Source organism: Bacillus cereus group sp. MYBK5-2, from assembly GCF_051915685.1.
GTDB lineage: Bacteria > Bacillota > Bacilli > Bacillales > Bacillaceae_G > Bacillus_A > Bacillus_A cereus.
In genome coordinates, this window is record NZ_JBQAFE010000005.1 from 173,014 (window position 1) to 288,356 (window position 115,343).

Here is a 115,343-nt window from a genome sequence, read left to right on the forward strand (position 1 = left end):
AAGCCCAGACGGTCGTCTAGTTGAAATCATTGAAATAAAAGACCACCCTTGGTTCGTGGCAGCACAGTTCCACCCAGAACTTGTTTCTCGTCCAAACCGTCCACAACCATTGTTCCATGACTTCGTAAGAGCTTCTATTACGAATAAAGAGAGCAAGTAATAAAAAAAGCGCCTGAAATAAGGCGCTTTTTTTAATATTCATTTAACATTTCATCGATTGTAAATTTAATCCCGTGATAAGCAAATAAAGCTACTATTAAACTTGGGAATCCGTAGCGATTACCTTCATCGTCTGGAATAAGACCTTTTAACAGTTTTGTATCAATATGTACGTCTGTATATCGTTCCAGTGATTCTGTACCTTCTTGAAGAGCAGAAATGCCCACAATAGAGTGTCCCTCTTCTTGTAGTTTTTTTGCAATTTCTACAACCGCTTCATCTGTTGAAAAACGGCTAATAAGAAGTACACGATCCGCAGAGGTTACTTCTGCTTCTTTACCATTTTCAAATAAGCGTTTTACTTGCTTCATTGGTTCAGCACCGAATAGTGCCTCGGCAACAACGCCCTCCATTTCATTTGTACCATGTAAATAAATGAAACCATCGCCAACTAGTGCTTGAGCAAGTAAACGAGCGCTATCTTCTATATTCATTTCTTCTTTTTTAGAAACTCTGGAGAAATAACCACTTAATTGAGTTGAAAAAATTTTTAACATAATGTTACTCCCTTCGTACGTGTTTGCCGGCTTTCATTATAATTTATTTTTTTAGAAAGGTGAAATCGTAGGGTAGCATAACAAAATAGGAAACGGTAAAATAAGAAAGAATAGGAAGGAATTTGCCAAAGAATAGCGAAAATAAATCGTTAAGATATAAGAAGCTTTAAATCTTGTACTTACACAGAAAGGTTGGGAATTATGGAAGGTAAAATTTTAATCGTTGATGATCAATATGGGATTCGTGTGTTATTACATGAAGTGTTCCAAAAAGAAGGTTATCAGACATTCCAAGCAGCGAATGGATTTCAAGCTTTAGATATCGTGAAAAAAGATAATCCAGATTTAGTAGTGTTAGATATGAAAATTCCAGGCATGGATGGTATAGAGATTTTAAAGCATGTAAAAGAAATTGATGAGAGTATTAAAGTAATTTTAATGACTGCTTATGGAGAGCTTGATATGATCCAAGAAGCAAAAGATTTAGGAGCTTTAATGCATTTTGCTAAACCATTTGATATTGATGAAATTCGTCAAGCTGTGAGAAATGAGCTCGCTGTAGAGGCGTAAAAATGAATTTTTTATAAAAAATATGGAAAAAAGCGTTTACATGGACTATTGTGCAGGTGAATACGGTTGAGTTTTTGAGTACAAGTTGTTATCCTATTGAGTGTAGAAAAAAGTCCGGTATGTAGATATACATATTTTACCTTATTCTGGTCATACTACCAGCGATAAGAACTTATCGGATACAAAAAACGTTTTTTAGGAGGATTCACCATGCCTTTAGTTTCTATGAAAGAAATGCTAAACAAAGCACTAGAAGGAAAATACGCAGTTGGTCAATTCAACATGAACAACTTAGAGTGGACTCAAGCTATCTTAGCTGCTGCGGAAGAAGAAAAATCTCCTGTAATCCTAGGTGTATCTGAGGGTGCAGCTCGTCATATGACTGGTTTCAAAACAGTTGTAGCTATGGTTAAAGCTTTAATCGAAGAAATGAACATCACTGTTCCTGTAGCGATTCACCTTGACCATGGTTCAAGCTTCGAAAAATGTAAAGAAGCAATTGATGCAGGTTTCACATCTGTAATGATCGACGCTTCTCACCACCCATTCGAAGAAAACGTTGAAACTACTAAACAAGTAGTAGAATACGCACACGCTCGTAACGTATCTGTTGAAGCTGAGCTTGGAACAGTTGGCGGACAAGAAGACGACGTAATCGCTGAAGGCGTAATTTACGCTGACCCAGCAGAGTGTAAGCACCTTGTTGAAGCAACAGGTATCGATTGCCTAGCTCCAGCTTTAGGTTCTGTACACGGTCCTTACAAAGGTGAGCCTAACTTAGGATTCGCTGAAATGGAACAAGTTCGTGACTTCACTGGCGTACCTTTAGTATTACATGGTGGTACTGGTATCCCAACTGCTGATATCGAAAAAGCTATCTCTTTAGGTACTTCAAAAATCAACGTAAACACTGAGAACCAAATCGAGTTTACAAAAGCTGTTCGTGAAGTATTAAACAAAGACCAAGAAGTTTACGATCCTCGTAAATTTATCGGACCTGGCCGCGACGCTATCAAAGCAACTGTTATTGGTAAAATTCGCGAATTCGGTTCTAACGGTAAAGCGTAAGAATAAAATTCCGTTTTGGAAACCGTCTAGTCTTTTAGACGGTTTCCTTTCGTTGTATAATGAAAGCGTGAACAAGTCTAAAGATTTTATCATTTTTGGTTTTTAAATAGAAAATAATGTGCATAGTCCTATTAATAAATGTGATAACGTATCTAAATTGATAAAGTGAATTCGATGAATAGTTGATCTTTATCTATTCGTGCTACAGGAGAAATGAAGATAATGGTTTCCTATTTATTGAGTTTTGGGATGGAAAGAGTAATTGAGATTCTTAAGGGGAGCTTTCTATAAAAAGATAGAAAGTAAATACATTCACAAGAAGGGAGCTCAATATGGAAAAATTGCTAATTGAAGGCGGAAGAGCTTTAAATGGAACAATTCGAGTAAGTGGTGCAAAGAACAGTGCCGTTGCATTAATTCCAGCGACAATTTTAGCAGATACTCCAGTAACTATTGGTGGTGTCCCTAATATTTCGGACGTGAAAATGTTAGGAGACTTACTAGAGGAAATTGGAGGGAAAGTAACTTATGGACAGGAGGAAGAGATGGTAGTCGATCCTTCTAACATGGTTGCAATGCCTTTGCCAAATGGAAAAGTGAAAAAATTGCGCGCTTCTTATTATTTAATGGGTGCAATGCTTGGCCGTTTTAAAAAAGCTGTTATTGGGCTTCCGGGTGGATGTCATTTAGGACCGAGGCCGATTGATCAGCATATTAAAGGGTTTGAAGCGCTAGGTGCACATGTTACGAATGAACAAGGTGCCATCTATTTAAGAGCAGATGAGCTACGCGGGGCACGTATTTATTTAGATGTTGTTAGTGTAGGAGCTACGATTAATATTATGCTAGCAGCTGTACGAGCGAAAGGTAGAACTGTTATTGAAAATGCAGCGAAAGAGCCTGAGATCATTGATGTAGCTACATTGTTAACAAGCATGGGAGCACGTATTAAAGGTGCTGGTACTGATGTAATCCGAATAGATGGTGTTGACTCTTTACATGGTTGTCACCATACTATCATTCCAGATCGTATTGAAGCTGGTACGTATATGATTCTAGGAGCTGCATCAGGAGGAGAAGTAACGGTTGATAACGTTATTCCTCAGCATTTAGAATCAGTTACTGCAAAGCTAAGAGAAGCTGGTGTTCAAGTTGAAACGAACGATGATCAAATTACGGTGAACGGTAATAGAAAGTTAAAAGTAGTTGATATCAAAACGCTTGTATATCCAGGTTTTCCAACGGATTTACAACAGCCGTTTACGACGCTTTTAACAAAGGCACACGGGACGGGAGTTGTAACAGATACAATTTACGGTGCCCGTTTCAAACACATTGATGAATTACGTCGTATGAATGCTCAAATTAAAGTAGAGGGTCGTTCGGCAATTGTAACTGGTCCTGTGTTACTGCAAGGTGCAAAAGTGAAGGCGAGTGATTTACGAGCAGGAGCGGCACTTGTTATTGCAGGGTTAATGGCAGATGGAATTACAGAAGTAACAGGACTTGAGCATATTGATCGAGGTTATGAGAATATAGTGGACAAGCTTAAAGGGCTTGGTGCAAACATTTGGCGAGAACAAATGACAAAGCAAGAAATTGAAGAAATGAAGAACGCATAAGTGATACTTCCGCAAGGGGGAAGCGAAGCATCACTACTTGCGGAAGTACACTTTATAGAAAAACATGGTTCACAAAATACGGCAGAAATATAAAGGCTTAAAGGAGAGGGATTATCGTGGAAAGAAGTTTATCTATGGAGTTAGTACGTGTAACAGAGGCTGCAGCTTTATCATCAGCGCGTTGGATGGGGCGCGGGAAAAAGGATGAGGCAGACGGTGCAGCAACATCAGCTATGCGTGATGTATTTGATACAATTCCGATGAAAGGTACAGTTGTAATTGGTGAAGGTGAGATGGATGAAGCACCAATGCTATATATCGGAGAGAAATTAGGTACAGGATATGGACCACGTGTAGACGTTGCGGTTGATCCTTTAGAAGGGACAAACATCGTAGCAGCTGGTGGCTGGAATGCTCTTGCTGTCATTGCAATTGCAGACCACGGTAATTTGTTACATGCCCCTGACATGTACATGGATAAAATCGCGGTTGGCCCAGAAGCAGTTGGGGCGGTCGACATTGATGCGCCTATTATTGATAACTTACGTGCAGTTGCGAAAGCGAAAAATAAAGATATTGAAGATGTTGTAGCGACAGTTTTAAATCGTCCACGTCATCAAGAAATTATCGAAGAAATTCGTAAAGCTGGTGCGCGCATTAAATTGATTAATGATGGAGATGTAGCTGGAGCGATTAATACAGCGTTTGATCGTACAGGTGTAGATATTTTATTTGGATCTGGTGGAGCACCTGAAGGTGTATTAGCAGCAGTTGCTTTAAAATGTTTAGGTGGAGAAATTCACGGAAAACTATTGCCACAAAACGAAGCTGAATTAGCACGTTGTAAAAAAATGGGCATAGAAGACATTAATCGTATCCTTCGCATGGAGGACTTAGTAAAAGGTGACGATGCAATCTTTGCAGCAACAGGCGTAACAGATGGAGAACTATTACGCGGTGTTCAATTTAAAGGTAGCGTAGGAACAACGCAATCCCTTGTTATGCGCGCAAAATCAGGCACAGTTCGCTTCGTAGATGGTCGTCATAGCTTAAATAAAAAACCGAACTTGGTTATTAAGTAAAAAGCGTAAGCAGCTTGTTCAGAATGGGAGGGGGATGGAGCTTCTGACGTAGAGGCGCTTTTTGCCTCGCAGGAAGAAGTGAAGCCACCGACCATTCTAGCTGCTGAAGCTAGATTAAATAAAAAGCGTAAGCAGCTCCTTCAGAAAGGTTAAAATGGTCGATCTTTCTAACTATCGGAGCTGGAACTAAATTAAATAAGAAGCGAAGACAAATTTTCTTGTCTTCGCTTCTTGTATTTGTGTTCCAACGTATTGATTAAAACTAGATAAAAGGGTTACAATAGTGAATATTACCCTACTTGAACTTATTGCCTTTCATTATTAATTATTTGCCTTCCGTATTTTTTCCCTTTACCCATGAAAAAAGAGAATAACGTTAAAGTGTGGTGTCTGAATGAATTTGTCAATTGCAGCATTAGAAAACATGAAATTAAAAGAGTTATACGAGCTTGCGAAAGAATTTAAGATTTCGTATTATAGCAAGTTAACAAAAAAAGAGCTGATTTTTTCTATTTTGAAAGCTCGAGCAGAAAAAGAAGGTTTCTTTTTCATGGAAGGCGTATTAGAAATTATTCAATCAGAAGGATTTGGATTCCTACGTCCTATCAACTATTCTCCAAGCTCAGAAGATATTTATATCTCAGCTTCGCAAATTCGTCGTTTCGATTTACGTAATGGAGATAAGGTTTCTGGTAAAGTACGACCTCCGAAAGAAAATGAACGCTATTTTGGGTTATTACAAGTTGAAGCTGTAAACGGAGATGATCCAGATTCAGCAAAAGAGCGTGTGCATTTCCCTGCATTAACACCATTATACCCAGATCGCCAAATGAAATTGGAAACGGAACCGAAAAAGTTACCGACACGCATCATGGATTTAATCGCACCAGTTGGATTTGGACAACGTGGTTTAATTGTTGCGCCTCCAAAGGCTGGTAAAACAAGTCTATTAAAAGAAATCGCGCACAGTGTTACAACAAATCATCCGGAAGCAGAACTAATTGTACTTTTAATTGATGAGCGTCCAGAGGAAGTAACAGACATTGAACGTTCTGTTAAAGGAGATGTTGTAAGTTCTACTTTTGATGAAGTACCAGAAAATCATATTAAAGTAGCTGAGCTTGTGTTAGAACGTGCGATGCGTCTTGTAGAGCACAAGAAAGATGTTATCATTTTAATGGATAGTATTACCCGTTTAGCTCGAGCTTACAACCTCGTTATTCCACCAAGTGGTAGAACATTATCAGGTGGTATCGATCCAGCTGCCTTCCATAGACCGAAGCGTTTCTTTGGAGCCGCACGTAATATTGAAGAAGGCGGTAGCTTAACAATTTTAGCAACAGCCCTTGTTGATACAGGATCACGTATGGACGATGTTATTTACGAGGAATTTAAAGGAACTGGAAATATGGAACTTCACTTAGATCGTTCATTAGCTGAACGTCGTATCTTCCCAGCGATTGATATTCGTCGTTCTGGTACACGTAAAGAAGATCTATTAATTCCAAAAGAACATTTAGACAAGTTATGGGGCATTCGTAAGACAATGCGTGATACACCAGACTTTGTTGAAAGTTTCTTACGTAAGCTTCGTCAAACGAAGACAAATGAAGAGTTTTTACAAAACATTGTTGCAGACTCGAAAAGGTATGTAACAACTAAGTAAAGGGAAAAAAATCAGGACTCGCTTATTTTATAGTAAGCGAGTTTTTTATGCTGTTTAGGTGATATTAAAGAGAGATAAGTGAGAGAACCTTAGCCAGTCAGAGCTAAACGAGCCGCTTCTGCTTTTAAATGATATCCAGTTCCGGTGGCTAGCTCTTCGCAGCTAAGAACCTTCCGCCCGAAAGGTAAAAAGCACCTTTAGGGCGAAAGAACCTTAACTGGTCAGAGCTGAGCGTTTAAGATAATATCCAGCTCCAGCGGCTAGAATGGTCGGTGGCTTCGCGTCTTCCTACGAGGTAAAAAGCACCTCTACGTCAGAAGCTCCATCCCCCTCCCATTCTGAACGAGCCGCTTCTGCTTTTAAATTGTATCTAGTTCCGACGGCTAGCTCTTCGTGTCTAAGAACCTCCCGCACTAAAGGTAAAAAGCACCTTTTGTGCGAGAGAACCTTAGTCAGTCAGAGCTAAACGAGCCGTCTACACTTTTAATTTCAAAAGACAAAAACAGGTAGTTGCAAAATGAAGTTAGCCTTGTTATAATTTCATCATATGTGTTTCATCAATATAGTTGTGTATGCAGCTGAAGATGAAAAACTCTGTTTCGAAAATGATTCAGGGCGGAAGGAGATGAAAAGAATGAAAGCAGGAATTCACCCAGATTACAAGAAAGTTGTATTCATGGACACAAACACAGGCTTCAAATTCTTAAGCGGATCTACTAAAGGATCTAACGAAACTGTTGAGTGGGAAGATGGTAACACTTATCCATTACTAAAAGTTGAGATCAGTTCTGATTCTCACCCATTCTACACTGGACGTCAGAAGTTTGCTACTGCAGACGGACGCGTTGACCGCTTCAATAAGAAATACGGTCTTAAGTAATAAAAACATAAAACAGGCAAGTGTATGTATTCGCTTGTCTGTTTTTTTTGCGAAAATATTATACCTTTACCCTACTTTTAACTGAAAAGTAGATGAAAGGAGAGCTTCATGTACTTAATAAATCAAAATGGCTGGATTGAAGTGATTTGCGGTAGTATGTTTTCTGGCAAGTCAGAAGAGCTAATCCGCCGTGTGCGCCGTACGCAATTTGCAAAACAACATGCAATTGTATTTAAACCATGTATTGATAATCGATATAGTGAAGAAGATGTTGTATCACATAACGGATTAAAGGTAAAAGCAGTTCCTGTTTCAGCTTCAAAGGATATATTTGAACATATTACAGAAGAGCTGGATGTTATTGCAATCGATGAGGTGCAATTTTTTGATGGGGACATTGTGGAAGTGGTGCAAGTATTGGCAAATCGTGGCTATCGTGTCATTGTAGCTGGTTTAGACCAAGATTTCCGTGGTCTACCATTTGGACAAGTTCCTCAGCTGATGGCGATTGCTGAACATGTGACAAAACTACAAGCAGTATGTTCTGTATGTGGATCTCCAGCAAGTCGTACACAACGATTAATTGATGGAGAACCAGCGGCATTTGATGATCCAATTATTTTAGTTGGAGCTTCAGAATCGTATGAACCACGTTGTCGTCATTGTCATGCAGTACCTGCAAACAAAGATAAGTAAAACTCGCTGCGCAAGGCGGGTTTTTTTCAAAATAGAGAGAATGAGCGGTGTGAGCCGCTTGCGCTTTTAAATATAATTTGCGTTTTTTTGAGTAAGTACCATATACTATTTGTATTAGATACTAGGATGTAGAGGTGAATGATGTGTTAGATCGTTTGCAAGCTGTAGAAAATCGTTATGAGAAGTTAAATGAATTGTTAAGTGATCCAGCGATTATTAGTGATTCAAATAAGCTTCGTGAATATTCAAAGGAACAGTCTGATATACAGGAAACGGTAGAGGTGTATCGTGAGTATAAGGATGTTCGTGAGCAATTAAAAGATGCGAAAGCAATGTTAGAAGATAAGTTAGACGCAGAAATGCGTGAAATGGTAAAAGAAGAAGTTTCTGAGTTAGAATCACAAGATAAAACATTATCAGAGCGTCTGAAAATTTTACTTGTTCCAAAAGACCCTAATGATGATAAGAACGTTATCGTTGAGGTTCGTGGAGCTGCTGGTGGAGACGAGGCAGCTTTATTTGCTGGTGACTTATACCGTATGTATAGCCGTTACGCTGAGGTACAGGGCTGGAAAACGGAGATTATTGAGGCTAGCTATACAGAGTTAGGTGGATATAAAGAGATTATCTTTATGATTAATGGTAAAGGTGCTTTCGCGAAGCTGAAATTCGAGAATGGTGCTCACCGTGTACAACGTGTTCCTGAAACGGAATCTGGTGGACGTATTCATACATCTACAGCAACTGTAGCTGTATTACCAGAGGCAGAAGAAGTAGAAATTGATATTCATGAGAAAGATGTTCGTGTTGATACATTCGCTTCTAGTGGACCTGGTGGACAGAGCGTTAATACAACGATGTCAGCGGTGCGTTTAACGCATTTACCGACTGGTGTAGTTGTATCTTGTCAGGATGAGAAATCACAGATCAAGAATAAAGAAAAAGCGATGAAAGTATTACGCGCACGTGTTTATGATAAGTTTAGACAAGAAGCGCAAGCTGAGTATGATCAAAACCGTAAACAAGCTGTTGGTACGGGAGATCGTTCAGAGCGTATTCGTACGTATAACTTCCCGCAAAACCGTGTTACAGACCATCGAATCGGTTTAACGATTCAAAAGCTAGATCAAATCTTACAAGGTAAGTTAGATGATTTCATCAATGCCTTAGTGATGGAAGATCAGGCTCAAAAGATGGAGGCAGCTGAGTAATGCGTGTCTATGAAGCCCTGAAATGGGCTTCTTCTTTTTTACAGGAAAATGGACGAGATGAAAATGCGGGAGAAATTGTCCTTTGTCATGTATTAAAGGTGAACAGAACAGGATTACTTATGAATATGCGTGAAGAAATAACTGAGGAACAAGAGAAAAGCTTTACGGAGTTTATCCATAAGCATGTAGAAGGTATTCCTATTCAATATATGATTGGTTATGAAATGTTTTATGGACGGTCTTTCTTTGTGAATGAAGAAGTATTAATACCAAGGCCGGAAACAGAAGAGCTTATAGTGGGAGTATTAGAAAGAATCGAGCGCCATTTTGGTGATGAGAAACTACATGTAGCAGATATAGGTACAGGTAGTGGAGCGATTTCTATTACGCTGGCTTTAGAAAATAAAAATCTTCATGTGTATACAGTAGATATTGCACAAGAGTCGATTGAAGTTGCAAAAGAAAATGCAAAAGCTTTAGGTGCAGAAGTAACGTTCTATCACGGTGATTTATTGTCACCATTTCATAAAACGGGTCAAAAGTTAGATGTTGTTGTTTCAAATCCTCCATATATACCGGAAGAGGATTGGCGTGGTCTTTCTCCTGTTGTGAAAGAGCATGAGCCGAAGAGAGCACTTGTTGGTGGTGAAGACGGATTAGATTTCTATCGCCGTTTTATGGAAGAATTGCCGAATGTGTTGCAGAAGAAAGCGATTGTGGCGTTTGAAATTGGAGTAGGACAAGGTGAGGATGTAAAAAGATTGTTACAACAAGCTTTTCCACATGCTCATGTTGAGGTTGTTTTCGATATTAACGGAAAAGATCGTATGGTATTTGCAGAGATGGAGTAAGGTTCACACCTTACTCTGTTTTTTTGTGGAAAAATTCATATAGATTTTGAATTTAATAGTTTAGAAAGATGAAAGTCTGTCCACACTGTTTGTAGAAGGGACGGTGGAGGAAATGAAAAAACAAGTTATTGCTTATCTTCTTATACTATTAATTGGTGCACAGTTACTTGTGCAGTTTGGATATATGAAAGCTGATGCGAAAGGGCCTTCAGTTATTCCGAAAGAGGCCGTTCGATTACGAATTTTAGCAAATAGTGATTCAGATAAAGACCAGGCATTAAAGCGTAAAGTGCGTGATGAAGTAAAAGCACAAATTGATGGATGGGTAGCGGATTTAACTTCATTTGAAGAGGCGCGCAAAGTAATTCAAAGTCATATTCCAGAAATCGAGAAAACGGTGGAAAATACGTTAAAAAGAGAAGGAAGTAAAGAATCATTTCAAGTGAAATTTAGTAAGAATGTAAAGTTTCCTACAAAGGTATATGGGAATTTTATTTATCCAGCAGGAGAATATGAAGCGGTATTGATTACAATTGGAGAAGGTGAAGGGGCGAACTGGTGGTGTGTATTATTTCCACCAATGTGTTTCTTAGATTTTTCGAGTGGGACAGCTGTAAGAAAAGAAGAGCACGTTGTGAAGGCGGAATCTCCTGAAGAGGAGCAGGTGAAACAACTAGATGAGGAAGTAGTAAATACAGAAGAGAAGAAAGTGGATAAGGTAAAAGAAACGAAAGTTGTAAAACAGGAAGTAGTAAAAAAAGTAACATCTTCTGAAAAGAAAGTAGTAAAAAATGAAACAAAAGTCGAAGAGCAGCCTGTAAGTAAAGAAGAAACAAAAAATGTGGAAAAAGTGGAGAAACCTGTGGAGAAAAAACAAGAACAGCAAAATGAGTATGTAAAAGTAGAAGAGGAAGAAGAAAAGCCAGAAGTTAAATTGTTTATTGTAGAAGCTTTTACATCTTTATTCTCTAAATAGTACTATTAATAAATCCCTCCTCATATATAAAAATGAGGAGGGATTTATTATGAAGAAAGTGTATTTTGCTACGAAAGCAGATGTGGAAAGATTACATTCTTTTTTCGGACAAGCTAATAAAAAAGATGATAAAATAAATGAGTTGTACGCACAATTTATGATTTTGGAAGAGGCGGAAGAAATACGAGCTGTAATTGGTTATGAACAAAGTGGGGAAGATGTACTTATTCGTTCTTGTTTATTCACACCTCATGTGGATAAACAGACTTTCTTATATTTTTTTGAAATGTTTTTGCAGTATATAAAAGAAAAAAGTGTTCAACAATTGTACTTACTAACAAATCATCCACAATCTGTACCGATCTTTCAGTTCTTTGACTTTTTTACTATAGAAAAGGATGAGGTTCCAGAGGGAATTCAACAGCTAGAACATTTTTGTAAAAATATAAAAGAGCAGAATGCAATAATACTAAATTGTCAGCTATTCACAAAGTTATCCACGGATTAATTAGGTTTATCCACATTTTGTGGATAAACCTTGTTTGTCTTTTGGATAAATCTCATAGTAAACTAAAAATAGACAAGTATTTAAGGCTAGAAAAGGACGTGGAAAAAAATGCATACAAATATGTGGGTTGTGGATAATGTTGTGGAAAGAAAAAAATATTATCCACAGTTACAAGAAGCAGCAAAATTATTAAGAGAAAATGAGGCGGTTGCTTTCCCTACGGAAACAGTATATGGGTTAGGGGCAAACGCGATGGATGATGAAGCAATCGCGAAAATTTTCGAAGCGAAAGGAAGACCGAGTGATAATCCACTCATTGTCCACATAGGTACAAAATCTCAGTTAGATGGGATTGTGAAAGAAATTCCACCAGTTGCAGAGAAGTTAATGGCGCATTTTTGGCCAGGACCATTAACAATTATTTTGCCTAGAAAAGAAGGGATTTCAGAGAAGGTGACGGCAGGACTTAATACGGTTGGAGTAAGAATGCCTGATCATCCAATTGCACTTGCTCTTATTGAAGAGGCGAATGTACCTGTTGCAGCACCAAGTGCGAATCGTTCAGGGCGTCCAAGTCCAACATTAGCTTCTCACGTATATGAAGATTTGAATGGGAAGATTGCAGGTATTGTTGATGGTGGTGCAACTGGAGTAGGCGTTGAATCAACTGTAATTGATTGTACAAGCGCGGTTCCAACAATATTACGTCCAGGTGGGATTACGAAAGAACAATTAGAAGCGGTGATAGGTACTGTTTCTTTAGATCCAGCTTTAAAGGATGAGAAGGAAAAACCGAAATCGCCTGGAATGAAATACACACATTATGCGCCGAAAGCACCACTTAGTATTGTTGAGGGCTCACGTGAGTTTATTCAGCATCTTGTGGATGAGAAAAAGAAAGAAGGATTTAAAGTAGGCGTATTAACGACAGAAGAGTATCAGCATGTATATAGTGCAGATGTTATATTATCTTGTGGTGTTAGAAGTGACTTAGCTAGCGTTGCGACTAAATTATATGATGTACTTAGAACATTTGATGCAAGTAAAGTGGATGTTATTTTTAGTGAGTCATTCCTGAATGAAGGAATAGGGAATGCAATTATGAATCGTTTAACAAAAGCGGCAGGACATCATATTATTATTGAATGATAAGGTAAGATTAGCAAACAGAATATTTCTCCTTGGATAAGCATATTGTGAAGTAGCACGTCCAAGGAGGGGCATGAATGACGTTTGAACAGCTAATACCTTTAATAATTATGGCATTCGCCTTAGGGATGGATGCGTTCTCGGTGAGTCTTGGTATGGGGATGATGCCCCTAAAGTTAAGACAAATCCTGTATATTGGTATGACGATAGGGATATTTCATATTATTATGCCGTTTATAGGAATGGTACTAGGTCGTTTTTTATCAGAGAAATATGGAGATATCGCACATTTTGCGGGTGCTATTTTATTAATCGGACTAGGGTTTTATATCGTATATTCGACCATTTTACAAAATGAAGAGACTAGAACTGCCCCTATTGGAATTAGTTTATTCGTATTTGCATTTGGCGTCAGTATAGATAGTTTCTCAGTAGGGCTTAGTCTTGGTATTTATGGGGCACAGACAATTATTACGATTTTACTGTTTGGATTTGTTAGCATGTTATTAGCGTGGATTGGTTTATTAATTGGGAGACATGCGAAAGATATGCTCGGTACATACGGTGAGATAGTAGGTGGTATCATTTTGGTTGGGTTTGGATTATATATCCTTTTTCCTATATAATTTTATGTAGGAGGGAATTATGAACAAGCTATTGGAATGGTATGTTAAATTTTTAACCTTCTTTCCTCGATGGCTAAGAAGACTTATAATTTGGGGTATTATTTTGCAAATTTCGATGTTAGGTTGGATTAAGTTAATTCGTGAATGGTGAGATAGTTCCTTTCTGTGAATATTTTGTTTGTACTATATTTATTACGCTAAAAATTACAGATATAGAAAGGATGAGATGAATGACGAGATTGAAGCAAGTTTTTGGTATTATTATTAGTTTTTTTGTTTTTTGGTTTAGTATGCTTGGTGTACAAATGTTTGCTGAGTTTTTAGATATTGAGTCATTGAAATTTGTTGCGGGAAAGACTGAGGCGGCGCGTGCCTTTTACTCTCCGTACCCGTTTTTAATTGTTTTTCTTATTACATTGCTTTCCCTATACTTCTTCGTAATTAAGCTAGGGAAGCCGAAAAAAGAGAAAATGCCTACTTTAGAGGAAAAGAAGGAAGAATTACAATGATAAAATCTCCTGCTAAAAAGCAGGGGATTTTATATTTGAGTGATGGGAGGAATCTAGCCCCATTGCTTTTAAATATATCCAGTTCCAGCGGCTAGCTCTTCGCATGAAGCAAAAAGCGCTTCAAGGTCGAGAGCTTGAAGTGCCCTGCGATTCTGAGCGAGCCGCTTCCGCTTTTAGATATATCTAGCTCCAGCGGCTAGAATGGTCGGTGGCTTCGCGTCTTCCTGCGAGGCAAAAAGCGCCTCTACGTCAGAAGCTCCATCCCCCTCCCATTCTGAGCGAGCCGCTTTCGCTTTTAAACTGGCCTAACTAATTCAAATTGTTCTCCTAATTTTGCATAGTTGTGTCCTGCTAGGCGGCTTATTGGTTTGAGTCCTTCGGCGTGAATGCGCCCTTTTTCATATAGATGTTCGGCAACGTGGAAACGAACGACACGTCCAATTAGTAGATCACAAGCTGGTGAGTCTTCTGTTCCACCAAGTGGAATTGCACGTTCTAATACGCATTCCATTCGAATATTTGCTTCTTTTACACCTGGAACGGAGATGACTTCACTTTCAATTGGTGTTAGTTTTGCTAGTTCAATTTCACTTTCATTTGGCGGGAGATTAGCTGCTGTTTCATTAATTGCTGCTACATATGATTCGTCAGAAATATGTACGACAAATTCACCTTTTTCAATTGCGTTTCGGGAAGTGTCCTTTCTTTCTCCGGCTTTTCGTTGTACAGATACTGAGATAAGTGGTGGATTAGCAGCGACAATATTAAAATAACTATATGGTGCGCCGTTTAATACACCGTCTTTTGTTACAGAAGTAACGAATGCGACAGGGCGAGGGATGATACTTCCAGTAAGTAATTTGTAATTATCTTTTTCAGTTTGTTCATTTGGATTAATGGATAACATGCTTGTAATCCCCTTTCTAAATATGAATACTTATTGTTTGTTTACAAGATAACGATGAGAAAATCCTGCTGGAAATAATATTTTGTTTCATAAAAAGAACTTACTTCAATTGTAATGAAGTAAGTTCTTTTTCAAGAATCTCAAATTTGAGATAAAAATTAAAGTAAAACGTATGCGCCAGGTCCGATTAAAGCTACACCAACAGCAACAGCGATTAACATTAAGTTATATTCATATCCATTTTGTGTTACCCAGTAACCATTTTTTCCGTGAACAGTGAAGATAGCCATTAACATTGTTCCAACGATAAATAATGAACCAACTACAATGAAAATACCTGATGCGAATAAGAAACCACCTAGTAATTCAGTTGCGCCAGCCATAAATGCCATAAATACACCAGGACGTAAACCGATTGACTCCATCCAGCCACCTGTTCCTTTTAAACCGTAACCGCCAAACCAACCAAATAATTTTTGAGCGCCATGACCCATGAATGTAATTCCTATAATAAGACGAATAATAAGTAGACCGAAATCCATCATTTTTAAAAACCCCCTAAAAGTTATTAACTTATCTTACGTAAGTAATAATAAAATAGTTACTTACTTTAGTCAAGTTGATTTTGAAAAAATTTCGAATTAAATTTTACAAATTAACAACAAAAAATAAAATGTAGTAAAGACCTCTAGACAAGTTGGGCAAAAAAAGAGAAAATATAAATAGAAGTTAACTTCTAATTGTTATTCAGACAATCAGAATTGACTGGAATTTTGTGAAGCGCTACAATAAGAGTCTATTAGTAATGACGTAATTTATTTCGAAAGCGTTTTTACAGTATAATATTCGAAGTATGAAGTCTTACATGTATCCCGAGCTTTACTAGGGATTGCCCTATAAACTTTTAGGTAAATTATAAGGAGGACTATCCTATGTTTAAAAAATTATTCGGTCTTGGTTCAAAAACAAATGAAGAAACAATCGTAGCTCCATTAACTGGAGCAGTGAAAAATATTGAAGAAGTACCAGATCCAGTATTTGCTGGTCGTATGATGGGTGACGGTGTTGCAATTGATCCTACTGAAGGTGTAGTTGTATCTCCAGTTGATGGTGAAATCGTACAATTATTCCACACAAAACATGCTATCGGAATTAAAGCGAAAAACGGTACAGAAATTTTAATCCACGTTGGATTAGAAACTGTAAAAATGGAAGGTGAAGGTTTCGAAGCTCACGTTTCTGAAGGCCAAGCTGTAAAAGCTGGAGATAAATTAATCTCATTCGACTTAGAATTAATCCGTGAAAAAGCGAAAAGCACAATTACTCCAATTGTTATTACAAACACAGATGCAGCTGAGTCTATTAAGACAACTGTAGGCGTAGCAGCTACAAAAGGTTCAACAGAAGTAATGAAAGTTACAATGAAATAATTGCAATATAAGAGGAATCCGTTTCGTATGAAATGGATTCCTTATTTTTGTTGCGTGTTCAGTATGTATGTTAAAATACTCTAGGCACTTGGAAATAGGGTTTCACATATATGTGGATAAGGCGCATTTTTCTTAGAAAAAATATAAGAGAAATGCGCCTTTTGTATATTCACATTTCTTTTGTTCTATTCTAATGTAAGTTATGATGAATGATAAGAAATCGAATATAGGGGTGGGTTTGAATGAAACGAGTGTTATTTGTTTGTACTGGCAATACATGTCGTAGTCCAATGGCTGAGGCGTTGCTTCGTCATCACGGAGGAGATAAGTTTGAAGTGCAATCTGCTGGTGTTTTCGCCTATCCTGGGAGCGATGCATCGGTACATGCGAAGGAAGCTTTAGCTGAAAAAGGAATTTCAATTGATCATGCGGCGCAGCAAGTAAATGAAACTTTGCTTGATTGGGCTGATATTGTCGTAACGATGACAGAAAACCATAAGCAAATTGTACTTGGGCATTATCCGAGCGTTGAAAAGAAATTAAATACGTTATATGGATTAACTGAAGGTATAGGCAAGGACATTTCAGATCCATTTGGAGGCTCGCTTTCTATTTATAAAGAAACGTTAGATGAGATGGAAAAACTTGTACAAACTTTACTGAAAAAACATTCAGTAGGTTGATGTTTCGTGTATAATACGATATTGGAGATCACTTCTTCCTATATGAGGTAGCGAGTGTGAAATGAAGATAATTGATTGAAACTTTGGAGGGGTAAAAATGAAAGTAGTAATAGCATCTGATCACGGCGGTATGAATATCCGCAAAGAACTTGTAAGTTTATTAGAAGAGTTAAATATTGAATATATTGATTTAGGTTGTGAATGTGAAGCTGGTTCTGTTGATTACCCTGACTTTGCGTTTCCAGCAGCTGAAATGGTAGCGAATGGTGAAGTAGATCGTGGTATTTTAGTTTGTGGGACAGGCATTGGTATGTCAATCGCAGCAAACAAAGTAAATGGTATCCGTTGTGCGTTAGTTCATGATACTTTCAGCGCGAAAGCGACGAGAGAGCATAATGACACTAACATGCTAGCAATGGGAGAGCGTGTAATTGGTGCTGGTCTAGCGCGTGATATCGCGAAAATCTGGTTAACAACTGATTATGAAGGTGGTCGTCACGAAAACCGCGTAGGAAAAATTAAAACATACGAAACAAAGTAATAGATTCTAACTATCAGTAGTGTGAAATATAATTTGGTGAACCAACCTGTGAAAGGAAGAGGCGTAATGACAGAAATCGTAAAGGTAAGAGAACAGCTACAAATGTCGCTTTCTGATTTCCAAGAACAAGCTTCATTACAAAGCGGTCAAGTTTTTGTAGTGGGTTGTAGCACGAGCGAAGTGCTAGGCGAAAGAATTGGAACATCAGGAACGATGGAAGTAGCAGAGGCGATTTTCTCTGAGTTAAAACAATTTCAAGAGCAAACAGGTATTGAATTAGCGTTTCAATGTTGTGAGCATTTAAACCGTGCTTTAGTAGTTGAGAGAGAAGTAGCGATAAAATATCAATTTGAAATTGTAACAGTTACGCCTGTTAGATCAGCAGGTGGTGCATTGGGGACATACGCGTATCACAATTTGAAAGATCCGGTAGTAGTTGAGTTTATTAAAGCTGATGCAGGAATGGATATTGGTGATACATTTATCGGTATGCATTTAAAGCATGTAGCTGTTCCGGTTCGTACAAGTGTGAAGGAAATTGGAAGTGCGCATGTAACGATGGCCAAAACACGTGGAAAACTAATTGGTGGAGCACGTGCTGTCTATGCGGCAGTGGAAGAGACTACCACTTGCCGTTAAATATGAGAAATTAGGAAGTCATATAGTACCTGTTTATCATAAGGTAAAAGGTATGTTGTCTGACTTTATAATAGAAGAAAGAAAAGACCGATTTTCGGTCTTTTTTTTCTTTTATGATATAGAAAGTCATGTTAGAATGTAGTTGAAAACATGAAGGTTCGAAAGAATTACAACCTGAATTTTCGTTTTTTCTGAATAAATAAGAAAAAACTGTTGGGAATCGATGTAATTCGTTCAGAAAAGGGGGATTTTGGTGGATCATTTAAAACGTCAAGATGAAAAGGTATTTGCTGCAATTGAGGCAGAACTAGGAAGACAGCGTTCAAAGATTGAGTTAATTGCTTCGGAAAACTTCGTAAGTGAAGCAGTAATGGAGGCACAAGGTTCTGTTTTAACGAATAAGTATGCTGAAGGATATCCTGGAAAACGTTACTATGGTGGCTGTGAACACGTAGACGTAGTAGAAGATATCGCACGTGATCGCGTGAAAGAAATTTTCGGCGCAGAGCACGTAAATGTTCAACCACACTCTGGTGCACAAGCGAACATGGCAGTATACTTCACGATTTTAGAGCAAGGCGATACAGTACTTGGTATGAACTTATCTCATGGTGGTCACTTAACACACGGAAGCCCTGTTAACTTCAGTGGAGTACAATATAATTTCGTAGAATATGGCGTGGATGCTGACTCTCACCGTATTAATTACGATGATGTATTAGCAAAAGCGAAAGAACATAAACCAAAATTAATCGTTGCAGGTGCAAGTGCATACCCTCGTGTTATCGATTTCAAGCGATTCCGTGAGATTGCAGATGAAGTGGGCGCTTATTTAATGGTTGATATGGCACATATCGCAGGTTTAGTAGCTGCTGGTTTACATCCAAACCCAGTACCACATGCACATTTCGTTACAACGACAACACATAAAACGTTACGTGGTCCGCGTGGTGGTATGATTTTATGTGAAGAGCAATTTGCAAAACAAATTGATAAATCAATCTTCCCTGGTATTCAAGGTGGTCCACTTATGCACGTAATCGCTGCAAAAGCTGTTGCATTTGGTGAAGCACTTCAAGATGATTTCAAAACATATGCACAAAATATCATTAACAATGCGAACCGCTTAGCTGAAGGTCTTCAAAAAGAAGGACTTACACTTGTTTCTGGCGGAACAGACAATCACTTAATCTTGATTGATGTTCGTAACTTAGAAATCACAGGTAAAGTAGCAGAGCACGTATTAGATGAAGTTGGTATTACAGTGAACAAAAATACAATTCCATTTGAAACAGCAAGCCCATTTGTAACAAGTGGTGTACGTATCGGTACAGCAGCTGTAACATCTCGTGGTTTCGGTTTAGAAGAAATGGATGAAATTGCGTCACTTATTGCTTATACATTAAAAAATCATGAAAATGAAGCTGCGTTAGAAGAAGTACGTAAGCGTGTAGAAGCGTTAACTAGCAAATTCCCAATGTATCCAAATCTATAATAGATTGAAGAAGACTGCCGAGACTTAATTGTTTTGGCGGTCTTTTTTTTGGACATATATTATTTTTAAAGTATGTATACAAATGATGAATAAATTTTGGCGATATAATGAAGGATACAGCTCCCATAATTGGTAAAGATACTAGATAGATTCATTGTAAAATCATGATTTTGCCAAATTTGCCCTTGAATATTAGTAGCGTTTTCTTTACAATCGTAAATAGTGTAAAAAAGCGTGCAAACGCATGAATATCATCTAAAGGAGAGATTCACATGGGAAAACTGTATGTATTTGATCACCCGTTAATTCAACATAAGATTACATATATTCGCGATAAGAATACAGGTACGAAAGATTTTCGTGAATTAGTGGACGAAGTAGCAAGCTTAATGGCTTTCGAAATTACTCGCGACCTTCCACTTAAGGACATTGAAATTGAAACACCTGTAAGCAAAGCGACAACAAAAGTGATCGCTGGTAAAAAACTTGGTTTAATTCCGATTTTACGTGCAGGTTTAGGAATGGTTGATGGAATTCTGAAATTAATTCCAGCAGCAAAAGTAGGACACGTTGGTTTATACCGTGACCCTAAAACATTGCAACCGGTAGAATACTATGTGAAACTTCCAACGGATGTAGAAGAGCGTGACTTTATCGTACTAGATCCGATGCTAGCAACAGGTGGTTCTGCGGCTGAAGCAATTAACTCTCTGAAAAAGCGCGGTGCGAAACAAATTAAATTAATGTGTATCGTTGCAGCTCCAGAAGGGGTAAAAGTAGTACAAGAAGAACATCCTGATGTTGATATTTATGTAGCAGCATTAGATGAGAAATTAAATGACCACGGATATGTAGTACCAGGTCTTGGTGATGCTGGTGACCGTTTATTCGGAACGAAGTAAGACAACTGACGAGCAGGGGAGATTCCCCAGCTCGTCTTTTTTGCTGTAAGCAAGTAGGGGAGGGGGAGAGGATAAATATACATCGTATATACAACATAAGTTGCATACACCTCACATATAATATAGAAGTCTTACGTCTGAGGAACACTATATTATGGAAGGAAAGCGTTATATCTCGAAAATATAATAGTGACAAACTTGTGAACATTTCCTTCTATTATAAAGAGAAAACTGTTAGAAATTGCATATATGTAACCAGTATTTAGAAGGGGAACGTTTTCATTTTTGGGAGGAAATGCCTAATACTCAAATTTTTAGATTTTTTACGATTTCTCGTTGACACTGTTAATACCCTATTGTATGCTAACAACGGGGATAGATGGTAGGGCTTTCAGTGACAAAATTACATCTATTCCGTGACGAAAATGTAAACTTTTTGTTTTGTATAGGATTTATGCAAAAAAATGAGTTATTATTAACACATCGTGAATGAGGGTTACATATTGGAGGGATGAATCCTTGCAAAAAAACGATCGCAGCCATATAAAAGCTTATGCTTTAATGTCAGGTATTCTTGCTCAATTAGTCGGTTCTATTCTTGTTGGAATCTTTGGTGGGCAGTGGATTGATAATAAGGTTGGAACGTTTCCGTTGTTTCTTATTATAGGGTTATTACTCGGACTAGGAACAGGGGTATACGCAATGATTCGACTCATTCGACATTACTATTCGGGAGAGCAATGATGATAGACGTACATGGACTTGTCCAAAGACAAAAGAAATATATGTACTACTTGCTTGCGCTTCTAGTGCTAGGATGGGGATTTACCTCTTACAAGGATGTATTTCTTGGACTGATTATCGGGACGATTTTCAGTTTTCTTAGTTTGCGCATCATTGCACGTAGAACAGACAAGCTGCTAGATCGCGTAACAAATGGAGAAAACGTGAAGTTCAAGGCAACAGCGGTAAGTACATATTCAAGATTCGCCACGATTGGGTTATTAATTTTATTTGCAGCCAAATATCAAGAGTTAATCGCGATGTGGGGCCTAGGTGTAGGATTGCTGACAGGATACCTTGTCATGATCATAGATTTTCTTTATTTAGAGTATAAGAGCAGGGAAGAGAGGTGAATTACTAGTGGAACACGGTAAATTAGTTGAATTTCTAGGTTTAACGTTCGATTTGTCATCAGTTATGATGGTTACTGTAGCAGCAGTTATTGTTTTCTTAATCGCTGTTATCGGAACTCGCAGCTTAGCTCTTCGCCCAACCGGGATGCAAAACTTCATGGAATGGGTGTTTGACTTCGTGAAAGGGATTATCAATAGTACGATGGACTGGAAAACAGGTGGACGTTTCTTAACGCTTGGCGTTACGCTTATCATGTTTATCATCGTATCGAACTTCCTTGGTTTACCATTCATGTATTCAGCAACTGAAGCTGGCGAACATATTGCATGGTGGAGATCACCAACGTCTGATCCAGCAGTTACATTAACATTAGCCGTGATGGTAGTTACCCTCACCCATTATTATGGAATTAAGATGAAGGGTACGAAAGAGTACGTAAAAGGTTATTTCCAACCTATGAAATTCTTATTCCCATTAAAGGTTATTGAGGAGTTTGCTAACACATTAACGTTAGGTCTTCGTTTATTTGGTAACATTTATGCAGGTGAAATCTTATTAGGATTACTTGCTAAGTTGGGCGGAGCATCAGTCCTTGGGGCATTAGGTGCGCTTGTACCAATGTTAGCATGGATGGGATTCAGTGTATTCGTTGGATCAATCCAAGCATTTATTTTCGTTATGTTAACGATGGTTTATATGGCTCATAAAGTAAGCCATGACCATTAATATAATTTAAGTAAGAAAAAATTTATTTTTTTATAATACAAAGGAGGACAAATTAAATGAGTTTAGGTGTAATCGCAGCTGCAATTGCAATTGGTTTATCAGCATTAGGTGCAGGTATTGGTAACGGTCTTATCGTATCACGTACAATCGAAGGTGTTGCTCGTCAACCAGAATTAAAAGGCGCACTTCAAACAATTATGTTCATCGGGGTTGCTTTAGTTGAGGCACTTCCAATCATCGGTGTAGTTATTGCATTCATCGTAATGAACAAATAAGGGAGACTCCCCTTACATAGATGGCGAAGAGTGTTTTTCCGAACTTTCTTCGCCATTGCTTTATGAACGAAACGTATGTCTTTTTTTTTCATATGATCAATTTAGATATTTTGAAGGGAGTGAATCCTTGTGCCAACTTTATTATTAGGAGCTTCCATTCCATTTGGAACGATTGCTTATACATTGTTCATTTTCTTACTTCTATTAGTAATGCTACGCAAATTTGCGTGGGGTCCTTTAATGGGAATTATGAAAGAACGTGAAGAGCACGTTGCTAATGAAATCGACGCTGCAGAAAGAAATAATGCTGAAGCGAAGAAATTAGTAGAAGAACAACGTGAGATGTTAAAACAATCGCGTGTTGAAGCACAAGAGTTAATCGAAAGAGCGAAAAAGCAAGCTGTAGATCAAAAGGATGTTATTGTTGCTGCTGCGAAAGAAGAAGCAGAATCAATTAAAGCATCTGCTGTACAAGAAATTCAACGCGAAAAAGAGCAAGCAATTGCTGCTTTACAAGAACAAGTCGCTTCTTTATCTGTTCAAATTGCTTCTAAAGTAATTGAAAAAGAATTAAAAGAAGAAGATCAAGTGAAGTTAATTCGCGATTATATTAAAGAAGTAGGAGAAGCGCGATGAGCAATGGGATTGTAGCAAAACGTTATGCTGTCGCTCTTTTTAAAATTGCAAAAGAAAAACACGTATTAGAAATGTTTGAAGAGGAATTACGCCTTGTACAAAACGTTTATGTAAAGAACGGAGAACTACATAGCTTTTTAACGCAACCGAACATTTCAAAGGAACAAAAGAAAACGTTTCTTGCAAACGTATTCGGATCTGTTTCTGAATCTATTTTAAATACGTTATATATTTTAATTGATAACAAACGCATTGATATCCTACCTGAAATTGCAGATGAATATGTTGTTCTTGCTAATGAAGAACGTAACGTAGCGGATGCAACTGTATATTCTACTCGTCTTCTATCAGAAGAAGAGAAGCTTAACATTGCTGAAGCATTTGCAAAGAGAACGGGAAAAGATGCAATTCGCGTGAAAAATGTTGTAGATGAAGATTTACTAGGCGGAATTAAAGTACGTATTGGAAATCGCATTTATGACGGAAGTTTACAAGGAAAATTAGCACGTATTCAGCGTGAATTAATGAAGAATAGATAGGGGTGAAGCACATGAGCATCAGAGCTGAAGAAATTAGCGCACTGATAAAGCAACAAATCGAGAACTATCAGTCTGAAATCGAAGTTAGTGATGTTGGTACAGTTATCCAAGTTGGTGACGGTATCGCGCGTGCTCATGGTCTTGATAACGTTATGGCTGGTGAACTTGTAGAGTTCTCTAACGGCGTTATGGGACTAGCACAAAACTTAGAGGAAAACAACGTAGGTATTATCATTTTAGGACCTTACACAGAAATCCGTGAAGGTGACGAAGTTCGTCGTACTGGTCGCATCATGCAAGTACCAGTAGGAAAAGAACTAATTGGTCGTGTTGTAAACCCATTAGGTCAACCAGTTGATGGTTTAGGCCCAATCAATACAACAAACACTCGTCCAATCGAAAGTCCAGCACCAGGTGTAATGGATCGTAAATCTGTTCATGAGCCACTTCAAACAGGTATTAAAGCGATCGATGCTCTTGTACCAATTGGCCGTGGTCAACGTGAGTTAATCATTGGTGACCGTCAAACTGGTAAAACAGCAGTTGCACTTGATACAATCATTAACCAAAAAGATGAAGACATGATTTGTATCTACGTAGCAATTGGACAAAAAGAATCAACTGTACGTAACGTAGTAGAAACACTACGTAAGCACGGTGCATTAGAATACACAATCGTTGTAACTGCATCTGCTTCTCAACCAGCGCCATTATTATACCTAGCTCCTTACGCTGGTGTAACAATGGGTGAAGAGTTCATGTACAATGGTAAACACGTATTAGTAGTATATGATGACTTATCAAAACAAGCAGCGGCTTACCGTGAGCTGTCATTACTATTACGTCGTCCTCCAGGTCGTGAAGCTTACCCAGGGGATGTATTCTACTTACATTCTCGCTTATTAGAGCGTGCAGCAAAATTAAGTGATGCAAAAGGCGGCGGTTCTTTAACTGCACTACCTTTCATCGAAACACAAGCAGGGGACGTATCAGCATACATCCCAACAAACGTAATTTCTATTACGGATGGACAAATCTTCTTACAATCTGACCTATTCTTCTCTGGCGTACGTCCAGCGATCGATGCGGGTACTTCTGTATCTCGTGTAGGTGGATCTGCTCAGATTAAAGCAATGAGTAAAGTATCAGGTACACTTCGTCTTGACCTTGCATCTTACCGTGAGTTAGAAGCGTTCGCTCAGTTCGGTTCTGACCTTGATAAAGCAACTCAAGCGAAATTAAACCGTGGTGCTCGTACTGTTGAGGTATTAAAACAAGGATTACACAAACCGTTACGTGTAGAGAAACAAGTTATCATTCTTTACGCTTTAACACGTGGATTCCTAGATGATATCCCAGTAGTAGATATCACTCGTTTTGAAGAAGAATTCCATGCTTGGTTAGATTCTAATGCGACTGACTTATTAGAAGAAATCCGCACAACTAAGAAACTTGCGGATGACGACAAATTTGCAGCGGCAATCAATGGATTTAAAAAAGTATTCGTAGCTTCTGAATAATAATAAAAAGTGAAGCCGACTGTTCAGCCCCATCGGCTAAGAGGCGGAACTAGATTAATAAAAGCGGAAGCGGCTCGTTCTGAATGTGAGGGGGATGGAGCTTCTGACGAAGAGGCGGTGTTTGCCTCGTAGGAAGAAGTGAAGCCACCGAACATTCAAGCCGCTGGAGCTAGATAGTATATATAAAAGGCATCTCGGGCTCTGAGATTGCTAAAGGTCATGTAAAGGAAAAGAGTAGGTGCACCTATTCTTTTCCTTCAATCATGAGCAAGAATATCTTGCAACGTAGATTAGGAAGAGGATTCTTACTAATCGTGCCAACTTCCGGAAAAAAGGTGGTGAAAACCTGTGGCATCTTTACGCGATATAAAAGCGAAGATTAACTCGACAAAGAAAACGAGTCAAATTACGAAAGCGATGGAGATGGTATCTGCATCTAAGTTAAACCGTGCAGAGCAAAATGCTAAATCTTTCGTTCCGTATATGGAAAAGATTCAAGAAGTAGTAGCGAGCATTGCGCAAGGAAGCAAAGGAATTAATCATCCAATGCTAAATGCGCGTCCTGTAAAGCGTACAGGATACATCGTTATTACGTCTGATCGCGGACTAGCAGGTGGTTATAACAGTAACGTATTACGTACAGTAAGTAACGTAATTCGTGAACGTCATAATATGGATTCAAACCAATATTCTATTATTGTGCTTGGACGACTAGGACGTGATTATTTAAAACGTCGCGGCTTTAACATTATTGATGAAGTAGTTGGATTATCTGACCACCCATCATTTACTGATATTAAAGACCTTGCTTCTCGAGCAATTGCGATGTTCGCAGATGGTGCTTATGATGAGCTATACATTTACTACAACCATTACGTAAGTAAAATTTCACAAGAGGTAACGGAAAATAAAATTTTACCGCTTACTGATGTGGCGTCTGATAAACCGACGACAGCTTATGAATTCGAACCTTCTGAAGAAGAAATTTTAAAAGTACTATTGCCACAATACGCAGAAAGCTTAGTGTACGGTGCATTACTAGACGGTAAAGCAAGTGAGCACGCAGCGCGTATGACAGCAATGAAGAGTGCTACAGACAACGCAATGGAAGTTATCGATTCACTTACACTTTCATTCAACCGTGCGCGTCAGGCAGCGATTACGCAAGAAATTACGGAAATCGTTGGTGGAGCAGCAGCGTTAGAATAGTATTAAAAAGCGGAAGCGGTTCGTTCAGAATGAGAGGGGGATGGAGCTTTTGACGTAGAGGCGATTTGTGCCTCGTAGGAAAAAGCGAAGCCACCGAACATTCTAACCGCTGGAGATAGATTCAATAAAAAGCGGAAGCGGCTCTTTCAGGAGAGTCGCGTAAGCTAAACTAATAAAAAATTAAAAGCTAACTTCTCTGATAGAGGTAGCTAATTAAAAGAAAGCTAGGAGGGAACCCGATGAATAAAGGGCGCGTTACGCAAATCATGGGTCCGGTTGTAGACGTTAAGTTTGATGGCGGAAAGCTACCAGAAATCTACAATGCCCTTACGGTAAAACAAAGCAACGAAAACGGAAGCATGAACTTAACATTTGAAGTTGCACTTCATTTAGGTGATGATACAGTTCGTACAGTTGCGATGTCTTCCACAGATGGACTTGTTCGTGGCACAGAAGTAGAAGATACTGGTAAAGCAATCTCTGTACCAGTTGGTGATGCAACACTTGGACGTGTATTCAACGTATTAGGTGATGCAATTGACTTAGATGGTGAACTTCCTGCGGATGTACACCGTGATCCAATTCACCGTCAAGCACCTGCATTCGAAGAATTATCTACTAAAGTAGAAATTCTTGAAACTGGTATTAAAGTAGTAGACTTACTTGCTCCTTACATTAAGGGTGGTAAGATCGGCCTATTCGGTGGTGCCGGCGTAGGTAAAACAGTATTAATTCAGGAGTTAATCAATAACATCGCACAAGAGCACGGTGGTATCTCTGTATTCGCTGGTGTAGGTGAGCGTACTCGTGAGGGTAATGACTTATACCACGAAATGAGCGATTCTGGCGTAATCAAGAAAACTGCGATGGTATTCGGACAAATGAACGAGCCACCTGGAGCACGTCAACGTGTTGCATTAACAGGTTTAACAATGGCTGAGCATTTCCGTGATGAGCAAGGACAAGACGTACTTCTGTTCATCGATAACATCTTCCGTTTCACGCAAGCGGGTTCTGAAGTATCTGCCCTTCTTGGTCGTATGCCATCTGCGGTAGGTTACCAACCAACACTTGCAACAGAAATGGGTCAATTACAAGAGCGTATTACATCTACAAATAAAGGGTCTATCACGTCTATCCAAGCGGTATATGTACCAGCCGATGACTATACTGACCCAGCACCAGCTACAACGTTCGCTCACTTAGATGCAACAACAAACTTAGAGCGTCGTTTAACGCAAATGGGTATTTACCCAGCCGTAGATCCATTAGCATCTACATCTCGTGCACTTTCTCCAGAAATCGTAGGAGAAGAGCATTATGAAGTAGCTCGTCAAGTACAGCAAACTTTACAACGTTATAAAGAACTTCAAGATATCATCGCTATCTTAGGTATGGATGAGTTATCTGAAGAAGATAAGTTAGTTGTACATCGTGCTCGTCGTATTCAATTCTTCTTATCTCAAAACTTCCACGTAGCTGAGCAGTTCACAGGTCAAAAAGGTTCTTACGTACCTGTAAAAAATACAGTTAGTGGTTTCAAAGAAATTCTAGAAGGAAAATATGATGACCTTCCAGAAGATGCATTCCGCTTAGTAGGTGGCATTGAAGAAGTTATTGAAAACGCGAAGAAAATGATGGCGTAAGGCCTTAGGAGGGACGAAGTATGAAGACATTTCCAGTCAGTATTGTAACTCCTGATGGACCGGTTTACGAAAAAGAAGTAGAAATGGTAAGTGTAAAAGCAGAGAGTGGGGAAATGGGGATCTTACCAGGTCACATTCCAACTGTTGCACCATTAAAAATTAGTGCAGTTCGTCTGAAAAATGGTGGACACACTGATTATGTAGCAGTAAGCGGTGGCTTTATCGAAGTTCGTCCAGATAAAGTGACTGTATTATCATCATCTGCTGAAGAAGCAAACCATATCGATATCCATCGTGCAAATGAAGCGAAGCGTCGCGCTGAGCAACGTCTGCAAGATAAACAAGCACATGTTGACTTTAAACGTGCAGAAATGGCATTACAACGTGCTGTGAACCGTTTGAACGTTTCCGATATGAAGTAAAAAAATCCGTAAGGGCTTTGCCTTTACGGATTTTTTTTTGTGTATTTTATGGATAATTTTACAAAACTGGTATAATTATATTGATGCTTGTATAAGTAGAAGTGTACAACAATTTATATTTCATAAAGGGGATGGATCAATGATTGGTGAAATGAAGCGAGAAGCATTGTACTCTTTAAAGGGAAAATGGGGACTAGGTGTTGGATCAACAATTTTATATTTTATTTTAAGTTATGTTGTTTCGCTGGCTGCAATGCTTATACTATTAATTCCAGGAATTATTATATTTCTCTCAGTTGTAAGCTTAACTGGATCATTTGAAGAGGAAACGATGTCAATTGGAGCAGGTATTACCTTTGGAATTTTTTATTGCATTATGATAATTTTGAGTAACGCATCGTATGGGATTACGTCATATGGTTATACAAATGTATTTTTACAGATTAGTAAACGAGAAGATGCTAAAGTAGATTACTTATTCGAAGGATTTCGTGGCTTTAAAAGAATGATGAAAACAATGTGGGCAATGCTTGCGATTTTGTTATATACAGGTACATGGATTCCGATGCTGTTAATAGGCTTATTTGCATTGTTAGGTGAAGAAGGGAATACGTCATTTGCAATAGCTTTCTTCGTACTATTAGCAATTTCAATTGTTGGTATGATTGTGATGTATTTTTCTTATGCACTGACGTACTATGTGATGATTGAAAATCCAGAATATAGTGTTTCGCAGGCGATGAAGGAAAGTAAGAATCTTATGAAGGGTCATAAGTTAGATTTGTTTCTTTTATGGCTGAGCTTCATAGGATGGGCTATTTTAGCGCTGCTTACTTTTGGAATAGGATTTCTTTGGCTTAGTCCGTATATGAGTACGACGACAGCACACTTTTATCGCTACATTTCAAAAGGTGAATTTCAATAGGAACATGCTATACTAATAGAATTATTGTGTATAGGAGGCGAGGCTACGCATGATTAGTGATTTAAAAGGAGAAGCACTAGATTCATTAGAAGGGAAATGGGGATTAGCTGTTGGAGCTACACTACTCATTTCAATTCTTATCACGGCTTTTAGTTTTAGTGTTGATTGGGGATTTTCTTTAATTTTCGGTTGGCAAAAAACAAATGGTTCACTTTCAACGAATATTCTTTCATTTTTTGTTACTGGACCGTTAACTTTAGGTGGATATTACCTTGGTTTAAATATCCTTCGTGAAAAGCAAGCTAGTATTGGTAATGTATTCATTTGGTTTTCAGAGGGAAAGAGATTTCTAAAATCATTTTTATTATATTTATTAGTAAATCTTTATCTTTTCTTATGGACGTTATTGTTCATTATTCCAGGTATTATTAAATCATTTTCTTATGCGATGACGTATTTTATTATAAACGATCATCCTGAGTATTCACTGAACCAAGCTATTACAGAAAGTCGTCGTATGATGGATGGACATAAGATGGAGTATTTCATTTTATGTTTAAGTTTTATTGGCTGGTTTATATTAAGTTGTATTACGTTAGGGATTGGATTCTTATGGTTAATTCCATATTTCTATACGACATCTGCAGCTTTTTACGAAGAGATTGCAGAAGAATATTATGAGAAAAAAATTTAGCACTATAAAACCCCCGGTATGAATTATTTGTTCATACTGGGGGTTTTTTGTAGAAATTTTATAAATTGATTACTAGTAAGTGGTTTACTGAAATAGTAACCTTGCATATATTTACAGTTATGTTTTTGCAGAAACTTAAGTTGTTTTTCGGTTTCAATTCCTTCGGCAACGACTGAAAGATTTAAAGTATTCGCGAGGGAAAGAATTGTAGAAACGATGGCTCGTTCTTCAGGACGATGATCAGCTAATTGTGTAAATTCTCTCGGTACTTTTAATGTGTCGATTGGAAAAATTGATAAATAAGCAAGAGAAGAATACCCAGTACCGAAGTCATCAATGGAAGTTTGGATACCGTACTCTTTTAATTGCTTCAGTCTCAATAACGTTTCTTTCTCGTCAATCATTGCAATTCTTTCTGTTAACTCAAGTGTTACATATTTTGGATCGACTTGCACGTCGTTTAATATTTGTGAAATGTTTTCGATTAATTGATCTTGCCGGAATTCTTTTGCGGATAAATTAACACTTATTTTTAAATTTTGGTAGCCAAAGGTATGCCATATTTTTAATTGGAGACAAGCTTCTTGTAATACCCAATGTCCAAGTGGGACTACTTGTGGCGTCTCTTCTACAATTGGAATAAACTCACATGGTGAAATGTCACCTAATAGTGGGTGTTTCCAACGTATTAAAGCTTCAGCACCGATAATTTTATTTGTTGTCGTATCAATTTGTGGTTGATAAACGAGATAAAATTCTTTGTTTACTAAAGCGATTGGCAAATCTTTTTCAATTCGAGCTTTTCGTTCCATTTTTTTATATAGTTCTTTCGTGTAAAGAGAGCTACCGTTTTTTCCTTTATTCTTTGCTTCGTACATGGCCATATCAGCATGCTGCAAAATGGATAGCGCATCTTCACCTGCTTCAGGATATATTGCAATTCCGATGCTCGGTGAGATTTGTAAATGTTGATTTTCGATTTCAAATGGCTCATTCATGGCCGCTACAATCCTATCAGCTATTTTTTGGACATCTGGCTTTTTTTTGTAATTCTCGATAAGGATTGTGAACTCATCCCCAGCTAGCCGCGCGAGTTTCATATTTGATGTTGCTATTCTTTCGAGCCTTTTTGCTACTGCGATGAGCAATAGGTCTCCTACTCGATGACCGAGGGTATCATTAATAACTTTAAAACGGTCTAGGTCGAGAAACATAACAGCAAAAGGCTTTTTCGATATTTTTGCTCGCGCAATTGCCTGTTCTAAATGTTGATGAAATGCACGTCGATTTGCAAGCTCTGTTAAAGTATCATGGTATGCTAGGAAGTTGATTTGTTCTTGTTGTTGTTTGCTTTCCGTAATATCTTTAATCATTAAATAAACCCCAGAAATTTTCTCCTTTAAAAAGATCGGTACGGCGGTAACGTGCAAGTAGTAAATATCTCTGTTTTTATGGTAAGCCCGTATTTCTAAAGAAATAGAATACCCCTTTTTCACGCGATGAAAGGCGTTAATCATTTCTTCTAAATCTTCTTCGTATATGAGTGAATAGTAAGGCTGGTTTAATAATTCATTCGTTTGATAACCGAGTAAAGTAGTACCAGCGTTATTTACTTTGAGAAAATTACCGTACAAATCTAATGTGAAAATTGGATCTGGATGATGCTCGTATAAAGATTTAAACATTTGTTGATTATGATAGAGTTCATTTTTCTGTTCTACTAAATCTTCTGTACGTAGTTTAATTTGTTTCTCGAGTTCTGAGTTGAATTGCATTTGAGCGATCAATAATATTTTATTTTGTTTTCGAACTAAACTATGACGTATGAGAACGAAAGAAAAAGTTATTATAAGTCCGATTACTATAATAGGCGCAAAAACGTATTCAACTAATATAAAAACAATAAGCATTACTACCGAAATATACGGTAATGATAATCGGATTGATTCGCCAATTTTAGGTGTTAGTAGTACTTGTTCTTGTTTTTCAGGCTTTTTTGTATGGAGAATACAGGCGATTGCTACTAGTACTAAGGTTACTTGATAGAAAGGAGTAACTGTAAACATAGAATACTCTGGTATGAAGTATTTTATATAAGCATAAATCGCATCTGTAGTAGCATATAAAATTAAAGCACTGCCAAGAAGTGCACCGACCTTTTTAGGTAATAAGGATAGTGGTTTGAATAAAAGGTTGATTCCTATTAAGAGAAAGAGTAAATCAGCCATTGGATAGGTAAGTTGAACAAATATGTCGATATAGGATGTTGTAAAGATATGAATAGTTCGTTCAATAAGTAAGTAGTAACTTAAAGTAAATTGGGCTGTAACGATAATACAAATATCACATAGCATAAAAAGTTTTTCTAATAAATCTCGGTTATAAATGATTTCGTATAGAAAGGCAAACGTAAAGCTAACTAAAAAAAGTAAGTAAAAAAAGTCAGATGGATCAACGAACGTATAGAAGTCCTTTACAATTAAACGCTGATAGGCAACGACTATATCACCGATAAAATAAGAGAGAGCTCCAACAGATAATATGATCCAAAATAAACGAGATAGCCCTTCTTTCATGTTTGAAAAATAAAGTATATAACTACAAGCGATAATATCAATTAATAGGGTGCTCGTTCCAATTAATAGCTGAAAAGGAAATGAGTATTCATATACAAAAGGCATTGCTACATAGTGAAGCGTTATAGACAGCAATACAATGCTTATAAGAATACTTACATGTGTTTGTTTTTTCATTTATATCACCTACGGTTTCTTGAAAAGCATATATAAGTTTTATATTTATTTTGCACAATTATAGCAAGTTGTAAAGATAGATTTTAATAATTCTTGTTTCTGTCTTCCAACATATCGACATAGGAATTTGAAGTTTGCTATAATGATTAGAATAGTTGCATTATTTAGAAAAATTTAAAAATAATAATTACTGCAACTAGGACATATTGTTTACTATGTGAACTTGTTCTTAATTTAGGGGGGAGGGTTTCACAATGGCAAGTGTATATGAAAATAGTTATATGATCGTTTTGATTTTCTTGCTATTAGGTATATTGCTGCCGGTAGTGGCTCTTACATTAGGAAGGATGCTGCGCCCAAATAAACCAAGTGCAGCAAAGGCGACGACGTATGAGAGTGGAATTGAGCCTTTTCATGATGCAAATATTCGGTTTCATGCTCGTTATTATATTTTCGCTTTATTGTTTGTGATCTTTGATGTAGAAACTTTATTTTTATATCCTTGGGCTGTTGCGTATGACAAGCTAGGTTTATTTGCATTAATTGAAATGCTCATCTTTGTTGTAATGTTGCTAGTTGGATTAGCGTATGCTTGGAAAAAGAAGGTGTTACAATGGTTATAAATTTTGAGGAATTACATCCAAATGAGCGAGCAGAATTAGAACGAAATATCTTTTTTTCTACATTGGAACAGTTAAAAGGATGGGCGAGGAGCAACTCTTTATGGCCGATGACATTCGGACTGGCATGCTGTGCAATTGAAATGATGGGGGTAGGCTCATCACATTACGATTTAGATCGATTTGGGTCATTTTTTCGAACTTCACCAAGGCAATCGGACGTCATGATTGTATCGGGAACAGTAACGAAGAAGATGGCTCCTATTGTTCGGCGTTTATATGATCAAATGCCCGAACCGAAATGGGTTATTGCGATGGGATCTTGTGCGACAGCAGGTGGTCCGTATGTAAATTCATATGCTGTTGTGAAAGGTGTAGACCAAATCGTACCAGTTGATGTGTATATTCCTGGTTGTCCCCCAAATCCAGCTGCTTTAATCTATGGAATTAATAAATTAAAAGAGAAAATTCGTTACGAGGCAAAGACCGGAAAGCAGGTGACGAATAAATGAGTAATCCAAATAAAGATTTAGAGGATCTGAAAAAAGAAGCAGCTAGGCGTGCGAAAGAAGAAGCGAGAAAACGCCTTGTAGCGAAACACGAGGCGGAAATAAGTGAACTTGAGGAGGAAGATCGAGAAAAAGAGAAAGCGCTACCAAAAAATGATGATATTACTATAGAAGAAGCAAAACGACGTGCAGCAGCTGCAAAGGCAAAAGCGGCAGCGTTAGCGAAGCAGAAAAGAGAAGGGACAGAAGAAGTAACGGAAGAAGAAAAAGCGAAAGCCAAGGCGAAGGCAGCAGCATTAGCAAAGCAGAAAAGAGAAGAGACAGAAGAAGTAACGGAAGAAGAAAAAGCGAAAGCTAAGGCGAAGGCAGCAGCAGCCGCAAAAGCAAAAGCGGCGGCGTTAGCGAAACAGAAAAGAGAAGGGACAGAAGAAGTAACGGAAGAAGAAAAAGCGAAAGCCAAGGCGAAGGCAGCAGCAGCTGCAAAGGCAAAAGCGGCAGCGTTAGCGAAGCAGAAAAGAGAAGGAACCGAAGAAGTAACGGAAGAAGAAAAAGTGAAAGCCAAGGCGAAGGCAGCAGCAGCCGCAAAAGCAAAAGCGGCAGCATTAGCGAAGCAGAAAAGAGAAGGAACCGAAGAAGTAACGGAAGAAGAAAAAGCGAAAGCCAAGGCGAAGGCGGTGGCGGCCGCCAAGGCAAAAGCGGCAGCATTGGCGAAGCAGAAAGCCTCGCAAGGTGATGGGGATTCGGGAGATGAAAAGGCAAAGGCAATTGCAGCGGCAAAAGCGAAAGCAGCAGCGGCTGCAAGAGCGAAGACAAAGGGAGCTGAAGGTAAGAAAGAGGATGAGCCGAAGCAGGAAGAACCGTCCGTAAATCAGCCGTATTTAAATCAGTATGTTGAGGCTATTAGGGAGAAGTTAGGAGAGGGTGCATTAGTAGATTCCTACATTAATAAACTGTCAAAGGATGTGCCAACTCTTGTGGTGGATCCCGAAAAGTATTATGAAGTGATGGAGTCACTGCGATTCCATGAGGGACTTGCTTTTGATTATATGTCAGAGCTACATGCGACGGATTTTGTGACACATATGGAAGTGTATGTTCATTTGTTTTCATATGGCAAGAAACAATCGGTAGCGGTGAAGGTAAAGCTAGACCGGGAAGCGCCGCAAGTCGAATCTGTGACAGCGCTTTGGAAAGGAGCTGACTGGCCGGAGCGAGAAGCATACGATTTGCTCGGCATTGTATTTAAAGGGCATCCGAATTTAACGCGTATTTTAATGCCAGATGATTGGGTAGGATATCCGCTTAGAAAAGACTATGAACCGTATGATGTGGAGGTGTAGCTATGATCCGCACGGAAGAGATGCTTTTGAATGTAGGACCTCAGCATCCGAGTACACATGGTGTGTTCAGGCTCGTAATTAAGATTGACGGGGAAATTATTAAAGAAGCTACACCTGTTATTGGATATTTGCATCGCGGGACGGAAAAGATCGCTGAGAGCTTACAGTATACGCAAATTATCCCTTATACAGATCGAATGGACTATTTATCAGCCATGACGAATAATTACGTCATTTGCCATGCTGTAGAGACGATGATGGGGCTTGAAATTCCAGAGCGTGCCGAATACTTGCGAGTACTTGCGATGGAGCTAGGAAGAATTGCGAGCCATCTCGTTTGGTGGGGGACGAATCTTCTTGATATAGGAGCGGTCAGCCCGTTTTTGTACGCGTTTCGTGAACGAGAGATGATTATAAATTTATTAAATGAATTATGCGGGGCACGGCTTACTTTTAACTATATGAGAGTTGGCGGTGTGAAGTGGGATGCGCCAGATGGTTGGATTGAAAAGGTGGAAGAGTTTGTTCCGTATATGAGGGAGCAATTAGCAGGTTATCATGATCTTGTTAGCGGTAATGAGATTTTCTTAAATCGTGTGAAAGGCGTTGGTATATATAGCGCGGAAGAAGCGATCTCGTATTCTTTAAGCGGAGCAAATTTGCGGTGCACTGGAGTAAACTGGGATCTTCGCAAAGATGAGCCGTATTCGATTTATGATCGTTTTGATTTTGATATTCCTGTTGGAAGCGTGGGAGATGCTTGGGATCGCTACGTTTGCCGAATGCAAGAAATCGAGGAGTCTTTAAAGATTGTTGAGCAAGCGGTTCAGCAGTTCCCGAAAGATGGAGCTGTGCTGGCAAAAGTACCGAAAATTATTAAGGCACCTAAGGGAGAAGCATTTGTACGTATCGAATCGCCGCGCGGAGAGATTGGTTGTTATATCGCAAGTGACGGAAAGAAAGAGCCGTACCGTTTGAAGTTTCGTAGGCCATCTTTTTATAACTTGCAAATTTTACCGAAGTTATTGAAAGGTGAAAACATCGCTAATTTAATTACGATTTTAGGTGGAGTTGATATTGTACTTGGGGAGGTTGATGGCTAATGATTGAGACGCTTTTACAATCACCTTCAAGCTGGACGAATTTCTTCATTTTTTTCGGATTAGCGGTACTTCTACTATTTGCAGTCCTTGGCTTCGTTACATATGGAATTTTGGCAGAACGGAAAGTGATGGGATTTATGCAAGGGCGGATTGGACCAAACCAGGTTGGAGGCCGATTCGGTTTACTGCAAACGGTAGCTGATGTTTTAAAACTATTATTGAAAGAAGATAGTATTCCGAAAGCAGCAGATAAACCGCTGTTTATATTAGCGCCTGTCATTGCATTTGCACCAGCATTTATGGTGCTTGCGGTTATCCCGTTCACTGATAAATTTCAATTTGCAGATATTGGAGTCGGGCTACTTTATTATATTGCTGTTTCCGGTATTACGACGATAGGTGTTGTAACTGGGGGATGGGCATCGAATAATAAATATTCCCTTTTAGGAGGGATGCGTGCAGCGGCGCAAATGATTTCTTATGAGATTCCGCTCGTAATGAGTGTAATTGGTATCGTTTTGCTGGCTGGTAGTCTGAATTTAAATGAGATTGTAGCGGCGCAGGAGAAGGTCTGGTACATTTTCGTACAGCCAATTGGCTTCGTCGTTTTCTTAATCGCAGCAGTTGCAGAGTTAAATAGGACGCCATTCGATTTGCCGGAAGCGGAGTCAGAACTTGTTTCTGGATATCATACGGAATACTCAGGTTTTCGCTGGGCGTTTTTCATGCTTTCAGAGTACGTATATTTCTTCGGGATGGCATCGTTAATTACAGTGCTCTTTTTAGGCGGATGGAATCCAGTCATGTTTCTTGGATTTATCCCAGGTGCCGTATGGTTTGCTTTGAAATTTAGCAGTGTAGTCTTTCTATTAATTTGGTTCCGCGTTACGTTCCCGCGTATAAGAGGTGACCAGTTAATGGAGTTTGGATGGAAAGTATTATTGCCGATTGCACTTGCAAATATTTTCTTAACGGCATTGATTAAGGAGTTATTCTTCTAATCTATGAGGGGGGGTGCCAGTAAGAGATGAAAGGACTATTTAAAGGGTTAAAATATACATTAAGTAATTTGAGCAAGAAGAAGGTAACGTATGATTATCCAAATCAACCGTTGCCGTTGCCAGACCGTTTTCGGGGGATTCAAAAATTTTATCCGGAGAAATGTATTGTTTGTAATCAGTGCTCTAACATTTGTCCGACAGACTGTATTCAGTTAACAGGAAAGAAACATCCGGATCCTACGAAAAAAGGAAAAATTATCGACACGTATGATATTAATTTTGAAATTTGTATTCTTTGTGATTTATGTACAGAAGTTTGTCCGACAGAGGCAATTGTCATGACAAATAACTTTGAACTCGCGGAATATTCACGTGATGACTTATTTAAAAATTTGCAGTGGCTTGACGAAAACGACGAAAACGTCAGGAAGGAGAATAAGGCATGAATGGCGAGTTTGTAGCATTCTTTATACTATCCTTGTCTGCAATTATCGGCGGTGTTCTTATGTTGAACTTAACGAAAGTTATGCACATGATGCTAGCTCTCGTTCTGACATTTCTCAGCATTGCAGGTTTGTATTTTCTTTTGTCAGCCGAATTTATAGGCGTTGCACAAATTTTACTTTACTCTGGGGCAATCACAATTATTATGATTTTCGGCATTATGTTAACGAAACATAACGCGGAAAATGAATCGCGTCTTACTCTTCGAAAATGGATTATCTTCTTTGCAGTTGTAGCATTTGGAGCGGTTATGTATTTCGCTGTTAATAATGTTGATTTTGCAAATGAAAGCACACAAGGAAGTTTACCTCTCCATGAAAACAACACACTTCAAATCGGTACACTTCTCTATTCAAAATATATTATTCCATTTGAACTAACTTCAGTTATTTTACTTGTAGCACTCGTTGGCGCAATTATACTTGCGAAAAAGGACGAGAAAGAGGAGGATTCCAATGAGTAGCGTTCCAGCTTCTGCATATTTAACACTTGCGATTATTTTGTTTTGCATCGGTCTATTTGGAGCTTTAACAAAGCGGAATACAGTAATCGTATTAGTTTGTATCGAATTAATGCTGAATGCTGCCAATTTAAACTTAGTGGCGTTTAGTAAATTAGGCTTATTTCCGAATTTAACAGGTCAAATTTTCTCACTGTTTACGATGGCTGTAGCGGCAGCGGAAGCGGCGGTAGGACTCGCTATTTTAATTGCTTTATATCGTAATCGTACGACAGTTCAGGTGGATGAAATGGATACGCTCAAAGGATAGCATTGTGACCGAAAAAGGGGGAAGGAAACAATGATCGATTATGCATGGCTCATACCGCTTTTCCCACTCGTTTCGTTTTTGTTACTTATTATATTCGGGAAGAAAATTAGAGAAGGAAGCAGCGTACTTAGTATTTTTTTCGTCTTTCTCTCCTTTATACTTGCGGTACTTGTGTTAATAGAAAGGTTTTCAGAAGCAAGCGTGAAGCATAAGTGGGTGTGGCTTAGAGCTGGAGATGTGGATATATCATTCGGCTTTGAAGTGACTGCATTAGGAGCTTTAATGTTATTTATCGTGACGCTTGTGAGTCTACTTGTACATGTGTATTCGAAAGGTTATATGAAAGGTGATGAACGATTACCAACCTTTTACGCATATTTAGGACTCTTTACATTTGCGATGTTAGGGCTTGTTATATCAACGAATTTATTACAGCTTTATATATTTTGGGAATTAGTCGGCCTTGGCTCATTTTTACTTATCGGTTTTTATTTCTTTAAAGAAGAAGCGAAGGCTGCTGCAAAAAAGGCTTTTATTATGACCCGTATTGGGGATGTTGGTTTATTTATCGGGATGATTTTAATTTTTTGGTACGCAGGTAGTTTTGAATATGACGCAATATTTAGGGCGATTTATACAGGGGATCTACCTCCTTACATGATTACAATAACAGCGATATTAATTTTTATCGGGGCGATGGGGAAATCAGGGCAGTTCCCGCTTCATACGTGGTTGCCAGATGCAATGGAGGGGCCAACACCCGTTTCGGCACTTATTCACGCGGCGACGATGGTCGCAGCTGGCGTATATTTAGTAGCGACGATGTTCCCTCTATTTTCAGCAAGTACAGTGGCGATGCAGACAGTGGCAATCGTTGGAGCTTTCACTGCAATCTTTGCGGCCTCTATCGGTCTTGTGCAAACAGATATAAAGAGGGTGCTTGCTTATTCTACAGTTAGCCAGCTCGGGTATATGATGCTCGCGTTAGGTTCTGCCGGTTATGTAGCTGGTATATTCCATTTAACGACACATGCTTTTTTTAAAGCACTACTATTTTTGGCGGCAGGAAGTGTAATTCATGCTGTGCATACGCAAAACATTAATAAAATGGGCGGTTTACAGAAGAAGATGAAAGTAACTGGTACGCTATTTTTAATAGGTACCCTTGCCATTAGCGGTGTTCCGCTGCTTTCCGGTTTTTTCAGCAAAGATGAAATTTTAGCGGCGACGTGGATGAATGGCAATTACGTTTTATTTATTTTAGCGGTAATTGCGGCGTTTTTAACAGCGTTTTATATGTTCCGCCTTTACTTTCTTGTCTTTACTGGAGAAACGAAGACGAAGGAAGAAGTACATGAATCGCCTCGCGTTATGACGTATCCAATGATTGTTCTCGGCGTTCTCGCAGTAGTGGCAGGATATATAAATACACCATGGTTTGGGACGTTTCTCGGAGATTGGTTGACGAAAGATGTAGGGTTTAAGGTTGAAGAGACGCATGGACCAGTTTGGATTATGATTGTTGCGACACTCGTTTCATTTGCGGGAATCGCTCTTGCATATTTCATATATAGGAAGAAATCAATTTCTAGGAATTGGGCTGGGGGTACGGAAACATCGCTTTATAATCTTTTGAAAGAAAAATATTATGTGGATGAACTATACAACATGACGGTGATCCCTATTACGAAAGGAATCGCTCATGTGCTTCGCTTATTTGAATTGTATGTAGTCGAAGGAATTGCAGTTTTAATTGCAAGTGTAGTGAAAGGCACAAGTAACCTTGGATCGAAACTTCAAAACGGGAATGTACAAGTGTACGGTACTGTAACGGCGGTTTCGCTCGCTGTACTCGTCATTATTTTGCTCTATACGGGAGGGGATTTACGATGAATGATTTGTTGTTAACGTTCTTCATTTTTTCCCCGCTTTTAGGAATTTTATTGCTTGTATTAACACCGAAAAAGGAAGTGCGTACAGTGCGAGCGCTTGGCTTATTTGGGACGGCACTGCCATTTGGAATCGCTATCGTCCTCGCTTGTACATATGCTTCTGGAAAGAATTTGTCACTATTCGATGAAAAGATGAAATGGATTAAGTTCGGCGATTTTACAGCGGTAGATAAAAGGTGGTTTTCTATTTATTACGAGCTCGGTATTGATGGTTTGTCGCTTGTCATGATGGTACTGACGGCTCTTCTAGCAACGCTTGCAGCAATTGCAGCCTTTTCTATTAAAAGAAATTTAAAAGCATTTTATATGCTGTTACTCATGCTAGAAATAGGAATGCTCGGCGTCTTTGCTGCTCAAAACTTAATGTTGTTTTTTATCTTCTTTGAAATTACGTTGCCACCAATGTTCTTATTAATTGGAAAGTGGGGAAAATTGTCGAGTGAAAAGGCTGCGTATAGTTATTTAATATATAACGGTATTGGCTCAGCTATTTTGCTCATTGTTTTCTCAATTTTGTTCGCGAAAACAGGTACAACAAATATTGTGGAGCTGAAAGAGATATTAAGAAGCGTAAACGCAGAGGGAGCACTCGTCATCCCAAGTAGTTTGCAGCTTATTGTATTTATTGCCATAATGATTGCTTTTGCAATTAAACTACCTGTTTTTCCGTTGCACCGCTGGATGGTCAATGTACACATAGAAGCGCATCCAGCTGTAGTTATGCTTCATGCGGGTGTTTTGCTGAAGATTGGAGCGTACGGTATTATTCGCTTCGGGAAAGGGCTATTCCCGGAATATTTTCACGATGTTGCAACACTAATTGCGATATTAGGCGTAATTAATTTATTATACGGTGCCTTTTTAGCGCTCATCCAAACAGACTTTAGGAAAGTACTGGCTTACTCTAGTATTTCGCATATGGGAATTGTGTTAATGGGACTTGCGTCACTTAATGCACCTGGTACACAAGGAGCGTTATTCCAGGTTGTATCGCACGGTTTAATTGCAGCCTTGCTGTTTTTCTTACTCGGTGTTATAGAACAACGTTTCGGAACATCAGACATTACAGCGCTTGGTGGACTCGCAAAAAGTGTCCCAGTACTTAGCGGCTTCTTCTTAGCAGGAGGAATGGCATCGCTCGGATTACCAGGGATGTCTGGGTTTGTTAGTGAATTTCTTGCCTTTCTCGGTTTATTCCAAGGAGAGCCCGTCATTGCTGCAGTCGGTGTGATTGGTATTATTTTAACCGCTGTATATGTATTAAGGGCGACACTTCAAGTGACATTTGGAAAGAAAGAGTGGGAAGCAAAATCTGATATACACGGATGGGAGTATGTCCCTGTTTTACTACTTATCTTTTGTATTATTGCAATTGGAGTTATGCCAGAAATACTAGGGGATCCGCTTCAAAATACATTGAAAACATTGGGGGTGAAGTAGGATGGATATGAATACGTTACTTAGCTTATCGTGGCATCTAATGGTGCCAGAATTTATTATTCTCGGCGCCGCCATCCTCCTTTCCATATGTGATTTGTTTTTTAAGCTGAACCATAGATATGTAGCTCTTGGTGCGATTGCTGCCATCGTATTAGCAATCGTGTCATTAATTACTCTATATAGCGAACCAGCAGGAGATATTTTAAATGGATCGTTTGTGTTAGATGGATTTTCAAAAGGGTTTAAAACGTTGCTATTAGGTGCCTCAGCCCTCATTTTATGCACCGCAATGAGCGATGATAAGAAGAATCCAATCGAAGATAAAGGTGAATATTATTATTTATTTTTAATGGCACTTCTTGGTGCGATGTTCATGGCTTCTAGTGTTGATTTTATTACCCTTTTCGTTGGTTTGGAGTTACTTTCACTTTCTTCTTATATTTTAGTAGGAATACGAAAAAAGAGCTGTTCATCAAATGAAGCGGCAATGAAATACGTCATTAGCGGAGGAATTGGAACGGCGATTACGCTCTTCGGGATGAGTTATTTATATGGTATTACAGGTTCAACTAACATTGTAGATATGCAAAAGGTACTCACTGGGGAACTCGCTAGTGGTATTCAGTTATTGTTAGCTCTCGCATTTCTTTTATTGCTAGTTGGTCTCTCATTTAAAATTGCCACAGTGCCGTTTCATATGTGGGCACCTGATGTGTATGAAGGAGCGGCTACACCAGTTACTGCTTTTCTTGGAACGATTTCTAAAATTGCCGGGTTCCTACTCATTATTCGTTTGTTCCTTATGATCTTTGCAAGTGTATTAATACAAGGAGATATGCAATCTTTATATGGGCATATGAGTATATATATTGCGGTGCTAGCAAGTATTACGATGATTGTTGGGAATGTAGTCGCATTAAAACAATACAATATAAAGCGTTTATTTGCTTATTCGGGCATTGCTCATGCAGGATATTTACTCGTTCCACTTGTGGCATTATCACCATTTACGATGGATAGCATGTGGTTTTATATGCTGGCATACATGCTTATGAATATAGGGGCATTTGCTATCATCCACGGCTTAATCTTACAAAATAATGAGGAAAATATAACAATTTTCACAGGTTTATATAAAAGGTCGCCATTTACAGCGATAATGATGACAATTTTTATTTTATCGTTGGCTGGGATACCAGGAACGGCTGGCTTCATTGGAAAGATTAATATCTTTTTAGGCGCACTTCATGTAGAGCCAGCACATTACGTACTAGCTTCGATTATGATGGGTACGACAGTTGTTTCATTCGTATATTATTTCCGTATTTTACAACAAATGTTTTTCCGCACCGGAGAGACAGAAGAGAGAATACGGTTACCGTTAAATATAAAGGTTGTTATGAGTCTTTGTGCAATTTCGATTGTAATACTAGGGATTATGCCGATGATTGGGTACAATTTCTTTTATGAATATTTTCCATTAATGAAAGATTTCTTCTTCTTAGGGAACGTGGTACAATAGTGAAAATAAAAGGTGTGGAGTCAGTACTCTGCGCTTTTTATTTTGTGTTAACTTGTAATGTAGATATACGTTTTTGGAAAGAAAATCACGATGTAAAATGTAAGATGTCTATGTGCATTTGAAAAAGTGTAGCTCCTACTTATTATGGTATCGTTTTTATATTCTTTCATAAGTAGTAGCTGAGTAAAAAGGGGTCGATTTTTTGGCACAACTTTTAGGGCAACAAGCACTGATTGCCATTGTTTCGCATTTATTGTTTATTACCATTACGTGGTGGGCCTTACAAGGCATTCACATTGAGCGTTTAATGAAGTCCGGAAAAGTGCTGCAGACGCGAGTATTACTCATCTTAATTACAATTGCAATTGGGACATCTGTAAGTAACTTTTTCCTTGATTATTTAGGCTATTCGAAGAGTTTAACGTATTTAGTAAAGTAAGTGTATAGAACCTCAAATCTCCGTTAACAATGGGGATAGGAGGGGATGAAATTGAAGCTTAAAGCCATTCTTATTGTTGCACTTAGTGTTGTTTTATTTTTGGTTGGATATAGAGAGATGAAACCGATAAGCGATGAACAGAAAATGGAGAGCATGATCAAGGCTTTAGAGAAAAATGATGCTAAAGTAGAAAAATGGTCATGGTTAGCGAGAGAAACAAAAACAATTTCTAACATACATACGTTTCAAAAGTTGTTAAACGATGTGAAGGAAAAGGCAAATATTCAAAAGTGGGAAGTAGAGCAATCTCCAGATGGATATAAAGCTACATCCTATAAAAAGCTTTCTTCTTATGAAGAACGAGTAGTAGTAACTTGGAGTAAAGAAAATACTAAAGAAAACACTTTCATTATCTTTGAAGTAAGTGGGGCGAAATGGGACCCGAAGTATGTTCAAAACATGAATAAAATTTTTAGTGAAAAACCTATAATTTACACTTGTGTTCAAGGTGTACTGAATGATAAGATTGAAGGTGTTTTGCAAAATAAAACCAATCAGGTTTTGAAAGATCTTTCAGCAAGAGCGATCGAACAAGTAGAAGAAAGAGCATTTGTGTCAGTCTCCGCATACAATAAAAAGTGGGATGACGCTCTTTCAACAAATAGAGAGAAAATAAATGTGCAAATAGCAATACGTTCTACAGACAACAAAGATACAATTGTGGTTGGCACACCGATCATAACTTCTGAGTATTGAGTGAATAGATACTGAAAAAAGGACACGGAGGGGAATAATTTGGAAAAGATCATCGTCCGTGGCGGAAAGCGGTTAAACGGCACAGTGCGTGTTGAGGGCGCAAAAAATGCTGTATTACCTATAATCGCTGCAGCCCTATTAGCGAGTGATGGAAAGAATGTACTATCTGAAGTACCAGTTTTGTCTGATGTATACACAATTAATGAGGTATTACGTCATTTAAATGCTGAAGTCGTATTTGAAAATAATCAAGTAACAATCGATTCTTCTAAAGAACTAAACATTGAAGCACCATTTGAATATGTACGTAAAATGCGTGCATCTGTTCAAGTAATGGGACCATTATTAGCACGTAACGGTCGTGCTCGTATTGCACTTCCTGGTGGATGTGCAATTGGTTCACGTCCAATTGACCAACATTTAAAAGGCTTCGAAGCAATGGGAGCAAAAGTACAGGTTGGTAACGGTTTTGTTGAGGCATATGTTGAGGGAGAACTAAAAGGAGCTAAAATCTACTTAGACTTCCCAAGCGTAGGCGCGACAGAAAACATTATGTCTGCAGCTACATTAGCAAAAGGGACAACAATTCTTGAAAACGCAGCGAAAGAACCAGAAATCGTTGACTTAGCTAACTTCTTAAATGCGATGGGAGCGAAAGTACGCGGAGCTGGAACTGGAACGATTCGTATCGAAGGCGTTGATAAATTATATGGTGCAAACCACTCTATTATTCCTGACCGTATTGAAGCGGGAACATTCATGGTTGCAGCAGCAATTACTGGTGGAGACATCTTAATTGAAAATGCTGTACCTGAACATTTACGCTCAATTACAGCGAAAATGGAAGAAATGGGTGTTAAAATTATTGAGGAAAACGAAGGTGTACGTGTTATCGGCCCAGATAAGTTAAAAGCGGTTGATATTAAAACTATGCCTCACCCAGGTTTCCCAACAGACATGCAATCACAAATGATGGCATTATTACTACAAGCTGATGGAACAAGCATGATTACAGAAACGGTATTCGAAAACCGCTTTATGCACGTTGAAGAATTCCGTCGTATGAATGCTGATATTAAAATTGAAGGTCGTTCTGTTATTATGAACGGTCCAAACAGCTTACAAGGTGCTGAAGTAGCAGCAACTGACTTACGTGCTGCAGCTGCATTAATCTTAGCTGGTTTAGTATCAGAAGGTTATACTCGTGTAACTGAGTTAAAACATCTTGACCGTGGCTATGTAAACTTCCATAAGAAATTAGCTGCATTAGGTGCAACTATTGAACGTGTAAACGAAAAAGTAGAAGAAGTGAAAGAACAAGAAGTTTCTGATCTTCACGCTTAATTAAAATAGTCTCTATGTCTTTTGACATAGGGGCTATTTTTTTTGGTTATTACTGTTATAGTCAATAAATTCTATACTTATGCACGTACCAGTAAAAATATTTAGAAAATTTCTGTTTTATACTCTTCCCCTTAAGTATGTTCTAAAAGAAAGAGTTGTTCCATAAGAATGAATGGAGTAAAGCTTTTATATTGGAGGAAAATAGGATGAAATTTTCAAAGCCACTTTTTATTACAGTAGCGCTCTTAATAGCGCTCGTTATCATTGTACCTGCAGCCCTTGTTATTCCATTTGCGAAAGCAAAAGTAGGGGAAGAAACGGCCTCTAAAACTCCTCCAGCGATAGAAAGCATACCAGCTCCAGGAAAAGTAGATACAGCTGTTCAAGTTGCTGTATATCGCGAAAAACAGAAGAAGGTAGAAACATTACCAGTGGAGGAGTATGTGACAGGTGTAGTAGCTTCTGAGATGAATGCCAGTTTTGAAATAGAGGCACTAAAGGCGCAGGCATTAGCAGCGAGAACATTTGTAGTACAACGTATGCTAAGCGGAGGAAAGAAAAATAATGCGGACGTGACAGATACGGTGAAAGATCAAGTGTACAAAAGCAAAGATGAATTGAAGAAGCAATGGGGTAATAACTACGAAAATAATTTGAAGAAAATCGAAGAAGCCGTTTCGAAAACAGCCGGACAAGTTTTAACGTATGATGGAAAACCAATTTCAGCATCCTTCTTTTCAACGAGTAATGGCCGAACAGAAAATGCAGCTGACTATTGGGGAAATGATTATCCGTACTTGAAAAGTGTAGATAGTCCGTGGGATCAAGCCTCTCCAAAGTTTACGAGCGAGCAAACATTTACAGTAGCTGATTTTCAAAAACGTCTCGGTGTGAAAGTGCTAGCAGACGGGAAGGTTGGAAATATTAAAGACCTTACGGAAGGAAAGCGCGTAAAGGATGTAGCTTTTCAAGGAAAAACATTAACAGGAAAAGAAGTTCGTGAAAAGTTAGATTTACGTTCTTCTGATTTTACGTGGAAACAACAAGGAGATAAAATCATCGTTACGACGAAAGGCTTCGGTCACGGCGTTGGTATGAGTCAATATGGGGCGAACGGCATGGCAGCGGAAGGAAAGAAATATACAGATATCGTCGCTCATTACTATAAAGGCGTTGAAATAAAGACGATGAATGATTATGAAGGAAAATTGATGGTGAAGAAATAGGTGTCAGAACTCTGGCATCTATTTTTTCTGTTTAAAATATCATAATTTTCCATTAACTGTTTGATATAATAGGATAAAAAGGCATTTGGAGGAAATGAAATGGCGTTACTAGAGTTGAAACAATTAGGGAAGACGAACCAGTTACCGGCAATTGAGCTAAAGGTTGAGAAAGGACAATGTATTGTTTTGCAATGCAATAATCATACAGCTAAAGTGTTACACCGCATTATTATTGGTGAAGAAGAAGCTTCGACTGGCAATGTACTGTTTGAAGGAGAAGCAATTGGAAAGAAAAATTATTCCCGCATCGGCTTTTGTTTTTTGAAGGATGAGGCATATGATCGTTTGAAGGTGAAAGAATACTTTAAGTTTTTAATAGGGCTTTATGAATCAAAGATAAGTATAGAAGAAGTTGTGCAGTCTGTTGGTCTCCTAGATAAGCTAAACGTTAAAATAGAAAAACTATCATTTTCAGAGAAGCGTCGTCTTCATATTGGACGAATAATGATTCATAATCCGGATTTAATTATTTTGGAAGAACCGGAGCAAAATGTAGATATAGAGAGTACGGTTATTATTCGAAAAGCAATTATGAAAATGAAAGAGCAAGGAAAGGCAATCTTTATTACGTCATCATTTTTATCGGATGCCCTTTCGTTAACAGAGGATGTATACATATTAAACAATGATGGTGTGAAAAAGATAGAAATTGAGCAAGAGGAAGTGGAAGAAGTCGGTGAAGAAAAAGTCATTCAAATGATTCCGCAAATGAAGTTAGAAAGAATACCTGCGAAAGTGAACGATAAAATCATTTTACTTGATCCGATGGAAATCCATTTCATTGAAACGCAAAACGGAGTAACGCATATTCACGTTCGTGAAGGCGATTTCGTATGTGCATTAACATTAAGTGAACTAGAAGCGAGATTAACAGGTTTTGGTTTCTTTAGATGTCATCGCTCGTACCTTATAAATTTACAAAGAGTACGAGAAGTGATTACATGGACTCGTAACAGTTTCAGTTTAATTTTAGACGACGAAAGAAAAAGTTCAATTCCACTTTCAAAAGGACGCATGGATGAATTAAAAGGTGTGATTGGGCTATAAAAAGTGCTCCAATAAGCTCAACATGCGATTCATTCACCGGTAAAAATACTCCTTTTACCGGTATTTTACTGCGTAATCCCTTTGTTTTTCATATGATTGAGTCAAGAAAAGCGAAACAAACGAACGAAAAGCGCTAAAGCGACTTTCATCTATAAAGAAGAAAAACAAGGGGGATGAAGAAATGACATTGGCAATTGAAATGAAAGATGTAATGAAAAGTTTCAGTGGAAAAACGGCACTTCGAAATGTAAATATTGAGGTGAAGCAAGGAGAGATATTCGGATTCCTCGGACCGAGTGGATCTGGTAAGACGACAACAGTAAAAATTTTAACTTCTCAATTGCTTCATAGTGTTGGAACGGTAAGAGTATTAGGGAAAGATATTACAGGACCAAGTAGCATCGATTACAAACGAATTGGTATTTTAACAGATAACAGCGGCTTATATGAAAGACTTAGCATTTATGATAACTTACTATTATTTTGTGACTTATACGATTGCAAAAAAGAACGAATCGATGAAGTACTAACACAAGTAAATTTATTAGATGATAAAAAAACACCAGTAAAGAAATTATCAAAGGGAATGAAGCAACGCGTCACACTAGCGAGAGCAATCCTTCATAAACCAGATATCCTCTTCTTAGATGAACCAACATCTGCACTTGATCCAGTAAACGTACAAAACATTCATAAAATCTTAAAAGACTTAAATGAAGAAGGAACGACGATTTTCTTAACGACTCACAACATGGATGAAGCAGAAACGCTTTGTAACCGTATTGCCTTCCTTTGTGGCGGAGAAATTGTAGCAATCGATACGCCAGAGAACCTGCGCTTACAATACGCTAAGGATCAAATAGAGGTCGTATTAAAAGGTAAACGAAAAGAAGTAGTGCAAAAAGATGAATTAGGCGCAAATCGTATTTCAGAATGGATGAAAAAGGGCGAACTGTTATCTATTCATTCACACGAACCAACGCTAGGCGATATCTTTATTGAAGTTACTGGGAGGGGATTATAATGACATTTTCAATGAGACGTGTATCAGCTATTTTTAGAAAAGAAGTACAAGATTTTAAGACAAATTCACAAGTGTTGTTAATGGCATTTTTACCAATTATACTTTCATTTTTGTTTAGCAGATTTGGAGTGGGAAAGGAAATGTTAGGTATTACTACTATAACGGCCTTCCTATTTGTCGCAGGCTTTGTTCAATCTATGGTAATTGCAGAAGAAAAAGAAAAACATACATTGCGTGTATTAATGCTATCACCGGCATCTTCGGTTGAAGTTCTACTTGGAAAGAGTTTATTAACCTCGGGTCTGACAATGGTCATTTGTATTGCAAATTTATTCATTTTAGATCAGTTAAATATTAACCTTCCATTGGTAGGATTGATATTCTTATGCGGAACTATTTTGTTTATCGTACTTGGAACAATGATCGGATTACTTGCATCTTCTGTACCACAAACATCAATAATTGGAATGCCGATATTAATGACGATGTATTTGGCTGTACAGTTTGAGCCAATGGTTGAAAATAAAGTAATTAAGACGATGATTGGATATCTTCCAACATCTCATATTGTGAAAGCACTTAAAAGCTTAGTAGGTGGGGCGGGATTTAGTAGTATTAGTGGGCATGTATTAAATGTTGCAGTTTGGCTTATTATATCGCTCGTTGTATGTTTAATCGTATATAAAAAGAAACAATTAGACTAAAAACTGAGCTAAAAGTGCTCAGTTTTTTCTTTTTTCTATCATTTCCTCGGAAATTTTACAGCTCTTATACATATTTTTACAGATTTTGTCGAAAAGTAATTAGTTATACGTTGTATAGGATACGTGAATATTGTTCAAAATGATTGCTGAGGTGATGATGGAATGCGAGGAAGAAATAATAAAAAGTCGCAAAAGGTAGTACATTTATTTCAAAAAAGATGGGTGTTTCCGGCACTATACATTGCTTGTGCAGCGGTAATCTTAATGGTTGCGCTATGGTTCCAAGGAGCTAATCCGAAGAAGACTCCAAACCACGATCAAGCAACACCGTATACACAATCGGAAGATCCAGCAGTACCAGTAACGAAATCTTCAGAAGTAGTGAAAATGCCAGCTGCCGCGAATGCGGAAGTAGTCGTACAGAAGAAATTCTATGAAGATGCAGCAACTGAGGCGGAACAAGAAAAAGCACTTGTCTTTTATAACAACACATATTCCCCGAACAAAGGAATTGACATTGCTGCGAAGAATGGAAAAGAATTCAATGTTGCTGCTGCTTTAAGTGGTACAGTAACGAAAGCTGAAAAAGATTCACTTCTTGGTTATGTTGTAACAGTTGATAGTGGAAATGGTGTAGCGGTATCTTATCAAAGCTTAGGCAGTGTGAAAGTAGAAAAAGGTGCAAGAGTTGCACAAGGTGAAGTATTAGGAACATCCGGTCTAAGTGCAATGAATAAAGAGGCAGGCTCTCACGTTCACTTTGAAGTACGTAAAGACAATGTGGCTGTGAACCCTGAACGTTACTTAAATAAATCAGTAACAGAAATTAAAGCTGATGCAGGTGCTGCAAAGGCTACGAATGCTTCTGGTAAAAAAGCTGATGACAAATCTCAAAAAGAAGAGAAGTCAACGAGCACGAAACCTGAAAGTAAAACAGAAGACAAGTCTCAAAAAGAAGAGAAATCAACAAGCGGTTCAACTAGTGACAAAAAAGAAGAACCGAAGAAAGAAGAAAAATCAACAAATGGTTCTACAGAATCATCTAACGATTCTTCTTCACAAGAATAAGAAAGTGAAAAAATCAGTTCCCACTAGGGGAGCTGATTTTTTTATTTCTATATAAAAATACTCAATTTCGAGAAAAAAGTTGCAAAAACAAGGAAAAATGACGAGATTCTCGAATATATATTACAAAAGGGAGGGGATACTGTGTCATTTTTATTTGTTCTGTCGACTGCTATTATTTTATTGTTTGTTTTATTCACCTTATATTATTATATTGCCGGTAAGAAAGAGGTTCCCCACCATCAATTATTAGAAGAAGAGTTTGAAAGAGAAGAATGACGCCTTACATATAAGGTGTCATTTTTTTCGCCAAAATAGTCACTGTTAACGTATTTCTCACAAAAAAACGTAATTTTTCTTAACTTAGTCCGCAAAAATAGTGAACATGTAGCATATATCAGTAGTGCGGGCAATACAATGGTATAAATCAAAGCAAAGAGAGTGTTTGAGGTGAGAAATCGTGAATCATTTCATTATAAATCCAAGAATGTTTAACGCTTACAAACAGCACTCACACTTACTTCTTAGTCGTATGCAGCGAGGCTCATTTCACCCTTCTCACATCCAAATTAGGGAGGCGAGTGGTGTGCACGATTACATCAAAGAGAGAACTATCAAGATTGGTAAGTATATCGTGGAGACAAGAAAGACAGTGCGTGTCATTGCAAAGGAATTTGGGGTATCAAAGAGTACAGTCCATAAAGATTTAACAGAGCGTCTACCAGAAATTAATCCAGAGCTCGCAAATGAAGTGAAAGAAATTCTTGATTATCATAAGTCTATTCGTCATTTAAGAGGTGGAGAAGCAACAAAGCAAAAGTATAGAAAAGAAGATGTAGAGAAGCCTGTACGTCAATAATGTTACAGTAGCAAACATTCCGTTCACATTCGGTAATATTTTTCAGAAGAATTCTTTTTGCGAATATTACGTTTCTGTTAAATTTATGATAAAATCAGAAATTAGGTGAAAAGAATTCGGGTGTAACCTGATTTTGAATATCGAGGAGGAAAAAACGGGAATGTTTGCGCGAGATATCGGAATTGACCTAGGTACGGCTAACGTATTAATTCATGTTAAAGGTAAGGGTATTGTATTAAATGAGCCATCTGTTGTGGCAATCGATCGTAATAGTGGTAAAGTATTAGCAGTAGGTGAAGAAGCGAGAAGCATGGTGGGACGTACGCCTGGTAATATTGTAGCAATTCGTCCACTTAAAGATGGTGTAATCGCAGACTTCGAAATTACAGAAGCAATGTTAAAGTATTTCATTAACAAATTGGACGTAAAGAGCTTCTTTTCAAAACCTCGTATTTTAATTTGTTGTCCAACAAATATTACATCAGTAGAACAAAAAGCAATTCGTGAAGCTGCTGAACGTTCAGGTGGTAAAACAGTATTTTTAGAAGAAGAACCAAAAGTAGCTGCAGTTGGTGCTGGTATGGAAATCTTCCAACCAAGCGGTAACATGGTTGTTGATATTGGTGGAGGTACAACAGATATCGCTGTACTATCTATGGGTGATATTGTTACCTCTTCCTCTATCAAAATGGCTGGCGATAAGTTTGATATGGAGATCTTAAACTATATTAAACGTAAGTATAAGCTATTAATCGGAGAACGTACTTCAGAAGATATTAAAATTAAAGTTGGTACAGTATTCCCAGGTGCACGTAGCGAAGAACTTGAAATTCGCGGACGTGACATGGTAACAGGCTTACCACGTACAATTACAGTATGCTCTGAAGAAATTACAGAAGCATTAAAAGAAAATGCAGCTGTTATTGTACAAGCTGCAAAAGGCGTATTAGAGCGCACACCACCAGAATTATCTGCAGATATCATCGACCGCGGTGTTATTCTAACAGGCGGTGGAGCTTTACTACACGGTATCGACATGCTTCTAGCAGAAGAACTAAAAGTACCAGTATTAATTGCTGAAAACCCAATGCACTGCGTTGCGGTTGGTACAGGTATTATGTTAGAGAATATCGACAGATTACCAAAGCGTGCTTTGAGATGATTTGAAAGAACTAAGGCTAATGCCTTAGTTCTTTTTTCGTTTTTATATTTTTTTATTTTGTTTTTTTGCGAAAATGGAAGGAAAATAGAGAAATATGAAGGAAACAGGTAAAATATTCATATATATGGTTAAATTTAATATTTCCTTAATTGAAAACGTTTATAATATAATGAGTCGAATACGACATTAAGGCAAATAATGTTTCAATACATATTGCCTTTCCCTAATTTGGGCATACACTCTTTTCCACCTCCGTGTCAGTTGCAAAAATGTGCAACTATTTTAATGGAATAGAGTGTGTGCATTTTTTTTAGGAAGTTGTGCTAAATATAAAATGTTACTTTGTAATGACAAACAATAAACAAAATGGGATAATAGCAATATGTCCAAGTGGTAAGACCAATATTACAAAAGGGGCGATTGTTACATGCTAAATATAGAACAAATTAAAGAAATCATTCCTCACCGCTATCCATTTTTACTTGTTGATAAAATATTAGAAGTAGATGAAGGAAAAAGAGCGGTTGGGATTAAAAATGTATCCGCAAACGAAGAATTCTTTAACGGACACTTCCCTGACTATGCAGTTATGCCTGGTGTACTTATTGTAGAAGCATTAGCGCAAGTAGGAGCAGTTGCAGTATTAAAGAAAGAAGAAAACCGCGGGAGACTTGCTTTCTTTGCAGGTATCGACAATTGCCGTTTCAAAAAACAAGTACGCCCAGGTGATCAGCTTCGTCTAGAAGTAGAAATGACACGCGTACGCGGCCCAATTGGAAAAGGAAAAGCAATCGCAACAGTAGATGGTGAAGTTGCATGTGAGGCAGAAATTACATTTGCGATTGGTGATAAAAAAGAATAGAGAAAAATAAAAAAATCTCCTTGTGAAAAGACAAGGAGTTTTTTTATTTCTGCTATATAACGATGAAACAATAATATACAAACTAATCAGAAAATTACTTGTAAATAGATGGTAATTACCATATACTTACTTTATTGTTTATCTAGAAAACAGGATAAGTGATAAAGGTAATAAAGAAATAAGGGCATTGTCATATTGTTAAGGTACTTAAATAAGACAAAGTAGAATGTTATTGATTATGATGAAATGTGGGGAACTCAGCAAGAATATTAATTAGACGTATGAAATCGAGCATAAGAGAGAGAAAAGGGAAATGTCGCATTTCACAAAAGGAGATTATGAATATGTTCGGGAGAAAGAAAAGAAAACCATTACGACAATTAATTACACATAAAGAGCCTAAATCGCGTATTACAGAACAATACCGTAACATTCGTACAAACATTGAGTTTACATCTGTAGATAATTATGTTCGTTCTATTATTGTTACTTCAGCCGATCCAGGCGATGGGAAAACAACGACAATCTCAAACTTAGCAGTTGTTTTCGGACAACAAGGAAAGAAAGTTTTATTAATTGGAGCTGACTTGCGGAAGCCGACGATACAAAACTTATTTGCCATTCATAGTTCAAATGGATTAACAAACTTATTATCAGGACAAGCAAAACTTATGCAATGCATTCAAAAAACAGATATAGAGAACGTATACTTAATGGCAGCAGGTCCAATCCCGCCAAATCCAGCAGAACTATTAGGGAGCCGGGCGATGGACGAGGCGTTGCTAGAAGCATATAACATGTTTGATATTATATTAATTGACACACCACCTGTCCTTGCGGTTACAGATGCACAAATACTTGCAAATAAATGTGATGGAATCGTACTCGTTGTACGAAGTGAAAAGACGGAAAAAGATAAAATCGTAAAAGCGAAACAAATATTAGATAAAGCATCAGGCAAAATACTTGGAGTCGTTTTAAACGATAAAAGAGAAGAAAAAGAGCAGTATGGTTATTACTAAAATATAAAAAGCCAACAAAATTTTTGTTGGCTTTTTTGTTTTCTGAAAATTATTTATCAAGTTATACAGTGTAAAAAGCATGATATGATAAAATTTTTGGGAAATCATTGGAATGTGTTGTCATATTTAAGATAATTTTGTAAGATTAAACTTGTTTGTTGTGAACAAATATAAAACAGAATTATTAAAAATAAAAAATGTAAGATTTATATGTTATAATTTTTCCTATGTGTAAATTTTAGAAAGTTGGAGGAACCTATGGAAGAAACAATTAGTCTAAAAGAGTTATTTCATATCTTAAAAAAACGTTTAGCAATGATCCTCGTAATCGCATTTGGTGCAGCTATTGTAAGTGCTATCATTAGCTTTTTCTTCATGACACCAATCTATCAATCTTCGACGCAAATTCTTGTTAACCAGAAGAAACAAGAGGGTGCAATGTTCCAAGCTGGTGAAATTCAAACGAATATTCAATTAACGAATACATATAAGGTTATTATTAAAAGTCCAGTAATCTTAGAACAAGTGAATGAAAAATTAAATTTAAATATGACATCTCAAGCGCTAACAGGAAAGATTAATGTTGCGAATGAAAAGGATTCACAAGTAATCTCTGTAACAGCTGAGGATAAAGATCCAAAACTAGCTCGCGATATTGCGAATGCAACTGCAGATGTATTTAAAGGTGAAGTTGCAAAAATTATGAACGTTGATAACGTAACAGTATTATCTAAAGCAGAAGTTGCAGAAAATCAATCTCCAATTAAACCACGTCCAATGTTAAATGTGGCAATTGCTTTCGTTGTTGGTTTAATGGCTTCAGTTGGTCTTGCGTTCTTATTAGAATACTTAGATAACACAGTGAAAAAAGAAGAAGATGTAGAGAGCTTACTTGGATTACCAGTGTTAGGAATTGTAGCTCGTATGGATGAAGAAACAATGAACGTGAAATCACACGCTCCATCATCAAGAAAAGTGAGGGGACAAACAATTGGCTCTTAATTTATTTAAAAAGAAAAAAAATCATCGTCAACGCCGTCAATTAATTGCTCATCAACAACCGAAATCACCAATTTCAGAACAATATCGTAATATTCGAACGAATATTGAATTTGCAGCTATTGATACGAATTTACATTCATTAATGGTTACGTCTGCAAACCCAAGTGAAGGGAAAACGACAACGACAGCGAATATGGCAGTTGTGTTTGCTCAACAAGGAAAAAAAGTATTATTAATTGATGCAGATATGCGTAAACCAGCAATGCATCAAATGTTCCAAGTAGATAACATTTTTGGACTAACGAACGTATTAACAAATAGTGAACGTTTAGAGAAATGTGTGCAAACAACACTAGTTGATAATCTACACTTTTTAGCTTGTGGTCCAATCCCCCCAAACCCAGCTGAATTGTTAGGTTCAAAATCAATGAAAGAACTTCTTGGACAAGCATACAGCATGTACGATCTAGTTATTTTTGATATGCCACCAATTTTAGCTGTTACCGATGCGCAAATTATGGCAAATGTATGTGATGCTTCTATTCTTGTTGTTCGTAGTGAATCGACAGAGAAAGAAACAGCGGTAAAAGCAAAAGGATTGTTAGAATCGGCTAAAGGTAAATTGTTGGGCGTTGTTCTAAACGACCGTGAACGTGAACAAGGCCTATACTACTACTACGGTGCAAACTAATTTTAAAGTGAGATATGGTAAAAACATATCTCCTTTTTTCCCTTGAATATGAGCGATATCTCATATTCAAGGGAAAAAAGATCTTTATAGGAGAGAGGGAGGATGAAACAAATGATAGATTTACATTGTCACATTTTACCTGGTATCGATGACGGTGCACAGACAGTAACAGATAGTTTAGCAATGGCACAACAAGCCGTTTCAGAAGGAATACATACCATTGTCGCAACGCCGCACCATCAAAATGGAAAATATGTAAATGAACGTACCTCAATTATTCATCATGTAAAACAACTAAATGATGAACTACAACAACATAATATGCCACTTACCATTTTACCTGGGCAAGAGGTCAGATTATATGGCGATTTATTAGAAGACTATGAAGCTCGTAAAATCGTTACTTTAAATGAAACAAATAAATATATATTCATTGAATTCCCATCAAATCACGTACCTCGTTATGCAGAACAACTACTATATGAATTGCGCGTAAAAGGAATGATTCCAATTATCGTTCATCCGGAACGTAATGCCGAGTTAATCGAGCGGCCAGATAAGTTATATAATCTTGTAAATAAAGGTGCATTAACACAAGTGACAGCAGGTAGTTTACTTGGGAAATTTGGAAAAAAAATTAAAAAATTCTCACTACAGCTTGTAGAACATAATTTAACACATATGATCGCATCAGATGCACATAACACAACGTCAAGAGGATTTCATTTAGCGGGAAGCTATGAACTAATTGAGAAAGAATTTGGAATGAATGTTATGAGTGATTTGAAAGAAAATCCGTACTTATTAATTAGCGGGAAGGCAATTTACAAAGAAGATCCAGAACAAATTCGTCGTAAAAAATTGTTCGGTATTTTTTAAATAAAGAATTGGTGATGTCTCCTAACCGTTATCAATGGGGGCACTCGGTCGTGCTGTGGGTAGAAAATTTATTTTCGAACCTACCTTAGACGCTTGTCGTCGGGAGTATGACGTGAGGATGGGTTAGATGCCCATAATTTATTTTTAACAGAAACTCTACCTATGGAGTAATAACTATGACTTTATAGGTAGGGTTTTTGTTATTGTTACATATAGATATAATAATACACTTGGGGGTACTAGATTTGAAAAAAGTAAGAAAAGCAATTATTCCAGCTGCGGGACTGGGGACAAGGTTTTTACCAGCAACGAAAGCAATGCCGAAAGAAATGTTACCTATCGTTGATAAACCGACAATTCAATACATAGTAGAAGAAGCGATAGAATCAGGAATTGAAGATATTATTATTGTTACTGGAAAAGGAAAGCGTGCCATTGAGGACCACTTTGATCATTCTTTCGAGCTTGAACAAAGCCTTTTAGAAAAAGGAAAGTATGAAATGCTTGAAAAAGTACAAGCTTCCTCAAAAATTAACATTCATTACATAAGACAAAAAGAACCAAAAGGGCTGGGACACGCAGTATGGTGCGCCCGTAAATTTATTGGAAATGAGCCATTTGCGGTATTACTTGGTGATGATATTGTGCAGGCAGAAACACCATGTTTACGCCAATTAATGGATCAATATGAAGGAACGCAATCATCTGTAATAGGTGTACAAACAGTGCCTGAAAATGAAACACATCGTTACGGCATTATCGATCCAATTGAACAAAACGACCGTCGTTATCAAGTGCGTCAGTTTGTTGAAAAGCCAGCAGTAGGTACAGCACCATCAAATTTAGCAATTATGGGTCGTTACGTATTAACACCAGAAATCTTTATGTTCCTTGAAAGTCAACAAACAGGTGCTGGTGGGGAAATTCAATTAACAGATGCAATTCAACGATTAAATGAAATTCAACGTGTATTTGCATATGATTTTCAAGGTATACGTTATGATGTTGGGGAGAAATTTGGATTTATTAAGACGACGATTGAGATGGCGCTACAGCATGAAAATTTAAATGAAGAATTAATAAATTATATGAATGAAGTTATAAAAAGAGAAAAAATAACTGTATAAAGGAAGGGTGATAGATTTGGGCAGTCGTGAAATAGTAAGTGATTCATTAGAACACAGTACGTTGGAAATAAGAAAACCTAGTGGTATATATTTATGTTTAAAAAGGGTCATGGATCTAATTGGAGCAATAGTTGGATTAATAGTTTTTTCTCCAATTTTTCTTTTAATTTCAATTTTATATATGATAGGGAATAATAAGGGGCCTGTCTTTTTTAAACAGATCCGTATGGGGAAGAATGGAAAAGAATTTCATATTTATAAATTCAGATCAATGATTGTGAATGCGGAAGAGAAATTAAGAAGTAATGAAATATTATATAAAAAATATATAGATAATAATTATAAATTAGAGCCAAGCGAAGATCCACGTATAACAAAAGTAGGCCAATTTTTAAGAAAGACTAGCTTAGATGAACTTCCACAATTCTTAAATGTTTTAAAAGGTGATATGAGCCTTGTTGGTCCAAGACCAGTAGTACAAGAAGAGTTGGTAGAGTACGGAGAAAGAAAAGATGAATTTTTATCTGTAAAGCCAGGTCTTACAGGTTATTGGCAAGTAAGTGGAAGAAGTGATGTAGGATATCCAGAGAGGGTAGATTTAGAGCTATATTATGCTTATAATGCATCATTATGGTTTGATATTAAGATTTTGCTATTAACTGTTAAGAATGTTGTAGTCGGCAGAGGAGCATATTAAATTTTTTGAGTTGTTTAGAAAGTAGGAGAAATATATGGGAATAAATGTCGAATTACACACCCATACGTGCTATTCGCATGATAGCACTTTAGGCAAGTGGTTCTATTTACTCATGTTAAAATTAAGAAAAATAAATGTGGTAGCGATTACGGATCATGATGAAATTGAGGGTGCGTTAAAATTTAAACCTTTTCTTGAGAAACATTCAATTAGAGTAATTATTGGAGAGGAAATATTTTCTAGTAAGGGTGAAATAATAGGATTATTTATAAATAAAAAGATAAGCCCGGGAAAATCTCCAAGGGATACAATGTTAGAGATAAAAAAACAAGGAGGAATAGTATATATTCCTCATCCATATGATGAAAAAAGATATAAAACAGTTTTGGTGGAAGAAGAGATTCGAAAAAACCTAGATTTAATTGATATCATTGAAGTTCACAATGGTAGAAATATAAAGGGGTGTTTTTCAGAAATTCAATTAGAAATTGCGAACAGATATAATGCAACTAAGGCTATAGGTAGCGATGCACATACATTTATAGAATTAGGTAGAAACTACAATGTTATAGAAGAATTTAATGGTGATCCACAGACATTCAAAGAAAATTTAAAAAGGGCAAAATATGTTCAAAAGGAATGCCTACAGATAGCCCATCATATAACTAAGTTTGCTAGAGTTTTTAAATTAATAAAAAGAGGTAAATACAGTGAATTGTTTAGAATTATCAATAAGAAATTTGGAAATAGAAAGCAAAAAATTAGCAACTAAAATTGAAAAGGATTTTCAGCCAGATGTGGTTATATTTATAGCCAAAGGGTCATTTTTAATAGGACAAACAATAAGTGAATACTTAAGGGTGCCGTTATTAGAAATTCAAGCGGTACGTAAGGGGAATAAGTTAAAAGAATTTATAAAACCTGTAATAAAAATTATTCCTAAATCTCTTAAAGAATATTTAAGACGTAAAGAAATTCAATCTGGAGTTCATAATCAGAATATAGATAGAGAAATTTACTTTGATATGAATAAACATGAGATGAAGAATATAAATAAAATTTTGGTCGTAGATGATTCAGTAGACACGGGGCACACAGCTGGTCAAGTGGTAAAATATTTAGGGAATATGTATACTGAAACGGAAATTAAATTTGCAAGTTTAAATTATTTTAAAGATAGTGTCAATATTTTTAAGGTAGATTACTCTTTATATGAAAATCATATTTTAATGGGACCTTGGTCCAATGATTCCAAATATAATAAAGAATTTATTAAATTATATAATCAATGGAAGGAGGTAAACTATGGAGAAGCCTAAAATTAGTATAGTTGTAGCGGCGTATAATGTTGAGGGTTATATTGAAAAGTGTTTGGAAAGTCTTATTGCGCAGAGTATTAAGGAAATTGAAATATTAGTTATAAATGATGGTTCACGTGACAATACAGTAAATATCGCTAATGAGTTTACAAAGCGTGATAAACGTGTACGAGTAATTTCTCAAGAAAATGGTGGCTTAAGTGCTGCAAGAAATACGGGAATTAATCATGCTAGTGGGGAATTTATAGCATTTGTAGATGGTGATGACTATTTAGATAAATCTATGTATGAGAATTTATATAAAAAAATCATTCCGGGTAATATTGACCTGGTAGTTTGCGGATTTAAAAAGATCTGGTTAGATGAGGGTGCGAGTAAGCTACGGGAGAAAGAATATTATTTTAACAAAGATCTATTGAATGGTGATGTCCTAGAGAATTTTCTTTGTAAACATGATGAGCCTTTTGTTGTAGCTTGGAACAAGTTATATAGAACAGAAATAATTAAAGAAAATGAATTATATTTTGAAAATCGTGCTTTTTTTGAAGATGTAGGTTTTATGCCGAGATATTTATATTTTTGTAATAGTATAGAAGTAGTAAATGAAGCTTTGTATTATTATATCCAGAGGGAAGGATCAATAACTCGAAGTTATAATCCGATCATTGATGAATCTCTAGTAAATACAATGAATGTATTAAAAACATTTTTTAAAGAAAGTTCCTACGAGAAATTTTGTGGAGTGGTTGAAGCAAGGTTGTGGATATACTTAATAAACTACTCATTAGAAAATAAGAAACCTGTAAAAGAGAAAAAAAGACAACTGAATAGTCTTTCAGATTCTTACAACCTATTACCATTTAAGCATAGGGTAGGTGCTGTTTTATTAAAGATAGGTTTGTATGAAGTTTTATTTAAACGTTTAAGGAGTTCATAAAATGTTTGCATATATTTTTATGCTAATACTATCGTTATTAACCTTATTGAAGGGGAGATATGCTCAAGTATTCTATTGGCTGGCTAGTACGTACGTTCTTTTATTAGCCGGATTTAGATATGGAGTAGGGACAGATTATTATTCTTATGAAAGAATGTATACTGAGGGAAGAGTTTGGTTTTCAGAACCTGGGCTAGTATATATAATGGACTTCATGAAATTTTTAGGCATACCAGTCCAAATCTTTTTCTTAGTTATAGCATTTCTTATACAGTATTTAATTTATAAGGCAATAAAGCATTACAGCGACACAAGAGAAGTATATTACATGGCTGTATTCTTTTATATTAGTTTATATTATTTTAATACCTCTTTAAATACAATAAGGCAATTTATAGCAATGGGTCTGTTTTTAATTAATGTAAATAATATAATCAATAAAAAGTTCATCAAATATAATTTAATGTTTATTGTAACAATTATGTTTCATAAGAGTGCGATATTTTTCTATCCAATGTATTTTTTGCATAATTTAGTAACGAGATATATTAATACGAATACTAAAAGAGTTACCTTACTAGTTATTTCTTTTTCTTTGATGTTTGTTAGATTTGACGAATTAATTATTAAAATAATATCTAAAGTTTTTGGTAATCAATATTCCTATTATACAGAATGGGCTTCAAGTCAATATTTAGAATACTCATTATCATGGAAAATGGCAGTGCTATTAATTGTTAAATTGTTATTAAGCATATGGTTAGTAAGCAATAAAGAAAAATTTATTCATCTAAAGAAGCATGAAGTTATATTTGGTATATACTATATAAGCTTAATATTAACATTCCCTTTGTATCCAATGCTAATATTTAGACGTTTACTTTTCTATATTAGTATTACAGAAATTATTATTTTTGCGTTATTTATACAAAAAAATCCAAAAGCAAAGATTGTATTTATTCTTTTTGCACTAAGTTATTATTTTGCTAACCTATTATTGGGATATAGTACGCCGCTTCCCTATGAAATCAGGTTGTGGTAGTGTTTTTGTAAGTTAACATATTAAAAATAGACATAATGAATTTAGATTCATTATGTCTATTTTTAAATAAGAAAATAATTTATTAAATTATTTTATAGAATGGAGTATAGTGAAATGAATAAAATTCCTAAGGTAATTCATTATTGTTGGTTTGGAAAAAATAAGAAATCGGAATTTATAGAAAAATGCATAGAGTCGTGGAGAAAACATTTACCAGATTATGAATTTATAGAATGGAATGAGGAGAATTTTGATATTAATTGCAATCAATTTGTAAAAGAAGCTTATGAGGAGAAAAAATGGGCATTTGTTTCTGATTATGTACGGCTATGGGCACTTTATAATTATGGTGGTATTTATCTTGATACAGATGTGGAGGTTTTAAAGGGGTTTGATGCATTTTTAGAGCATGACAGCTTTAGTGGGTTTGAAGATGATATTACTATCCCAACAGGGATTATAGGAGCTATGAAAAATAGTCAGGCAATTAATATGTTTTTAAAATACTATGATAATAGAAGTTTTTATTTGGAAAACGGGGATCTTGATACAACTACGAATGTAGAAATTATCACTGAAATTTGCTCTGATCAAGGATTTGAGCCTAATGGAAATTATCAAGTATTAAATAATGGGATGCATATTTATCCTAAAGAGTACTTTTGTCCTAAAGAATATAAAACGGGGATTTTAAGAGTAACTAAAAATACTTATTGTATTCATCACTTTAATGGGTCTTGGATTACCAAGGATAAAAGATTTAAAAAGAACATCAGATTATTTATGTTTAGGGTTCTGGGAGAAAGAACGACTAATTTTCTTTTGAATATTGCGAAAAGATAACTAAGGAAGAAGTTTTTATTGTTGTTACATTGAAAAATAGTAATCTAGGAGAGGAAATATGAGGAATAGAATTACATTTTTAATCGCTAGAATTATTTTCTGTTTTTTAAGAATGAACCCCAAAAAATTAATTTTTATAGATTATGCACCAGGTTCAGGTTCCAATGTGAAAGTGCTATATGATTTTATGACTAAAGAATATAATGATCTAGATTTAATATATATAAATTTTCAAAAAATGCTGAAAAAACCGATAGAAAATGCTATGCATTTAGGGACGGGATCTATTGTTATCACATCGCATGGCCCTATAAAAAAAATGAAAAAGAAACAAAAATTCATTGAATTATGGCATGGAATACCCTTGAAAAAAATGGGGTTATTAGAAAATGAAACTACTATGAATAAAAAGAAAATCGATACATTAGATCGAGTAATTTCTAGTTCAGAAACGTACACTACGTTATTGAATGCCTGTATAGGAATAAATAATAAATATGTTATCACTGGATTCCCACGAAATGATCTTTTAAATTTGAGGGGAGGAGAAAAGAGAGACATCATATTGAAATACTTTTCAGTTAGTGAAAACAATAAATTAATGGTATTTATGCCGACATTCAGAAAAGGATATATCAGAGAAGAATCGGATTTAAACAGGGAATATAATATATTCGGTTTAGGTGATATGAATATCAATGAATTTAATGCTTATTTAGTAAAAAACAGAATTACAGTTATTGTGAAATTACACCCTAAAGAGGAAGAGTATTATAAAAAAACATTTGAGGGATTTTCTAATATCAAGTTATGTACTTCGGAATTTTTAGCAAAATATAATTTAGATATATACCAAATATTATCTGAAACGGATTTGTTAATAACCGATTATTCAAGTGTTTATTTTGATTATCTTTTATTAGATAAGCCGATATTATTTTTGAATACAGATTTAGATCAATATCGTAATAATAGGGGATTCCTATTAAATCCATTTGAATTTTGGACTCCTGGTCCAAAGGTGAACATATACAATCATTTTATCTGTGAATTAGAGAAGTTGCTTACTGATGAAAAATATTATAAAACTGAAAGGGAAAATATAAAAAAGATAGTTCATGAATATACTGATTTTAAGTATTCAGAAAGGGTAGCTAAATATATATATAGTAATTATTTAAATTAAAGTAATTATAAATAAATTAGCTAAAATTATAATATGAAAAAAGTATTACGTGACTTTTTATATAATGCTTTATATCAATTATTTATTATAATCACTCCAATTCTTACTATGCCATTTCTTTCTAGGGTCTTAGGAGTAAAGGCATTAGGAATAAACAGTTATACTTTTTCAGTTGTCCAAATTTTAGGTGTATTGGCCTTTTTAGGAATTGGTCAACTGGGTATTAGAAGTATAGCAAAAAATAGAGATTCTCAAAATAAAGTAAATGAAACATTTTGGGGACTATGGTTAATTCAATTTTTAGCAGGAATTGTAGTTATAGGGTTATATACATTCTATATTATAAATGTAAATAAAGAATATAGAATGTATTTTTTATTGCAACTGCCATTTCTTTTTGGGGTTATTTTTGATATTTCATGGTTTTATATTGGTATTGAAAGGATTAAACAAGTAGTTTTAAGAAATATGCTAATTAAATCTGTATCAATTATATTGATCTTTATTTTAATTCGTGATGAAAATGACTTGTGGAAGTATATGCTTATAATGTCCTTAGGAGCCTTGCTAGGAAATATAGTATTTTGGATGGGGTTATCTAAATATGTAACCAAATTCTCATTTAATAGACAGTACCTGAAGGATAGCTTTAGGGCTGCCTTACTACTACTAATTCCACAATTAGCTATTCAAGTATATATTACATTTGATAAAACAATCTTAGGAATGATAGCTGGGCCTGTCGAATTATCCTATTATGATCAATCGCAAAAAATATCTAGAATTATTTTGGCTGTCATTACTTCGCTAAGTATGGTGTTATTACCTAGACTCGCTAATATGGTTGTTAATAATCAAAATGAAGTTCTTCATAAATACTTGAAAAAGTCTTTAGATTATACGATAGTGCTAGCGCTATTATTCTGTAATATCGTAATGCTCAATTCTTATGAATTTGTTCCTTGGTTCTTTGGAGAAAGCTTTATTCCTATGTCACCTTTAATGTTCTGGGTAAGTTTCATTATTATTTTTATTCCAATAGGCGGTGTCTTTGCAAATCAATATGCACTTGCTTTTGAAAAGGATAAACAATACGTATTACCATTAGTACTAGGTGCAATAATTAGCCTGATACTTAATATAATATTTATACCGCGATATGGTGCAGTAGGTGCAACATTTGTTATAGTATTTGTTGAATTTATGGTTTGCTTTTTTAGGGTATATCTAATTCGAAAATATCTAGATTTAAAGTTTATGTTCCAAGGAGTATATACTTATTTTCTAGCCGCATTGATAACTTTTATTTTCGTATATTTCATCCCAAAAATGTTTGTAAATGATTTTATAAACATGACGATTAAATCATTAGTCATTGGCATGGTATATATAATAATTATTTTGGTTTTACCTAATATGATTTCTCGGGATTTAAAAAGGCTAATCTTAAAAAATAAATAAGTAGATTTTAGGAGTGTATTTTAAAATATGAAGCGAATTTTAACTTATGGAACATTTGATTTACTACATTATGGTCATATAAATTTAGTAAGGCGAGCAAAAGATCTAGGTGATTATTTAATAGTTGGAATATCAACAGATGAATTTAATGCATTAAAAGGAAAAGAATCATATTTTAAATTTGAAGAGAGAAAAATGCTACTGGAAAGCATTAGATATGTGGACTTAGTAATATCAGAAAATACTTGGGAACAAAAGGTTGAAGATATCATAAAGTATGAAATTGATGTATTTGTTATGGGTGATGACTGGAAAGGGAAGTTTGATTTTTTAAAAGAATATTGCGAAGTGGTTTATTTACCAAGAACTGAAGATATATCAACTACTCAAATAAAAAGTGAACTTTCATTACAATCATAAGAAATAAAAAAGCTTTTATTTATAAATGTATTTGTTGTAATATGTGAATAGCAAATAATGCGTAATTAGTTATAAATAAAAATTAAAGAAGGTATAAGTTATGAAAAAGAAAATTTTATTTTGGATTTTAGGTATAATAGGTTTTCTAGTTGTTGCAGGAGGAGCATGTGCATACTATGTCTATTCTAACGTATCAAATACATTAGATGCAGTGCATAAACCATTGGATCGTGATAAGTCTGAAAAACGTGATAAGAAAGTAGATGTTGCAGACAATAAGCCAATATCTATTTTGTTAATGGGTGTGGATCAAAGAGCGGATGAGACAGGGCGTTCAGATTCGATGATGTTATTTACATTAAACCCACAAAAAAAATCTATGAAAATTACTAGTATTCCACGTGATTCTTATACAGAAATTGTAGGTAAAGGTAAAAAGGATAAGATTAATCATGCATATGCATTTGGTGGAATCGATATGGCTGTAAAAACGGTGGAAAACTTCCTTGATGTACCAGTTGATCATTATATTGAGGTAAATATGGCTGGCTTTAAAGATGTTGTAGATGCAGTTGGTGGGGTAGATGTTAACAATGATTTAGAATTTAAATATGAAGGATCACAATTTGCTAAAGGGAATATACATCTTAATGGTACAGAAGCATTAAGATATTCTCGTATGCGTTACGAAGACCCACGTGGTGACTTTGGCCGTCAAATGCGTCAACGCCAAGTTATTCAAGCTGTAATCAAAAAAGGTGCTAGCGTATCTTCTCTGGCAAGTTACGGTGACGTGTTAAAAGCAATTGAGAAAAATGTTAAAACAAGTTTAACGCAAGACCAAATGTTTGATATTCAAAAGAACTACAAAGATTGCATGCAGAATAGTGAAGAAATCCAAATCCCAGGTGACGGTCACAAAGCCGCTGATGGTATTTGGTACTACTACGTTCCAGATGCAGCGAAACAAGATTTAACGAATAAATTAAGATCGCATCTTGAAGTGACTAAGTAATATGTAATAACCCAACTCCTTTGGAAGGAGTTGGGTTTATTTTTGCATGGATTTATATTAGTATTATATATTGTGAGATTAATAGATGAGGTGAATCGATGAATAAGAAAGCGGTACTTGTCCTTATTATTTTTGTATTGTTTGTTGCTTCGATTGTGAGCGGTAAATTGTACTGGAATAAGAAGATTGCGAATGCAACAGGACAAACGAGTGAAGTAACGAAAACAAAGACTGAAGTAAAAGATAGCGGAGCAAAGAAAGAAGAGAAAAAGGAAGAGAAGAAACAAGATACGAAGTTATCTTTTAATGAAACATATGCGAAGAATTTGCCAGATGCAGTGAAAGAGAAGTTAAAGAAATCTGCTGAGGATAAAAAGCCAGTAAACCTTGTTATTGTTGGTGATGAAGGTTCTTCATCTGCAAAAGATGCTTGGGCAGCTAAGTTAACAACTAATTTAGAAACAGCTTACGGTAAAGGTTTATGGAATGTGACTGTAAAGGAATATAAGGGTGAAAGCACAGAAGAGTTAATTGCGAATAAGCGTGATAAAGAGATTGCGAAAGAGAATCCAGATGTAATTTTATTTGAGCCACCATTTATTACTGATAACGGTAAAACTGGTAATGGGAACTCTGTCGCAAATACACAGAAGTTCGTTCAAGCACTTTCTACTAGTGCAAAAGGCGCTACGATTATGATTCAACCATCAAATCCAGTGTATGGTGCGAAAAATTATCCGAAATCAATTGAAGCATTAAAACAATTTGCAAAGCAAAATAATTATACATATATTGATCATTGGGGAGCATGGCCGGATGCTTCAACGAAAGCAATTTTACCATACCTACAAGAAGAATTTGGTTTCCCAAGTGCAAAAGGACATGATGTTTGGGCGAAACATGTAACTGATTATTTTGTAGCTAAGTAATGAAGGAGAGATAAAAGGTGTACGAGTTCCCGTATACCTTTTCCTTTTATAATTAAGATATCTGAAAATAGTAGGAGGAAAACAATGAATTCAATCTTAATCTGTGGCGGAGCTGGCTACATCGGTTCTCACGCTGTGAAAAAATTAGTAGACGAAGGTTTATCTGTAGTAGTAGTAGATAACTTACAAACTGGTCATGAAGATGCAATTATGGAAGGCGCGAAGTTTTATAATGGCGACCTTCGTGATAAATCCTTTTTAAGGGATGTTTTTAAACAAGAAAATATTGAGGCGGTTATGCACTTTGCAGCTGATTCTTTAGTTGGAGTTAGTATGGAGAAGCCCCTTCAATATTATAATAATAATGTGTATGGTGCCCTTTGCTTGTTAGAAGTGATGGATGAGTTTAAGGTAGATAAGTTTATTTTCTCTTCTACTGCAGCAACGTATGGTGAGGTAGATGTGGATCTTATTACTGAGGAAACGATGACAAATCCAACGAATACGTATGGAGAGACGAAGTTAGCAATCGAGAAGATGCTTCATTGGTATAGCCAAGCTTCTAATTTACGTTATAAGATTTTCAGATACTTTAACGTGGCTGGTGCAACTCCAAGTGGTATTATTGGAGAAGATCATCGCCCAGAGACACATTTAATTCCTCTTGTGTTGCAAGTGGCTTTAGGTCAACGTGAGAAGATTATGATGTTTGGTGATGATTATAATACACCAGACGGTACTTGTATCCGTGATTATATTCATGTTGAAGATTTAGTAGCGGCTCATTTCTTAGGGCTTAAGGACTTGCAGAACGGCGGAGAGAGTGATTTCTATAACTTAGGAAATGGTAATGGTTTCAGTGTAAAAGAAATCGTTGATGCAGTTCGCGAAGTTACAAATCATGAAATTCCTGCTGAGGTAGCACCGCGCCGTGCGGGCGATCCAGCACGTTTAGTTGCTTCTTCTAAGAAAGCGAAAGAGAAGCTAGGATGGGATCCTAAGTATGTAAATGTTAAGACAATCATTGAACATGCTTGGAATTGGCATCAAAAGCAACCGAATGGATATGCTAAATAAATATAATAAGTGAAAGAGAGGGTATCGTCGACAAAATATGTTCGACAATACCCTCTCTTTTTTTATAGGATTTTTGCTATACTAAACTGTACTATAATACGTGGTGGAAGGAGGAGAATGATGAAAATACTTGTGGTTGATGATGAATCGAGTATTCGTAATTTGATTCGGATGCAGTTGGAGATGGAAGGTTATGAAGTATTAGCAGCGGCTGATGGGAGAGAAGCTTTGGAGCGATGGAATGAAGGGCCAGATGTATTGATTTTGGATGTTATGCTTCCGGATACGGATGGGTATGAGTTGCTTCGTTTGTTCCGTGAGAGGGATAGGGATATTCCGGTGCTTATGTTAACGGCAAAGAGTCAGATGAATGATAAGTTGCTTGGCTTGCAGCTTGGTGCTGATGATTATGTGACGAAGCCATTTAATTATGCGGAGCTTATTCTTCGGGTTAAGAATATGGCGCGGCGTGTAAAGAAGACGGAGGCGGCTGTAAGTCATGAAGTAATTGAGGCTGGAGAGATAGTGATTTGTCCTAAGGAAAGAAAGGTACATGTGAGTGGACAAGAGATTCAGTTAACGTACCGAGAGTTTAATTTATGTCAGTTATTTGTTTCAAATCCACAGCGTGTGTTTATGAGGGATGAGTTACTTGAGAAAGTATGGGGATTTGAGTATATCGGAAATACGAGAGCAGTTGATATTATGGTGCAGAGACTTCGAAAGAAGCTTGGGACGAGCGGAGAATATATTAAGACAATTTATGGCGTGGGCTATAAACTGGATTGTTAAGTGGTGATGGTATGTCTTTAAAGCGAAATATGGTGTTTGGAATAGTTGGGCTGTTAATTCCGATTTTTGTTCTTTTATATGCAGTTGTTTATATTACGTTAGAAAAGAATATGTATCATAACGCAGCAGATTCTTTAGAAAAGTTAAGTGTAGAAGCACAAATTTATACGATGAATTATTTAGAGAAGGAAGCAGAAGTGGATACGCTTGGTCCGAATTCACTTTTAATTGCGTCGTATTTAGCGAAGCGGATGGATGTCCGTGTGCAGATGATCGGGAAGAATGGCGATGTTGTTGCAGATACACAAAAAGGAGCATTGCTTCACCGTAACATCGACATTGAGAGTTCCTTGAAGGGAAAGAAGTCTTATGTTTTTGAGGAGGCGGATCCCGCTCCCATTCTTTTGTTTTCAAGCCCGGTGTATTATGGAAACGATGTCATTGGAAGTATTCGTTTTATAAATGAGTTAACGGGTGAGAAGGAAGTTTTAACAAATGTGAGCTGGACGTTCTTAATGACGTCCCTTTGTTTAGTAGCTACCGGTATTTTCTTTGCGATTCGTTTGGCGAAGTCTCTTCATAAACCAATTGATCAGTTGAGACAAATGGCACAGAGGCTCGCGAATGGTGATTATAAGAGTAAGATTGAGTTAAATGAGTACGTGGAAATCGCTCAGCTTTCAGCATCTTTTAACGCGATGGCCGATGGAATTGAGCTGCATATTAAGCAATTGCAGGAGGAGAAAGAGAAGCAGAAAGATTTCCTAGACCGTATTACGCATGAGCTAAAAACACCGCTAACGGCAATTATCGGTTATGTTGATTTAATTCCGAAGTTACAATCGAAAGAAGATGTACAGGAAAGTCTCCGTTATGTGGCTGTGGAAAGTGAGCGTTTATTATCACTTGTAGAGGAGCTGCTTAAGTCCTCGAAATATGGAACGAGTACGTTTGAAGTGTCTCCTACAGTTGTGAACATAAAGGAATTGGCAGAGGAAGCAGTTTCAATTGTGAAGCCTCGTCTAAATCAGTTTGAAATTGAAGTGATAAATGAGTTAACAGATGTACATGTTGTTGCGGATTTTGATAAGACGAAGCAAATTTTCTTAAATGTGCTTGATAATGCAATTAAGTATAGTGATGCTTCGCACATTCGTATGAATGTAATTGTAAATGAGCATGAGGCGAAGGTTTTTGTTCATGATGATGGGATCGGTATAGATGAAATGGTGCTTGCAGAGTGGAATGAGTCTCCGAAAGGAAAGGCACTTCCTTCTAGTTATGGGAATGGTTATGGTTTGTATATTTGTCAGGAGATTATGAATAAGCAGGGCGGAAGCATGCGGATTGAGAGTAGTGAAGAAGTAGGTACTACAATATTCATTACATTTTTGCTTCCGAGAAGGATGGAAGACATAAAAAACTTGAAAGCGGTTAAATGATACATTTATGAAACAATTATGCGGTATTTTCGAAACAACGTTTTTTTATCTTGGAGGTAGGCAGAAATGAAAAGGCTATCATTTCAAATTCTTATGTTTGTCATTTGTATAATTGTTTCTCTTGTTTTGTTTTATGTTATGGAGAAGCAAATCTATAATCGAATCAACATTGTAAATGATAAACAAGCCGTTTTACAAAGGGTGAATGAATCTCTTCCAATTGAAGTGAAAGTAAGACATGAAAAGTGGGGAGAAATTGTTGTAACGGATGAAGTTCGTTTGCATACGATTGTTTCATTCTTTGACCGAATTCGAATAGAGCCTGAGGGCGTTAAGAGCCAAGAACAAGTATTTACTGGAGAAGTAACGTACTTGAATGGACATAAGCGTACTTTTGCAGTAGGTGACTTGTTCCAGTATGGGGAAAATGTATACGGAAAGAATGGCATGGATCCGATGATTTCAGCACTTCAAACGTATTTATTAAGCCTGTATTACACGCCAGAGCGTATTAGTGATTTCTTTGCTTCAGCAAAGGATGTCGTAGTACGTCAAGGCGATGTGGTACGTACTATCAATCTTACGCACATACTTGATTCTATTCGATACGCAAAGCAAATTACAGATTACGGAGAAATTCAGAAGTTATTACAATCGCAGAATGAACCGATTGCTTATATTACAGCTTATAAAACAGGTAAGCGTGTAAAGAATGGTCGTGAAGATATTCTTACGATTTCTGTGTATCCATCGTACTTTGTTGTGCAATATCTCGGTGATAATAACGGAAATGTCATGTATATGAAAAGCTCTCTAGCAGAGTTATTCGTAAAGGAGAATGCGTCATGAGAAAGATAGCCTTTTTCTTCTTTTTGCTAGTAATTGGAGGAGCGATGTCTAGTTGCTCTCGAGATACAACCTCTATTAAATATAGTAAAAATGGTCTCCCTATTTTGGATGATCGTCATATTGTTGCGTATGTAGCGGCTCGTGAGGAAGTTGGTGAAGCGTTACTTTCATCATTTTGTAAGCCGCGCGGATGTACGTATGAATTTATTCGTCTTTCAACAGAAGAACTTCTTCGTAGAGTGGAAGAAGAAGCCGGAAATCCGAAGGCGGATATTATTATTGGCGGTACAGTAGATGCGCATCAAATGATGAAGCAAAAAAATCTTTCTATTCCTGTGATAAGCCAACATGCAAATCGTATTTCAAAAACTGTTAAAGATAAAGATGGTTATTGGTACGGTTATGAAGTGGAGAAGCTGGCAATTGCGATTAATAAAGAGCGGTGGAACGAGGAAATAGCGCCGCTCGGTCTCTCGTATCCGTTAAGATGGAAAGATTTATTGAATCCAGTATATAAAGGAAAGATTGTCATGCCCGATCCAAATGTTTCAGGTACAGCATATACGTTTTTTCAATCACTTATTGATATGTTAGGTGAAGAGGAAGCGAAGGAATATGTGAAGAGTCTGGCAGAACAAGTTGGAGAAGTAACAGTGAATGGTTACATCCCAGCAGAACTTGTTGCGAGCGGTGAATATATGATAGGCATCAACTTTATGGGAGATCAGAGAATGCTTCAAAAACAAGGCTTTCCGATTTTAAGTAACGAACCTGAGCAAACAGGGTTATCTGTTAATGCGATTTCGAAACTAAAACGTGCACCGAGTGGTATTATTGCGGATTTATTTATTGATTATTGTTTATCAGAAGAAGCGGGGCATATTTTAGAAAAGGTGTCGTTTGGCGTGCCAACGATGTTTGCGAAGAATGAGAAGGAAATAGAAGGACAGCCGGTTAGAAGAACAAACCAAAATATATCAAATAGCGGAATAATCGAGATATGGAATAGACAGCGTCTCTCTCTGAAGTGAGAAAAGGAGACGAAAATATATGTTTAAATGGCTCAAGCCAGCACCTGCAATTGAAAGATTGCCAGCGGATATGATTGATCGTGTATATCGATTACTACGTATTCGTGTGTTAATCGGGATTTCAGTTGGATATGCTGCTTATTATTTAGTTCGTAGTAACTTTACGTTATCAAGTACGTATTTAGTACAAGAGTATGGTTTTAGCACAGCTGAAATTGGTCTACTAGGTTCAGTAATGGCAATTGTTTATGGATTTAGTAAGTTCTTTATGGGGAATTTATCAGATAAAGCTTTCGCCCAGCGCTTTATCGCAGTCGGTTTATTCTTATCAGGGCTTGTAAATATTTGTTTCGGCTTTGCATCATCATTTGGGATGATTGTTACATTACTTGTTGTTAACGGTATTGTACAAGGTATGGGAGCACCACCTTGTAGTATTGTTATGACGAAATGGTTCTCGAAGAAAGAACGTGGTACGAAAACAGGTCTTTGGAATATTTCACATAACGTTGGTGGAATGCTTGTGCCACCACTTGTCGGAATTGGTGTAGGTATTTTCGGTGAAAATCATTGGCAAGGCGGCGTGTTTATTTTCCCTGCGATTATCGCAATGGTAATTGCAGTTCTTGTTTGGATCAATGCGAAGGATACACCAGAATCTGAAGGTCTTCCGCCAATTGATGAGTATCGTAATGACTATGAAAATCTTGAAAAAGCAGATAATGCTAACAAGATGTCACCAAAAGAAATTTTAATGAAGTATGTAGTGAAAAATAAATTTGTATGGTTCTTATGTATTGCGAATGCTTTTGTTTATTTAATTCGTTTCGGTGTTATTAACTGGGTTCCACTTTATTTAACGACAGTTAAAGGATTTTCAAAAGCAGAAGCGCATGCGGCATATGCAATCTTTGAAGGTATGGCAATTCCAAGTTCATTAATCGTTGGTTTTTTAAGTGATAAATTATTTAAAGGAAAACGTATGCCATTATGTATTATTAGTATGGTTGGAGTTGTTATTGGTACGTTTATATATTGGCAAGCAACTAGCGTACTTGTTGTAAGTATTGCAGTTTCTATTATCGGTTGTTTAATTTATGTACCACAGTTCTTAATCGGTTTAAGTGCGATGGAATTAGTACCGAAATTTGCAGTAGGTACGACAGTTGGTATGTGTGGTCTATTCGGTTATGTAGGCGGAAGTCTTGTAGCTAACGCAGCAATTGGTGTTATTGTTGATAGTTCTGGCTGGGATGGTTGTTTCATCTTACTATTAACAGGAGCGGTTTTATCAACAATCTTCTTATTTATTGTTCAACGTGGACATGAGAGAAAAGATCCTAAAGTAGCATAATATTTTATTTGAAAAAGCTATCCAATTATCATTTTGGATGGCTTTTTCTATATAATATAATCTTTTCTTAAATCTATCTTAAAAGATATAATGTCATATTTCTAATCATTGGAATTTTTGTTACAATATAATTGGATGTGTAAAACTTTGTAAAAATAATGTAATAATATGTAATATATTTTCAGAAAGTTTTATACAATTTTTATATTAAACTATTAAGTTGTAAAAAGGAGAGAGAATATGTTACCAAATACGGTTCGTACTCCAAACAAGAAGAAGAAATGGATTATTATTGGGGTTATTGCACTAATTGTTATTGTAGCGGCAATTAATATTTTTGTTATGCAAGGTAAGAAGAAGGGTGCATCAACAAATGCTGATGCTGTAAGTTTTGAGAAAGTGACAGAGCGTAAGCTGAATAATACGAAGTTAATTTCTGGTCAGGTAAAGCCTGGTAATATTGAAAGTTTTTATGCAGATCCGGCCAAAGGAAAAGTGAAAGATATTGAGGTAAAAGAAGGGCAAGAGGTAGAAAGAGGTACGAAGTTATTCTCTTATGACAATGAAGAGATTAATCTTCAAATGAAGCAAGCTGAGCTTGATCAGAAGATGGCGGATATGCGTTATGATCAAGGAAAAAAGAAGATTGATTCGTTAAAGAAAGAAATTAAGAAGGCGAAAGATAGCGGAGCTGGGAAAGAAGTAACAGATCCGATGGAAGAGCAAGTAAACGAGTTAGAGATAGGACAAAAAACAATTGACCTTGAGAAAGAAAAAGGAAAGTTGCAGAAAGAAGAGTTAAGTAAGAAGCAGAAAGAACTTACGATTTATAGCAATTTTGCTGGTGTTGTTCAAAAGTTAGATAAAGATGCGGCACAAAGTTCATCTCAAGCGTTAGGTGGTCAAGGAAAAGCGTTTTTACAAGTAGCTTCTAAAGATCCATTCCAAGTTCAAGGTACGTTAACTGAGCTTCAAAAGTCACAAATCCAAAAAGATCAAACATTCACTGTAACTGCAAAAGCAAATAATAAGAAGAAGTGGACAGGTAAGATTACAGAGGTAAGTGAGTTCCCAACAAGTGCAGAGATGGCGCAAGCTGGCGGCATGGGTGAAGCAACTCAAAATATGTCTCAGTATACATATAAAGCAAGTCTTGATAGTCAAGATGGTTTATCTCCAGGTTATCATGTTTCATTGCAAGTAAACTTAGAGAATAAGAAGATGATTGCTGTCCCAAGTAAGAGCATTGTAGCAAAAGGCGATGATGCATTTGTTTATGTTGAGGATAAAGGGAAGCTTCGTAAACAAAATGTGAAAAAAGGTTCTACTGATGGAGATTGGACAGAGGTTGTAGAAGGCGTAACAGTGGGGCAAAAGGTGGTTAAAAATCCTTCCGACGATGTGTATGACGGAATGGAAGTGAAAGAGAAATGATTACGTTAAATCATATTGCTAAAACGTATTATCAAGGAAAATTGGCAGTGCCGATTTTACACGGTATTAGTTTAACGATTCAGAGCGGTGAGTTCGTTTCGATTATGGGACCTTCTGGTTCTGGTAAGTCGACGCTTATGAATATTATCGGTTGTTTAGATCGTCCAACAGAAGGTGAATATATGCTGAATGACGTGAATATCTTAACAGCAGACGAGTCAAAGCTTGCTTTAATTCGTAATGAATATATCGGTTTTGTGTTTCAGCATTTTAATTTGCTGCCGCGTCTTTCCGCAGTGGAAAATGTTGAGCTTCCGCTCGTATATGGTGGCGTGAAGAAAGCGGAGCGTCGCAAGCGGGCTTTGGAGGCGTTAGGTAAAGTTGGATTGGCAGATCGCGTGCATCATTTACCAAATGAGTTATCAGGTGGACAGAAGCAGCGTGTAGCAATTGCAAGAGCGATTGCAAATAATCCAACGTTCATTATGGCCGATGAACCGACTGGTGCACTTGATACGAAGTCTGGTGAGCAAGTTATGGATATTTTCACGAAGCTTAATGCAGAAGGTACGACGATTGTTATGGTTACGCATGAAGAGGAAGTAGCAGCGTATTCTTCCCGCCGCATTGTACTGCGAGACGGGAAAGTTACAGAAGATAGAAGGTGTGCGGTATGAGTTTACTAGATAGTATAAAAATTGCCTTATCTTCTATTTTAGCTCATAAACTACGTTCTGCTCTTACGATGCTCGGTATTATTATCGGGGTAGGTTCGATTATTACTGTCGTTGCAATTGGGCAAGGCGGGGAAGCGATGTTGAAGTCGAAATTCGCAGGTTCTGGTGGTAATAACCTTATGCCAATTCAATTTAAAACAGATATTAATGATGAATTTGCTATAGGTGGATTTGAAATACCGAAGTTAACGGAAGAGGATATTTTGGAAGTAAAACAAGTGAAAGATGTTTCACACGTTATTACAACAAATTCGACGACAGAGACACTTGATGTAAATGATAAAAAAGCAAGGCTGAATGTTATTGGACTTGATAATGAATATTTTGCGGTTAATAAAGTAAAGGTTGTAAAGGGCCGCTCCTTAAATGAATCAGATATTTCTCACGCGAATAACGTTGTGATGATTAGCACAAAAACAGAGGAGACGTTATTTAAGGACGTAAACCCAGTTGGACAAATTATTGAGATGAAGGGACAGCCAATGCAAATTATTGGTGTGTATACATCTGATAATGAGTTTATGGGATTTGAAATGGAAGAAGCGTTAATCCCTCTTACATTATGGCCTGTTTTATACGGAACTGATGATATTCAAAATATCGCCATTCAAGCTAAAAATGTAGACAATTTAGAAGCAGCAGGGAAACGAGCTGTTGATGTATTAAATAGTCGTAAGCCAAGTGAAATCCCAGGTAAATATGAACTGGTGAATTTAAAAGAACTCCAAGAAAATGTTTCTAAAGTAACTAGCATCATGACGATGATTATCGGTGGTATCGCTGGTATTTCATTAGTCGTTGGTGGTATTGGTGTTATGAATATCATGCTTGTATCTGTAACGGAGCGTACGCGCGAAATTGGGATACGTAAAGCGCTTGGAGCAACGCGTAGTAAAATTTTATTACAGTTTTTAATTGAAGCAGTTATGTTGACGCTTCTAGGTGGTTTAATCGGAATTGGCCTTGGGTATGGCGGAGCATATATCGTTTCTACATTCGCAAAATGGCCACCACTCGTTTCATGGGAAGTTGTCGTTGGAGGCGTACTGTTCTCGATGACACTTGGTATTATTTTCGGATTAATTCCAGCAAATAAAGCTGCGAAATTAGATCCAATTGAAGCATTGCGTTATGAGTAATTAATAGTGTAGTAGAACTACACATTACCGTTCTAGTGGGCGGTTCGTAGCCTCTTGCGTGAGGAAGTGAACCGCCCGTTAGAACGGGTTATATAAATAGAAGGAGGCGTTATAATGGAAGCTAATATTAATACGCAAGATGTAGGTGCGAAGAAGCCATCATTATTAGGAATGATTACTTCTCCAAGTGAGCAGTTTGAGAGAATGAAGACGAAAAGTCCAGTATGGGGGGCATTTTTCCTTTTCATTATATTAACAGCTGTAATTGCAGGGATTAGCATGTATCAAGTAATGAATCATCCTGATGTAATGAGTGAGGTGCCTGATGCTGAAACGGCTAAAGTTGTTGGTTACTTCGGAATAGGAGCAGGTATTGTTGGAGGGCTATTTGGTACTGCGATTTGGTTCTTCATTGCGGCAGCTATTTATAAAGTGATTATGATGTTTATGAGTAATGATACTTCATACATGAAATTATTATCTATTTATGTCTACACATATACGATTTCAATTTTAGGTGCAATTGTGAACTTTATTATTAGAATGATTCTTGGTGGAGATATTGAAACTTCTTATACAAGTTTAGCAACTTTATTTGAGCCAGGTACAGTTGCTCATGGTGCTGCTTCATCATTCGAAGTTTTCAATATTTGGACATTAGTTGTAATGGGATTAGGATTACATATTACGGCTGGATTAAGTAAAAAACAAGCAACGATTTTAATTGTTATTTTCTTTATTCTTTCAGTTGGATTTACTAGTTTAAGTGGTCTAGCTCCAAAATTTGGTGCATAATTTATTCTTTTAGAAAAAGGTGGCTCTTCCAAGAGTCACCTTTTTTATTTTTACCCCTATATCAAATACCACCAACAAAATTTCAAATACTAGCTGGTGTAATTTCAAATTCCGTCGGTAGTATTTGAAATGACTCACGGTGAAATCTTTTCTTTATTTTTATATTGTGAAGGTACCGCGGAATACTAGAAAGGTATACCTTTTAGAAACGGGTACTGTGTGAAGCCAGCGACTTTTAAAGAAGCAGTTGTTTTGTACGAAGGGATGATTGTAAATCAGATAAAGAAATTAGGTATTCGTAAAGATTATGAAGAGTATTATCAATGTGGTTTAATCGGTCTTTGGCATGCGTATGAAAGGTTTGATGCAAAGAAGGGGTATTTCCCTGCATATGCAGTTGTAACGGTGCGAGGTTATATATTAGAGAGATTGAAGAAAGAGTTCGCAGTGCAGGAGAAGTGTGTATGTGTAGGAGAGTATGAGGATATCTTTCATTTTGAGGATGTTGAAATAAGAGTAAAGGATTTTATGAGCGTGTTAGATGAGAAGGAGAAGTATATTATTTTTGAACGTTTTTTTGTAGGGAAGACGATGGGAGAAATCGCTTTAGAGACGGAAATGACATATTATCAAGTAAGATGGATGTATCGGCAAGCAATCGAGAAAATGCGGGATAGTGTAAAAGGATAAAAATAGGAAATAGAATGGAAGGTGAGGAAATACTACCTTCCATTCTATTTGTTATTAAGGTGATGAATCTTGCATGTTCATTTGGGATAATACATATCCAGCTTTCCATAATTGCTGACTTAGCTTATGGGAACTAATTTGTATCGTTACGGTAGCTCCGTTTGAAAAATGAATTTTAGCTCGTTTAGCTTTTTTGAAAAACTCTATTGTATGAACATGTTTGAAGAAAAGCCAAATACAATTTGGAGAAGCAGGAGATTCTGTTGGGAAAGCACAAATATATTCTCTATGATTGATCGGAATTGGAACGTTTTGTTTAAATTTAAATTTTGTTTTTACAGCATTACGTCTCCCTTGATAAGTAGAATGAATATTTGTTAGACAAGATTTCTGTATAAGTTGGAGAGCAGTTTGACAGGAGTAAAGATGGTTCCCGCTACTGTCGATAATTTTTGTGCGGTAATAAGGGTGTTTACATGGTTCAAGCATCATTGTAGAACTAGAAATAAAAATGTTGTTTTCATTATCCATAATTCTATATCCTCCCTTATAATTTTCATTCCGAATATAATTATATATAAATTAAGTAAATTTACTGTTAATATTCTATTTCATATTGTAAATTTTGGCTATTCGTTTACAATCAATAGGTGATAGTCTTTCTAATTTGCATCGCTTGTACATATATATGAAAATAGAAAAGAGTAGGCGGTGATATAGTATGAAGAAAAAGTATATTATTATGGCTTTAGTTGTCGTTCTCCTAGTATATTTAGCAAACAGTAATCCGAGTAAGGGAGAATATACAGAATGGGCAGCGAAGCAGTTTATGAAGCGTAATGATGTGAGTAAGAAGCTAGATGAAGTTCAAAAAGAGAATGAAGAGGGTCTTCTTGGCGACTTGGCATCGGCCGGTAAAAAGTTAGCGAAAAAGTATGTTGAGCCACAAGTTGGGTTATTAATCGATCATTATACGAAGCGAAATGATTATATATTCTTCTCAACATATACGACTGAGTTTGATATAGGGGAAGAACATTATAAGTATGTATGCGTCGGTTTTTCAAAGATTTTTATCCCGATTGAAATGCCGAAGAAAAAAGACGAATCTGCAAAATGATGCAGATTCGTCTTTTTCATTTTATAGAGTAATTGGAACTTCAGATACATTTTTTTCTACAAGGCGAGCTCCCTTTTTTCGTGTATTTTCATCAATGGATGAAAATACAGATGAGGCGAGGATTGTATCCATTACTTGATTTACGACTTGTGCATCGATTGGTGTGATGGGCGTATCGATAGAAAAAACGACTGTTTTTCCATCTTCTTTTGCGAAAATCAACTCTAGTACTTGCATGTGTTATTCCCTCCTTTGTATTTATCAAGCTATTTATGGGATTCGGGTCTGCCGGTTAAATTGCGGTCTAATAATCAGCGGGGATGAATAAAATCCCCACTGATCCGAGTTTTACTTTATAGTTTAGAAAGATCTGATGTGCTTACAAGTTGTACAGCGTGAAGTGGTGATGCTTGTAAGGAAGCTAGAGCATGAGGTACATTGTGTACTTGATCTAAGCTCGCATTTGTTTTAACACGTTTAAATTGTTTGCTCTTGAAAACTGTTTTGCCGTTCTTATCTAATCCGTTGTTTAAGACAAGACGTAAAGTTAAATCCATTACGATTGTTTCAATTGCCATGTGTATCACCTCCTTTCACTTTATAAATAGGGTACAAATGTCATGTTTTGGCGTGAAATTTTTTCTTTTTTTTGGTACCCTTAAAAGATTAAGAGAGGAGAATTCTGGATAATGAATCGTAAATGGTTATTTTGGATTCCTGTATTACTATGGATGGGGCTGATTTTCTATTCTTCGGCACAACCATATAAAAAGCAGGATATGCGTTCAGATATTGAACAATATGTAAATGTTGAATTTGTGAAAGAGCATTTTTCATGGGTATCTATTGATTATGGTGGAGGAACCCCTGTTAGTATTGCGAATAAAGGTGTAGGCGGATTTATTGAGTTTTTCCTTCGTAAAGGTGCTCATTTTATGGTGTTCTTTATGCTAGGTTCATTGATTTATTACGCTTTTCATCGATCAGGTCATTCGAGGAAAAGATGTTTTATATATGCCCTTCTTTTCGTTGCGGGTTATGCAACATTTGATGAAATTCACCAATGGTATACGGGAGACCGTACACCAATGTGGCAAGATTCATTGCTTGATACGTGCGGCGGATTAACGGGGATTATAATAAGTAATTGGTTTTGGAATAGAAAAAAGCGCTAATCTCAAATAAGATTAGCGCTTTTTTTGCGGGGAGTAAAACCCCCACTGATTAAAGTTTCACTTTATCCCGCGTTAACGGGCAGTAAGACCCCCACCTCAAAATTCAGCGAAAGCAAAGGAGTTAGGGAGGTGATCAACTGCCCGTAAAAGCCCGATTGGTTCAACTAATAATCAGTGGGGATGAACAAAACCCCCACTGATTAAAGTTTCACTTTATACACCGAGTAATTCTTTTAGTTCGTCTGTTGATAGTTCAGTCATCCAGCTATCGCTTGTGATGACCGCATTGTTTAGAGATTGTTTTCTTTCTAGCATTTCATCAATTTTTTCTTCTAATGTTCCTGTTGTAATGAGTTTGTGAACATGAACAAATCGTTTTTGACCAATGCGATATGCGCGGTCTGTTGCTTGATTTTCCACAGCTGGGTTCCACCAACGATCGTAGTGAATGACATGGTTGGCAGCGGTTAAGTTTAATCCTGTTCCGCCAGCTTTTAAGGATAAGATGAAAATGTCATACGTTCCGTTTTGGAACTCCTCAATCATCTTGTCGCGATCTTTTTTCGGCACACTACCGTTTAAGAAGAGGACACGCTGGCCGAATTTTTCTTCTAGCACACGTTTTAGCATGTTCCCCATGCCGATATATTGAGTGAAGATGAGGCAACTTTCATTTTGATCTTTTATATTTTCGATGAGCTCCATTAACGTTTTTGTTTTCATAGAGCGTTCAACGACATTTTGTGGCTCTTCTTCTTTTAAATAAAGAGCTGGATGATTACAAATTTGTTTTAGCTTGTTCAGCATAAGTAATATAAAGCCGCGTCTTTCAATTCCACTTAATCCTTCGACATTTTGCAGTGTATCTTGAACAAGTTGTTCATATAAGGAAGCTTGTTCACCAGTAAGAGGACAGTAAGCTTTTTGTTCTTGTTTATCTGGTAAATTTAATGCGACTGTTTGATCTTTCTTCGTTCGGCGCAGTAAAAATGGTGAGATAAACCGTTGAACTTGCTGGATTTTTCCTTCATCACGATCTTTTTCAATCGGTGTGACGAAGCGACGTTGGAATTGCCCTAAGCTTCCGAGATATCCATGATTAATAAAGTCGAAAATGGACCAAAGTTCAGCGAGGCGATTTTCCATCGGCGTACCAGTTAAAGCGATTTTGTGATTTGCTTGTAAGTTTCGTACTGCTTTCGACTGTTTCGTATGTGGGTTCTTAATATTTTGTGCTTCATCCAAAATAACAGCATCCCAGCATAATGAAGTTAGTTCTTCCTCATCGAGCTGAGCCAATGCATAAGATGTTAATACAACATCTGCCGATTGAAGGAAATCTTCAAATGAATTGCCTTTATCCCTATTACTTCCGTAATGTAATTGAACACGTAAATTCGGTGCGAAACGCTCAAATTCTTTTTGCCAATTTCCAAGAACAGATGTCGGCGCAACGATTAATGCAGGGCCTGTTTTGAGATTGTTTTCTTTTATATATAGTAAGTAAGAGATTGTTTGAATACTTTTCCCGAGTCCCATATCGTCAGCTAGCAATGCTCCAAATCCAAGCTTTCGTAAATATAATAGCCATTCAATGCCGTGTTGTTGATACGGACGAAGTGTTGCGTTTAGTGAAGTAGGGACATCTACTTTTGGAATATCTCCAATATGAAGTAGCTTTTGGAATAGTTCCTCATAATATCCATCTAGTTCGATTTCAATATCAGTAAACGGACTATCATCTTCTACAATTTCTGTTTCAGCCGTATTTGATAAATGTTGTTGCAAAACATCTTTCATCTCTAGTCCGTATTTATCGGCACGGTTCATGAGTTTCCTTACTTCTTCGATAAAGGCTGGATCTAGTCGCATCCATTGACCGTTTATATTAAATAGACGTTTGTTTTGTTCAACGAGTTCAAAAAACTCGCTTTCTGATAAATCAATGCCGTTCGTCGAAATTCGCCAGTCAAAATTAACGAGCGTATTCATACCGAAGAACGATTGTGTTTGTACTGTATTTTGCTTCAGCTGGACACGTAATTTCGGTTTTGTTGCTTTTAAATTTTGCCACCATGATGGTAGTAAAATTGTAATGCCGGCTGCAAGTAATTCATTGCTTGCTTCTGTTAAGAAGTTCCACGCTTCTGTTTCAAAGAGCTCATTTCGGAACGTATCTCCTTCTTTTAACCACGGTATGAGCTTACTAAAACCTTCTTGTGTTTCTGTAATACGTTCTTCGTAATCGTGCCATCTTTTCGGTAAGGAATCGATGTTTTCGTATACATATATGCGATGCGCCCCGCGCTTTGGTGTCACGATTGTTTCAAGCTTCCACATTTCAAATTCTTCTTGTGGTTCTTGCAGTCTTAGTCCGATTGTAAACGGAAGATCATCTTCAATATAACCAATTTTTCGAAGCCAATCTTCTTCATGTAGTGCTGTTTCCAATTGTCTTTTCGTAAAGTCGTAATGTTCATATAGTCTTTTAGCATCTTCCCAGCCGTCATTTGAGCGATTATCTTGTAATATGCTTTCATTAACTGCTGCTGAGAAAAGAGATGCTAATGTGTCATCTTCAATTGGCGTATTTTGAACTTTCCAAGATGGTTGCTTGGGCCAGTGCTCCATATCTGGTACGAAGCTACCACTCGTAAAGGCATCCCATAATTCATTTGCATCTTTTGTAAGTGCTGTAATAGGGCCGTTCAGTTGAATATGTGCAAAGGAATTCATCGGTTTGTTTGCAATGTATTCAAAGGCTTGTGCATTTGTTAGTAGTACACCTTGTTTTCCTTCGAAGGTTGCTTCTTTTAGAAACGTACCGTAGAAAGAAGTGGAGTGCCATGTGAATGCATTTCGTTTCCAACTTGTTACGGATAATGGAGTACCGCTGTCATCTTCTCCCCAAAGGAACCAACCTTGACTAACATGCTGGAGCCTAATTGTTACTTCAGTTTGATTGATCATCGATTAATTTTCCTTTCCGTAGTTCCTCTTGTAGTGCACGCAGACGTGAATGGAGATTGGCGATGTGAATAATGAAAGCATCCCATTCATCGGTGCGTTTTAATCGTTTATATAATGTACGTAATTTCTTTAAGTAACGAACTGCGCGTCTATATGATTTACGATTTCGTTCTTCAATTGCCTCTACAGCAGCAAGATGATAAAGAGGAAGTGCTGCTTCTGGTGCTTCTTTCTCAATATCTTTCAGTGGTTCTTTTAACAGTTCAATTGCTTCAAACCCATATAAGAGATGAAGCTCTGCCCATGTGTGATACTGTTTTTTCGCGAGTACGTACTGTTCATAGTTTGTGAAACTATACGGTAATAGTTCTTGTAAAATCATTTCAAAACCAGCTTGTTCATTTGTATGTGTTGCGTATGTTTCATACATGATTACAAATAGCCGAACGATATCTTTTATAAAAATCGTATTTTCGTGATCTTGGAGCGTTTTCTTTACTTGTTTATACGTAAAGGAAAGCCAGTTTTTTGCACGATCCCACTGCATGGCACTTAATAGTTCTTCTAACCAATAGAAGTATAGACTCACAACAGAAGCAGGCTGTTTTTTTAGTAAGTCCATCGCTAGTAGATCTTCTTCATTTAAAAAGAGAAGGTGAGAAGACGCTAATGCTTTAGATAGTGGATTGATTTTCGTATCGATTCGTTTTTCTTCCTCTTGTATTTTCTCTTTATTGTTTAAAAGTTCACTCCATATGTGGCGATAAATGAAAAATCGCTCTTGTGTATAAGCGTCGGTAGAGAAGAATACTTCATGAACAAGACGAGCTGTTTCTTGCAAAATTATTTCAGACTCTGAAGGAATCGCTTCTGATTGTAAGTCCCGAACGATGGATTCCACTTTGTCTACAAATAGGCGAACGACATTAACAGGTTGGTGATAAGAATACGTTTTGTTTGCTTCGAATGCCTGGATTTCTTCTAATAATTTTTGAAAGCAGTAAAGTGCTGCATGTAACCTGAATAATTCATGTATGGCGATGACGCGCGGAGCTTTCCGCTCAAGCTTCGTATAGAAATCTGTAAAGATACTCATAAGAAAATACATTTGTTTATAAGTAAGGCGAGCTTGTTCTTTTTTAAATGATTCATATTCTTTTTCAAAATATGATTCCCAACTTTTATAATCCGTTTCTTCAAAAGCTGATGATTGCAATACTTGTCTTGCAGTTCGAATAGGAGGAAGGGAAGGTTTCGTATTATTTTTAAATAAAGTTAATACATCTCCTACTTGCCCGAAACTAGACGCTGCAGATAGTAATACAGCGAGCATATGCTCACATTGTGTTGGTGCGAAGCAATCACAATAACTTTCAGCGACATTACGAATCGGAATATGAACGCTATATACGTTGCCTTCCGCATCTACAGTTCCTGATAGTGTATAACCATCAAAGTCAACGTTGTAGACAACACCACTACGATATAGGTGCCGAGCTGTAGCGACATGTTCCTGATCAGCTGTTTGCTGTGGATCTAGTCCTTGAACGAACTCATTCGCAATCATCATAATTTCATCTTTCGTAATTGAGTGTTGCAGCATAATATTCCTCCGTACACATATTTCTTTCCTTTACCATTATAAACAAAAAATGCTCAAAACAGAAAAAATGAAATTTGGATTACATAACTTGAAAATCATGGTAATATATAAAATGTTAATTTCATATATGAATATATATGTATAGGAGGAGAAACGATTTGTCAGATTTACAGACGAAGTTAGGTAGTGGAATGAATAAGTTACAAGAAGGAATAGAACAAGGGAAAATGAAGTTGCAAGTTGCACAAGAAATTGCTCAATTGAAAAAGGGAATGCAAGTGCAAATGCAGAAAAAAGCAGAGGTTCTATTAGAGGTTGGACAGCAAGTGTATGTTCAATTAAGAGGAAGTGGAGTAAATGAAGCGAGCTTAAAAGAAATGATTGCTCCAGTTCAAGAATTTGATGTAGCTATTTATCAAGCAAGAAAGCGCATTGTTGAATTGCAAAAACAACAAGGTGAAAAAGCTACATGTGAATGTGGTGGACCTTTATCAATAAATGATAAGTTTTGTGGTTCGTGTGGAAAGCCTAACCCGATGTTAGCAGTAGAAAATGAAGGTGAAACGGTAAATTGTATTTCATGTAATGAGCATATCGATAAAAACTCTACTTACTGTCCAGTTTGTGGAATTAAGCAAAGTGGGGAGTGAATTAAATGTATTGTCGCACATGTGGAAAACAACATGGTGAAGAAGTAAATTATTGCCCAAATGAAGGTAGTATGGAGATTGCAGGAGCTATAGATGCAGTAACATTAGAAAAAGATACTGCAAAATACTGCAGAGGTTGTGGCAGTGAAAATGCTCAAAAAAATTTATATTGTCAAAAGTGTGGGTATTCTTTATCTGTTGTGACGAAAAAAGAACAAACTGTAAAATTGCCTACAATGGATGGTGCTCCTAAAGTTGAATTTAAAGCAGATAAAGCCGTTTTACAAAAAGGTTTTATTGGTGGGGCTGTTGCAAGTATTCTCATGTTAATTGCTGGTTGGATTGGTAGTTTATTATTTGCCTCTATGTTAAGTGAGATGTTTAGCAAATTTGCGAAAGAATTAGAAATGTTGCCAAGTTTTTATTCGAGTGCAACTTCTACGATGTTAAGTTACCATTTACTTGGTTTTACAGCTAACGATGATAGTGGATTGATATTTTCTTTATCTTGGCATACTCCATTTACATTATTATTAATCATTCCATTTATTATTTTCGCTGGTACAGGAATTTGGTTAGGGAAACAGCATGTTGCGAAAACGATTAAAGATCAAATCTTTATGGCAGCAACAGTTGGTATTATTTATGGAGTCTTTTTATTCATTATAAGTTTTATAGCATCACAATCTTTTGCAATCCCATTCTCAGAAGCAGGTAAGATTACGGTTGGCTATTCAGCGATGAAGAGTTTATTGAGTGGTTTTGTATGTGGGACATTATTTACCTTATTAGGATTTATTGCTCATACAAGCAAAAACAATATGGCAGCAGCATTTCAAGAGTTAATGCCATATGGAGCGTCTGTTTATTACGGTGTTTCGGCTATGATAAAAGGACTTTTAGTAACAGCAGTAGCGGTTTGTATTATGGCGTTAGTAAGTAAGGAAGACGGTATTGAACCATTAAAAGAAATAACAACTTTAAAATCTGAAAGTACATTATTAGCATTAGAGTTAACACCTCAATTATGGAGTATGGCTCATTTTGCGCCGTTAGAAGTATCAAGTCCAGCACTTAGTAAGGAATTTACTAGAATTGGTAAGAAATCAAATGCATATGAGAGCACACTATCGTTTTCATTTATATCAGGCGTCTCTGTAAATGGCGTAGAGCTTAGAGAGATATTGATTTCAAAAGGAGCAAATGAGGGAAGCCTTGCAGAATTTGATAAAGTGAATAACGTATTCCATTACGGTTTATTACTGCTTATTATTCCATTGTTCTTTATGTTTAGAGCGGGAAGAAAGTTAGCTAAATTACCGACTGCCAATATATATATTACATTAGCGGTATGCAGTGGTTCTTACACAATTATGATGATTGTAATGAATATGATTTCTAAGTTCCAAATTAATGTTTCAGGAACTGTAACAAGTTTATTTGGAACAAGCGGAACAGTACTATCTATGCAAAATTCATTTACATATTTAATTTTGTTTAGTTTTATTGTGACATATGTAGCGGCATTTGCTGGAATGAAATTAGCTAAAAAATAGGAGGAGAGCACGTTGAAGTTTTGTGGAACATGTAAAAAGAATGTTGCAGACCATTTGAACTTTTGTCCTGAGTGTGGGAGTAAAGTAGAAGTAATCGTTGATAACACTGCTGCTTCATATACAGAATTACAAAGCGAGACAAAACCAGTGAAAAGTAAGAAAAATTTATTTTTAATCATTGGTTTTGCCATTATTGCTGCATTATTATTTGGGGCATATAAATTTGGAGCATATAAGTTTTCAAAAGAAAAGCAAGTAAATGTAATGATTGAAGCATTCCAAAAGAAAGATATTAATGCAATTGATGAGTTTGTAAAAGCAAATGATTCAAGCTTAAAGATTAAGACAGAGGATCTTAAAGCGTACATGCGTTATTTAAAAGAGAATCCTTCTTACAACAAACAATTACTGTCTTATTTACAGAAAGAGACAGTAGATCAAAAGTTAACAAAAGATAAATCTTCATTTAAGGACGGGGAAATAGTAGAAGAGGGAAAAGAGTGGTTCTTATATCCAAAGTATAAGTTCAGCATGAAATCTTATTATATGAGCGTTAGTATAACTGCAAAAAATGCAGAAATATATGTGAATGACAAAAAAGAAGCAGAGCTTTCTAGTGATAAAACTTCGAAAGAGTTGGGGCCATACTTCCCAGGTACATATGTTGTAAAGGCAACGGCGAAGACAGAACTTACTGAATTAGAAACAGAGAAAGAAGTAGATTTAGCGGATGAACAGAGCGAGAAGGTGAAAGTGGATTTATCGCTTGAAGGCAAGTATGTAAGCATTTCTTCTGATGAAAGTGATGCAACTGTATTTGTGAATGGGAAAAAACGTGGAAAATTAAATTATGGAAGTTATAAACTTGGTCCTGTACCAACAGATGAAACAGTAGAAGTACATTTAGAGAAAACTACTGATCTTGGTGTGATGAAATCTGAAAGTGTTAAAATTGGAGGCCAAAGCACATATTACTTAAAATTCCCGAAAGAAACATCAAGTTCAGCAGTGGGCGAATTTGTAAGAAATCATATTTATGATAACGTACGTGCAATTTCATTAAATGATTTTAGTTTAATTGAAAATAATTATGATAAGAGCGGAAAATCGTATAAGGAAGACCGTGATTATATACAGTATTTACACAAAAAAGGAATTACAGAAGACTTATTAACAATGGAAGTTCGTAATGTAGAGCGTCAAAGTGCTACGAAATATAAAGTAACGACATATGAAGAGTACCATATTCGTTACGGTGATGGATCTGTGAAGTTCAAAAGTTTTAATAACGAACATATTGTAACTGTGAATGGAAATGGAAAGATGTTGTATCATTCTCTTGGTGCAAATAATACGTTGAAATCAGAAGATGTATCTGGTCCAACTCGTTAATATGTGAGAAGCTGTTCAATATTTGAACAGCTTCTTTTTTGTAGCTAAATCGATATTTCGTGTCGAACCGTTGATATATCGTAAGTTATGATAGATATAATCGAAAAATCGTTGATATATTGCGATTTATGATAGATATAATTGAAAAATCGTTGATATATTTTTTTACAATTATGAGTGTGTTTCCTTTAGTATCGCTTGTACATATGGATCATGTAATATTTGCTCTATAATGGGTAACATGTTTTGTTCAAATGGAATGTCGATAGGAAATGGCTTTTGAGAGCCTGGTTTTATTCCATATTGCACAATTTTGTAATGTGTATTGTTTTCAGACTTGAGCACAATTAACTTATAGCGGTTATCATCGCCAGCGAGTGAAAAATCAATAGAAGTAGCGTTATATGTCACTTCATCTTTATATATGTACGGTTTTGGCGTACCAATCCAGTCTACTTTTGCTTGTACATTCATGGGCGTAGCCTCCTTATATGTATTATAAATAAATAAAAGCCAGCTCTCAATAAAGAGAACTGGCTTGTAATTTAGCAGTCATTGGTTATTTTAAAATTTTCACTTTAACAGTTTTGCGTCCCCATTTTTGAGCAGCGCTATCTGATCCAAGTAAGATATCAATACGGTTACCTTTAATCGCACCACCAGTATCTCCAGCGATAGCTTCTCCGTAACCTTCTACCCATACTTTAGATCCTAATGGGATTACTTTCGGGTCAACAGCGATCATTTTCATGTTTGGATTCGCAGTTAAATCATGACCCATTGCAGTTAATACACGGCCGCCATATGTGCCACCGTTTTCGCTCGGGTGAGCTGTATATGCTGTAGCTACAACTGTTAACTCACGACCACCAGATGGTGTGCTAGTTTCAGCAGCTTTCACAGCAGGCTTAGCAGCTGGTTTTGCTTGTGCTGCAGGTGCTTGAGCCTTAGCTGGTGCTTCAGCTTTAGCAGGAGCTGTTGTTTCTTGTTTCTCAATTACAGGTGCTGTACCTGTTAAGAAAGGAACATGAACATAAGCTGTTTTCCCGTTATATTCAAATTGTAACCACTCATTTTGTACTTGGTTCGTTGTTTCGATTACATCGTCTTTCTTCAACTTTCCAAGAACCTCTGAGTTTGTGTTCGCTTCAGCACGTACGTTTAATACGTTAGCTGTTACGTAGTAGATGCTTTTTGTGAACTCTGCACTTACGAATGCGTCTTTACCGTCTAAAGTAACTTTTGACCATCCGTTCTCTGTATTTTGTACATCTATTTTATTACCGTTTAGTAATTTACCGACAACTTTTGATTCCGTAGTAGGGTTTTCGCGTACGTTTAGTACATCTGTTGTTACAACAGTTTCTGCATTAGCAGATGATGTGAAAATCCCAAGACCAAAAACTGCTGCTGTTGCTATACCAATTAATTTTTTCATGATAGCCTCCATTGCGTTTGTTTTCGTGTCCTCATTATAGCAACAGATTTTTTCGGATTTGGGGAAAACACACAATTACAAACCATTCGTAATAAGTCGTTAACATCCTGTAATATAACAAAAAATATAGGAAAGCGTTTTTCATTCTATATGACTCATAGGTTTCTAGTTATATTCAAAATATTTAATACAACATGTTTTTTTCGACGTAAATAAAAATATTACAGGAATGTTACATGATGTTTACTAAACGATTACATTCCTTGAGTATTTTACCGTTTTATGGGTAATATAGTTATATAAACATAAACATTTTGTTTGTGAAGCTATAAACACGTGCTATATACTAGCAAAAAAACCGCATAATTGTTACAAAACGAAAGGGTTGCAAGGAAGAACTTTGCCCTTTTTTACATATGTAACACATCCTTTTTTAGGAAAATACATTCCTATCCGCGTTTTTCTCACACAATTTGACAGCAGTATTTCTAACTTGTAGCTCTTGCAGAGTGAAAAGGTTATACGAAAGGTAAGGCTGTCCATAAGAATTCGAATTGGTGAAGGTGAAAGTAAGAAAATCACCGCAAAATTATAGTTTTCTATCCGATTTTACATATCGGAATTTATGTTATTTACAAAAGCGAAACCTACGAAGGGGGATTTGATGAGGAAACTGACAAAAACATTCATCGTTTCATTAACATTATGTATTGCATTTACAATTTGGGGGATTATTCCCGAATCTATTATTGGAAAAGGTAGCTTAGGAAATGTAACAACCGCAATTCAAACTGCATTAGTTAGTAAGTTCGGGTGGTTTTATATTATTTCCGTGTCTATTATTTTAGGTGTGTCTATCTTTTTAATTGTTTCGAAATACGGTTCTATTCGTTTAGGTAAAGATGATGATGAACCTGATTATAGTTATATGACATGGTTTGCTATGTTATTTAGTGCTGGTATGGGTATTGGCTTAGTTTTCTGGGGCGTTGCCGAACCATTAAACCATTTATACGCACCTCCGTTTGGAGATAGTGCAACTGAGGAAAGTGCGCGCCTTGCACTGCGTTTTTCGTTTTTCCATTGGGGATTACATCCTTGGGGACTATATGCGTTTGTAGCGTTATGTATTGCTTACTTTACTTTTAGAAAAGGAAAAGCAAGTACGATTAGTGCGACAGTAGGTCCGTTATTTAAGGGCGGGGAACACGGGCGTATTGCTCATTCATTTGATGTGTTAGCTGTTTTCGCAACTGTATTTGGTGTTGCAACGTCATTAGGTCTTGGTGCGAAACAAATTGCAGGTGGTGTTAGTTATTTAACATCTATCCCGAACTCATTAACGACTCAGTTAGTTATTATTGCAATCGTAACAGTATTATTTATGTTATCTGCGCAAACAGGTCTTGATAAAGGAATTAAATATTTAAGTAATACGAATATTATTTTTGCATTTGCACTTATGATCATTGTATTATTTGCAGGTCCAACAAACTTTATTATGAATTACTTCACTTCAACAATCGGTTCTTATATTCAGGAATTGCCAAGTATGAGTTTCCGTTTAAGTCCATTAGACGAAGGTGGGAATCAATGGATTCAGTCATGGACAATTTTCTATTGGGCATGGTGGATTGCGTGGTCACCGTTCGTAGGTACGTTTATTGCTCGTGTTTCACGAGGTCGTACAATTCGTGAGTTTGTTATCGGTGTGTTACTTGTGCCGACCGTAATTGGTGCACTTTGGTTCTCTGTGTTCGGCGGTACTGGTATTCATATGGAGCTGTTTGGTGATGCACATATCTTCGACAAAGTGAAAGAAATGGGAACAGAAGTAGGATTATTCGCTATGTTCGATCAGATGGGCAGCTTTGGATCAGCTTTATCAGTTTTAGGTATTTTACTTATTGCAACATTTTTTATTACATCTGCAGACTCTGCAACATTCGTTTTAGGGATGTTAACGACACATGGTAGTTTAAACCCACCAAATCGTATTAAAATGATTTGGGGTATCGTTCTAGCCGCGATAGCTTCTACGCTATTATATATTGGCGGATTAGAAGCCTTACAAACGGCAGCTATCATTGCAGCATTCCCGTTCGTCTTTGTTATTTTCTTTATGATGGCAGCATTATTTAAAGAGTTACAAAAAGAAGGACGTATGAAGCGTCATTAATAATAGAAGGAAAAGAGCTGATTTCATATCAGCTCTTTTTTATTTCTCTATTTGCCTGTAAAAGTACGATTGGTGATGGCTAATGAAAGTTTCACTTTATATAGAAGGAATTTGAAATGCGGGTAGGGGAAATAAAATACTTTACCATATAAGTAGTATGCCTTTTATACGAAGAAAAAACGATAGGTTTCGACAATATTCGATACCTTACGAATTCTATTCGTATTTTTGTCAAAAATATGTCGGAAATGTGTTGTCACGTTTATATATATGTGCTATATTATTTCCTGTAAGCGATTTCAAATAGTTTTAAAGCGCATTCAAGGGGGACATCTAGAATAATGAAACGTTACGAAAGAAAGTGGAAGCATATTTGTTTGAAACGTGTGGCACATCGTAGTGTCCAAGAAAGCACGGAACCTAAGACTGAAACGCGCAAAGAACAGCAAGAGAAGCAATTGGTTCTACAAAAATAGCAATCACTTTTTCGTATATAAATGAAGGTCGATCGTTCGTTGGGGGATGGACGTGAAATTACTTTCAGCTAAGGGGTATTGTCTGATATATAATTTATACGGCAATAAATAAGCACAGAGCATACGGCGCTCTGTGCTTATTGTTATTATTTATCTTTTTTGAATCGAACTGTCTTATCCCAGCCAATGACTTGTTTCTTGCTCTTTGCACGTAAGTATAAGATTAAGCTACGAATAAATAAGTACGTAAAGAGCTGTGCGTACGTAAAGTACATAATAACGCTAATGAAAATATTAGTCGGTGTAAAGGTTCGTTCAACACTCTGGGCACTAAATAATTGAGAAACATATGTAATATATGCGACATACCACATAAATAGTAGCGGAATGCTATATTGAATTTGGAATATCCCGAGTAGCCCAATTACAAACCAAACGTTTGAAATGATTAGGAATAGCCAAAATACAACATACACTAGAACTTGTTGTAAGGAATGAACAAGCAGCTTTCCTTTAAAGAAACTTAATGACGAGAACATTTTTTCTAAAATGTATAAATTCCCTTGGAGCCAACGTGTACGTTGTTTAATAAGAATTTTTAAATGCTCTGGTTCTTGTTCCCAAGTAACTGATTCTGGGACGATTGGTAAGAGATAACCTTTTTGTGTAATTCTTAATGTTAATTCAGCATCTTCTGCAATTGCATAAGGGTCATAGCCACCAAGCTCTTCTAGTGCGGAGCGACGAAGAAGCATATTTGTTCCTGTCAGTGAGCCTGTTTGGAATAGTAACCAGCGTCCAGATTGCATAAGGAGCTGGAAGATTTGAAATTCCAGTGAAATCATTCGCGTCAGCCAGTTTCGCTTTTCGTTTACTGTACGAACATGTCCAACAGCTCCAACAGCATCTTCAGTTGTTTCAGCGTGCTCTACAAGCATTCGCAGTGCGTGTGGTTCAGGTTGGTTATCTGCATCGTACACACAGAAGTATTCACCATCTGAAATACTAAGCCCATAGTTTAGTACACGTGATTTACCCTTCGGTTCACCGGGGGAAACACGAATATGGCGAATATGAGCATAAGCTTTGTCGAAATCATCGCCGATTTCAGGTGTTTCATCTTGAGAGTTATCATTTAATAAATAAATAGTTAGCTTTCCAGGATATTCAATCTTCGCCATCGCCTCTAAAGTATCTTTAATAACGACGCCTTCATTATGGGCAGGTATGAAAATATCGACGCTCGGATAATGTTCTAGCGTACGATCTTTTCGTTTGCTATTTCGATGAATTAAGCCCGCAATTGTTAAGAAAGAGTAGTAAACGAGTAAGCCAGAGAATAGAAAGGCCGTAAAAATCAGTACATATTTAATTGAAAATGTGATACTAATCCAAAAAACGAGTACGCAAAACAGAAGGAATAAAAGAAGTATAACGAGAGTCATCATAACAGTGTCTGTCCTTTGTTTCCAATGTGCTCGCGTGAAATTTTTATATCTCGGATTGCTTCAGCAGCAAGCCATTGCTCCATTTTTGGCTTTAGGCGGTTCATTACAATATCAGCACCAGCTTCATTTGTGTTTTGTAATAAAATAACTAGCGTATTATTATCATATTCAGCAGCAAGGTCAAAATCATTCCTTACCGTTTCAACTAATAAGGAAGCTACACGGTCCATAACACTTTCCTTCGTATATTTACTAAAGGAAGTGAAATCAAAGTAAACAATAATGCCTGTTTCATTACGACGATTCATTGCAGTCGTTAATAAAGCTTGGCGTCTCTCGAATTCTTGTCTTGTTAGTAATTTTGATTCTCCAATATATTGTTCCAACGTTCTCACACGCTCAGTCAAAGTTTTATTTTCATGAATAACTTTTTTCAATAGGTGAGTTGTTATGTATACAATGAAGAAGTTAGCTGCCATCAGGAAATGGGTAATCATATATTGCCATTGATCTGATGTACTCCATAAATGAAGCCATGCTTCATAAAACAAATAAAATACGGAAATAATGGTTCCTAGTATGAAGAAAATAAATGCTGTTTTGTCAGCTAAAAATAAGAATAGTACATTTACGATTACGTATATTATTGTAAAAATGAGCGCATGCTCATAATTCGTCACATGTACAGTAGTAAAATAAAATACAATTTGTAGAATCCACATAGAGAGGATTTTATAGAACTTATCTTTCACAAAACTTTCCTCCTTAAAGCTATTTCATCAATAGATACTTGTAGTATGCACAATTATTAAGAAATTGACCATGTCGTTACATTCTTTTGAAGGGCAACGATAAGTAGTATCGCTATTTTCATTAGAAAAATAAAAAGACTTAAACATTATTGTATCATAATGTTCTTATATTTGGCATAAGGTGATTAATAGATGCATAAAAGACGCTTGGATTGCATGAAAAAAGTCTCCTCTTGTAGAAAGAGAAGACTCTATATAAGTTTATAGGAACATCATACCTGCAACTGCTGCATTTAAGAAGTTCGCTAATGTACCAGCGATAACTGCTTTAATCCCTAATTGTGCAATTTGTTTACGGCGAGTAGGAGCTAACGTTCCTGTTACACCTAATTGAATTGCGATAGAAGAGAAGTTTGCGAATCCACAGATTGCAAATGTTAAAATTAGATTTGTTTTGTCAGAGAACTCTGCCATGTGTGGTCCTAAGTTTGCGTATGCAACGAATTCGTTGATTGCAAGTTTTTGACCGATAAAGCTTGCTGCTTGTACAGCTTCACCAGGAGAAACCCCGATTAAGATTGCAAATGGTGATAATAAGTAACCGAAGATTAAATCAAGGCTAAGTTTAATATCGAACAGAGAACCAACCCATCCTAATAATCCATTTAATAAAGCGATTAATGCGATGAAAGCCATTAACATTGCTGCTACGTTAATAACAAGTTGCATACCTTCAGATGCACCGCGTGCAGCTGCATCGATAACGTTTGCGTCTTCACGTTCTGTAGAAAGTTCAACGTTATTATCTACTTTTTCTGTCTCTGGCATAATGAGTTTCGCAATTAATAAGCTTGATGGAGCTGCCATTATTGCAGCTGCTAATAAGTGCTCTAACGGAATACCCATTGCTGCATAGCCGACAAGAACAGATCCAGCAACAGCTGTCATACCGCTTACCATAATAGTGAAGAATTCACTATTTGTTAAGCGTGCTAAGTAAGGTTTAATTAAGATTGGAGCTTCAGTTTGTCCTAAAAATACAGTCGTTACTGAGTTTAAGCTTTCTGCTTTAGAAGTTCCAAGAAGTTTACTTAATGCACCACCAACGACGCTAACAAATTTCTGCATAATACCAAAATGATATAAGATTGCTACTAATGAACTAATAAATACGATTGGAAGTAGTGCTTGAATAAAGAATACAAATCCCCAAGGTCCTTTTGCGTTGACTAAATCCCCAGCAACGAACTTAATTCCCTCGTAAGAAAAATTAATTAATCCTTGAACACCGTCAGCAGCGTGTTTTAAACCTGCTTTACCAGCATCCCATCGTAATACGATAAATGAAAATGACATTTGTAATGCTAGCGCGATTAAAATTGTGCGCCAATTAATAGCTTTGCGGTTGGAAGATAGTAAGAATGCAATTGCTAATACTCCAATCACGCCGCCAATTCCCCATAAAAGATTCATGCAGTGTATGCTCCTTCCTCATAGTAAAAACAGTGTATAAACCAGTTGTCTATACGTTTACGAATATAACATCTTAAGTAACTTATCATAATGGACATCGGAGGTCAAACGTCTAATGAAAAGTTTAAATAAAAAGAAAATTCTTCAAAAAAACACATATGAAATAAATAGACATGAAATAGGTTATGTTTTTTATGGGAATATATACATTATGATAACGTTATGCATTGTTTTTGCAGAATAAAGTGTATGAAATGGAAGAATGGATACATTATTTTTGTAGAGAGAAGGTAGGAGAAAGGGAGTAATATGTTGAACTCATAGCAAAAAAGCCTTCTAGTAAACTAGAAGGCTTTGAAACTATTAATTAAGGTGCTTTCGTGTATCCTAAGAAGTGGCTCTTCCAATAAGAGTTACTTAATGAAGCGATTGCTACACCTTTATCTCCAGCTTGGATAAATGATCCGCCCCCAAGGTAGATACCCATGTGAGAAGGACCAGATTTATAAGTGTTTTGGAAATAAATTAAGTCACCAGGTTGTGGACTTGAAGTTTTTGGTAGGCTACTCCAATATCCTGCAACACTTTGGCGGCTAATGTTATGACCAAATTTCTTAAATACGTGGTAGATGTAACCACTGCAGTCAACACCGTTAGCAGAAGTTCCGCCCCAAACGTATGGTACACCTTGCATTGATTTTGCATATGCAAGTACGGAAGAACTGTCGCCGCTATTATTGCCCGTATTATTATTGTTATTGTTTTGATTGTTATTTTGGTTATTGTTAGGCTTATTATCTACTGCGCCTCCAACTGGTGTTTTAGATAGGTAACGTGTTCCGATATAACCAGTTTGACCGTTGTAGTTAATTTTGCTCCATCCAGAGTTTTCAGAGATTACTTGAACCTTCTGACCTTGTGGAAGTGCGCCTATGATTCTATAATTTGTACCTTCGCCGCTACGTACATTTAGTGCAGAAGCATTAATGTAATAGTCGCCAATTGCACCTTGGTTAGGTTTTTCAGGTTGTTTTGGTTGCTCAGGAGTAGTAGTGCCACCTTTAACGAATTTTACAAATTCGCTACTAACAAAGCCTGTTTTTCCTTGGTAATTTACCTTAAACCAACCGTTTTCAGATCCAACTACGTTTAATGTTGTACCGTTTAAAACGCCACCAATTACACTATGGTAAGCGGCAGGGCCTGTACGAACACGTAAAGATGTAGCGTTAACTACATAAGAACCGCCAGTTTGAATAGTTCCATTATTGTTTTGCTCTTGTTTGTTGCCTTCTGTAACGTTTTCGTTAGAACCGCCTTTTGTTACGTAGTCTTTGCTTATATAAGCAGTTTGTCCTGCGTAATTGATTTTGAACCAATCTTGAACTTCGCCAACAACTTGTACTACTTGCCCTTTTGTAACAGAACCTACAGTTGTGTGAGAAGTGCTAGGACCTGTACGAACACGAAGGGAAGATACATTTACTGTATAGTTTCCGCTTGCTGGTTTTACTTCTTGGTTGTTATTATTCGTATTGTTGTTTGAAGAACCCCCAGTAGAAGAAACGCCAGATACGAATTCGCCACTTACATAACCTACTTGTCCATTATGGTTAATTTTCACCCAACCATTTTCTTGTCCAATTACGTTTAATGTTTGTCCTGCATATACACGTCCAGAAACAGAACTAGAAGTGTTAGGAGCTGTACGTACACGTAATACATCAGCGGTAACTTTATTGTTTCCACCTGTGCTTACATTGTTGTTTGCTGCTCCACTTTTTGATACAAATTCGCCACTAACAAAGCCTGTTTTTCCGTTAATGTTAATTTTGAACCAACCATTTTCTTCGCCAATCACGTTTAGTGATTGACCGTTATAAACGCGTGAGATGATGTCGTGAGAAGTGCTTGATCCCGCACGAACATGTAAGACGCTCGCGTTTACCGTATAAGATGAGTTGTTTGACGCAGAAGCTTGGACAGTTGTAGCAGCTTTTTGTGTATTTTGTTCAGGTGCAGCTTGAACACTATCAAGTGTAGGTGCTGCTCCTCCTGCTACAGACACTGCCGCAAGACCGGCAAGATACTTTTTCATAATTTGTCGATTCCTTTCTGTCTGTAATGTAGTGAAGAAATATTTACCAACTGTTAAAAATTCTAAAGAGCATGTCGATTACTGTCAAGGCTTATGTGGGAATCTGAATATGACAAAAAGATTACAAGAAAAAATCAAGGCATAAATTTACACCTTGATTTCCATTTAAATGCATATATTGAATGTGAAAGGACAGAAATTATTCGGGTTTAAGAAGATGCCATATTGGATTGTAACAAGATTTGATTAAATGATTTTTGCAGTTTTTTGGTGATAGGCCCAACTTGCCCATCTTGAATCGCGGTTCCATCAAGGTGGGTCATTGGTAAAATTTCAATCGTTGTGCCTGTAAAAAAGCATTCATCTGCTTGATAAACGTCACGAACGCTGAAAAGTTCTTCCTGTACAGGTATGTGAAGAGTATTCGCTAAAGAAAGGACATATTGACGAATAATGCCATTTAAAATAAGGTGATTGGCTGGATGTGTGTAAAGAGTTCCGTTTTTAATTAAAAAGAAGTTGGAATGGCTTCCTTCCGTTACAATACCATTCCTTACGAGAAGTGCCTCTTTACAGCCTTTTCGTTCAGCTTTCGTAGCAGCTAGTACGTTTGGTAATAAATTTAATGATTTAATGTCACAGCGTAGCCATCGAGTATCGGGTTCTGATATAGCGCGTATACCATATTCAATCCATAAGGCTGGTCTTTCTTTTTTTGTAATATAGGCATAAATTGTCGGAGGGGTGTCATATGAAAATACATGTGTGCGAGCTTGTACACCACGAGATACTTGCAAATAAATTGTGCCATCTTCATGGAAATGATTTCGTTCAATTAATTTGTAAAGTAAAGTGATGAGCTCAGCTTTTGAGAAAGGGAGCGATAATTCTACTTCTTCCATGGATCGATATAATCTCGTTATGTGCGGATCTAATAAGTGAAAGTTCCCTTTATATAGGCGAATAACCTCGTAGACACCATCTCCGAACTGCGAACCTCTCTCTTCAAGTTCTATGTACGTTTGTTGTTTTGTTGTATCAATAACTTCATCATTCCAAAGTACAAATTTTTCGTATGCCAATTTCCGTCCCATCCTTTCGTAAGTACGTAAGTAACGTGAAACTTTCATTCATGCGAGATAAAAATCACTATAGTAATTTTTATGTAAGCAATTCTCTACATATGACCGTATATGTATTTGTAAATCATAGAGAAGTAAGGATGGTTTACCCCGTATTAACGGGCAGTAAAACTCCTACTTAAAAATTCGGGTGGAGCAAAGAAGTGAATTGGGCGAATAACTGCCCGTAGCTGCCCGATTGGTGAGGGCTGATTAAAGTTTCACTTTACAGCATTTTGTATATACAAATTCGAAAATAAGAATGAGAATCCTGCTTTTAAATAAAAAAAAGCAACATTCTTATGGAATGCTGCACAAGGAGGGTAGCTATCTTTCATAGGGACATTGTCTCGTTGAATGTTTTGTGTATGGAAACAAAACATGTTGAAAGACAATTATAAGAAAGTAGAAACAAAAGATTTACACACTTCTTTAAGGGATCTTACGAAAGATGAGAGATAAGAAATATGTAGAACCTCGTTTACATATTTTATTATAGAGATTCTTCATTAACACTATGTGAATATTTGGTAAAGGTTATGTAATTTTAAAGTTAATGAATATAAGTAGTTGTATGGAAGAAAATAAAAAAAGAGGCTGAGATTACTCAGCGCTCTTCTTTTCTTCTTTAATAACTGTTTTTACTTCACCAGTTTTGATCTTATTACTTTCAGAGAAGCGAAGTAAGTCACCTTCAATGATTTTATCAGACATGTTCAATTCATTTTGGGCGCGATCAATTAGTGGTTGGGATTCTTCTTTCGGTAATTGTACAACTTCGCCAGTAGCACGGTCATAGAATGTACTGTTTGTGTACATGTATTTATCTGTAACGAAGCTACCGTCACGAAGAACAACGAATCCTTTATTATCAGGTGAGAATACATCATGACCGAATCGAACGTCATTTGTAGAATCTACACCAAGTAAGTTTAGAATAGTTGGTTTAATGTCAATTTCACCAGTTGGTTTCGAAATTGTTTTACCTTCTTTTTGACCTGGAACGTGAATAAACATCGGTGTTTTTTGTAAGTTCATATGGTCAAATGCAGTGATTTCTTCTTTTCCTAAGAACTGTGCCATTGCACGGTTATGGTTTTCAGAAATACCGTAGTGGTCACCGTAGAATACGATTACTGAGTTGTCGTAAATACCTTCTGCTTTTAGACGCTCAATAAAGTGTTTCATTGCTTCGTCTAAGTAACGAGCAGTTACCATGTAACGGTCAAATACTCCATCACCAGAATTGTATTCATCGATTAATTTTGTACTGTCATCGTAAGTGAATGGGTAATGATTCGTTAAAGTAAGGAAGCGAGTATAGAATGGTTGCTTCACTTGTTTTAACATATCAATAGATTGATCGAAGTATTCGATATCTTTTAATCCCCAATTTAATTTTGTTTCTGGCGTAATCTTGTAATCAAGCTCGTTGTAGTAACGATCATAACCAAGTGCTGGATACATAATGTTACGGTTCCAGAATGTTGCGTTGTTTGCGTGGAATACCGACGTGTGATACCCTTGCTGACGTAAAATTTCTGGAGTTGCTGTATATTCATTGTTACCGTGTGTGAAGAATACAGCACCACGGTCTAGTGGATATAACGAAGTATCTACTAGGAATTCAGCATCAGATGTTTTACCTTGACCTGTTTGATGGAAGAAGTTATCAAAGTAATAACTTTCTTTCGTAAATTGGTTTAAGAATGGTGTAACTTCTTGTCCGTTAACTGTTGCACCAATTAAGAATGTTTGTAATGACTCAAGAGAGACAACAATTACGTTTTTCCCTTTTGCAGTACCGAACATATTTGGATCTGGTTTACTTTGTGTTGTTTTTACGTAGTTCTCTGTTTCTTGTAATTTACTACCGTCAGCGAATGCTTTTTGTGAACTTGATTTTGCTTGTAAGCCAAGATCGTATACTTGGTGTACATATAATCCTAAGTTTTTAACAAGCATAACGCGGTCGAATGAACGTGTTAATAGTTCTGGGCGTTCAGCTTCTGCAAGTCCTAAGTTTGCGAAGAAAATAGCAACTGTTGATACGAAGTATAGAGAACGCATCGGGCGTGCTACACGCTCTGTAGGTGCAAAGTTCTTCATTTTCTTCAATAGAACGAAGAATATGATAATGTCTGCAAATGCAAGGATAATTTTGTAGTTAAATAATTCTTTCACACTAGAACCTAAACTTCCGAAGTTAGATGTTTGTCCTAGCACCGGTAATGTAACGAAGTCATTGTAGAATCCGTAGAACATTACGTTACCAACAAGAACGATTGTTAAGACAAAATTAATTCCAAGTGCTATATAGTTACGTTTTTTCCCTTTTGCAAATAATGCAAGACCAACAAGCAGTAATGATGCTGCTAATGGGCTAAGGAATAAAATGAATTCTTGCATGAAAGATTCAAGTTTTAAGTCAAAGCTTGTGCGTGTAATAAGGTAAGTTTTCAGCCATAAGGCTAAAGCTACGAATACAGTGAAACGCACATTTTGAAATTGTGATTTCAAGGTTTCTTTCATTCATTTCCACCCTTTCTCTATCAGGCTTGGTCGATTTTGGAGCGAAAAATGCTAAAATAAAAAATACATAGTTTTCTTGGCCATAATTAAAGGTTCTATATTCACCCATATACGACTATAACTATGCATACCCTTTTGGTTTCTTTTGTTGCTCATAAGCATAACGTCATTTCTGTATTATACAACAAAATTCATTTCTGAGAAACACTATAACATTTTACATTTTTTGTATAAGATTTGTCACTACCAGAGAAAACTTTAACATTCGTTTATATGTCCGTCAACTAGAAAATATAACAAAGGTAGAGCAGAATGTTAAGTGGAAGTGAAAATTTTCTTTGTTGAGAAATAAGAAACGAAGATGGGTAAGGGTTATCTAGAAATCTATTATATGAAGGAAATTGTGTGAAAATTAACGAACACTTGTTCTTTTTTAGTTTGTTTGTTACAATGGAAGTTCATTGATAGGTTTTGTGTAATTTCCATGAACTTTTACTGATAACATATTGTAGCTTATTTCTTTTTAAAAATAGGGAGGCTTTTTACATGAAACAAAAATTTTCAGTTGAAGCGTTTTGGAAGAAAGTAAAACATGTTGCAAAGCAAGCAGGGCAGTCGGTCATTTATGCAAGTTTATTACTGTTTTACGTTTTGCAAAGACCCGATGTTCCAAAACGAGTGAAAATTATTGTAATTGGAGCACTTGCTTATTTTATTGCACCGATTGATGCGATTCCAGATTTCATTGCTGGAATTGGCTATACGGATGATTTAGGGGCGTTAACGGCCGCACTAATACAGGTGTCGTTATACGTCAATGAAGATGTGAAAGATAAGGCACGAGTGAAGTTGGCAGAATGGTTTGGTTCGGATATAGACACAACATTTATCGATCAGAAATTAGGTCAATAGGTGAAATCTGTCATGAGGTGACAGGACGAACGTAAGCGAGGAAGTGCATTATGCCATCAGGAAGAACGCATACGAAAATAAACTTAATATCCCTTCCGGTTGTTTTGTTTTTGCTCTTTTCGTATGGATTAACAAATTTTGATTTTTTATTAACTTTTGCAATTGGTTTTTTAGTAGGTACTTCATTTTTAACACCAGATTTAGATACGTACAGTAATGCTTATAACAAATGGGGTTTCTTACGTATATTTTGGTATCCTTATAAGAAAGTAATGCCACATCGATCTTTCTTTACGCATACGATTATACTTGGTGATGTGATTCGTATTGCGTACATGTTAATTGTCTTTTCTCCATTTTTATTACTATTAAATGTAATCGCATTGGATGGTAATTTAATAGAAATTGCGCAGAAACATGAGGTTGAAATTGTAACATTCTTAATGGGAATTGTTGTGGCAAGTACGCTCCACATTATAGCGGATAAAGTGAATACACGCCGAAAGAAAATGATGAGAAAAAAGAAGAAACGCAGAAGATAAAGTGAACGAATTAGGAAAAGGGCCCCTTGCAATTTGCAAGGGGCCCTTTTTAAACAAACATTTGTTTAAAATTAAGCTTTCAGCACTTTAATTCCTTTTACAATGTTCCAGATGAAGTAGTATAAGCTGATGATTCCGCAAATAGCTAAGACAATCATTGATCCAATTCCAAGTGTTACATCTGGTTGATCAGATCCAAGACCCATAATTCCTAAAATAGTTACGCCAATGAATGTAGCGATACTTGGAATGATGTGTGTCCATAGAGCACGTTTTGCATGTGGTTTTGTTTCAGCGTCTCCTACAATCCAAACGATAATAGGGAATAAGATAGGGGCAAATAGTACACTAAAGTATGATAACGCAGCTAATATTTTATTTCCGTTCATATATATCACCTCATAAATAATTTCTGTTGTTATACTATTATTATGCAATGATTTTGGCAAACTTCCTATCGATGAACATTACAAGAACGTGACGATTTTGTAAGATTTTCTATTAAATAATAAAATTTTCAAAAAAATCTTTTTTAATAGAAATTGTTATGGTACAGTATAAATGAAAGTTGTTGAAAGCGTTTTCTTAAACGTTTTTTTATTTTAGACTTAAAGGTATGATGACCTGATAGTCTATTGATGAGGTTATTCTATTTAAAAGGGGATTCTTTAGGGGGAGAGAACAATGAACACATGGACACAAGTTTATGATCCATTCGGAAACATTTGGATTTCGGCAGCGGTAGCACTTATTCCGATTATCTTTTTTTTCTTAGCTTTAGCAGTTTTCCGCATGAAAGGGTATGTGGCAGGATTTATTACAGTTGTACTTACAGTTTTAGTAGCGTTATTCGCTTATAAAATGCCGTTCACGATGGCAATGGCAGCGACCGGATATGGTTTCTTATACGGATTATGGCCAATTGCTTGGATTATCATTATGTCGGTATTTTTATATAAAATTTCTGTGAAAACAGGTCAATTCGATGTGATTCGTGCATCGGTATTATCGATTACGAACGATCATCGTCTACTCGTTATTTTAATTGGATTTTCATTTGGAGCATTTTTAGAAGGAGCGGCAGGATTTGGGGCACCAGTAGCGATTACAGCAGCACTTCTTGCGGGGCTTGGGTTAAATCCTTTATACGCAGCAGGTCTTTGTTTGATTGCAAATACTGCACCAGTGGCGTTCGGAGCGATGGGAATTCCGATTACAGTTGCTGGACAAGTAACAGGTATTGATCCACATAAAATTGGACAAATGGCTGGGCATCAATTACCGTTCCTATCATTATTTGTGCCATTCTTTATCGTATTTTTAATGGATGGATTTAAGGGGATACGACAAACGTGGCCTGCGTTACTTGTAGCGGGTAGTTCATTTGCAATTACGCAGTTCATTACAGCGACATTTTTAGGACCAGAACTTCCGGATATTACATCGGCACTTGTAAGTTTAATTAGTTTAGCGCTGTTCTTAAAAGTTTGGCAGCCGAAAGAAATTTATCAATCTGGGCAAGCAAATAGTGAAGTAGCAGCAACAACGACAGCGGCATCGATGCCGAAATTAACGTTTGGAAAAGTAGTGAAGGCATGGTCCCCATTTATCGTATTAACGGTTATGGTAGTCATTTGGAGCCAAAGTTTCTTTAAGGCATTATTCACTCCAGGAGGGGCTTTAGAAAGTCTTGTATTTAAGTTTGAAATTCCAGGTCTGCATAATCTAGTAATGAAAGCAGAGCCAATTGTAAATAAACCAACGCCTTACGAGGCAATTTTGAAGTTTGATGTATTATCGGCAACCGGAACAGCGATTTTAATTGCGTGTATCATTTCCATGTTTATTTTGAAAATGAATGTAAAAGATGCAGTAGTGACATTTAAAGAAACGTTAAGCGAATTAAAAATGCCAATTCTATCTATCGGATTCGTACTAGGGTTTGCATTTATCGCAAACTATTCTGGTCTATCTTCCACGTTAGCGTTAGCATTAGCCGGAACTGGCGGCCTATTCCCGTTCTTCTCACCATTCTTAGGCTGGATTGGCGTATTCCTAACAGGGTCTGATACGTCTGCGAATGCACTGTTCTCAAATTTACAAGCCATTACAGCGCAGCAAGTCGGCGTATCTGAAGTGCTTCTCGTTGCAGCAAATACAACAGGCGGTGTAACAGGTAAAATGATTTCCCCACAGTCGATTGCGATCGCTTGTGCAGCGGTTGGTCTTGCTGGAAAAGAATCGGATTTGTTCCGTTTTACAGTGAAGCATAGCTTATTCTTCGTAATTATTGTTGGTATTATGACGTATGTGCAGGCGTATTATTTAACGTGGATGATTCCGTAAAGAGCAAAAGAAATAAGCTTTGAATTTTTCAGATTATGGTGTATGATGGGAAAGTATTGAAAATTAAATCAGTGATAAACTAGGGGTGCCTAACGTATGCGTAGGCTGAGAGAGAAGCGCGTGAACTTCTTAACCCTTTGGACCTGATCTGGCTCGTACCAGCGTAGGGAAGTTAACGGCTTTACATAATGATGTCTTTTATGAGCCAGGTCCTTATTTTTTTATGGACCTGGCTCTTTTTATTTTGGCATACGCTGGCCATATCTCGTCCTTGTCACGTACAGGGGGGCAAAAAAAATTATGAAACAATCTGTTTCAGCTGAGCAAATTGAATTGAAATCGAGTTTACCAGGGAGTAAGAAAGTATATGTGGATGGGCCACGAGAAGGCATGAAAGTACCGATGCGTGAGATTGAACAAAGCAAAACGAATGGCGTTCCAAATCCGCCAATTCGTGTGTATGATACGAGCGGCCCTTATACGGATCCTGAGTATAAAGTGGAGTTAGAAAAGGGGATTCCAACGCCGCGCCACTCTTGGATTATGGGGCGTGGTGATGTAGAAGCATACGAAGGGCGTGAAGTGAAACCAGAGGATGACGGTGTGAAAGTGGCTTCGAAACATACACCTGTTTTCCCGCAAATGGATCGCCAGCCACTTAGAGCAAAGCAAGGTGCAAACGTTACGCAAATGCACTATGCACGTAATGGCATTATTACTTCTGAGATGGAATATGTTGCGATTCGTGAAGGGGTAGAGCCGGAGTTTGTTCGTAAGGAAATCGCAGAAGGCCGCGCTATTTTACCAGCGAATATCAATCATCCAGAAGCTGAACCGATGATCATCGGTCGTAACTTCCATGTGAAGGTAAACGCGAATATCGGAAACTCAGCTGTATCTTCTTCGATTGCAGAAGAAGTAGAGAAGATGACGTGGGCTACTCGCTGGGGTGCAGATACGATTATGGATTTATCTACAGGTAAAAATATTCATACGACGCGTGAGTGGATTATTCGTAACGCGCCTGTACCAGTTGGAACTGTACCGATCTATCAAGCGCTGGAAAAAGTAAACGGAATTGCAGAAGATTTAACGTGGGAAGTATATCGTGATACGTTAATTGAGCAGGCGGAGCAAGGCGTTGATTACTTTACAATTCACGCTGGTGTATTGCTTCGTTACATTCCAATCACGGCAAAGCGTACGACAGGTATCGTTTCGCGCGGTGGTTCGATTATGGCGCAGTGGTGTCTATTCCATCATAAAGAAAACTTCCTATATACTCACTTTGAAGAGATTTGTGAAATTATGAAGCAGTACGATGTTTCGTTCTCTCTTGGAGATGGATTACGTCCAGGGTCTATTGCAGATGCAAATGACGAAGCACAGTTTTCTGAGCTTGAAACACTTGGCGAATTAACGAAGATTGCTTGGAAACATGATGTGCAAGTTATGATTGAAGGACCTGGACACGTACCGATGCACTTAATTAAAGAGAATATGGAGAAAGAGCTTGATATTTGTCAGGGCGCGCCGTTTTACACACTTGGGCCGCTAACGACAGATATTGCACCAGGTTATGACCATATTACATCTGCAATTGGAGCTGCTATGATTGGCTGGTTTGGAACAGCGATGCTTTGTTATGTAACGCCGAAAGAACATTTAGGTTTGCCAAACAAAGATGATGTACGCACGGGTGTTATTACGTATAAAATTGCAGCGCATGCGGCTGATCTTGCGAAAGGACATAAAACGGCTCATCAGCGTGATGATGCACTTTCAAAAGCACGCTTCGAATTCCGTTGGCGCGATCAATTTAATTTATCTTTAGATCCTGAACGTGCAATGGAATATCATGATGAAACGTTGCCTGCAGAAGGGGCAAAGACAGCTCACTTCTGTTCAATGTGTGGGCCGAAGTTTTGTAGTATGAGAATTTCGCATGATATTCGTGAGTATGCAAAAGAAAATGATTTAGAAACGACAGAAGCAATTGAAAAAGGAATGAAAGAGAAAGCAGAAGAATTTAAAGAAGCTGGTAGTCATTTATATCAATAACATGTTACACCTCTTTACTTGATTGATCACACTGTAGTACCTAACTTTATTATAGAAGAAGCCCCATTTGCTAAGACGGTAGCAAATGGGGCTTCTGTTGTTTATAAGGCAAAGAAGAGATGTACCCAGTAGAATAAGAGGAATAGTGTGACGACTGTTGTGAGCGGGATAACGATAAGGGATACACTTAAATAGTCTTTCCATTTTACTTTAATTTTGTTTTGTTTCAGAATATACATCCAAATGAGTGAAGCTAGTGTACCAATTGGTAGTAATAGTGAACCGATGTCACTACCAATGATGTTTGCAAGATAGATTGTTTTTAATGTGACTGGATCTAGTCCCATTTCTGTTAATGTGATTGTACCAATCATAAGGGCAGGATGGTTATTGAAGACGTTAGAGAGGATGGATACAAGTCCGCCCATTGCAAAGCTAGCATAGAGTAGATGCTGATTCACAATTGGCTCGAGCCATTGTACAAGTGCAGCTGTTAATCCTGCGTTGTGGAGTCCGTAAATAATGACGTACATAGAGAAGGCGAAAATTAAAATGTGCCACGGTGTCTTTTTCAAAATGTCGACAGGGTTTGTTCGTAAGTAGTACCATCTCCAAATGAGAAGAACGAGTGAACCAAGTACTGCAACGATTTCAATTGGGATGGATAAGAAGGATGCAACGAATAGAAGACAGCGCATCAGGAAGACGAAACCTAATACTTTTAACATGAATCTTGTCCGTTTTTGTTTCGTATCAACAGAATTATTTCCTTTTAGTGGATGGAAGTTTTTCGTGAAGAAAATTTCTTCAATATCATATGAAGAAACAGGTAATTTTTTCGGAAGTTTTTTCTTCAAAACTGTATACATGAGCCATGACATAAATAATAAGCCTAATGTTGCAGGTACAAACATCATAGCAGTATGCATATAAAGAGTCATATTAACGATATTTAATGCAATTAAGTTTACGATATTACTTACACCAATTGGTGCACTAGATGCAGTAGCGATTAAAGCGCCACTTAATAAATAAGGAATTTGTTGATGTGGTTTTAATTGAAGGTTTTTTAGAAGAAGAATTAAAATGGGAGTTGTAATTAGAATACTACCGTCGTTATTAAATAAAAGAGTCATAAGAAAACATAATAATTGAATATACCAGTATAGACGGCGTCCAGAACCCTTTGCTAGATTTGCTAGTTTCGCTGCGGACCAATGGAAGAAGCCGAAGCTTTCTAATATAACTGCCATGACGATGGTCGCTAATATTGTTATGGAAGCACCGCCAATTTTACTTATAATATCCATGACGTCTGGTTTTGATACAAGTCCAGTAATTATGATGATACCAGCTCCGATTGCTGCTGGCCACGCCTCATTCAAACCTCGAGGCCGCCAAAAGATAACGATCATCGTTAAGAAGAATACAATAATAGTAATCCATATTTCAATGCTCATATTTTGCCTACCTTTCTATTTTCCCTTGAACAGATGTAGCTTGTCTCAAGTTTATATTGGTAGTATATTCAGCAAAAAATAAGAAGAACTAGACGTATAACGAGATGAAGCGAATATGTGTTTTTCAAGCTAAAGGACAAGTGTCACGAATAGTGAAATAACTATTATGAGAGGAGTCTATAAATTATTGGGGCAGTAAAATAGTAAATGAAATTTATATGGGCGATTATGGAGATATATTGGCGCAACTTAAAATATATCAGCGATTATTGAAATATATCGGCGCAACTTAAAATATATCAGCGATTATTGAAATATATCGGCGCAACTTAAAATATATCAGCGATTATGGAGATATATCGGCGCAACTCAAAATATATCAGCGATTTTTAAAATATATCGACTTATCGACAAAACATGACAAAAGGAGTCTATTCCAAAATGCCTTTTGGGACAGACTCCAAGACTATATTATTTTTCCTTCAAAAAAGTACGATCCTTCAAGAATAAATTCCAGAAGAAAATAAATCCTGGTAATAAAATTGCAATCCCAATTGCGTATAGAATGAGCAGTGCATAGAACGTTTCTGTCGTTGTGAAGCTTGTAAATACAGTTACGTCAGGATAAATAATATACGGTAAATGCGCGACGCCGTAAGCGTAGCTTGCAAATGCATATTGAGCGACGACAGCTAAAACGGCAATGCGAGGGTATCCTAGTGTATTGTATTTTTTGTTTGTCCACCAAAGGGACGAGTATCCGATAACGAATAAAACAATAGAAACTGTAAACCACGGGAATTGCTTTATTAATCCTTGCATAAGCCAATGTGTTTCTGGGTCCATTACAACGAGGGCGATGATTGCTGTAACGAGCGTTGCAGGACCAAGAATGATAGCATTTCTTCTATAAATTCTATACGTATCTTCTGAACTTTGTTCTCTCGCAAAATCAGCAAGAAAGAGAGAGGAGAGAAATAGTTCAGACGTTAGTCCGAAAAGCATATAACAGTAGATAACCGGGCTAGAAAGAAGTTTTCCATACAGGAGTACTTCTTTTCCTTCAGACATTGTAATATAGGCTCCCTCTGTAACGGGTAAAACGGTAATTAATAGTGCTGGAATTAAGAGACCAGTAATACCTGAAATAACCCGAAGAAGGTATTGATATTTTGGCAAGGAGTAAGCAAATACCATAAACGTACTACGTACTGCAACGAGCACTAAAATTAACATAACTGGTACGAACATTACTGTCGCAAGAGTAAAGGCCGCTTTCGGAAAGAAGCCGAGAAATGCGACAACGACGAAGACGAGAAACGTATTTGTTACCTCCCAAGTTGGTGATAAGTACCGATTCGCAAGTTTAGCAGCGAGCGTCGGATGTTTTGCGTATACCATGCCCCAAAAACCAGCTCCAAAATCAATGGACCCTAGTATACTGTATACGAAAATAAGGGCCCATAAGATGATGATTGCAATACTTTCCTCATGCATGAGAATCGCCTCCTTGATGTTGTAAATCATTCTTTAATGGATGTCTTCTAAAGAATGTCCGTAGAACAATGACTGTTAAAATAGCGAGTCCAATATATAAAATGATGAACAAAACAAATAAAGGACCGACGAAATCGGCGCGTGTAGATGCATCGACGGTACGTTGCATACCATAAATTGTCCATGGTTGACGACCGCTACAACTGAAAATCCATCCGAATTCAATACCGAGCATCATAATTGGTCCGCATGCGGCAGCCCCCCAAAGTAGCCACTTTGGCAGTTCTGTTCCCTTTTTTCGGTAAACGAAGTACCAATATAAGAGCGCAATTGCTGCAACTGCAAAGGTAAACGCAGCGGTGCCGACCATTAAGTTGAATAGTGTATGTGTATAAAATGGTGGCCATGTTTCTTGGGGAAATTCCTTTAGACCTTTTACGACAGTGCTAGGGTCTAGTCCCACTAATAAGCTAAGCATGTTGGGAATTTCAAGTGCATAGTTTAGTTCAAGTGTATTGGGATCCACAACTCCGCCAATGGATAGCGGTGCGTGTGATGTCGTTTCAAATAAAGCTTCAGCAGATGCAAGTTTTTCAGGTGAGTGTTTATGTAAGGCGATCGCTGATTCATGTCCTGAAAGCCACATCGTAGCGCCTGTAATAAATGTAACGACAAGCCCTAATAGCAGCCCTTTTTTATGATAAGCAATTTCACGTGTACTTAAATTTTTCTTCAATAATTTAAATCCAGCGATAGAAGCAATGACAGCCGCACCAGTTGCATAAGCCGTAATAACGACATGGAATGCACTTGTACCAAAACTCGGATTAAAGAAAGCTTTCCAAGGATCAACGTTAAAAACAGATCCATCTGGATTCATTGAAAAGCCTGCTGGTGTATTCATCCATGTATTTGCTGATGTAATAAGCACGGCGGATGCCGTGGCACCAAGCATGACGAAAAATAGCGATATTAATCTCATAAATGGAGGAAGTTTATCGGCTGCATATACGTAAATCGACATGAATAAAGCCTCCAAAAAGAAGGCGAAAATCTCAATTTGGAAGGGAACAGAAATAACTTGCCCAACAATTTTGGCGAAACCAGGCCAAAGAAGTGAGATTTGCACACCAACGATTGTTCCAGTTGGAATTGCTACACCGAGAAGAATAGCAAACGCCTTTGTCCATCTTTTCGCCATAATGGCATAGTCGGAGTCTTTCTTCCAGTGATAGAGTATTTCGCTTATAAAAATCATCAATGAAAGTCCGACCCCAAGTGTTGCAAAGATAATGTGGAATGCTAATGAAGAACCGAAAAATGCTCTTGCTAATGTTACCGTATCCATATGTAAACTCCTCTTCTTTTTTGCCATTATTTTCTGATTGAATTGGAAGATTTATTCAAAAAAACTACCAAAAATATATATGTATTTAAAAAGTGAATATGATAATATAATGTTGTAATATTTTGAATAGAAAGAAATAAATAGTTGGTCATGTTTTGTTTGTTTTTTGCTCAGGAATCTTTTATAATCTTTTATGCGAACATAAGTTCTGTTTTTAGAATGAAGAAGTTTATGTGAAATGGAGAGGGTGTTTTATGTATCCTGAAGTCATTAAAAAGATGGCATTTTCAAAAGAGCATAGAGATTTATTATTGAAGCTATATAATAAAGAAATTACACGTCGTGAATATGATCGACTTGTACAATCGCTATATAAACCTTCTAAAGAGGTTTGCGAGGGATAGAAATGGGGGGAGACAATCTAATAGATTGTCTTTTTTAAATTTATGTATGTTCTGATAAAATTAAGGTTAGCCTTACTAGGGAGGTGAAAAGATTGCGGAAACGTTTATATATAGGGATTGGAGTTATCTTCTTAATCGCTTTAGGTGGAATTGTATTTTGGTCAGCTTTACAAGGAAACCGTACAGAAAATTTTATTTTAAGACATATGGTGAATGACAATGGAACACTTGCCACGTATCGTTTAGTAGATACTAAGGCAGGTACGGGTGAAGCTAAGGGACGTGAAGCTTTATCAGAATCGGCGGGATTATGGTTACAGTATACACTTGATAAAGATGATCAGGCGTTATTTGATGAGCAA

Annotated in this window: 119 protein-coding genes and 1 riboswitch (2 of these 120 only partly in view); of the genes, 98 read left to right on the plus strand and 21 right to left on the minus strand. The window is 36.8% G+C overall.

Annotated features, from left to right (window positions below):
- Window positions 1-160: the 3' portion of a CTP synthase gene (gene pyrG, locus ACTFP3_RS18670; protein ID WP_000170459.1), read on the plus strand. 1,448 nt of this gene lie to the left of the window's left edge; the window shows 160 of its 1,608 coding nt (coding positions 1,449-1,608); its start codon lies beyond the left edge, outside the window; the stop codon is at window positions 158-160.
- Between the two features lie 31 nt (window positions 161-191).
- On the opposite strand, the gene ACTFP3_RS18675 is transcribed toward pyrG, so the two are convergent.
- Window positions 192-716 (minus strand): DUF2529 domain-containing protein, encoded by a 525-nt coding sequence (locus ACTFP3_RS18675; RefSeq protein ID WP_326035762.1) that lies wholly within the window; start codon window positions 714-716, stop codon window positions 192-194.
- A 201-nt stretch (window positions 717-917) separates the two neighbouring features.
- Between ACTFP3_RS18675 and spo0F the strand changes: the two genes are divergently transcribed.
- The 15 genes from spo0F (at window position 918) to ACTFP3_RS18750 (ending at window position 14,130) form a co-directional block, all read left to right on the plus strand.
- A complete protein-coding gene (gene spo0F, locus ACTFP3_RS18680; protein WP_000398594.1) occupies window positions 918-1,286 on the plus strand; it encodes a sporulation initiation phosphotransferase Spo0F in 369 nt (122 codons plus the stop codon).
- Between the two features lie 210 nt (window positions 1,287-1,496).
- The gene (locus tag ACTFP3_RS18685) at window positions 1,497-2,354 is read left to right on the plus strand and encodes a class II fructose-bisphosphate aldolase (RefSeq protein ID WP_001131855.1); all 858 of its coding nucleotides are present in this window, start codon (window positions 1,497-1,499) and stop codon (window positions 2,352-2,354) included.
- Window positions 2,355-2,686: 332 nt separating this feature from the next.
- Window positions 2,687-3,976, plus strand: a complete 1,290-nt coding sequence (gene murA, locus ACTFP3_RS18690) for a UDP-N-acetylglucosamine 1-carboxyvinyltransferase (protein ID WP_000413254.1) — start codon at window positions 2,687-2,689, stop codon at window positions 3,974-3,976.
- A 116-nt stretch (window positions 3,977-4,092) separates the two neighbouring features.
- On the plus strand, window positions 4,093-5,058 hold the full coding sequence (glpX, locus tag ACTFP3_RS18695) for a class II fructose-bisphosphatase (RefSeq protein ID WP_000442340.1): 966 nt from the start codon (window positions 4,093-4,095) through the stop codon (window positions 5,056-5,058).
- 394 nt (window positions 5,059-5,452) lie between these two features.
- Window positions 5,453-6,724, plus strand: coding sequence for a transcription termination factor Rho (gene rho / locus ACTFP3_RS18700; protein WP_001053903.1), 1,272 nt, complete (start codon window positions 5,453-5,455; stop codon window positions 6,722-6,724).
- A gap of 634 nt (window positions 6,725-7,358) precedes the next feature.
- A complete protein-coding gene (locus ACTFP3_RS18705; protein WP_000643433.1) occupies window positions 7,359-7,604 on the plus strand; it encodes a type B 50S ribosomal protein L31 in 246 nt (81 codons plus the stop codon).
- 108 nt (window positions 7,605-7,712) lie between these two features.
- Window positions 7,713-8,300: a thymidine kinase gene (locus ACTFP3_RS18710; RefSeq protein WP_000280859.1), complete on the plus strand. Its 588-nt coding sequence runs from the start codon at window positions 7,713-7,715 to the stop codon at window positions 8,298-8,300.
- Window positions 8,301-8,443: 143 nt separating this feature from the next.
- Window positions 8,444-9,511 (plus strand): peptide chain release factor 1, encoded by a 1,068-nt coding sequence (gene prfA / locus ACTFP3_RS18715; protein ID WP_000887064.1) that lies wholly within the window; start codon window positions 8,444-8,446, stop codon window positions 9,509-9,511.
- The gene (gene prmC, locus ACTFP3_RS18720; protein ID WP_001267065.1) at window positions 9,511-10,362 is read left to right on the plus strand and encodes a peptide chain release factor N(5)-glutamine methyltransferase; all 852 of its coding nucleotides are present in this window, start codon (window positions 9,511-9,513) and stop codon (window positions 10,360-10,362) included. Before prfA ends, prmC begins: the two co-directional genes overlap by 1 nt.
- A 112-nt stretch (window positions 10,363-10,474) precedes the next feature.
- Window positions 10,475-11,338 carry a stage II sporulation protein R gene (gene spoIIR, locus ACTFP3_RS18725; RefSeq protein WP_065224472.1) on the plus strand — a complete coding sequence of 288 codons (864 nt, stop codon included), beginning with the start codon at window positions 10,475-10,477 and terminating at the stop codon, window positions 11,336-11,338.
- 49 nt (window positions 11,339-11,387) lie between these two features.
- The gene (locus ACTFP3_RS18730) at window positions 11,388-11,846 is read left to right on the plus strand and encodes a mechanosensitive ion channel protein (RefSeq protein ID WP_440010974.1); all 459 of its coding nucleotides are present in this window, start codon (window positions 11,388-11,390) and stop codon (window positions 11,844-11,846) included.
- 108 nt (window positions 11,847-11,954) lie between these two features.
- Entirely contained in the window at window positions 11,955-12,995 is a 1,041-nt protein-coding gene (locus ACTFP3_RS18735; RefSeq protein ID WP_440010976.1) for an L-threonylcarbamoyladenylate synthase, read from the plus strand.
- A gap of 77 nt (window positions 12,996-13,072) precedes the next feature.
- Entirely contained in the window at window positions 13,073-13,621 is a 549-nt protein-coding gene (locus ACTFP3_RS18740; RefSeq protein WP_000142475.1) for a manganese efflux pump MntP, read from the plus strand.
- A 19-nt stretch (window positions 13,622-13,640) separates the two neighbouring features.
- Entirely contained in the window at window positions 13,641-13,772 is a 132-nt protein-coding gene (locus ACTFP3_RS18745) for a hypothetical protein (RefSeq protein WP_001037634.1), read from the plus strand.
- Between the two features lie 79 nt (window positions 13,773-13,851).
- Complete coding sequence (locus ACTFP3_RS18750) at window positions 13,852-14,130, plus strand: DUF3935 domain-containing protein (protein WP_000197472.1); 279 nt, start codon at window positions 13,852-13,854, stop codon at window positions 14,128-14,130.
- Window positions 14,131-14,425: 295 nt separating this feature from the next.
- Here the strand turns inward: ACTFP3_RS18750 and ACTFP3_RS18755 are convergent, their stop codons facing one another.
- Window positions 14,426-15,037 carry a flavin reductase family protein gene (locus tag ACTFP3_RS18755; RefSeq protein WP_006925768.1) on the minus strand — a complete coding sequence of 204 codons (612 nt, stop codon included), beginning with the start codon at window positions 15,035-15,037 and terminating at the stop codon, window positions 14,426-14,428.
- Between the two features lie 158 nt (window positions 15,038-15,195).
- Window positions 15,196-15,582, minus strand: a complete 387-nt coding sequence (locus ACTFP3_RS18760; protein WP_000968616.1) for a DoxX family protein — start codon at window positions 15,580-15,582, stop codon at window positions 15,196-15,198.
- Between the two features lie 387 nt (window positions 15,583-15,969).
- Here ACTFP3_RS18760 and ACTFP3_RS18765 point away from each other — a divergent pair, with 387 nt between their 5' ends.
- The 20 genes from ACTFP3_RS18765 to ACTFP3_RS18860 all read left to right on the plus strand — a co-directional run bounded on the left by ACTFP3_RS18765 (window position 15,970) and on the right by ACTFP3_RS18860 (window position 30,456).
- Window positions 15,970-16,467 carry a PTS sugar transporter subunit IIA gene (locus tag ACTFP3_RS18765; protein WP_000473665.1) on the plus strand — a complete coding sequence of 166 codons (498 nt, stop codon included), beginning with the start codon at window positions 15,970-15,972 and terminating at the stop codon, window positions 16,465-16,467.
- 242 nt (window positions 16,468-16,709) lie between these two features.
- Window positions 16,710-17,150, plus strand: a complete 441-nt coding sequence (locus ACTFP3_RS18770; protein WP_000832373.1) for a low molecular weight protein arginine phosphatase — start codon at window positions 16,710-16,712, stop codon at window positions 17,148-17,150.
- A 97-nt stretch (window positions 17,151-17,247) separates the two neighbouring features.
- Window positions 17,248-17,691: a ribose 5-phosphate isomerase B gene (rpiB, locus tag ACTFP3_RS18775; RefSeq protein ID WP_000869542.1), complete on the plus strand. Its 444-nt coding sequence runs from the start codon at window positions 17,248-17,250 to the stop codon at window positions 17,689-17,691.
- 66 nt (window positions 17,692-17,757) lie between these two features.
- Window positions 17,758-18,330: a TIGR01440 family protein gene (locus ACTFP3_RS18780; RefSeq protein ID WP_000136386.1), complete on the plus strand. Its 573-nt coding sequence runs from the start codon at window positions 17,758-17,760 to the stop codon at window positions 18,328-18,330.
- Window positions 18,331-18,583: 253 nt separating this feature from the next.
- A complete protein-coding gene (gene glyA, locus ACTFP3_RS18785; RefSeq protein WP_000349806.1) occupies window positions 18,584-19,825 on the plus strand; it encodes a serine hydroxymethyltransferase in 1,242 nt (413 codons plus the stop codon).
- Window positions 19,826-20,097: 272 nt separating this feature from the next.
- On the plus strand, window positions 20,098-20,727 hold the full coding sequence (upp, locus tag ACTFP3_RS18790; RefSeq protein ID WP_000517539.1) for a uracil phosphoribosyltransferase: 630 nt from the start codon (window positions 20,098-20,100) through the stop codon (window positions 20,725-20,727).
- 379 nt (window positions 20,728-21,106) lie between these two features.
- Complete coding sequence (locus ACTFP3_RS18795; protein WP_000232962.1) at window positions 21,107-21,220, plus strand: DUF4024 domain-containing protein; 114 nt, start codon at window positions 21,107-21,109, stop codon at window positions 21,218-21,220.
- Between the two features lie 26 nt (window positions 21,221-21,246).
- A complete protein-coding gene (locus tag ACTFP3_RS18800) occupies window positions 21,247-21,471 on the plus strand; it encodes an AtpZ/AtpI family protein (protein ID WP_001171223.1) in 225 nt (74 codons plus the stop codon).
- Entirely contained in the window at window positions 21,471-21,863 is a 393-nt protein-coding gene (locus ACTFP3_RS18805) for an ATP synthase subunit I (protein ID WP_000567600.1), read from the plus strand. The genes ACTFP3_RS18800 and ACTFP3_RS18805 overlap by 1 nt, the downstream gene beginning before the upstream one ends.
- A 7-nt stretch (window positions 21,864-21,870) precedes the next feature.
- On the plus strand, window positions 21,871-22,590 hold the full coding sequence (gene atpB, locus ACTFP3_RS18810) for a F0F1 ATP synthase subunit A (RefSeq protein ID WP_000399871.1): 720 nt from the start codon (window positions 21,871-21,873) through the stop codon (window positions 22,588-22,590).
- Between the two features lie 56 nt (window positions 22,591-22,646).
- Window positions 22,647-22,865, plus strand: coding sequence for a F0F1 ATP synthase subunit C (atpE, locus tag ACTFP3_RS18815; RefSeq protein WP_000052064.1), 219 nt, complete (start codon window positions 22,647-22,649; stop codon window positions 22,863-22,865).
- Between the two features lie 129 nt (window positions 22,866-22,994).
- Window positions 22,995-23,501: a F0F1 ATP synthase subunit B gene (atpF, locus tag ACTFP3_RS18820; RefSeq protein WP_001142624.1), complete on the plus strand. Its 507-nt coding sequence runs from the start codon at window positions 22,995-22,997 to the stop codon at window positions 23,499-23,501.
- Window positions 23,498-24,040: a F0F1 ATP synthase subunit delta gene (gene atpH / locus ACTFP3_RS18825; protein ID WP_000064683.1), complete on the plus strand. Its 543-nt coding sequence runs from the start codon at window positions 23,498-23,500 to the stop codon at window positions 24,038-24,040. Before atpF ends, atpH begins: the two co-directional genes overlap by 4 nt.
- Window positions 24,041-24,051: 11 nt before the next feature.
- On the plus strand, window positions 24,052-25,560 hold the full coding sequence (atpA, locus tag ACTFP3_RS18830) for a F0F1 ATP synthase subunit alpha (protein WP_000027518.1): 1,509 nt from the start codon (window positions 24,052-24,054) through the stop codon (window positions 25,558-25,560).
- A gap of 9 nt (window positions 25,561-25,569) precedes the next feature.
- A complete protein-coding gene (locus ACTFP3_RS18835; protein ID WP_012593375.1) occupies window positions 25,570-25,692 on the plus strand; it encodes a hypothetical protein in 123 nt (40 codons plus the stop codon).
- A gap of 216 nt (window positions 25,693-25,908) precedes the next feature.
- Window positions 25,909-26,769 carry a F0F1 ATP synthase subunit gamma gene (gene atpG, locus ACTFP3_RS18840; RefSeq protein ID WP_000157696.1) on the plus strand — a complete coding sequence of 287 codons (861 nt, stop codon included), beginning with the start codon at window positions 25,909-25,911 and terminating at the stop codon, window positions 26,767-26,769.
- 239 nt (window positions 26,770-27,008) lie between these two features.
- Entirely contained in the window at window positions 27,009-28,415 is a 1,407-nt protein-coding gene (atpD, locus tag ACTFP3_RS18845; protein WP_001032595.1) for a F0F1 ATP synthase subunit beta, read from the plus strand.
- Between the two features lie 20 nt (window positions 28,416-28,435).
- Window positions 28,436-28,837 carry a F0F1 ATP synthase subunit epsilon gene (gene atpC / locus ACTFP3_RS18850; protein WP_000847211.1) on the plus strand — a complete coding sequence of 134 codons (402 nt, stop codon included), beginning with the start codon at window positions 28,436-28,438 and terminating at the stop codon, window positions 28,835-28,837.
- Window positions 28,838-28,976: 139 nt separating this feature from the next.
- The gene (locus ACTFP3_RS18855; RefSeq protein WP_000578820.1) at window positions 28,977-29,762 is read left to right on the plus strand and encodes a DUF975 family protein; all 786 of its coding nucleotides are present in this window, start codon (window positions 28,977-28,979) and stop codon (window positions 29,760-29,762) included.
- A gap of 49 nt (window positions 29,763-29,811) precedes the next feature.
- Window positions 29,812-30,456, plus strand: a complete 645-nt coding sequence (locus ACTFP3_RS18860) for a DUF975 family protein (RefSeq protein WP_000622462.1) — start codon at window positions 29,812-29,814, stop codon at window positions 30,454-30,456.
- 23 nt (window positions 30,457-30,479) lie between these two features.
- Here the strand turns inward: ACTFP3_RS18860 and ACTFP3_RS18865 are convergent, their stop codons facing one another.
- On the minus strand, window positions 30,480-33,209 hold the full coding sequence (locus tag ACTFP3_RS18865) for an EAL domain-containing protein (RefSeq protein ID WP_000745011.1): 2,730 nt from the start codon (window positions 33,207-33,209) through the stop codon (window positions 30,480-30,482).
- Between the two features lie 254 nt (window positions 33,210-33,463).
- On the opposite strand from ACTFP3_RS18865, the gene nuoA reads away from it, so the two are divergent.
- From nuoA to ACTFP3_RS19115, 50 genes are all read left to right on the plus strand, one after another.
- Window positions 33,464-33,832: an NADH-quinone oxidoreductase subunit NuoA gene (nuoA, locus tag ACTFP3_RS18870; protein WP_000179273.1), complete on the plus strand. Its 369-nt coding sequence runs from the start codon at window positions 33,464-33,466 to the stop codon at window positions 33,830-33,832.
- Window positions 33,823-34,341 carry an NADH-quinone oxidoreductase subunit NuoB gene (nuoB, locus tag ACTFP3_RS18875; RefSeq protein WP_000236331.1) on the plus strand — a complete coding sequence of 173 codons (519 nt, stop codon included), beginning with the start codon at window positions 33,823-33,825 and terminating at the stop codon, window positions 34,339-34,341. The genes nuoA and nuoB overlap by 10 nt, the downstream gene beginning before the upstream one ends.
- Entirely contained in the window at window positions 34,338-35,678 is a 1,341-nt protein-coding gene (locus ACTFP3_RS18880) for an NADH-quinone oxidoreductase subunit C (RefSeq protein ID WP_440010980.1), read from the plus strand. Before nuoB ends, ACTFP3_RS18880 begins: the two co-directional genes overlap by 4 nt.
- A gap of 2 nt (window positions 35,679-35,680) precedes the next feature.
- A complete protein-coding gene (nuoD, locus tag ACTFP3_RS18885) occupies window positions 35,681-36,781 on the plus strand; it encodes an NADH-quinone oxidoreductase subunit NuoD (RefSeq protein WP_000621434.1) in 1,101 nt (366 codons plus the stop codon).
- A complete protein-coding gene (nuoH, locus tag ACTFP3_RS18890; RefSeq protein ID WP_000573426.1) occupies window positions 36,781-37,782 on the plus strand; it encodes an NADH-quinone oxidoreductase subunit NuoH in 1,002 nt (333 codons plus the stop codon). The genes nuoD and nuoH overlap by 1 nt, the downstream gene beginning before the upstream one ends.
- Window positions 37,783-37,808: 26 nt before the next feature.
- Entirely contained in the window at window positions 37,809-38,228 is a 420-nt protein-coding gene (nuoI, locus tag ACTFP3_RS18895) for an NADH-quinone oxidoreductase subunit NuoI (protein WP_000677191.1), read from the plus strand.
- A complete protein-coding gene (locus tag ACTFP3_RS18900) occupies window positions 38,225-38,749 on the plus strand; it encodes an NADH-quinone oxidoreductase subunit J (RefSeq protein ID WP_001012812.1) in 525 nt (174 codons plus the stop codon). The genes nuoI and ACTFP3_RS18900 overlap by 4 nt, the downstream gene beginning before the upstream one ends.
- Window positions 38,742-39,056 (plus strand): NADH-quinone oxidoreductase subunit NuoK, encoded by a 315-nt coding sequence (gene nuoK, locus ACTFP3_RS18905; RefSeq protein ID WP_000100079.1) that lies wholly within the window; start codon window positions 38,742-38,744, stop codon window positions 39,054-39,056. Before ACTFP3_RS18900 ends, nuoK begins: the two co-directional genes overlap by 8 nt.
- Window positions 39,057-39,086: 30 nt before the next feature.
- On the plus strand, window positions 39,087-40,949 hold the full coding sequence (gene nuoL, locus ACTFP3_RS18910) for an NADH-quinone oxidoreductase subunit L (RefSeq protein ID WP_440010982.1): 1,863 nt from the start codon (window positions 39,087-39,089) through the stop codon (window positions 40,947-40,949).
- A complete protein-coding gene (locus ACTFP3_RS18915; protein ID WP_440010984.1) occupies window positions 40,946-42,448 on the plus strand; it encodes an NADH-quinone oxidoreductase subunit M in 1,503 nt (500 codons plus the stop codon). The genes nuoL and ACTFP3_RS18915 overlap by 4 nt, the downstream gene beginning before the upstream one ends.
- A gap of 7 nt (window positions 42,449-42,455) precedes the next feature.
- Window positions 42,456-43,970: an NADH-quinone oxidoreductase subunit NuoN gene (nuoN, locus tag ACTFP3_RS18920; protein WP_440011029.1), complete on the plus strand. Its 1,515-nt coding sequence runs from the start codon at window positions 42,456-42,458 to the stop codon at window positions 43,968-43,970.
- A 202-nt stretch (window positions 43,971-44,172) separates the two neighbouring features.
- Entirely contained in the window at window positions 44,173-44,409 is a 237-nt protein-coding gene (locus tag ACTFP3_RS18925; RefSeq protein ID WP_000057889.1) for a DUF1146 family protein, read from the plus strand.
- Window positions 44,410-44,460: 51 nt separating this feature from the next.
- Window positions 44,461-45,165 (plus strand): YwmB family TATA-box binding protein, encoded by a 705-nt coding sequence (locus ACTFP3_RS18930; protein ID WP_000767916.1) that lies wholly within the window; start codon window positions 44,461-44,463, stop codon window positions 45,163-45,165.
- A 39-nt stretch (window positions 45,166-45,204) separates the two neighbouring features.
- Complete coding sequence (gene murA, locus ACTFP3_RS18935) at window positions 45,205-46,509, plus strand: UDP-N-acetylglucosamine 1-carboxyvinyltransferase (RefSeq protein WP_000411274.1); 1,305 nt, start codon at window positions 45,205-45,207, stop codon at window positions 46,507-46,509.
- 206 nt (window positions 46,510-46,715) lie between these two features.
- The gene (gene spoIID / locus ACTFP3_RS18940) at window positions 46,716-47,735 is read left to right on the plus strand and encodes a stage II sporulation protein D (RefSeq protein WP_000672663.1); all 1,020 of its coding nucleotides are present in this window, start codon (window positions 46,716-46,718) and stop codon (window positions 47,733-47,735) included.
- A 99-nt stretch (window positions 47,736-47,834) separates the two neighbouring features.
- A complete protein-coding gene (locus ACTFP3_RS18945) occupies window positions 47,835-48,842 on the plus strand; it encodes a LytTR family transcriptional regulator DNA-binding domain-containing protein (RefSeq protein WP_001185925.1) in 1,008 nt (335 codons plus the stop codon).
- A 181-nt stretch (window positions 48,843-49,023) separates the two neighbouring features.
- On the plus strand, window positions 49,024-49,866 hold the full coding sequence (locus ACTFP3_RS18950) for an ATP-binding cassette domain-containing protein (protein WP_440010986.1): 843 nt from the start codon (window positions 49,024-49,026) through the stop codon (window positions 49,864-49,866).
- Window positions 49,866-50,570 (plus strand): ABC transporter permease, encoded by a 705-nt coding sequence (locus ACTFP3_RS18955; protein ID WP_000144450.1) that lies wholly within the window; start codon window positions 49,866-49,868, stop codon window positions 50,568-50,570. The genes ACTFP3_RS18950 and ACTFP3_RS18955 overlap by 1 nt, the downstream gene beginning before the upstream one ends.
- Window positions 50,571-50,732: 162 nt before the next feature.
- Window positions 50,733-51,638 carry a M23 family metallopeptidase gene (locus tag ACTFP3_RS18960; protein WP_001214926.1) on the plus strand — a complete coding sequence of 302 codons (906 nt, stop codon included), beginning with the start codon at window positions 50,733-50,735 and terminating at the stop codon, window positions 51,636-51,638.
- A 141-nt stretch (window positions 51,639-51,779) separates the two neighbouring features.
- The gene (locus ACTFP3_RS18965; RefSeq protein ID WP_000008901.1) at window positions 51,780-51,914 is read left to right on the plus strand and encodes a hypothetical protein; all 135 of its coding nucleotides are present in this window, start codon (window positions 51,780-51,782) and stop codon (window positions 51,912-51,914) included.
- Between the two features lie 307 nt (window positions 51,915-52,221).
- The gene (spoIIID, locus tag ACTFP3_RS18970) at window positions 52,222-52,494 is read left to right on the plus strand and encodes a sporulation transcriptional regulator SpoIIID (protein WP_000544012.1); all 273 of its coding nucleotides are present in this window, start codon (window positions 52,222-52,224) and stop codon (window positions 52,492-52,494) included.
- A gap of 160 nt (window positions 52,495-52,654) precedes the next feature.
- The gene (locus tag ACTFP3_RS18975) at window positions 52,655-53,656 is read left to right on the plus strand and encodes a rod shape-determining protein (protein ID WP_000457978.1); all 1,002 of its coding nucleotides are present in this window, start codon (window positions 52,655-52,657) and stop codon (window positions 53,654-53,656) included.
- Between the two features lie 427 nt (window positions 53,657-54,083).
- Window positions 54,084-54,518, plus strand: coding sequence for a 3-hydroxyacyl-ACP dehydratase FabZ (gene fabZ / locus ACTFP3_RS18980; RefSeq protein ID WP_000931959.1), 435 nt, complete (start codon window positions 54,084-54,086; stop codon window positions 54,516-54,518).
- A gap of 344 nt (window positions 54,519-54,862) precedes the next feature.
- Window positions 54,863-55,540 carry a CpsD/CapB family tyrosine-protein kinase gene (locus tag ACTFP3_RS18985; protein WP_440010988.1) on the plus strand — a complete coding sequence of 226 codons (678 nt, stop codon included), beginning with the start codon at window positions 54,863-54,865 and terminating at the stop codon, window positions 55,538-55,540.
- Window positions 55,541-55,798: 258 nt separating this feature from the next.
- The gene (locus ACTFP3_RS18990; RefSeq protein WP_000393137.1) at window positions 55,799-56,542 is read left to right on the plus strand and encodes a YveK family protein; all 744 of its coding nucleotides are present in this window, start codon (window positions 55,799-55,801) and stop codon (window positions 56,540-56,542) included.
- Complete coding sequence (locus ACTFP3_RS18995) at window positions 56,532-57,233, plus strand: CpsD/CapB family tyrosine-protein kinase (protein ID WP_016513260.1); 702 nt, start codon at window positions 56,532-56,534, stop codon at window positions 57,231-57,233. Before ACTFP3_RS18990 ends, ACTFP3_RS18995 begins: the two co-directional genes overlap by 11 nt.
- Window positions 57,234-57,344: 111 nt before the next feature.
- Window positions 57,345-58,112: a tyrosine-protein phosphatase gene (locus tag ACTFP3_RS19000; protein WP_097920083.1), complete on the plus strand. Its 768-nt coding sequence runs from the start codon at window positions 57,345-57,347 to the stop codon at window positions 58,110-58,112.
- Between the two features lie 245 nt (window positions 58,113-58,357).
- A complete protein-coding gene (gene bpsC, locus ACTFP3_RS19005; protein WP_048534504.1) occupies window positions 58,358-59,239 on the plus strand; it encodes a UTP--glucose-1-phosphate uridylyltransferase BpsC in 882 nt (293 codons plus the stop codon).
- 16 nt (window positions 59,240-59,255) lie between these two features.
- Window positions 59,256-59,936 carry a sugar transferase gene (locus ACTFP3_RS19010; protein ID WP_048534506.1) on the plus strand — a complete coding sequence of 227 codons (681 nt, stop codon included), beginning with the start codon at window positions 59,256-59,258 and terminating at the stop codon, window positions 59,934-59,936.
- Window positions 59,937-59,970: 34 nt separating this feature from the next.
- Window positions 59,971-60,708 (plus strand): PHP domain-containing protein, encoded by a 738-nt coding sequence (locus tag ACTFP3_RS19015; protein WP_088046180.1) that lies wholly within the window; start codon window positions 59,971-59,973, stop codon window positions 60,706-60,708.
- Window positions 60,647-61,255, plus strand: coding sequence for a phosphoribosyltransferase (locus ACTFP3_RS19020; RefSeq protein ID WP_088046181.1), 609 nt, complete (start codon window positions 60,647-60,649; stop codon window positions 61,253-61,255). The genes ACTFP3_RS19015 and ACTFP3_RS19020 overlap by 62 nt, the downstream gene beginning before the upstream one ends.
- On the plus strand, window positions 61,242-62,192 hold the full coding sequence (locus ACTFP3_RS19025; protein ID WP_088046182.1) for a glycosyltransferase family 2 protein: 951 nt from the start codon (window positions 61,242-61,244) through the stop codon (window positions 62,190-62,192). Before ACTFP3_RS19020 ends, ACTFP3_RS19025 begins: the two co-directional genes overlap by 14 nt.
- Before the next feature lies 1 nt (window position 62,193).
- A complete protein-coding gene (locus ACTFP3_RS19030) occupies window positions 62,194-63,234 on the plus strand; it encodes an EpsG family protein (protein ID WP_048534510.1) in 1,041 nt (346 codons plus the stop codon).
- A 99-nt stretch (window positions 63,235-63,333) separates the two neighbouring features.
- Window positions 63,334-64,077 carry a glycosyltransferase family 32 protein gene (locus tag ACTFP3_RS19035; protein WP_048534512.1) on the plus strand — a complete coding sequence of 248 codons (744 nt, stop codon included), beginning with the start codon at window positions 63,334-63,336 and terminating at the stop codon, window positions 64,075-64,077.
- A gap of 58 nt (window positions 64,078-64,135) precedes the next feature.
- The gene (locus tag ACTFP3_RS19040; RefSeq protein WP_098376919.1) at window positions 64,136-65,263 is read left to right on the plus strand and encodes a CDP-glycerol glycerophosphotransferase family protein; all 1,128 of its coding nucleotides are present in this window, start codon (window positions 64,136-64,138) and stop codon (window positions 65,261-65,263) included.
- A gap of 33 nt (window positions 65,264-65,296) precedes the next feature.
- Complete coding sequence (locus ACTFP3_RS19045) at window positions 65,297-66,724, plus strand: oligosaccharide flippase family protein (RefSeq protein WP_440010990.1); 1,428 nt, start codon at window positions 65,297-65,299, stop codon at window positions 66,722-66,724.
- A 27-nt stretch (window positions 66,725-66,751) separates the two neighbouring features.
- Entirely contained in the window at window positions 66,752-67,144 is a 393-nt protein-coding gene (gene tagD / locus ACTFP3_RS19050) for a glycerol-3-phosphate cytidylyltransferase (protein ID WP_048534523.1), read from the plus strand.
- Between the two features lie 100 nt (window positions 67,145-67,244).
- Window positions 67,245-68,159 (plus strand): polyisoprenyl-teichoic acid--peptidoglycan teichoic acid transferase TagU, encoded by a 915-nt coding sequence (tagU, locus tag ACTFP3_RS19055; RefSeq protein WP_048534525.1) that lies wholly within the window; start codon window positions 67,245-67,247, stop codon window positions 68,157-68,159.
- Between the two features lie 98 nt (window positions 68,160-68,257).
- Entirely contained in the window at window positions 68,258-69,088 is an 831-nt protein-coding gene (locus tag ACTFP3_RS19060; protein WP_048534527.1) for an SGNH/GDSL hydrolase family protein, read from the plus strand.
- Window positions 69,089-69,172: 84 nt separating this feature from the next.
- Window positions 69,173-70,165, plus strand: a complete 993-nt coding sequence (gene galE, locus ACTFP3_RS19065) for a UDP-glucose 4-epimerase GalE (RefSeq protein ID WP_061457897.1) — start codon at window positions 69,173-69,175, stop codon at window positions 70,163-70,165.
- Window positions 70,166-70,285: 120 nt separating this feature from the next.
- Window positions 70,286-70,957 carry a response regulator transcription factor gene (locus ACTFP3_RS19070; RefSeq protein WP_000699553.1) on the plus strand — a complete coding sequence of 224 codons (672 nt, stop codon included), beginning with the start codon at window positions 70,286-70,288 and terminating at the stop codon, window positions 70,955-70,957.
- A gap of 11 nt (window positions 70,958-70,968) precedes the next feature.
- Window positions 70,969-72,399, plus strand: a complete 1,431-nt coding sequence (locus ACTFP3_RS19075; protein WP_375363807.1) for a HAMP domain-containing sensor histidine kinase — start codon at window positions 70,969-70,971, stop codon at window positions 72,397-72,399.
- A 66-nt stretch (window positions 72,400-72,465) separates the two neighbouring features.
- Window positions 72,466-73,248, plus strand: coding sequence for a DUF3919 family protein (locus ACTFP3_RS19080; RefSeq protein ID WP_440010993.1), 783 nt, complete (start codon window positions 72,466-72,468; stop codon window positions 73,246-73,248).
- Window positions 73,245-74,279, plus strand: a complete 1,035-nt coding sequence (locus ACTFP3_RS19085) for an ABC transporter substrate-binding protein (RefSeq protein ID WP_440010995.1) — start codon at window positions 73,245-73,247, stop codon at window positions 74,277-74,279. Before ACTFP3_RS19080 ends, ACTFP3_RS19085 begins: the two co-directional genes overlap by 4 nt.
- A gap of 19 nt (window positions 74,280-74,298) precedes the next feature.
- Window positions 74,299-75,633, plus strand: a complete 1,335-nt coding sequence (locus ACTFP3_RS19090; protein ID WP_000477602.1) for an MFS transporter — start codon at window positions 74,299-74,301, stop codon at window positions 75,631-75,633.
- A 240-nt stretch (window positions 75,634-75,873) separates the two neighbouring features.
- Window positions 75,874-77,067, plus strand: a complete 1,194-nt coding sequence (locus tag ACTFP3_RS19095; protein ID WP_440010997.1) for an efflux RND transporter periplasmic adaptor subunit — start codon at window positions 75,874-75,876, stop codon at window positions 77,065-77,067.
- Window positions 77,064-77,744, plus strand: a complete 681-nt coding sequence (locus ACTFP3_RS19100; protein WP_000631603.1) for an ABC transporter ATP-binding protein — start codon at window positions 77,064-77,066, stop codon at window positions 77,742-77,744. The genes ACTFP3_RS19095 and ACTFP3_RS19100 overlap by 4 nt, the downstream gene beginning before the upstream one ends.
- Complete coding sequence (locus ACTFP3_RS19105) at window positions 77,741-78,943, plus strand: ABC transporter permease (RefSeq protein WP_000054370.1); 1,203 nt, start codon at window positions 77,741-77,743, stop codon at window positions 78,941-78,943. Before ACTFP3_RS19100 ends, ACTFP3_RS19105 begins: the two co-directional genes overlap by 4 nt.
- 114 nt (window positions 78,944-79,057) lie before the next feature.
- The gene (locus ACTFP3_RS19110; RefSeq protein WP_098605282.1) at window positions 79,058-79,738 is read left to right on the plus strand and encodes a Yip1 family protein; all 681 of its coding nucleotides are present in this window, start codon (window positions 79,058-79,060) and stop codon (window positions 79,736-79,738) included.
- Between the two features lie 219 nt (window positions 79,739-79,957).
- Window positions 79,958-80,428, plus strand: a complete 471-nt coding sequence (locus tag ACTFP3_RS19115) for a sigma-70 family RNA polymerase sigma factor (RefSeq protein WP_000801284.1) — start codon at window positions 79,958-79,960, stop codon at window positions 80,426-80,428.
- A gap of 54 nt (window positions 80,429-80,482) precedes the next feature.
- Here the strand turns inward: ACTFP3_RS19115 and ACTFP3_RS19120 are convergent, their stop codons facing one another.
- Entirely contained in the window at window positions 80,483-80,959 is a 477-nt protein-coding gene (locus ACTFP3_RS19120; RefSeq protein ID WP_000368313.1) for a competence protein ComK, read from the minus strand.
- 190 nt (window positions 80,960-81,149) lie between these two features.
- Here ACTFP3_RS19120 and ACTFP3_RS19125 point away from each other — a divergent pair, with 190 nt between their 5' ends.
- Window positions 81,150-81,548 (plus strand): DUF4359 domain-containing protein, encoded by a 399-nt coding sequence (locus ACTFP3_RS19125; protein ID WP_000731405.1) that lies wholly within the window; start codon window positions 81,150-81,152, stop codon window positions 81,546-81,548.
- A 21-nt stretch (window positions 81,549-81,569) separates the two neighbouring features.
- On the opposite strand, the gene ACTFP3_RS19130 is transcribed toward ACTFP3_RS19125, so the two are convergent.
- Both ACTFP3_RS19130 and ACTFP3_RS19135 read right to left on the minus strand, forming a co-directional pair.
- Window positions 81,570-81,785, minus strand: coding sequence for a DUF2922 domain-containing protein (locus ACTFP3_RS19130; RefSeq protein WP_001197593.1), 216 nt, complete (start codon window positions 81,783-81,785; stop codon window positions 81,570-81,572).
- Between the two features lie 116 nt (window positions 81,786-81,901).
- A complete protein-coding gene (locus tag ACTFP3_RS19135; protein WP_440010998.1) occupies window positions 81,902-82,126 on the minus strand; it encodes a DUF1659 domain-containing protein in 225 nt (74 codons plus the stop codon).
- 111 nt (window positions 82,127-82,237) lie between these two features.
- Between ACTFP3_RS19135 and ACTFP3_RS19140 the strand changes: the two genes are divergently transcribed.
- A complete protein-coding gene (locus ACTFP3_RS19140; protein ID WP_001080707.1) occupies window positions 82,238-82,723 on the plus strand; it encodes a VanZ family protein in 486 nt (161 codons plus the stop codon).
- A 213-nt stretch (window positions 82,724-82,936) separates the two neighbouring features.
- On the opposite strand, the gene ACTFP3_RS19145 is transcribed toward ACTFP3_RS19140, so the two are convergent.
- Entirely contained in the window at window positions 82,937-85,693 is a 2,757-nt protein-coding gene (locus tag ACTFP3_RS19145) for a DEAD/DEAH box helicase (RefSeq protein WP_000610119.1), read from the minus strand.
- Window positions 85,677-87,296, minus strand: a complete 1,620-nt coding sequence (locus ACTFP3_RS19150) for an SWIM zinc finger family protein (RefSeq protein WP_016123792.1) — start codon at window positions 87,294-87,296, stop codon at window positions 85,677-85,679. Before ACTFP3_RS19150 ends, ACTFP3_RS19145 begins: the two co-directional genes overlap by 17 nt.
- A 158-nt stretch (window positions 87,297-87,454) precedes the next feature.
- Between ACTFP3_RS19150 and ACTFP3_RS19155 the strand changes: the two genes are divergently transcribed.
- Genes ACTFP3_RS19155 through ACTFP3_RS19165 form a run of 3 tightly spaced genes read left to right on the plus strand, consistent with a single transcriptional unit; the run spans window position 87,455 to window position 90,894 of the window.
- Window positions 87,455-87,946, plus strand: coding sequence for a zinc ribbon domain-containing protein (locus ACTFP3_RS19155; protein ID WP_001281753.1), 492 nt, complete (start codon window positions 87,455-87,457; stop codon window positions 87,944-87,946).
- Window positions 87,947-87,951: 5 nt separating this feature from the next.
- Complete coding sequence (locus ACTFP3_RS19160) at window positions 87,952-89,502, plus strand: zinc ribbon domain-containing protein (protein WP_088344044.1); 1,551 nt, start codon at window positions 87,952-87,954, stop codon at window positions 89,500-89,502.
- A 12-nt stretch (window positions 89,503-89,514) separates the two neighbouring features.
- Window positions 89,515-90,894: a TcaA NTF2-like domain-containing protein gene (locus ACTFP3_RS19165; protein ID WP_326035773.1), complete on the plus strand. Its 1,380-nt coding sequence runs from the start codon at window positions 89,515-89,517 to the stop codon at window positions 90,892-90,894.
- A gap of 171 nt (window positions 90,895-91,065) precedes the next feature.
- On the opposite strand, the gene ACTFP3_RS19170 is transcribed toward ACTFP3_RS19165, so the two are convergent.
- Both ACTFP3_RS19170 and ACTFP3_RS19175 read right to left on the minus strand, forming a co-directional pair.
- Complete coding sequence (locus ACTFP3_RS19170; protein ID WP_001102539.1) at window positions 91,066-91,368, minus strand: DUF3910 family protein; 303 nt, start codon at window positions 91,366-91,368, stop codon at window positions 91,066-91,068.
- 85 nt (window positions 91,369-91,453) lie between these two features.
- Window positions 91,454-92,332, minus strand: a complete 879-nt coding sequence (locus ACTFP3_RS19175; protein ID WP_326035774.1) for a cell wall-binding protein EntA — start codon at window positions 92,330-92,332, stop codon at window positions 91,454-91,456.
- Between the two features lie 664 nt (window positions 92,333-92,996).
- Between ACTFP3_RS19175 and opuD the strand changes: the two genes are divergently transcribed.
- Window positions 92,997-94,511: a glycine betaine transporter OpuD gene (gene opuD, locus ACTFP3_RS19180; protein ID WP_001229103.1), complete on the plus strand. Its 1,515-nt coding sequence runs from the start codon at window positions 92,997-92,999 to the stop codon at window positions 94,509-94,511.
- Between the two features lie 622 nt (window positions 94,512-95,133).
- Here the strand turns inward: opuD and ACTFP3_RS19185 are convergent.
- The 6 genes from ACTFP3_RS19185 to ACTFP3_RS19210 all read right to left on the minus strand — a co-directional run bounded on the left by ACTFP3_RS19185 (window position 95,134) and on the right by ACTFP3_RS19210 (window position 104,411).
- Window positions 95,134-96,435: a glycosyltransferase family 2 protein gene (locus tag ACTFP3_RS19185; RefSeq protein WP_440011001.1), complete on the minus strand. Its 1,302-nt coding sequence runs from the start codon at window positions 96,433-96,435 to the stop codon at window positions 95,134-95,136.
- Window positions 96,432-97,187: a dGTP triphosphohydrolase gene (locus ACTFP3_RS19190; protein ID WP_285000349.1), complete on the minus strand. Its 756-nt coding sequence runs from the start codon at window positions 97,185-97,187 to the stop codon at window positions 96,432-96,434. Before ACTFP3_RS19190 ends, ACTFP3_RS19185 begins: the two co-directional genes overlap by 4 nt.
- Before the next feature lie 261 nt (window positions 97,188-97,448).
- Window positions 97,449-98,660, minus strand: a complete 1,212-nt coding sequence (locus ACTFP3_RS19195) for a NupC/NupG family nucleoside CNT transporter (RefSeq protein WP_001051019.1) — start codon at window positions 98,658-98,660, stop codon at window positions 97,449-97,451.
- 367 nt (window positions 98,661-99,027) lie between these two features.
- Entirely contained in the window at window positions 99,028-100,758 is a 1,731-nt protein-coding gene (locus ACTFP3_RS19200; RefSeq protein ID WP_061113488.1) for a C40 family peptidase, read from the minus strand.
- Between the two features lie 209 nt (window positions 100,759-100,967).
- A complete protein-coding gene (locus ACTFP3_RS19205) occupies window positions 100,968-101,852 on the minus strand; it encodes a D-amino-acid transaminase (RefSeq protein ID WP_080120341.1) in 885 nt (294 codons plus the stop codon).
- Between the two features lie 630 nt (window positions 101,853-102,482).
- Window positions 102,483-104,411, minus strand: coding sequence for an LTA synthase family protein (locus ACTFP3_RS19210; RefSeq protein ID WP_000665350.1), 1,929 nt, complete (start codon window positions 104,409-104,411; stop codon window positions 102,483-102,485).
- A gap of 546 nt (window positions 104,412-104,957) precedes the next feature.
- Between ACTFP3_RS19210 and ACTFP3_RS19215 the strand changes: the two genes are divergently transcribed.
- A complete protein-coding gene (locus ACTFP3_RS19215; protein ID WP_000810369.1) occupies window positions 104,958-105,323 on the plus strand; it encodes a YkvA family protein in 366 nt (121 codons plus the stop codon).
- Window positions 105,324-105,373: 50 nt separating this feature from the next.
- Window positions 105,374-105,865 carry a metal-binding protein gene (locus tag ACTFP3_RS19220; RefSeq protein WP_001139061.1) on the plus strand — a complete coding sequence of 164 codons (492 nt, stop codon included), beginning with the start codon at window positions 105,374-105,376 and terminating at the stop codon, window positions 105,863-105,865.
- A 71-nt stretch (window positions 105,866-105,936) separates the two neighbouring features.
- Here the strand turns inward: ACTFP3_RS19220 and ACTFP3_RS19225 are convergent, their stop codons facing one another.
- Window positions 105,937-106,254: a DUF4870 domain-containing protein gene (locus tag ACTFP3_RS19225; RefSeq protein ID WP_001014099.1), complete on the minus strand. Its 318-nt coding sequence runs from the start codon at window positions 106,252-106,254 to the stop codon at window positions 105,937-105,939.
- A gap of 295 nt (window positions 106,255-106,549) precedes the next feature.
- On the opposite strand from ACTFP3_RS19225, the gene lldP reads away from it, so the two are divergent.
- Window positions 106,550-108,211: an L-lactate permease gene (lldP, locus tag ACTFP3_RS19230; protein ID WP_086412803.1), complete on the plus strand. Its 1,662-nt coding sequence runs from the start codon at window positions 106,550-106,552 to the stop codon at window positions 108,209-108,211.
- Between the two features lie 71 nt (window positions 108,212-108,282).
- Window positions 108,283-108,398: riboswitch (TPP riboswitch) on the plus strand.
- Window positions 108,399-108,511: 113 nt separating this feature from the next.
- Entirely contained in the window at window positions 108,512-110,272 is a 1,761-nt protein-coding gene (thiC, locus tag ACTFP3_RS19235; RefSeq protein WP_088344053.1) for a phosphomethylpyrimidine synthase ThiC, read from the plus strand.
- Window positions 110,273-110,373: 101 nt separating this feature from the next.
- Here the strand turns inward: thiC and ACTFP3_RS19240 are convergent, their stop codons facing one another.
- The 3 genes from ACTFP3_RS19240 to cydA all read right to left on the minus strand — a co-directional run bounded on the left by ACTFP3_RS19240 (window position 110,374) and on the right by cydA (window position 114,577).
- Complete coding sequence (locus ACTFP3_RS19240) at window positions 110,374-111,732, minus strand: arsenic transporter (RefSeq protein ID WP_000021123.1); 1,359 nt, start codon at window positions 111,730-111,732, stop codon at window positions 110,374-110,376.
- Between the two features lie 471 nt (window positions 111,733-112,203).
- Window positions 112,204-113,229 (minus strand): cytochrome d ubiquinol oxidase subunit II, encoded by a 1,026-nt coding sequence (locus tag ACTFP3_RS19245; RefSeq protein WP_000544187.1) that lies wholly within the window; start codon window positions 113,227-113,229, stop codon window positions 112,204-112,206.
- Window positions 113,222-114,577, minus strand: coding sequence for a cytochrome ubiquinol oxidase subunit I (gene cydA / locus ACTFP3_RS19250; RefSeq protein ID WP_000381978.1), 1,356 nt, complete (start codon window positions 114,575-114,577; stop codon window positions 113,222-113,224). The genes ACTFP3_RS19245 and cydA overlap by 8 nt, the downstream gene beginning before the upstream one ends.
- Before the next feature lie 254 nt (window positions 114,578-114,831).
- Here cydA and ACTFP3_RS19255 point away from each other — a divergent pair, with 254 nt between their 5' ends.
- Together ACTFP3_RS19255 and ACTFP3_RS19260 are read left to right on the plus strand one after the other, a co-directional pair.
- The gene (locus ACTFP3_RS19255) at window positions 114,832-114,981 is read left to right on the plus strand and encodes a hypothetical protein (RefSeq protein WP_000283179.1); all 150 of its coding nucleotides are present in this window, start codon (window positions 114,832-114,834) and stop codon (window positions 114,979-114,981) included.
- 92 nt (window positions 114,982-115,073) lie between these two features.
- Window positions 115,074-115,343, plus strand: partial view of a transcriptional regulator gene (locus ACTFP3_RS19260; RefSeq protein WP_326035776.1) — the 5' portion only. Its footprint extends 816 nt past the window's final position; the window shows 270 of its 1,086 coding nt (coding positions 1-270); its start codon is at window positions 115,074-115,076; its stop codon lies off the right edge, out of view.

Coding starts and splice junctions, on each gene's coding strand:
- ACTFP3_RS18795 (WP_000232962.1), top strand. CDS start 21,107: ATGGTAGGGCTTTCAGTGACAAAATTACATCTATTCCGTGACGAAAAT.
- ACTFP3_RS19215 (WP_000810369.1), top strand. CDS start 104,958: ATGAAACAAAAATTTTCAGTTGAAGCGTTTTGGAAGAAAGTAAAACAT.
- ACTFP3_RS19100 (WP_000631603.1), top strand. CDS start 77,064: ATGATTACGTTAAATCATATTGCTAAAACGTATTATCAAGGAAAATTG.
- nuoL (WP_440010982.1), top strand. CDS start 39,087: ATGATCGATTATGCATGGCTCATACCGCTTTTCCCACTCGTTTCGTTT.
- ACTFP3_RS19105 (WP_000054370.1), top strand. CDS start 77,741: ATGAGTTTACTAGATAGTATAAAAATTGCCTTATCTTCTATTTTAGCT.
- ACTFP3_RS18865 (WP_000745011.1), bottom strand. CDS start 33,209: ATGAAAAAACAAACACATGTAAGTATTCTTATAAGCATTGTATTGCTG.
- ACTFP3_RS18710 (WP_000280859.1), top strand. CDS start 7,713: ATGTACTTAATAAATCAAAATGGCTGGATTGAAGTGATTTGCGGTAGT.
- ACTFP3_RS19000 (WP_097920083.1), top strand. CDS start 57,345: ATGATAGATTTACATTGTCACATTTTACCTGGTATCGATGACGGTGCA.
- ACTFP3_RS18730 (WP_440010974.1), top strand. CDS start 11,388: ATGAAGAAAGTGTATTTTGCTACGAAAGCAGATGTGGAAAGATTACAT.
- ACTFP3_RS19175 (WP_326035774.1), bottom strand. CDS start 92,332: ATGAAAAAATTAATTGGTATAGCAACAGCAGCAGTTTTTGGTCTTGGG.
- ACTFP3_RS18960 (WP_001214926.1), top strand. CDS start 50,733: ATGCGAGGAAGAAATAATAAAAAGTCGCAAAAGGTAGTACATTTATTT.
- ACTFP3_RS19095 (WP_440010997.1), top strand. CDS start 75,874: ATGTTACCAAATACGGTTCGTACTCCAAACAAGAAGAAGAAATGGATT.
- ACTFP3_RS18780 (WP_000136386.1), top strand. CDS start 17,758: ATGACAGAAATCGTAAAGGTAAGAGAACAGCTACAAATGTCGCTTTCT.
- ACTFP3_RS18945 (WP_001185925.1), top strand. CDS start 47,835: ATGGCGTTACTAGAGTTGAAACAATTAGGGAAGACGAACCAGTTACCG.
- ACTFP3_RS18975 (WP_000457978.1), top strand. CDS start 52,655: ATGTTTGCGCGAGATATCGGAATTGACCTAGGTACGGCTAACGTATTA.
- ACTFP3_RS19140 (WP_001080707.1), top strand. CDS start 82,238: ATGAATCGTAAATGGTTATTTTGGATTCCTGTATTACTATGGATGGGG.
- rho (WP_001053903.1), top strand. CDS start 5,453: ATGAATTTGTCAATTGCAGCATTAGAAAACATGAAATTAAAAGAGTTA.
- ACTFP3_RS18855 (WP_000578820.1), top strand. CDS start 28,977: ATGATTGGTGAAATGAAGCGAGAAGCATTGTACTCTTTAAAGGGAAAA.
- ACTFP3_RS18805 (WP_000567600.1), top strand. CDS start 21,471: ATGATAGACGTACATGGACTTGTCCAAAGACAAAAGAAATATATGTAC.
- ACTFP3_RS19185 (WP_440011001.1), bottom strand. CDS start 96,435: ATGATGACTCTCGTTATACTTCTTTTATTCCTTCTGTTTTGCGTACTC.
- nuoK (WP_000100079.1), top strand. CDS start 38,742: ATGAGTAGCGTTCCAGCTTCTGCATATTTAACACTTGCGATTATTTTG.
- ACTFP3_RS19225 (WP_001014099.1), bottom strand. CDS start 106,254: ATGAACGGAAATAAAATATTAGCTGCGTTATCATACTTTAGTGTACTA.
- ACTFP3_RS19025 (WP_088046182.1), top strand. CDS start 61,242: ATGGAGAAGCCTAAAATTAGTATAGTTGTAGCGGCGTATAATGTTGAG.
- lldP (WP_086412803.1), top strand. CDS start 106,550: ATGAACACATGGACACAAGTTTATGATCCATTCGGAAACATTTGGATT.
- ACTFP3_RS19090 (WP_000477602.1), top strand. CDS start 74,299: ATGTTTAAATGGCTCAAGCCAGCACCTGCAATTGAAAGATTGCCAGCG.
- ACTFP3_RS19240 (WP_000021123.1), bottom strand. CDS start 111,732: ATGAGCATTGAAATATGGATTACTATTATTGTATTCTTCTTAACGATG.
- prmC (WP_001267065.1), top strand. CDS start 9,511: ATGCGTGTCTATGAAGCCCTGAAATGGGCTTCTTCTTTTTTACAGGAA.
- cydA (WP_000381978.1), bottom strand. CDS start 114,577: ATGGATACGGTAACATTAGCAAGAGCATTTTTCGGTTCTTCATTAGCA.
- ACTFP3_RS18990 (WP_000393137.1), top strand. CDS start 55,799: ATGGAAGAAACAATTAGTCTAAAAGAGTTATTTCATATCTTAAAAAAA.
- opuD (WP_001229103.1), top strand. CDS start 92,997: ATGAGGAAACTGACAAAAACATTCATCGTTTCATTAACATTATGTATT.
- ACTFP3_RS19160 (WP_088344044.1), top strand. CDS start 87,952: ATGTATTGTCGCACATGTGGAAAACAACATGGTGAAGAAGTAAATTAT.
- ACTFP3_RS18705 (WP_000643433.1), top strand. CDS start 7,359: ATGAAAGCAGGAATTCACCCAGATTACAAGAAAGTTGTATTCATGGAC.
- ACTFP3_RS18735 (WP_440010976.1), top strand. CDS start 11,955: ATGCATACAAATATGTGGGTTGTGGATAATGTTGTGGAAAGAAAAAAA.
- ACTFP3_RS19070 (WP_000699553.1), top strand. CDS start 70,286: ATGAAAATACTTGTGGTTGATGATGAATCGAGTATTCGTAATTTGATT.
- nuoA (WP_000179273.1), top strand. CDS start 33,464: ATGGCAAGTGTATATGAAAATAGTTATATGATCGTTTTGATTTTCTTG.
- ACTFP3_RS18755 (WP_006925768.1), bottom strand. CDS start 15,037: ATGTTATCCATTAATCCAAATGAACAAACTGAAAAAGATAATTACAAA.
- ACTFP3_RS18765 (WP_000473665.1), top strand. CDS start 15,970: ATGTTTAAAAAATTATTCGGTCTTGGTTCAAAAACAAATGAAGAAACA.
- ACTFP3_RS19080 (WP_440010993.1), top strand. CDS start 72,466: ATGAAAAGGCTATCATTTCAAATTCTTATGTTTGTCATTTGTATAATT.
- spoIID (WP_000672663.1), top strand. CDS start 46,716: ATGAAATTTTCAAAGCCACTTTTTATTACAGTAGCGCTCTTAATAGCG.
- ACTFP3_RS19035 (WP_048534512.1), top strand. CDS start 63,334: ATGGAGTATAGTGAAATGAATAAAATTCCTAAGGTAATTCATTATTGT.
- ACTFP3_RS19135 (WP_440010998.1), bottom strand. CDS start 82,126: ATGGCAATTGAAACAATCGTAATGGATTTAACTTTACGTCTTGTCTTA.
- tagU (WP_048534525.1), top strand. CDS start 67,245: ATGAAAAAGAAAATTTTATTTTGGATTTTAGGTATAATAGGTTTTCTA.
- ACTFP3_RS19195 (WP_001051019.1), bottom strand. CDS start 98,660: ATGAATCTTTTATGGGGAATTGGCGGCGTGATTGGAGTATTAGCAATT.
- ACTFP3_RS19130 (WP_001197593.1), bottom strand. CDS start 81,785: ATGCAAGTACTAGAGTTGATTTTCGCAAAAGAAGATGGAAAAACAGTC.
- ACTFP3_RS18760 (WP_000968616.1), bottom strand. CDS start 15,582: ATGATGGATTTCGGTCTACTTATTATTCGTCTTATTATAGGAATTACA.
- ACTFP3_RS19110 (WP_098605282.1), top strand. CDS start 79,058: ATGGAAGCTAATATTAATACGCAAGATGTAGGTGCGAAGAAGCCATCA.
- ACTFP3_RS18900 (WP_001012812.1), top strand. CDS start 38,225: ATGAATGGCGAGTTTGTAGCATTCTTTATACTATCCTTGTCTGCAATT.
- atpE (WP_000052064.1), top strand. CDS start 22,647: ATGAGTTTAGGTGTAATCGCAGCTGCAATTGCAATTGGTTTATCAGCA.
- ACTFP3_RS19220 (WP_001139061.1), top strand. CDS start 105,374: ATGCCATCAGGAAGAACGCATACGAAAATAAACTTAATATCCCTTCCG.
- ACTFP3_RS18950 (WP_440010986.1), top strand. CDS start 49,024: ATGACATTGGCAATTGAAATGAAAGATGTAATGAAAAGTTTCAGTGGA.
- ACTFP3_RS19255 (WP_000283179.1), top strand. CDS start 114,832: ATGTATCCTGAAGTCATTAAAAAGATGGCATTTTCAAAAGAGCATAGA.
- nuoH (WP_000573426.1), top strand. CDS start 36,781: ATGATTGAGACGCTTTTACAATCACCTTCAAGCTGGACGAATTTCTTC.
- ACTFP3_RS18915 (WP_440010984.1), top strand. CDS start 40,946: ATGAATGATTTGTTGTTAACGTTCTTCATTTTTTCCCCGCTTTTAGGA.
- nuoB (WP_000236331.1), top strand. CDS start 33,823: ATGGTTATAAATTTTGAGGAATTACATCCAAATGAGCGAGCAGAATTA.
- tagD (WP_048534523.1), top strand. CDS start 66,752: ATGAAGCGAATTTTAACTTATGGAACATTTGATTTACTACATTATGGT.
- ACTFP3_RS18985 (WP_440010988.1), top strand. CDS start 54,863: ATGTTCGGGAGAAAGAAAAGAAAACCATTACGACAATTAATTACACAT.
- ACTFP3_RS19040 (WP_098376919.1), top strand. CDS start 64,136: ATGAGGAATAGAATTACATTTTTAATCGCTAGAATTATTTTCTGTTTT.
- atpA (WP_000027518.1), top strand. CDS start 24,052: ATGAGCATCAGAGCTGAAGAAATTAGCGCACTGATAAAGCAACAAATC.
- rpiB (WP_000869542.1), top strand. CDS start 17,248: ATGAAAGTAGTAATAGCATCTGATCACGGCGGTATGAATATCCGCAAA.
- nuoN (WP_440011029.1), top strand. CDS start 42,456: ATGAATACGTTACTTAGCTTATCGTGGCATCTAATGGTGCCAGAATTT.
- ACTFP3_RS18675 (WP_326035762.1), bottom strand. CDS start 716: ATGTTAAAAATTTTTTCAACTCAATTAAGTGGTTATTTCTCCAGAGTT.
- thiC (WP_088344053.1), top strand. CDS start 108,512: ATGAAACAATCTGTTTCAGCTGAGCAAATTGAATTGAAATCGAGTTTA.
- nuoD (WP_000621434.1), top strand. CDS start 35,681: ATGATCCGCACGGAAGAGATGCTTTTGAATGTAGGACCTCAGCATCCG.
- ACTFP3_RS19205 (WP_080120341.1), bottom strand. CDS start 101,852: ATGGGACGGAAATTGGCATACGAAAAATTTGTACTTTGGAATGATGAA.
- spo0F (WP_000398594.1), top strand. CDS start 918: ATGGAAGGTAAAATTTTAATCGTTGATGATCAATATGGGATTCGTGTG.
- ACTFP3_RS19200 (WP_061113488.1), bottom strand. CDS start 100,758: ATGAAAAAGTATCTTGCCGGTCTTGCGGCAGTGTCTGTAGCAGGAGGA.
- atpH (WP_000064683.1), top strand. CDS start 23,498: ATGAGCAATGGGATTGTAGCAAAACGTTATGCTGTCGCTCTTTTTAAA.
- ACTFP3_RS19120 (WP_000368313.1), bottom strand. CDS start 80,959: ATGGATAATGAAAACAACATTTTTATTTCTAGTTCTACAATGATGCTT.
- ACTFP3_RS19085 (WP_440010995.1), top strand. CDS start 73,245: ATGAGAAAGATAGCCTTTTTCTTCTTTTTGCTAGTAATTGGAGGAGCG.
- murA (WP_000413254.1), top strand. CDS start 2,687: ATGGAAAAATTGCTAATTGAAGGCGGAAGAGCTTTAAATGGAACAATT.
- ACTFP3_RS18860 (WP_000622462.1), top strand. CDS start 29,812: ATGATTAGTGATTTAAAAGGAGAAGCACTAGATTCATTAGAAGGGAAA.
- atpD (WP_001032595.1), top strand. CDS start 27,009: ATGAATAAAGGGCGCGTTACGCAAATCATGGGTCCGGTTGTAGACGTT.
- ACTFP3_RS18955 (WP_000144450.1), top strand. CDS start 49,866: ATGACATTTTCAATGAGACGTGTATCAGCTATTTTTAGAAAAGAAGTA.
- ACTFP3_RS19015 (WP_088046180.1), top strand. CDS start 59,971: ATGGGAATAAATGTCGAATTACACACCCATACGTGCTATTCGCATGAT.
- ACTFP3_RS18880 (WP_440010980.1), top strand. CDS start 34,338: ATGAGTAATCCAAATAAAGATTTAGAGGATCTGAAAAAAGAAGCAGCT.
- fabZ (WP_000931959.1), top strand. CDS start 54,084: ATGCTAAATATAGAACAAATTAAAGAAATCATTCCTCACCGCTATCCA.
- ACTFP3_RS19210 (WP_000665350.1), bottom strand. CDS start 104,411: ATGAAAGAAACCTTGAAATCACAATTTCAAAATGTGCGTTTCACTGTA.
- ACTFP3_RS19125 (WP_000731405.1), top strand. CDS start 81,150: ATGAAGAAAAAGTATATTATTATGGCTTTAGTTGTCGTTCTCCTAGTA.
- upp (WP_000517539.1), top strand. CDS start 20,098: ATGGGAAAACTGTATGTATTTGATCACCCGTTAATTCAACATAAGATT.
- ACTFP3_RS19145 (WP_000610119.1), bottom strand. CDS start 85,693: ATGATCAATCAAACTGAAGTAACAATTAGGCTCCAGCATGTTAGTCAA.
- ACTFP3_RS19170 (WP_001102539.1), bottom strand. CDS start 91,368: ATGAATGTACAAGCAAAAGTAGACTGGATTGGTACGCCAAAACCGTAC.
- ACTFP3_RS19045 (WP_440010990.1), top strand. CDS start 65,297: ATGAAAAAAGTATTACGTGACTTTTTATATAATGCTTTATATCAATTA.
- ACTFP3_RS18750 (WP_000197472.1), top strand. CDS start 13,852: ATGACGAGATTGAAGCAAGTTTTTGGTATTATTATTAGTTTTTTTGTT.
- galE (WP_061457897.1), top strand. CDS start 69,173: ATGAATTCAATCTTAATCTGTGGCGGAGCTGGCTACATCGGTTCTCAC.
- ACTFP3_RS19075 (WP_375363807.1), top strand. CDS start 70,969: ATGTCTTTAAAGCGAAATATGGTGTTTGGAATAGTTGGGCTGTTAATT.
- ACTFP3_RS18740 (WP_000142475.1), top strand. CDS start 13,073: ATGACGTTTGAACAGCTAATACCTTTAATAATTATGGCATTCGCCTTA.
- ACTFP3_RS19060 (WP_048534527.1), top strand. CDS start 68,258: ATGAATAAGAAAGCGGTACTTGTCCTTATTATTTTTGTATTGTTTGTT.
- nuoI (WP_000677191.1), top strand. CDS start 37,809: ATGAAAGGACTATTTAAAGGGTTAAAATATACATTAAGTAATTTGAGC.
- ACTFP3_RS19245 (WP_000544187.1), bottom strand. CDS start 113,229: ATGCATGAGGAAAGTATTGCAATCATCATCTTATGGGCCCTTATTTTC.
- ACTFP3_RS18745 (WP_001037634.1), top strand. CDS start 13,641: ATGAACAAGCTATTGGAATGGTATGTTAAATTTTTAACCTTCTTTCCT.
- ACTFP3_RS18770 (WP_000832373.1), top strand. CDS start 16,710: ATGAAACGAGTGTTATTTGTTTGTACTGGCAATACATGTCGTAGTCCA.
- ACTFP3_RS19150 (WP_016123792.1), bottom strand. CDS start 87,296: ATGCTGCAACACTCAATTACGAAAGATGAAATTATGATGATTGCGAAT.
- ACTFP3_RS19030 (WP_048534510.1), top strand. CDS start 62,194: ATGTTTGCATATATTTTTATGCTAATACTATCGTTATTAACCTTATTG.
- ACTFP3_RS18685 (WP_001131855.1), top strand. CDS start 1,497: ATGCCTTTAGTTTCTATGAAAGAAATGCTAAACAAAGCACTAGAAGGA.
- atpC (WP_000847211.1), top strand. CDS start 28,436: ATGAAGACATTTCCAGTCAGTATTGTAACTCCTGATGGACCGGTTTAC.
- spoIIR (WP_065224472.1), top strand. CDS start 10,475: ATGAAAAAACAAGTTATTGCTTATCTTCTTATACTATTAATTGGTGCA.